The sequence below is a fragment of the Antarctobacter heliothermus genome (assembly GCF_900188425.1).
GTDB classification, from domain to species: Bacteria; Pseudomonadota; Alphaproteobacteria; order Rhodobacterales; family Rhodobacteraceae; genus Antarctobacter; species Antarctobacter heliothermus.
In genome coordinates this window covers 56,606-169,153 of sequence record NZ_FZON01000004.1, presented here as the reverse complement: position 1 = coordinate 169,153, position 112,548 = coordinate 56,606, and the positions used below count along the sequence as shown (strand labels likewise).

Genomic DNA, 112,548 nt, shown 5'->3' with positions numbered 1-112,548 from the left:
CCCGGAGCCGCTCGAAATAGGGCAGGATTTCCGCCTTGCGTGCCTCATCCAGCGCCGCCAGCGGTTCATCCGCAAGGATCAGACCAGGGTCGGCCAGCAGGGCGCGCCCGATGGCCACCCGCTGCTTTTCTCCGCCAGACAGCGCGCCGGGCCGCCGGGTCAACAGTCCGCCCAGTCCCAACATCTCGACCACCGGGTCCAGCGGCAAGGAACTGCGGGAAAACCAGCGCCCGTAAAGCAGGTTCTGCCGCACCGACAGGTGCGGAAACAGCCGCCCTTCCTGAAAGATGTACCCCAGACCGCGCCGGTCTGGCGGCAGCCAGATGCCTTGTGCCGTGTCGCCCAGCACCCGGTCCCCGACGCGCACGCGTCCCGCATCGGGCCGTATCAACCCGGCCACAGCATTGATAACGCTGGTTTTTCCAGACCCCGACCTGCCAAACAGAACGGTCAGCCCCTGCGGCGCGTCGAATACCGCGTCCAGCGTGAAATCCCCAAGCCGGTGTCGGACCGCGACCTCTAGCATCACGCGCCCCCGACCCGTGCGGCAACCCGGCGCGACACCCATTCCGACAAAAGCAGCGCCAGCATCGCCACGACCACCGCCACCAGAACCAGACGCAGCGCCGATGCCTCCCCCCCCGGCACCTGAAGAAAGGCGTAGATCGCCGAGGGTAGCGTTTGAGTCTGCCCCGGAATGTTGGACACAAAGGTGATTGTTGCCCCGAACTCTCCCATCGCCTTGGCAAAGGCGAGGATGCTGCCGGCCAACACACCGGGCAGCACCATGGGCAGTGTCACGGTGGCAAAAACCCAGATCCGCGATGCGCCCAACGTGGCTGCCGCCTGTTCCAGCTTGGGGTCTACCGCCTCTATAGACAAGCGCATGGCGCGCACCATCAGGGGAAAGCCCATGATGCCAGCGGCCAGCGCGGCCCCCGTCCAGTGAAAAGCAAACGAAATCCCCAGAGATTGCAGAAACCCGCCCACCGGGGCACGCGGCGAAAACACCAGCAGCAACAGATAGCCCGTGACCACAGGCGGCAAGATTAGCGGCAGATGCACCAGCCCGTTGACCACCTGCTTGCCCGGAAAGCGCCAGCGCGCCAGCGCGTAGGCCACGAACAACCCGAATGGCAGCGCCACCAGCGTCGCCCAGAACGACACCCGCAGCGACAAGCGCACTGCCTCCCATTCCGCCGGGCTGAGCCACTCCATGTCTCAGTCACCCAGCACGGCAAAGCCGTGCGCCGCAAAGATTGTCCGCGCTTCAGGCCCGGTCAGAAAGGCAAGGAACGCGGCGCCGGCATCCTCACGCCCCGCGACGGCGGCCACAGGATAGCGGATCGGCGGGTGGCTGGACTGGGGAAACACCCCAAGCGCATCGACATGCGGATCGGCCAGCGCGTCAGTGGCATAGACAACACCCAACGGCACCTGCCCCAACGATACCAGCGCCAGCGCCGCACGCACGTTGTCCACCTGTGCCACGCGGTGTTCGACCGCCGCCCACAGGCCAAGCGACTCCAGCGCCGCCTTGCCGTAGATGCCCGCGGGCACCGCCTGAACCAGGGCCATGGCAAGCCGTCCGTCGCCCAGCATCGCCCCAAGATCCAGCTGTGGCCCGATCTCGACCGGGGCGGCACCGGCGGGGCCCGCCAGAACCAGCCGATTGCCCAGCAGATCGACCCGTGTGCCCGAAGCAATAAGCCCGTCTGCCTCCAACACGTCCATCCAGTCAGTGTTCGCCAGAAAAACCACATCCGCCGGCGCGCCCTGTTGCACCTGTCGCGCCAGCATGGACGATCCCGCATAGGACAGGGTCACCTCACCGTCATAGCCTGCCGCTACGTCGTCGAGCGCGGTCTTCAGACTGGCGGCGGCGAACACGGTGACAGGCTCGGCCACTACAGGCCGCGCCAGCAGCGCCAGAAACACCGCCCCGCCGAGAAAAAATCTTGAGATCCACATCATTGCACCGAAGTATCTGGCACGATGCGCGAACCGTCACCAGAGCGCAGGCAAAAAAATGCGCGGCGGTGCCTCGGTAGAGTCAAGTTTTCGGGCCAAGAGGGATCAGAGATCCTCTAGCCGAACAAGTCCTTGAACAGCCCGACATTCTGGCGAAAGCCCGCCTCGAAATCACCGTTGCCGGGGTGATAGACGCTTTCGAACGACACAACCCCATCATATCCATCCGCCCGCAGCGCATCGGCCAATTGCGGATATTGCCCGGCAAGTTGCCCCTCGCCCATCGGGCGCACCTCTAGCGTGGCTTTGGGGGTGTCGACCAACACGTCCTTGATGTGGATATGCCCGATATAGCCATCCTTCGCGGTGTCATAGCCGTCAGGGTAGCAGGTTTCGTGGCACCAGCAATTGTTGGCGGGATCCCAGAGGATTTGCAGCGCATCCTGTGCGTCCAGATCGTCGATCAGCTTGCGCGCCGTCCAGTTGGAGTTGACCAGCGTGCCGTTGCCGGTTTCCACGACCAGCGTCACACCGGCCTCGCGCGCAACATCGACCGCAGGCGCGATCAGCGGCAGCATCGCGTCCCAGGCCCCGTGCGCCACGTTCCATTTCTCAGCCCCGTTCAGCCCCCAAAGGATCTGCTCCTTGCGCGGCGTCATGATCCGCACCAGCGGGCTGCCCACCACATGCGCCATGTCGATCACACGCGTGAGCGCATCCATGTGTTTCACATGCAGGGCGTCCCCCGGCACGTTGTCCTTGGTCATTCCCGCAAAAATGTGCCGCGACAGGCAGCACACCGGATGCCCCCGGTCGCGCAACAGGGTGTCGATCTCGCGCACCTGTTGCGGGCTATGGTCGCCCACCTCGGCGTCCCAGACAAATTGCAGCTCGGCGTAGTCGATGGCAAATTCGTCCATCACATCGACGGTATGCGCCAGATCGCGGCTGATGCCGTCACAGATGACACCCAGTTTCATTTCGCCGCCTCCCGGTGCAGTTCCGCGCCGACGATCTCTTCGATCACGCGAGTCGCGACCCAGTTGTCGCCGTTGGGATATTTGGTCCGTCCAGCGGTGAAAATCTGCATCGCAGAGGCCGCGGTGTGCAGCGGCACGCCCAGATCCTCTGCCATGCCCATCGAGATGGTCAGATCCTTGTGCATGGTGTTGATATGGCTTCCGGTGCCTTCGAACTGGCGGTCGATGATCTTTTGCAGCGCGGTGTTGACGATGCCGCAGCCCCCGCCCGAGGTCGAAAACACGTCATAGATCACCTGCCCCGGCACACCCGCCTTGGCCGCCAGCGCCGCCGCCTCAAACGTGGCGGAAAAGATCGACCCCAGCAGCGATTGCAGGCAGGCCTTGACCGTCTGGCCCTCACCCGCCGTCGTGCCGACACGGTGGATGCTGGCGCTGACCGCATCCATCACCGGCGCGCAGTGGTCCAGCAGGTCCGGCGCGCCCGCCGCCATCATGGTCAGCGTGCCGCCCTGCGCCCCGGGAAAACCGCCGGATACCGGGCTGTCAATCATACGCAGGCTGGTGCCCTCCAGCGCGGTGCCGATCTCTCGCGCCTCGGAGGGCTTGATCGTCGCGGTCAGGATCACGGTGCCGCCGGGCGCCATTGTCTCCAAAAGGCCGCCGTCGCCCAAAATCACTGCCTTGGCCTGTGCGCCGGTCATCACCATGACAAAGACCACATCCGTCGCCGCGCCGACCTGCGCCACGCTTTGCAATGGTGTCCCGCCCATGTCCGCCAGCGCGGCGTTGCGCGCCGGGGTCATGTCGAATCCGCAGGTCTCAAACCCGCCTTTGACAAGGTTCTTGGCCAGGCCAGAGCCCATATCGCCCAAACCGATCACACCACAGCGCATGGTCTTCTCCTCCCATATTGGTTTTCATCACCTTATCGGGGAGAAGCCATGACGCGAGGCAAAATTCAGGTCAGCGACAGGCCGCGGCGCAGCGCGATCAGGTCAAGATCCTGCGCGATAAAGGCAACGCCCGCATCAATCGCCTTTTGCCCGAAACCGGCATCCATGGTCAGAAGCCCGGCAGGCTTGCCCGCTGCATTGATCCGTTTGATGCCATCGACGACCGCCGCCTGCACCTCGGGGTGGGACGGCTGACCCTGATAGCCCATGGAGGCGGCCAGATCGGCGGGACCGATGAACAGCCCGTCAATGCCCGGCACGTCGGCAATCGCCTCGATCTCTGCCAGCGCCTCGACGGTTTCGACCTGAACGATCAGGCACAATTCATTCCGTGCCGCGGCGTGATAGCCTTGGATCAGCCCGAAACCACTTGCCCGGGTCATACCCGCAACACCGCGAATGCCCTCTGGCGGATAGGTCATCGCCGCCGCCGCCTGCGCGGCCTCATCGGCGTTCTGCACATAGGGCACAACCAGCGTCTGCGCGCCAATGTCCAGCAGGCGCTTGATTTCAGGCGCATTCAGGGAGGCAGGCCGCGCCAGTGCAGAGACCGGATGTGCCGCCACCGCCTGCAACATCGGCAGCACGCGGATCGGGTCCATCGGCGAATGCTCGCAATCGAACAGCATCCAGTCATACCCGCAGGTGGCCATCATCTCTGCCGCCAACGGGTCCGCGATGCTGCACCAGATGCCGCGCTGCAAGCGCCGCTCCAGGATTGCCGCCTTGAAGGTGTTCTTTTTCAGTTCCATTCTTGTGCCTCTCCTCTATCCGACCGGACACTAGACGCATCGGACGCGATCAGGCAAACGCCACGTCATGTCCCGCACCCGAAAGGAACGCGCCATGCCCACTGCCCTTGTCACCGGCTCTGCAGGGTTTATCGGCTACCACGTTTGTGCGCGCCTGTTGAACGAAGGGTTGCGGGTGATCGGTCTGGACGCCCTGACCGACTATTACGATGTCACGCTAAAAGACGCGCGCCATGCGCGACTTGCGCCCTTGGGGGATTTCGTGCCGGAACTTGGCCGGGTCGAGGATCCTGGCCGCATGGCCGCGCTGTTCGAACGTGAAAGGCCGGACATGGTCATCCACCTCGCCGCGCAGGCAGGGGTGCGGTATTCGATCGACAACCCGCGGTCCTACCTCGAGTCAAACATCATCGGGACATTCGAATTGCTGGAGGCGGCGCGCGCTCACCCGCCACGTCACTTGCTGCTGGCATCGACCTCGTCGGCCTACGGGGCTAACACGGCGATGCCCTATCAGGAGACCGACCGCGCCGATTTCCAGTTATCCTTTTATGCGGCGACCAAGAAATCCACCGAATCGATGGCGCACGCCTACGCCCATCTCTACGGGCTGCCGACCACCATGTTCCGCTTTTTCACTGTCTACGGTCCGTGGGGCCGACCGGACATGGCGCTGTTCAAGTTCACCGACGCAATCCTGCGTGGTGCGCCCATCGACGTCTACAACTTTGGCGACATGAGCCGCGATTTCACCTATATTGACGATCTGGTCGAAGGCATCAGATTGCTGATTGATGCGGTGCCGGAACGGCCCACGGATGGCATCGTGCCAGTAGGCGACAGCCTGTCGCCCGTGGCGCCCTACCGCGTCGTGAACATCGGCAACTCTGAACCAGTACAACTGACCGCTTTCATCGAGGCCATCGAGGCGGCAACCGGATTGCGTGCCCAGCGCAACCTGATGCCGATGCAACCCGGCGACGTTCCCGCGACATGGGCGGATGCCACACTCTTGCGCGCGCTGACCGGCTACACGCCTGCCACACCGGTCCGCGAGGGTGTCGCCCGTTTTGTCGATTGGTATCGTGGCTACTATTCGCGCAACAGTTCCGACCCGCTGACCCCCTGAGCAGGGCCTTGGCCATGGGGCTTTGCGTACCGATCTCGCAGGAAATCCGGGGTCAGGCGCGGCTTGCAGGTCAAAGCTGACCAAAAAAAGCTGCTTTGACCTTGCAGTGGGGCCCGGTGATCCCACACTATCCACAGGGGCGCGCCCAAACAGCGCAAAGAGGGGACACACCGCATCTTGACGGATCAGAGGATCATATCGACCCCCGGCCTGTCTTGGGGCACGACGCGGCTGTTCCGCTTTTGCCCGTGCGGGTTGCGTGACCCGTGGTGCGCTGCGCCGGGTCTGTGACCCCACCTGCCTGCTTTGCTCCTGCGGCATTGCCCCGCCGTTTGCGGAAACAGCGTTGCAATTTGCCCGGGCTTTTCGCAATAAACCTCAATTTTCTGACCCTGCGGAGACGTGAATGACCTCTGAGAGCAGTTTTCTGCCCATCATCGCGCTATTGCCTTTCCTCGGCGCGCTGATCCCCGGTGTCATGATCCGGGCGGGGCGCACCGCCACCGCCACGTTCACCGCCGTTCCCACCGTGCTGGCCCTTGTGATGCTGGGCGTGCTTGCGCCGGGCGTCCTGAACGGCACGGTCTACACCTTCAGCATCCCGTGGTTGCCCCAACTGGGGCTGGAGGCGGCGTTCTTCCTGGACGGTCTCGGGCTGATGTTCGCCTGCATGATCCTGGGCGTCGGCCTGCTGATCACGCTCTATGCGCGCTATTACCTGTCGGGTGAGGATCCGGTGGGGCAGTTCTACACCTACCTGCTGCTGTTCCAGGGCGCGATGCTGGGCATCGTCATTTCGGACAACATCCTGCTTTTGCTCATTTTCTGGGAACTGACCTCGCTGTCCTCCTTCCTTCTGATCGGCTACTGGAAGCACCTGCCAGAGGGCCGTCAGGGCGCGCGCATGGCGCTGACCGTGACCGGCGCGGGTGGCCTTGCGATGATCGGCGGCATGCTGATCCTTGGCAATATCGCGGGCAGCTATAACCTGACGGACATTCTGGCGGCGGGCGACCTGATCAAGGCGTCCGACTGGTACACCCCTGCCGTGATCCTGATCCTGCTGGGCGCGTTCACCAAATCCGCGCAGTTCCCGTTCCATTTCTGGTTGCCGCACGCCATGGCCGCGCCCACGCCAGTGTCGGCCTATCTGCATTCGGCCACCATGGTGAAGGCGGGCGTCTTCCTGATGGCGCGCATGTGGCCTGCGCTGTCGGGGACCGAGCTGTGGTTCTATCTGGTCGCCACCACGGGCCTTGTCACCATGGTGATTGCCGCCGTGATCGCCCTGTTCAAGGATGACCTGAAGGGGCTGCTGGCCTTTTCGACCGTCTCACATCTGGGCCTGCTGACGATGCTGCTGGGATTCGGGACAGAGGCGGCCGCCATCGCGGCGGTGTTCCACATCCTCAACCACCTGACATTCAAGGCGGCGCTGTTCATGACCGCCGGCATCATCGACCATGAGGCGCACACCCGAGACATCAAACGTCTGGGAGGATTGGCAAAACTCATGCCGATCACCGCCGTGATCGGCATTGTGGCCGCGTTGTCGATGGCGGGTATTCCGCTGTTCAACGGTTTCTTGTCCAAGGAACTGATGCTTGAAGAAGCCAGCCACACCAACTGGTGGGAAAACCCGTGGATCGTGCCCGTGCTGGCCACGGTCGGAGCGCTGTTTTCGGTGGCCTATTCGCTGCGGTTCATCTTTCACGTCTTTGGCGGGCCGGTGCGGGACGACTATCCGTCCAAGCCGCATGATCCACCCATGGGCATGTGGCTGTCGCCTGCGTTCCTGTGCATCTTCGTGGTGCTGATCGGCGTTGCGCCCTTCCTTGCAGAGCCGGTGGTCAACATGGCCGCCAGCGCCGTCACCGGGCACACCACCCACGCGCATCTCAAGATCTGGCACGGGCTGACGCCGGCGCTGTACATGTCCATCATCGCCGTTGCCGGGGGTGCCGTTTTGCTGCTGCTGCACCGCCCCTTGGACGCCGCATGGATCAAGGCCGGGCCGTTCTACGCCAAATCCGCGTTTGACGCTGTCATCTCGGGCTGCGTATCGCTCAGCCGCGTGATCTCTGACAATCTGCACAACGGCGCGATCAGCCGCTATCTGGCAATCTTCACCGCTGCGACCGTCACCGCCGGGTACATGGCGTATCTGGGCGGCGGCATCGCCCCGCAGACCAGAGAGATGTTGCCGATTGCGCCGGTCTTTGCCGTGGGCTGGGTGCTGCTGGTCTGCGCCACCGGGGTCGTCGTCTTTCAACACCACATGCGCTACCGCGCGCTGGTGGTGCTGGGAGTCATCGGCCTCATGGTCTCTGCGGGCTTTGTGTTCCTCTCCGCGCCCGACCTTGCGTTGACGCAAATCTCTGTCGAGACGGTGACGATCATGCTGCTGCTGCTGGCACTGCATTTTCTGCCCAAGACAACCCCGGTCGAAAAGGACACGCCGCGTCGTCTACTGGACGGGGCCGTGGCGCTGGCGGCAGGTGTGGGTGTGGCATCGCTGGCCTATGCCTTTATGACCCGCGATCTGGACAGCATTTCGTTCTATCACCTCGCCAATTCCTACAAGGAGGGCGGCGGCACCAACGTGGTCAACGTGATCCTTGTCGATTTCCGGGGTTATGACACCTACGGCGAGATCATCGTTCTGGGCATCGCAGGTCTGGTGATCTTTGCCCTGATGGAGGCGCTGCTGAGCGGCCCCGCCGGCGCGCGGCTGCGCAATTCGGGTTACAACTTTGACCGCTCACACGACCGGCACCCGCTGATGATGGTGGTTTCAACCCGCGTGATGATGCCCATCGCCCTGATGGTGGGTGTCTACATCTTCCTGCGTGGCCACAACCAGCCGGGCGGTGGCTTTGTCGCCGGGCTGGTATTCTCGATCGCGTTGCTGATGCAGTACATGGCCTCGGGCTTTGCCTGGACCATGCGGCGGCAGCAGTTCGAATACCACGCCATGATCGGCTGGGGCGTGGTGATCGCCGGGCTGACCGGAGCGGGGGCTTGGCTGTCGGGGACGCCGTTCCTGACCTCGGCGTTTGGGTATGTCCACATTCCTCCGATTGAGGAGTTTGAGCTGGCCACCGCTGCGCTGTTTGATCTGGGTGTTTTCCTGTGTGTGTTGGGGGCGGTGATGCTGATGCTCTACAGCCTGTCGCGCATGGCACGCCATGCGGGTGAGACGGTCAACCTGGAACCGCTGGACTATGACCCGTCGCGCCCCGCGAAGATGGTCGAGAAGGGAAAGGCCTGAAATGGAAATCCTTGTCGCAAGCGCAATCGGGGTACTGACAACCGGCGGGGTCTACCTGATCCTGCGACTGCGCGCCTTTCCGGTGATCCTCGGGCTGTCGCTGCTGTCCTATGCCGTGAACGTCTTTTTGTTCTCGACCGGCCGGCTGGCGATCAATGCGCCGCCGATCCTGCAAAAATACGGTGACGCAACTTATACGGACCCGCTGCCGCAAGCGTTGGTGCTGACCGCCATCGTGATCTCATTCGGGATGACGGCGGTCTTGGTGATGTTTTCACTGGGGGCCTATCTGGAGGCCGGAAATGACACCATCGACATGAAAGACGCCGAGACGGAGGACGACGCGGTATGAATCACTGGATCATCGCCCCTGTCGTGCTGCCAGCCCTACTGGCACCGCTGCTTGGCTATATCATGCGGCACGACATCGTTTTGGCGCGCGTGGCTTCTGCTGCGGGCACCGTGGCGCTCTTTTTCATCGCGCTGGGGCTGGCCTTTTGGGCGGCGGACGGCGGAACGCATGTCTACCGTCTAGGGGACTGGCCCGCGCCCTTTGGCATCGTGCTGGTTCTGGACCGGCTGTCCGCCATGATGGTGCTACTGACCGCGACGCTGGCGCTGATCGTGCTCTGGCATGTCATCGCCACCGGATGGGACGCCAAGGGGCGGCATTTTCATGCGCTCTACCAGTTCCAGCTTATGGGTATCTTTGGTGCGTTCCTGACCGGGGATGCCTTTAACCTGTTCGTCTTTTTCGAGGTGTTGCTGATCGCCTCCTACGGTTTGATGGTCCACAGCGGCGGCAAGGTGCGGCTTCAGGCGGGCCTGCAATACCTGGTGATGAACCTGGCCGGGTCGACGCTGTTCCTGTTTGCGCTGGGGACGATGTACGCGACGACCGGCACGCTCAACATGGCGGACCTTGCGGTCAAGGTGCCGCTGATCCCCGCCGAGGAAGGCGCGATGGTGCGGGTGGCTGCGGTGCTGCTGCTGATCGTCTTCATGATCAAGGCGGCGCTGTTCCCAGTGCAGTTCTGGCTGCCCGGCACCTATGCCAATGCGCCAGCGCCGGTGGCGGCGCTGTTTGCGATCATGACCAAGGTCGGTGCCTATGCAATCATCCGGCTGCACACGTTGGCCTATGGGCCGCAATCGTCGCCAACCGCCGGGCTGGTCGAGGAATGGCTGTTCCCGGCGGCCATGGTCACAGTCGCCCTGGGTGCCATTGGTGTGCTGGCCGCGAAACGGTTGATGCCGCTATTGTCCTTCTCAGTCATCGGGTCGATGGGCACGCTGATGCTGGCGGTCGCACCGCAAGACCCGTATGCCACCGAAACCGCGCTATACTACCTTGTGCATTCGACCTTTTCCGCCGCCGCCTTGTTCCTGCTGGCGGATCTGGTGATTTCGCGGCGCGGCACAGACACCCTGTCCGTGCGCCCGCCGCTGTTGCAGAACGGGTTGTTTGCGGCGCTGTTCTTTGGCGGGGCCATCGCGATGGCCGGAATGCCGCCTTTGTCCGGGTTCCTCGGCAAATTGCTGATCCTTGATGCGCTGCGCGACCCCACACTGATGCCCTGGGCCTGGAGCGGTATCCTGATCGGATCGCTGGTCACCATCGTGGGCTTTGCCCGCGCGGGCAGCATTCTGTTCTGGAAATCCACCGCTGTGAGGGTGCCCGAGGGTGCCGAACCCATCGACGCCGAACCGCGTCCTGCCCCGGCTACCGCCGCCGAGGTTGGCCCGACGATGGCCCTGCTGGCTCTGTTGGCAGCGCTTGCGGTGCTGGCGGGTCCGGCTACAGAATACATGCGCGCCGCCGGAACCCAGTTGTTTGAGCCGGATGGCTATATCGACGCGGTACTGACCCCGGTCGAAAAGCCCGAGGCACCGGACCCGCACGCGCCGGACCCACTCGCGGAAGAGGAGCACTAGGCCATGCTGAAACGCATCTTTCCCCATCCGCTGCTCAGCCGGTCGCTGCTGCTTGTCTGGCTTATGCTTGTGAACAAGGTGACGCCTGGCAATGTCCTGTTGGGCGGTGTGCTGGGGATTCTGGTTCCAATCCTGACGTCGCCTTATTGGCCCGGGCGCCCCGGACTAAAGCGACCGTTTCTGACGATTCCTTATATTTTCATCGTGCTTTGGGATATTGTCGTCGCCTCGATCCAGGTGGCGCGCATCGTTCTGTTCAAGCCGCGCAACCAGATCCATTCGCAATGGATCGTTGTTCCGCTGGACCTGACCTCGCCCGAGGCGATCACGGTTCTGGCAGGCACCATCACCATGACGCCCGGAACGGTCTCTGCCCTGTTGGCGGCGGACGGGGGCAGCCTGTTGGTGCATTGTCTGCATTCAGATGATCCCGACGACGTGCGCGATGAGATCAAGACCCGCTACGAAGCCCGGCTAAAGGAGATTTTCGGATGATCACCTATGCGCTCTATTTCACCATGGGGTGTTTCGGACTGGGCCTGCTGTTCAACCTCTTGCTGGTGGTCCGGGGCCCCGGTCAGGCGGACCGCGTACTGGCGCTGGACACCATGGTCATCAACGTGATCGCCCTGCTGGTCTGCTACGGCATCCTGCAAGGCACGGCGGTCTATTTCGAGGCCTCGATGCTGGTTGCCATGGTCGGCTTTGTCTCGACCGTCGCCTATTGCCGCTTTTTGCTGCGGGGGGACATCATCGAATGACGGAGATTCCGATGCTGGTAGAAGTCCTCATTTCGTTCTTTCTGGTCGTCAGCGGTATCTTTGGCCTGATCGGCTCTTTGGGCCTGCTCAAGCTGACCGACACGATGCAACGCCTGCACGCGCCGACAAAGGCGACAACGCTGGGCGTTGGTGGCGTTTTGATCGCCTCGATGCTGTTCATGTTGCTGGTCAAGGACCATCTGTCCTTTCATGAACTCATGATCACGCTGTTCCTGTTCCTGACGGCGCCGATCTCGACCCTGTTCATCGCGCAAACGCATATCCTGATGAACCTAAAGCGCGGCGACCTCCCCGACACAGGGCGAGAGCACAGCTGGTCGATCTACGACGATCCACCGGATCAAGCCCCGGTCGGGGAGGAAAACGCCAAAGGCTGACCGCTGAGGAACCTGAACAAAGAAAGCCCGCCGAGTTTCCCCGGCGGGCTTTTTCGTGTCGCTGTGACGTCTGACTTAGCCGATGATCGCGTTCAGCGTCGCGGAGGGGCGCATCACGGCAGCGGTCTTGGCCGCGTCGCTGTGATAGTAGCCGCCCAGATCGGCGGGCGCGCCCTGAGCCGATGCCAGTTCGCTTGCAATGGCCGCTTCACCATCCGCCAACACCTTGGCGATCGGTGCGAAATGCGCCGCCAGGTCCGCATCGTCCGTCTGCGCGGCAAGTGCGTCGGCCCAGTAGCGGGCGAACCAGTAATGGCTGTCGCGGTTGTCCGGTTGGCCCACCTTGCGGCTGGGGCTGTGGCCGTGATCCAGGATGCCCTGCGTTGCCACCTCGACCGCATCGCCCAGAACACGCGCCTTGGCGTTGCCCTTGGCATCGCCGAGGAACTTGAAGCTTTCGCCAAGCGCGCAGAACTCACCCAGGCTGTCCCAGCGCAGGTGGTTTTCCTCGACAAGCTGCTGAACGTGCTTGGGGGCAGAACCACCCGCGCCGGTTTCGAACAGCCCGCCACCGTTCATCAGCTTGACGATGGACAGCATCTTGGCGCTGGTTGCCAGTTCAAGGATCGGGAACAGGTCGGTCAGGTAATCGCGCAGCACGTTGCCGGTGATGGCGATGGTGTTCTCACCCTTGGTGATCGTCTCCAGCGACGCGCGGGTAGCCTCACGCGGGGCCATGATCTCGAACTTGTCGGCCACGCCTTTAGCCTCAAGGATCGGTTTGACCATGCTGATCAGCTGCGCATCATGCGCGCGGTTTGCGTCCAGCCAAAAGATCGACCGATAGCCGGTCGCCTTCTGCCGTTCGATGGCCAGATTCACCCAATCCTCGATCGGCGCCTTGCGGGCCGAGGCAGAGCGCCAGATGTCACCGGCGGCAACCTTGTGCGAATGCAGCACGGTTCCATCGTCGAGGATCATCTTGACGGTGCCATCCTCGGGGATTTCAAAAGTGGTCGGGTGGCTGCCGTATTCCTCGGCCTTTTGCGCCATCAGGCCCAGGTTCTGAACGGTGCCGGCGGTGGCCGGGTTCAGCTTGCCGTTGGCTTTGAAGAACTCGATCGCCTCATCGTAGACCGGCGCATAGCAGTTGTCGGGGATGACGCAGGTGGTGTCGCCCTCATTGCCATCCGGGCCCCAGCCCTTGCCGCCAGCGCGGATCAGAGCGGGCATCGAAGCATCAACGATGACGTCCGAGGGAACGTGCAGGTTGGTGAGACCCTTATCACTGTCGACCATGTACATCGGCGGGCGCGTGGCCCGGACCTCTTCGATGGCCGCAGTGATTTCGGCGTTGTCTTTCACGCGATTCAGCAGGTCACCCAGCCCCGAGTTCGGGTTCACGCCAAGCGCCTTCATTTCGTCGCCGTACTTTTCAAAGACGGGCGCCAGCCATGCCTTGACCGCGTGGCCAAAAATGATCGGATCAGAGACCTTCATCATCGTGGCCTTCAGGTGCAGCGAGAACAGCGTGCCGTCGGCTTTCACCTTCTCGATTTCCTCGGCAAGGAAGGTATCCAGCACCGATGCCGACATGAAAGTTGCGTCAACGACAGTGCCTTCGGGGTAGGACACGCCCTCTTTCAGCACCGTCTCGCCATTGGCCGTTTCCAGCACGATCTTGGCGGTCGCGGCCTTGGGCAGCGTTGCCGAGACTTCGTTGGCAAAGAAATCATCTCCGGGCATCGAGGCAACGCGCGTCTTGCTGTCGGCGGTCCACTCACCCATGCGGTGCGGGTTGGCTTGGGCGAATTTCTTTACGGCGGCAGCGGCACGGCGGTCAGAGTTGCCTTCGCGCAGAACCGGGTTTACGGCCGATCCCTTGAGGGTGTCGTATTTGGCGCGAACGGCCTTTTCTTCATCGGTTGTGGGCGCTTCGGGGTAGTCGGGCAGGGCGTAGCCCTGCGATTGCAGTTCCTTGACGGCGGCAACCAATTGCGGGACCGAGGCTGAGATGTTCGGCAGTTTGATCACGTTCGCCTCGGGCGTTTTGACCAGTTCGCCCAGCGCGGCCAGATCGTCCGACTGGCGCTGCGCTTCGGTCAGCGACTCGGCAAAGGTGGCAATGATGCGGCCCGCCAGGCTGATGTCGCGGGTGCCGATGGAAACCCCGGCAGCAGTGGCGAATTTCTTGAGGATCGGCAATAGCGAGGCCGACGCCAGTTCGGGTGCTTCGTCAACCTTGGTGTAGATGATGTCGGGAGTCGAATCAGACATGTGTCCGGCCTTTCTGAATATGGGGGCGGGTTTGGCCCTTCCTTATGCCAAGAGGGCCGTCGCGTCTACAGTATGCAGATGTATACAGTGTCGCATTGCGCCACGCTTTTGCGAACCGTGCGTTAGCGGCGCTTCATCTCCGAAACGTATCGGGAAGGGTAAACGTCCTTCGCAGGACATTTCCGAAACCATCATCACGGCGCTTGGAAAACGCCACCACTGGCGTGGCGACCAAGCGCCTTCAAGGGCGCTTGGTTCTGTCCTGACGCATCTGCCGCGGCTTTATCAGAAGTCGAGATTTTCCACCGTCAGTGCGTTCTGCTGAATGAACTCGCGCCGGGGTTCCACCACGTCACCCATGAGCTTGGTGAACAGATCATCTGCCCCGGCCATGTCATCGATGGTCACCTGCAACAGCGTACGGGCATCCGGGTCCAGCGTGGTTTCCCACAATTGGCTTGGGTTCATCTCACCCAAACCCTTATATCGCTGAAGGGAAAGGCCCTTTTCGCCTTCCTCCAGAATGGCCTTGAGCAGGTCCAACGGCCCGTGGACAAGTTGCCCCCGGTCTTTTCGCTCCAGCGTGGAGGGCGATCCATAAACGTGTTGAAGGCTCTCGGTAAACGATCCGGTCCGACGCGCCTCACCCGAACGCAGCATCGGCCCGTCCAATGTGCGCACCTCTTCGACCCCGCGCAGGATACGCGCCAGTCGAACGCCCTTGTCCTGAGTGATCCGGCCCGTCCAGCCGCGTTCGTATTCCAGCGCGATCAGGTCCAGCCGTGCCGCCACCTTGTCCGCTACTCCCTGCAAGTCGGCGTCCACCGCACCGGGCACAAAGGCCCCGGCGATGGCTGCTTGTTCCAGAATGTGGCGTGGATAGTGCGTCGGGAAGGCATCCAGCACCCGCTTGAGCGAGCGCGCCTCTTCCACAACGCGCACCAGATCCTGTCCGACGATCACCTCACCCGAGCCGAGTTTCAGCTGCGCGCCTTCGATACCCTGTTGGATCAGGTAGTCGTCCAGCGCGGTCTGGTCCTTGAGGTATACCTCGGACTTGCCGCGCGCGACTTTATACAGCGGTGGCTGCGCGATATACAGATAGCCATGTTCGATCAGCGCTGGCATCTGCCGATAAAAGAAGGTCAACAGCAGCGTCCGGATATGCGCCCCGTCCACGTCCGCGTCGGTCATGATGATGATCTTGTGATAGCGGATTTTCGAGATGTTGAATTCATCTCGTCCGATGCCGGTGCCCAGAGCCATCACCAGGTTGCCGATCTCCTGCGAGCCAAGCATCCGGTCGAACCGCGCCCGCTCTACGTTGAGAATCTTGCCTCGCAGCGGCAGAATGGCCTGCGTGCGCCGGTCACGTCCCGTTTGGGCCGAGCCACCGGCAGAGTCCCCCTCGACCAGGAACAGTTCAGTCTTTGAGGCGTCCTTTTCGGAGCAGTCCTTCAGCTTGGCCGCGTTAAAGCTGACGTCCATCGCGGTCTTGCGTCGGGTCAGTTCGCGCGCCTTGCGGGCTGCCTCGCGGGCCAGCGCGGCTTCGACGATCTTGCCGACGATGCCTTTGGCCTGCTGTGGGTTCTCTTCAAACCACTCGGACAGTTTTTCGTTCATCAGCCCCTCAACGGCCGGGCGCACTTCGGAACTGACCAGCTTGTCCTTGGTCTGGCTGCTGAACTTGGGGTCCGGCACCTTGACCGACAGGACCGCTGTCAGACCTTCGCGCGCATCGTCGCCGGTGAAATTGACCTTTTCGCGCTTGGCGATCCCGGATTCCTGCGCATATTTCTGGATTGTCCGGGTCAGCGCACCGCGAAATCCAGCAAGGTGGGTGCCGCCATCGCGTTGCGGGATGTTGTTGGTAAAGGGCAGGACGTTCTCGTGGTAGCTGTCGTTCCACCACATCGCGACCTCAACACCGATGCCATCCTTTTCGCCATCCATGTAGATCGGATCGTCCATCACCGCCTGTTTGGAACGGTCAAGGTATTTGACAAACTCCCGAACGCCGCCCTCATAGTGCAGTTCTGATTTCATTGGCTCTGCGGGGCGCTCATCCTCAAGCAGGATGCGCACGCCACTGTTGAGGAACGCCAGCTCGCGCAGTCGCTTTTCCAGCGTTTCGAACTGGTAATCGAGGTTGGAAAACGTGCCGGTCGAGGCGAGAAAGCGCACCTCTGTCCCGGTTTCACCATGCGAGTCGCCGACAACGCGTAGGTGTTCCGTGGTTTCGCCATGTTCGAACTTGGCAAAATGCTCTTTGCCGTTCCGCCAGACGCGCAGTTCCAGCCAAACAGACAGCGCGTTCACAACCGAAACGCCAACGCCGTGCAGACCGCCGGACACCTTGTAAGAGTTCTGGTCAAATTTGCCGCCGGCGTGCAGCTGGGTCATGATGACCTCTGCCGCTGAAACGCCCTCTTCAGTGTGGATATCGACCGGGATTCCGCGGCCGTTGTCGCGCACCGAGACACTGCTGTCGGCGTGGATTTTCACATGGACATAGTCGGCGTGTTTGGCCAACGCCTCATCGATGCCGTTGTCCACCACCTCGTAGACCATGTGGTGCAAACCCGAGCCATCATCGGTATCCCCGATGTACATGCCGGGACGCTTGCGCACCGCTTCCAAGCCTTTGAGAACCTTGATGGAATCGGCGCCATATTCATCGGGCGCCGCGGGTTGGTCGGACATCGAGCGATCCTTTGTTATTTTGGCCCAATCTATAGAGGTTTAGCAGGGGATTGTCACGCGACGGACACAATATTTGGTAACGCGCGCGCGGGCGATTCCCGCCGTCCCGCCTTCAGAAGAGATGGCCCAGAAAATCGATCTGCGCATCCTCTGGCCAAAGGGCCTCCGTCAGCGGAAAAACCCGCAGAAACGGACTGGATCCTTCGACAATATCGCCTGTCCGGGCCCCAACCATCTGACAATGGCGAAACTGGTTCGTAGCCGGCAGAAACCCTGCCCGGTCGTACAACTCTCGGTCCCCGAAAAGGATCAGAAAACTGGCCCGTCTCGAACTGGCCACTGATTTGCACCTGTCGAGCAAGGCAGTTGCATGGCCGCGCCCGCGCGCCTCTACGGACGTTGCCACGTCGCCGACGCCGACAACGTCTACCACGTTTTCGCCGACACGGATCGCGCGCAGAAACAGCGACATGTGCGCCAAAACGCAGCCCTCGCGCCAGACAAGGCGCATGTGCGGACGTTGTTGGTAAAAGCTGCGACCCTCAAAATCAGTCGGGAAACTCTGCCGCAGGATCTCGGCAATCCGCGCCTCATCCGCTGCCGTCAGGTTCTGTTCGGCAATAACCTCAATCACGGATGTGTACACGGGACTCGCCCGCCTCTTCGGTGACTTCAAGATACTGCGCCTGCCCGCCCAGTTCGGCAAACAGTTCTGACCCGGTGCCAGTCATCCAGGCCTGTGCGCCCAGCGCGACGATCTCACCGTACAACGCCGCCCGTCGGGTTGCGTCCAGATGAGCCGCAACCTCATCCAGCAGCAGGATCGGCGACGCGCCGAAATCCTGTGCCAATGCCCGCGCGTTGGACAGGATCAGCGAAATCAGCAGGGCTTTTTGCTCACCGGTGGAACACTCGGCCGCTGGCACACCCTTGGTGGCAAACACACCGTAAAGGTCCGTTCGGTGCGGCCCCACCAACGTGCGCCCTGCCCCCATGTCGCGAAAGCGGCTTTCGGCCAGCGCCTCGCGCAGATCGTTCTCGGCGGGCGGCAAGCTGCCCTCGGATTGCACCAAATCCAGATCGGCAGCGGGAAAGGCCGTCTCTGCGTCGGCCTGCGCGGCTTTCAGTCGGTCCAGCGTTTCTTGCCGGTTCGCGGTCAGCAAGGCACCGCTGTGCGCCATCTGTTTTTCCAGCGCATGATACCAATGCGGGTCGCGAACACTGTCCTTGAGCAGGCGATTGCGTTCGCGCATCGCCTTTTCATAGTCCAGCGATGCCTGGGCATGGTCGGGGAAAAACGACAGGGTCAAACGATCCAGAAACCGCCGCCGCCCCTCGGCCCCTTCGATCCACAGTCGGTCCATCGCCGGAATCAGCCAGACAGTCCGGGCAATGCGGCCAAGGGCAATCTGGTTGGCGCTCTTGTCGTTGATCGTGATGCTGCGCGCCGCCCCGTCCTCGGAGACAAAGGATATCTCTTGAGGCCCCTCCGGGCCGGTCAGATCGCCGGTGATTTTCCAGCCAAGGCTTTGCGGACGGCGCGCCATGTCCGCCGCTGACGCCCGTCGCAACCCGCGCCCAGGCGAGAACAGCGAAACCGCTTCGATCAGGTTGGTTTTGCCCGCGCCATTGGGCCCGTAGATCGCCACGGGGCGCGCATCAACCGCAATTTCCGCCCATCTGTGCGACCGGAAATGCGACAGGCTCAGGTGGGTCAGGGCGAGCGACATGGCGAGAGACGATTTTTCGACGAAAAATCGCCTGACCTCAGACCCGCATCGGCATCACGACATAGACCGCGCTGGTGTCATCACCTTCGCGCATCAGGGTCGGATCACCTGAGGAATTGAACAGGAAAACGGCGTTTTCGCGGTCTACCTGACTGGCGATTTCCAGCAGGTACTTGGCGTTGAACCCAATCTCCAACCGCTCATCGGCATAGGCGACAGCCAATTCCTCTTCGGCGGCCCCGCTGTCAGGCGCGTTGACCGAAAGGATCAGCCGATCCTCATCCAGTTGCAGCTTGACCGCGCGCGAGCGTTCCGAGGACACGGTGGCCACCCGGTCCACCGCCTTGGCAAATTCCGATGCATCGACTTCGAGTTTGCGGGTATTCCCTTGCGGAATGACCCGCGTGTAGTCCGGGAATGTGCCGTCGATGACCTTGGAGGTCAGAGTGATGTCCGGCGTGGCAAAGCGGACCTTGGTTTCGGATACCGACACCGCAATATCCATGTCGTCCTGATCCAGCAGCTTGCGCATCTCGCCCACGGTCTTGCGCGGGACAATCACACCCGGCATGTCATCGGCGCCCTGCGGCAACGGCGCGTCGATCCGCGCCAACCTGTGGCCATCGGTGGCGACACAGCGCAGAACCTTGCCGTCTTCGCCATCAGACACATGCATGTAGACGCCGTTCAAATAGTAGCGGGTCTCTTCCGTCGATATGGCAAATTTCGACTTGTCGAAAAGGCGGCGCAGCACCTCTGCCTTGGCGGAAAAGTTGCAGTCGTATTCCGAGGTCGCCATGACCGGGAAGTCTTCTTTCGGGAGTGTCGCCAGGGAAAAATGCGACCGGCCCGCTGAGACGGACAAGCGGCCCGATCCGGGATCGGCGGCCAGCGTCACCAGCGCCCCGTCAGGCAGCTTGCGTACGATTTCATGCAAGGTCACGGCCGACACGGTTGTGCCGCCTGCCTTTTCGACCTGCGCCAGAGCGCGGTCCAGAACCTCGATGTCCAGGTCGGTGGCGCGAAAGGTCACGGACTCACCTTCGGCCTCGACCAGCACGTTGGCAAGAATGGGGATCGTGTTGCGTCGCTCCACCACCGATTGCGCCTGCGCGACTGCGCGCAACAGCGCCGCCCGTTCCATGCTGAATTTCATCGCCCTACCCTCTCCGCACTGCCGGGAGGCGCAGCCTAGCGCGCGCTGGCCAGCACTCCAAGCCGGTTTTACGGATTTGTGTTGCTCTTTTGCCTAAGCGTCAAGGCGTTGCAGCGCACCAGACCCGGCGCGCCGCATATTTCCCACAACTGGTCAGGCTTCCAGCGCCCGGCGCAACATTTCGACGTCTTCGTCGATCTGTCCGTCCTGCTGACGCAGTTCCTCGATCCGCCGCACCCCGTGCATGACCGTGGTGTGATCCCGCCCGCCAAAGCGCCGCCCGATCTCTGGCAGCGACCGCGAGGTCAGTTGCTTGCACAGATACATGGCAACCTGACGTGGCCGGGCAAAGTTGCGCACTCGCTTGGGGCCGATCATGTCCGATAAACGGATGTTGTAGTGCTCGGCCACCTTGCGCTGAATCTCGTCAATCGAGACTTTGCGCTCTGAGGCGCGCAGCACGTCGGCAAGGCTGTCCTGCACCAGATCCATGTTGATTGGTTTGCCAACCAGCGAGGCAAAGGCAAACAGACGTGTCAGCGCCCCTTCCAGAACACGAACATTGGTGCTGATCCGGTGGGCGAGAAATTCCAGCACACCGTCGTCGATTTGCAGATCGGGATGCATCGCACGATAGCCTTCGACCTTGGTCTGCAAGATTCCAAGGCGCAGTTCATAGTCGGTCGGATGCAGATCGACGACCAGCCCCGATTGCAGGCGGCTGCGGATGCGGTTTTCCAGGTCCTTGATCTCATCCGGGGCGCGGTCGGCCGAGATGATGATCTGCTTGTTCTGATCCACCAGCGCGTTGAAAGTATGAAAGAACTCTTCCTGCGTGCTGTCCTTGCCGGCGATGAACTGCACATCATCGACCATCAGCACATCGACAGAGCGGAACATTTCCTTGAAGTCCATCATCTTGCGCTCGCGCAGCGCCTGCACAAAGCGGTACATGAACTGTTCCGCAGACAGATAGAGCACCGTCAGATGCGGATTGCGCTGGGTCAGTTCCCAGGCAATTGCGTGCATCAGGTGCGTCTTGCCGAGGCCGACACCGCCATACAGGAACAGCGGGTTGAAAGAGACCGGCCCCCCCTCAGCCACGCGTTTGGCCGCCGCATGGGCCAGTTCGTTCGGCTTGCCCACCACAAAGGTGTCAAAGGTGAACCGGCCATCCAGCGGCGCACCCGGCAGGTGGTCACGGGCAGGCGGAGGAGCCGCGCGCGCGGGTTTGGGTTGCGGCGCCGCAGCTTCGGTTTCGGTTACAGCCGATGCGACCTTGATGTCCAGCTTGCGCACATCCTGCGATGCCCGCGACACATGCTGCAACAACAGGTCACCATAGTTCTGTGACACATAGTTGCTGAAGAAGTTCGTAGGTGCCTGCAAGGAGACGACTCCGTCCGCGCTTGTCCCGACGAAGCGCAGCGGTTCGATCCAAGTCTTGTAGTTGTTATGCCCGACAGCCTTGCTGATCTGATCCTGCAAGGCCCCCCATTGGTCTTTGGTCATCTGCCAGTTTGTCCTCGTTCCACGATCCCCACGCCGAATGACCTTCGGCGACGAACACCTGGCAGGAGGAACAGCGAAAACGCCCCTTGCGCGCACGCAAAGGTGGGGGAGTGAACCCCAAGTTATAGACCGCATGACGCCCCGGATCAGTCCCGTTCGGCGCGTCCGATATGCGGCCCGCATTTTTCTATCCTATGGACATGGCCGGGGTTTCCCCCGAGACTCGTCGATGGGCTTTCTGCCCTTCAACAAGCATGATCGCCTGCACCCCAACAGTGCACAACAACCGGCAGCCTTGTCCCCCCTGCGACTGGTGACTCGCTTGGTGAAACTAGCAATCTTCGCCAAGAGGCGGCAACCGAAACTACAGCTTGACTCGGAGTTCGGCCCAAAAGAATCTCCACTGTGATCAAATGGTTATAGATGCAAAAAGGACGCCACATAATGTAGCGTCCTTTAGTCATTCTACTAGATATTGATTTGGGTCAGCTGACCGCTTTGACCCGTGCGGCCAGGCGCGACATCTTGCGCGATGCGGTATTCTTGTGAAAAATGCCCTTGGTAACACCGCGCATCAGCTCTGGCTGGGCGGCGCGCAGAGCCGCAGTTGCCGCGTCCTTGTCACCCGAAGCAATCGCCTCTTCGACCTTGCGCAGATAGGTGCGGATGCGGGAAAGGCGTGCCTTGTTCACGGCATAGCGTTTCTCGTTCTGGCGGGCGCGTTTCTTAGCCTGGGGCGAATTTGCCATGATGATCGGTCCTGTTTTCTTGTCTGTCGACGATGTTCGTAATTAAAGCGCGTGCCGCCGACAGACCCGGCATCCCGTGCCGAACCGATTCTTGCCAAGCGGGCATCACGCGCATGTATGACGGGCGTATATAGTAGAGCACCCGCAGGCGGGCAAGGTCTTTCTGCCCGTCGCCCCGCACACGCCCAAAAGGCGGATGCACACGGCATGCACACCACTTGCACAAACCGTGCATGTGGTGTGCAAAATTTCCTTAGCGGTCGCGGAACTGCGCGGTCCGTTTTTCCGAAAAGGCCGCCATGCCTTCTTTCTGGTCTTCGGTGGCGAAAAGCGCATGAAACAGGCGGCGTTCGTACAATAGCCCCTCTGCCAGCGTTGTCTCATAGGCTCGATTCACCGCCTCCTTGCAGGCAATGGTCGAGATCATCGATTTCTCGGCCACCTTCTCTGCGGCGTTGCGCGCCTCTTCCATCAGCTTCTTGGCTGGCACCACACGGCTGACCAGCCCGGCGCGTTCCGCCTCTTCGGCATCCATGAAGCGCCCGGTCAGGTTCATGTCCATCGCCTTGGACTTGCCGACAAAGCGGGTCAGGCGCTGTGTTCCGCCCAAACCGGGCATGACGCCCAGGTTGATCTCGGGCTGACCGAATTTTGCGTTGTCACCGGCGATGATGAAATCGCACATCATCGCCAACTCACACCCACCGCCCAGCGCATAGCCCGCCACGGCGGCGATGATAGGCTTGCGGGTCGAGGTGATGGCGTTGCCTTCGCGGCCGAAGAAGTCCGATAGGAACATCTCGACATAGCTTTTCTCCGACATTTCCTTGATGTCGGCGCCCGCCGCAAAGGCCTTGGGCGAGCCGGCAATGATAATGCAGCGCACCTTGTCGTTCTGATCCGCATCCGCCAGCGCCACTGACAACTCACCCAACAGGTGAGAGTTCAGCGCATTCATGGCGTCAGGGCGGTTCAGTTTGATGGTGGCGACGTGGTCTTCTACTTCGACGATGATCGTCTCATAGGCCATGATCTGGGGCTCCGTCCGGTTCCGTCAGGGGCCAAGCCTTAGCATTTCGGTCACATGGTTCAAGCTATCTTTGACAAGACGGGCAATAGAAGGAGGATCGCCCGGATTGCACGATGCGCCTGACAGTATCGGTGCACCCCTCGGTTCGGCATGGCAGACCCTCACGGCCATAGACGTCAAAGCTGTGTTGGAAATATCCAAGCTCTCCATCGGCTTGGCGGAAATCCCTGAGCGACGAACCACCCGCCGCGATGGCGTCTTGCAGCACCTCCCGAACCACCGGAACAAGTCCCGCAAGGCGGACCTCAGAGATCTGGTTGACCTTGCGTGCGGGATGAATACCTGTGCGAAACAGAGCCTCGCAGACATAGATATTGCCCAGCCCGGCAATGTTTTTCTGATCCAGCAGCGCCGATTTGATGGGTGTCTTGCGGCCTTTCAGCACGCCAATCAGGTAGGATTCGCTGAAACCGTTGCCCAGCGGTTCTGGCCCCAACACCGCCAGCAGCGGGTGATGCTCTGCCGCTTCGGTGCTCAGCAGATCCATCGCGCCGAAACGGCGCGGATCGTTGAAGGTGATGCGCGCGCCCTGCCCCATGTCCAGGACGACGTGGTCATGTTTTTGTGGCGCCGCGTGGTCATGCACAAACCGGCCAAGCGGATCGCCGGACACCAGCATCCGACCGGACATACCCAAGTGGATCAGCAAGGACTCACCGGTCGACAGGTCAGCAAGGATATATTTTGACCGCCGCCACAACCGGCTGACCCGCGCGCCGGTCAGCCGTTCGGCCATGTGGTCGGGAAACGGCCAGCGCAGGTCGGGGCGATTGATTTGCGCCCGCACGATCTCTTGCTCCTCCATCACGGGGGCCAGCCCGCGACGGACTGTCTCGACTTCGGGCAATTCGGGCATCGGGCGGCGTCCTTCACATTGTATCACCCCGGCGGCACCCTATAAGAAAGCTGGACACAACAGGACGGCAAGACCCATGAGCGAAGACAGCGGAAAAACGACGCATTTTGGCTTTTCCGAGGTGCCGGAAGGCGAAAAGGCCGGTCGCGTGCAGGGTGTCTTTAGCTCGGTTGCGTCCAAGTACGACGTGATGAACGATGCGATGTCCCTTGGCATTCACCGCATCTGGAAAGACGCGATGATGGACTGGCTCGCGCCGCGCCCCGGTCAGCGCCTACTGGACGTCGCAGGCGGCACCGGCGACATCTCTTTCCGGTTTCTCAAACGCGCGGGCCATGGCCACGCCACCGTTCTGGACCTGACCGAGCCGATGCTGGTCGAAGGCCGCAATAGGGCCGAAGCGGGCGCGATGAGCGACCAGCTGGACTGGGTTGTGGGGGATGCGATGGCGCTGCCGTTCCCGAACAGCACCTTTGACGTGTACACGATTTCTTTTGGCATCCGGAACGTGACCCGCCCTCAGGAGGCGCTGAATGAGGCGTTTCGCGTGCTCAAACCCGGCGGGCGGCTGATGGTGCTGGAGTTCAGCCAGATCCCCAACGATATGATGCAAAAGGTATATGACCTTTATTCCTTCAACATTATCCCCCGGCTGGGGCAGATGATCGCGCAGGACCGCGACAGTTATCAATACCTGGTCGAGTCGATCCGCCAGTTTCCCGATCAGGAAACCTTTTTGGACATGGTCCAGCGCGCGGGTTTCGAGAACGCCAAGTATCGCAACCTGACCATGGGTGTGGCCTGCCTGCATTCTGTCTGGAAGCTCTGAGATGCGCGGACCGCACAACATCTGGCGGCTGATCCGGACCGGCGCCACGCTGGAACGCACTGGTGCCATGCGCGCCGTGCTGGATGCGCTGGAGGCCCCCGCGCCGTTGCGGATTGCCGCGCGCGTGCTGGGCCGACCTTTTCGCTGGCTGGGAGATGAGGGCAACCCTGCAATGCCGCCAGTGGTGCGGGCGCTGACCGCTTTGGGACCGGCCTACATCAAGTTTGGCCAGATCCTGTCGACACGGCCCGACGTGGTCGGGGATGAAATGGCGCTGGAACTGCGTGTCCTGCAAGACAAACTGCCGCCCTTCCCGGTGAACGCCGCCAAGCAACAGATCGAAGAAGAACTGGGCGTTCCGGTGGACGAAATCTTTTCGGCCTTCAGCGAGCCCGTGGCCGCCGCATCCATCGCCCAGGTCCACAAGGCCGTGTTGCGCGACTCAGGTGAGACCGTCGCCGTCAAGGTGCTGCGGCCGGGCATCGAACGCGCCTTTCAGAAGGACATCGATGCCTTCTATTTTGCCGCATGGATGATCGAACATCTCTCGCCCGCCGCGCGCCGCCTGCACCCCGAAGAGGTGATCGCACATTTCGAAGGCGTCGTGTCAGGTGAGTTGGACCTGCGTCTGGAATCCGCCGCCGCCAGCGAATACGCCGCCAACACCGAGAAGGATGAAGGATTCGCCCTGCCTGCGGTCAAGTGGCCATGGTCTGGTCGTCGCGTGATGACCATGGGCTGGGTCGAGGGCGTGGCGCTGGGCGACAACGACGCTCTGGATGCGGCAGGGCACAACCGGGTGAACCTGTCAGAACGCGTGCTGCAACTGTTCTTGAATCACGCGTTACGCGACGGGTTTTTCCACGCCGACATGCATCAGGGCAATCTGAAGGTCGCGGCCAATGGCGACATCGTTGCCTATGACTTTGGCATCATGGGTCATATCGACGAATACACCCGCCGGGTTTACGCCGAGATCCTCTTTGGCTTCATCCAGCGGGACTACAAACGCGTGGCCGAAGTGCATTTCGAGGCGGGATATGTCCCGGCGGATCGCGACGTCGATGAATTTGCCCGCGCCCTGCGCGCCGTCGGAGAGCCGATCTTTGGTATGGATGCCACCCGAATTTCGATGGGCAAACTGCTGGCCTACCTGTTCGAGGTGACCGAACGCTTTGGTATGGAGACGCGGACTGAACTGATTTTGCTGCAACGCACCATGGTCGTGGTCGAGGGGGTCGCGCGCTCCCTGGACCCGCGCATGAACATCTGGAAAGTCGCGCATCCCGTGGTCGAGGCCTACATCAAGGAGTCGATTGGTCCAAAGGCCGTGGCGCAGGACTTGTGGAAGACGGCGATGGTGATGGCGCGGTTTGGGCCAAGATTGCCAAAACTCGTCGAGGCGGCGCTGATCCGGCAATCTCAGCCGGAGACACCGGTGACGCCCAATCCTTGGCCGGGCCGGATTGTATGGACTTTGCTGGGCACCGCGCTGGGCGCAGCGGCGATGCTGTTCCTGCTGATGGCCGGATGATCCGGTTACGCGCCGCAGGGTAGTTTACTCAAGAGACGAGACCAAAAAAAACGGCGGCTCATTGAGCCGCCGTTTTCTTGAATTCCTGGACCGAATATCAGTCGGTGCCGCCTGCCGCTGCGATCGCGATGATCAAGGCGATGCCACCAATGATGGCCAGAGCGGGGATTTCCGGGCCGGCGGTCGACACGAACGGATCCTGAGTGTTTTCCTGCGCGGCCACCGGAGCGGCTGCTACAGCTGCGATCGCTGCGGCGGCAGCAATGATCGAAAGCTTTTTCATGTTATTCTCCAAAACTGTGCAAGCTTGGACGCAGCGCGCCCGACAGTTACCAACCTACACACAAACCGTTTCGCGTTCAAATGACAATTACGAGCCAATCGCCAAATCCTTGCTGCGCTTGCGTAAATGCGCGTCAAATCCGCAACAGCCGCTGCCTAACCTAGCTTCCCAAGGGTAAGCATCGACTGGGGCGGCGCCCCAACCGTCGGGAATATTGCCCATAAGTCATGTAGTTACTTGCTGAAAGCCCGGTTTCTCCGATTCCCCCACACTGACGGCATACGTCTCGGCGATGATTCGCCAAAACAATGTGCACCTGTCGCTGTTGCGGGTTGAAATCGGGCCGCGTCCCCATTTTTGTGGGCAGTGCGGCAAGACTTCAATCCGGCCGGCGGATTCACCGGACACTGGGAATCTCATCAGGATTGCGGCACACGCAGCCCTTCGATTTGGCCAGGATCGAGTTCCGAACCGCCGGACATTCTCAATTGCAGCAGGTCATCCTTTTTTCGTACTTCTTGGATTTGGCTGTAGACTTGGGCAATCTTGGTGTCGATGACCGCCTCGTCTTTGTAGCTCTCGACTTCGAACCGGTAGATCCCAATCGGAAGGGTGGCGCCCGTCTCATCCGTGCCGGCCCACAACACCTCTTCCTGGCCTGGACTGAGGGAGAACCGCTGAACGACGTTGCCGCTCGAATCCCGCACGACCAGGGCGGCATCGTCAGCCTCTTCGGCGTAGTCGGGGCGGACAGTAATCGGGGTGCCGCTGAACAACGTCGGTCCGCGGACAAGTCCCTCCATTCCGATCCATCCGCTCAATTCTTGCAGAGCATTCCCGCTGAGAGTCGCGCTGACCTCGCGGAGCAGATCATTGGTGAGAACCTGCTGCTCTACCGATGAAAAGGTCGCCAATTGCGTTGCGTAGTCCGTGGAATCAACCGGGTTGAGCGGATCCTGATTCTGAAGTTGCACGGTCAGCATCTTCAGAAATGTGTCAAAGTCGGAACTCACAGCCTGCTTGGTTTCCGTGACGACTGGATCGCTGGCGGCAGTGGTGGTTTTGCTGCTGTAGAGCGGCGGTGTAGAGGTGACTTCCGTCATGTCGGCTCCTAAAATCTGAGGTCCAGCCCATCGGTTGCGCCAGCGGCAACCGGGGCCCGAGTTGTGTGTTGGTCTTCTGTGGCCACGATAGCGCCGTCTCTGTCCGTCGGCGGATGCCCGTCACGTTGTCCCCTGTCGCCTTCAGAAAAGGTAAAGGACGCCCCATCGTAGCCGGCATCGGCAAGGTCACGGGCAAGTTGGTCGATGTGGCGTCGCAATAGATCCAGTGTCTCTGGACGGTCAGCGGAAACATGCACGGTCATACCTGTATCCGAGGGCAAGAGTTGCATGCGGACCTGCCCCAGTTCTTCGGGTGAAAGACGAATTTCAACACTTCCCTCCGATAGCCGCGCCATGCCTTCGGCCACCTGTCGCACAGTTGCCGTAGCGTCAGCGCGATGTGTGTAAGATGCCGCTGGCATCACCTGCGCGCCGGATGGTCGGACGTCCGCAACAGCCCCGGTCCGCGGCACCTCTACCGAAAGCGAGTCCTCGGATACGTCAGCCAACATCGGGGATGTCACACGAGCCACTCCCGGACTGGCTTCGCTTTTGCCCACCACGGCGACTGGACCGGAGTAGTAAGCGGTCCGATCTGTCGAAGTCGTTCCTGACGCACGATCGACGACAACCCCATCGGCGGCCGTCGATTTGTCAGACCGAAAATGGCGATCCTCGCTCCGCCTTGTCAGATGTTGATGGGCTGCAATCGGAGTTTTCTCCATTTCGACCGGATCGGGCGTGAACATCGGCCCGGATTTTCCAAACGATTCCATGACCGGTTTTTCGCGATTCGCGTACGGTGCTGAGGGCATTGGGGGGTCAGCGATTTCCTTTGACCGGGGAATGTTGGCAAGCCCGATTGTGGTCCGGTTCAGCTCTGGAACAGATGGCCCTTTGGAATCCGAAGTCGGAGCAACCCCAGTCACCCGGATGGAGGTATCTGCTCGCTCCACGTCCCTTTCGAGCTGATCATGGGGAACAGCGGGCCGGGAATCTCGGACACTCGTCACTTCTGGCGCGGGGCGACCGTGATCCAGCGACTGGCCCGCAGGCAGAAGTTGCAGTTCCCCTTTCCGGTCCGCAGCCGGGACAGAACCAACGGTCAAAGGCTTCACGGTATCGGCGGACGCAATGATTTCTGCTGTTTCCGGGGTCGCGCCCAATGGCCTCGACGCGCCCAAAGCGACGGGCACGTCCGTCGGCGTTTGCTGATTTGTGACGCCACTCACGGAGACGGTCGGTGCGGACAGTTTCGTCCGCCAAGTGGAATCCGGCCCGGGACCTTTCCCCGTCGCCGGGGTAGACCAGTCCTGCGGAGGGGCAGATACCTTTTGCGCTGCGGCCTTCGGCGCGACGTTCCTGGAAAACTGTCGCGGAAACTGGTCGGCGGCAGACAGTCCTAGCTGAAAAACCGGCAACTCCCGCTGTCCGGCGTCCCTGAGAGCCTGTCCTGCAATCGGCCTGACATCCTTGCCAATTTCCGTTGTCGCCTTGGAAATCAATGCTGCGTCAGAGGGTTCTACTTGTTTTGCAAGATCGGTGCCCATTCTTGAGTAACGTCCTGCGCCTGACGCCTGCACCTCCACCAAATGAGTGGACAGCTCATCAGTCAAAACGGCCCCTTTTGCCACCGGATCGACACGGCCATTGGATTCAAGGCCCGCGAGAACAGCCGAGGTGGACCGTGATTTCGCGCGAGATTTGGTCAATGACGCCGCGACAAGGTCTTGGTCCTCAAGCGGAGCGGCACCCTTGCTGCCGGATGTCGCCATGATTTGCTGAGAATGATCCTTCGGTTCTACAGTAGCGATTGCACCACGGTCACCCAAGGCAGGGACCGGGGCAGCATGTGGCAATACTGTTGTGTCCGTCGGTGTATCACCGTCTCTGTTGGTTGCTGGGACCCTGTTGCCACCAATTGCGGGTGGAACAGCGGGCACACGTTTCAAAGCCACGGTGAGGCTGGCGTCCGAAACAGGTGCATTTTCAGCCTTCTTCCGCGAAACCAGTGCAACAGTTGTCGCTACAAATCCGTCATGGTCGCGCTGTTCCTGTCCTGAAGCATGCCGGTGCTGAACCGTGCCATCCTCATCGGTCCAGCCCAGATCGTCAGCTCCATTCAACCCTGAAGCCAACGGAATCTCACCGTCGTCCGTTTCCGCCCTCTGGGTTACAGGGGGATCTACGTCCACCTCATCCGGCAACGCACCGTCGGTTTCGGGCAACAAGACCCCATCGGGCTCTTCGCCTTCATCTGTCTCTGCGATTGGCCCCGGGTCGAGGCGCCAACTCGGCTGTTCATCCCCCACGTCGGCAAAAACGCTTGCGAAATCGATTGTCGCTTCTTCGCCTGTCTGTGTGTTCGGGCTCCGTGACGCGGGGGTCAGGCCCAACAGGCTGGTCAGTTGGCTCAGCATGGATGCTCCGGGAATTCTTCCACGTCGCCACACTAGGGCGATCCTCCTTACCACTTCTTTACCGCGATCAGGCCTAATCGAACGGAGCGAGTCGAATTGGAGACAAAGCAGATGGAAATTTCCCTGACACAACCGGGGCCGTTGCCGCCACAGGATCGCGCCTTGCGTGATGCCGCCCGCGAACTGGAAGCAAACTTTCTGGCAGAAATGCTCAAGGCTGCCAAGGTGGGCGAAACGCCCGAAGGCTTTGGCGGAGGCGAAGGAGAAAACCAGTTCGCGTCCTTCATGCGCCTGGAACAGGCCCGGCAGATGACCGAAGGCGGTGGAATCGGCCTTGCAGAGTCGCTCTTTCATGCCCTCAAGGAGAGAATCAATGACTGATCAACCCATTGCCGAACGCCTGAAATCACTGCTCGAATCAGAGCGTGCCGCGCTTCTGGAGGGCAATTTCGACCGGCTGTCCGACCTGATGGAAGAAAAGCAGGCCCTTGCAGAGGCCCTGGCACATCGCCCGCTGGCCACCGGGGATGTATCCCCCCTCCGGGAAGGATTGCGCCGAAATCAGGAACTTTTCGACCACGCAATGGCCGGGATTCGCAATGTTGCCACACGCATTGGCGATCTGAACCGCGCGCGTCGCGCAACCGACACCTACGACGCGCACGGCAAACGTCAAACCATCGACGCGCCAGCAACTAAGCGGCTCGAACGCAGAGCCTGAGAATTTGTGAAAAATACACCGGATAGAGAAAGAGAGGATTAGGGCTCCGTTAGGATTGAAAGGCCAAGTTGGCGACGCACCACAATCGGTGGCGCAGACCAGCAAAGAGCTCGGGCTGCATTCGTCAGAAAGACGTCAGAGATGCCGTACGCGGCAAATGCAACCGGCGCAAAAGCGCCTTTTGAAAGCAAGGACAATCTATGTCTAGCATCCTGACGAACAACGGCGCCATGGTGGCGCTCCAGACTCTCAAGTCGATCAACTCCAGCCTCGGTGACACACAAAAGGAAATCTCGACTGGCAAGAGCGTGGCCAGCGCCAAGGACAACTCTGCCGTCTGGGCGATCTCGAAGGTCATGGAAGCCGACGTAAAAGGCTTCAAGGGGATCTCGGACAGCCTCAATCTGGGCCAGTCGACCGTTTCTGTTGCCCGCCAGGCTGCAGAAACCGTGACCGAATTGTTGACCGACGTGAAAGGCAAGATTGTCGCCGCCCAGGAAGAGAACGTCGACCGGGGCAAGATCCAGACCGATATCGATGCGCTGCGCGATCAAATCTCCGCAGTGGTGGGCGCGGCTCAGTTCAATGGCCTCAACCTGTTGTCGAACACGGAAACCGCAGCTGGATCGGGCAGCATCAACATCCTTGCCTCACTTGATCGATCAGGCAGTGGAGTGACGGCCTCTGACATCACTGTCGGCAAGCAGGATCTCGGCACCTCTGCGGGTTCGATCGACGTTGCGTCGGCGGCGGCCGTTGCTGCGGCCTCGGATGCCGCCTCTGGCGCGGCCAACACGGCTGCTGTGGCGCTGACTGGCGCGTCTGCCCCCGCGGCCCAACCGACCACTCTTGCGGTCATCGGCCAAACCGCAGGTGCGGGAACAGCAGCCGTCGCAGCTGGTACCGGCTTTTCGATCGAAATTACCGCTGGTGCCGGTGGTCTCGCGACCTTGAACACAACCGCAACGGCTGGCGCGCAAGAGATCACCTATGTCGCCCGCGACGGCGATACCGAGGCGGACGTGACCAAAGGTCTTGCAGACGCGTTCAACAAATATGTCTCGGACAACTCGGCCATCACCGATGGACTGGGCATCGCGGCTGCCGTGAACGGAACCAGTGCCAACCAGCTGGACTTTACTGGTGCTAGCAACACCGGCGATAACTTCTCTGTCCAGGTGCGCACCTATGCAGTGGCCGACACCACAATCGGCGGCCGTCTTGAGACGCTCTCAAACGTCGATGTGACCACACAGGCCGGTGTCGACAGCGCCCTGACAGAAATCGAGGGCCTGATTCAGACGGCCATCGACTCGGCAGCTGCCTTCGGTTCGGCCCAGGGCCGGATCGAGACCCAGGCCGACTTTGTGACCAGCCTGAACGACGCCCTGAAATCGGGTATCGGCACATTGGTCGACGCCGATATGGAAGAAGCTTCGGCCCGTCTGCAGGCACTGCAAGTCCAGCAACAGCTGGGTGTTCAGGCACTGTCCATCGCTAACCAGGCACCTCAGTCACTGCTGTCGCTGTTCCGCTAATGCAACCAACCGGGGGCCGGTTGACCGGCCCCCGGATTTCAACTCCATACTCTCATAACCAGAAGGTTCTGACGTGAACGCACAGACACTTGCGCACCGGGCCTATGCCCAGAATGCCCGCTCGACCCAGACCCCGCGCGGCACCGAATATGAACTGATCGCCCGGGTGACACATCGGATCAAGGCTGCCGCCGAAGCGGGTCCACGATCCTACCCGAAACTGGTCGAAGCGCTTTCCGACAATCAACGCCTTTGGACTGCATTGGCGGTGGATGTGGCTGACAGTGACAATGCCTTGCCAGCCGAATTGCGGGCCCGAATCTTCTATCTCGCAGAATTTGTGCAGCACCAAACCTCACAGGTGCTGACCAAAAAGGCGCGTGTCAGACCGCTGCTGGAAATCAACGCCGCGATCCTGAAGGGATTGAGCGGCAGGAGCATACAGAAATGAGTGGATTAGTCCTGAAACTCGGTCCGCGCGAACGCGTGCTGATCAATGGGGCCGTGATCGAAAACGGCGACCGCCGCAGCCGCCTGTCGATCGTGACCCCCAATGCCAATGTCCTGCGTCTGCGCGACGCGATCCACCCCGGAGAGGCAAAGACACCGGTTCGGAGGCTATGCTATCACGCACAACTCATCCTGACCGGAGATGCCAGCGCCGAAGAGGCGCGGGCACAGTTGCTGCCCCGTATCGAGGAGTTGAGCCAGATCCTGGTCGATGCCGACAGCCGACGTTTGCTGACCCAGGCAACCGAGGCCCTGCTTGGAGAACAGTTCTATCAGTGTCTCAAGGCTCTGCGCGCCTTGATTCCACGTGAAGACAGGCTTTTGGCTGCTGGGCCAGCGCCGCAATAACGGGAGATCGTGATGGCCATCACTCCGATGATACCGGGCACTGGCCTGGTCGGTTGGCAGGTTTTGCAGTCAACGCTGAACACCCAGCGCACGTCTTTCAATGCCAGTGCAGAGATTGCCCGGGATACCGAGTATTTTGCCGAGAAAATCGGCACTATCTCATCCGGCGCGGAATTGGTTGACGATCGGCGTTTGTTGAGTGTGGCGCTGTCTGCCTTTGGTCTGTCTGACCAGGTGGATAGCACCTATCTGATCAACCGCGTTCTTGAAGAAGGGACTGAAGACAACACGGCCCTTGCCAACAAGCTGAACGACGGGCGCTATGTGGCGTTGGCCAATGCATTCGACTTTTCCGAAACCATCGATTTTCCCTTTCAGGACGACGGGTTTGCCGATGACATCACTGCAGCCTACGATGTCAAGGTGCGTGACGACCTTGCCGCGCTTTTGACACAACCGGAATATGTGAACGATCCGGACGCAGCTGCGGCATTGGAAGAACAGACTCTGTTGGTACTGGAATCGACCAAAGCCTATTTGGAAGAAAACATTGGTTCGATCACATCGGTTGATGACTTCCTTGCAGATACCGATCTATTGAAGGTCGCATTGGGGGCCTTTGGTGCCGAAAAATGGATCAATTCTCCCAAGCTCCTGAAGCAGGCATTGCAGGATGGCGGCGATGGACCCGGCGCGCTCGCAAATGTGTTGGGCGAAAAGGGTCTGGCCCAAATGTCTCAGGCGTTTGGATTTGATACGGAACCGACGACGGCCCTACAGGCCGGAAATTTCGCCAATGACATCATCGACAACCATCAATGGCAGCTTTTCGAAGAGGCCGTCAGCGGAGTTGACGCGGCAATCGGAACCGCACTCAGTTTTCAACGCGCGGCACCCGGACTTGCCGGATTGTCATCTTCTGACAACACCAAGTGGTTCAACGTGCTGGGCGATACGATGATGCGCAGCGTCTTTGAAACTGCACTGGGCTTGCCCGATGGTTTCAGCCAAATCGACCTCGACAAACAGTTGGAAACACTGACCGACAAAGCGCAAAGCCGTTTCGGCATTTCGGAATTCGCCGATCTTGAGGATCCCGCAATCCTGAACAAGGTAATCCACAGTTACCTACTACAATCACAGGTGGCACAGTCGTCGGGCACTGGATCGAACCAGATCGCACTGACGCTGTTGTCCTCAATCAACATACAGCGCGCCTGATCCTGCGGTAGCGGACCGCCTACCGGGCCCGAGCGACAGGTCGCCCCTGTTGCGGGCGGCGCGGCGGAGCAACTGTGCTACGTCGCAGGATAAGCTCCAACTTTTGAAACGCCCCTGCCGCCCCATTCAGCGATTTTTCGGCCAGGAATCCGTCCAGATCCGGCCAAACCTTCATTGCCTGATCCAATATCGGATCCTCTCCTTCGCGATACAGACCCGCGCGCACCATTGTTTCGGACCGCGCATAGGCCCCCAATAGGCTGCGCACCTTTTGAATCAATTCGTTTTCATGGTCATTTGCCGCTTCTGGCAGGCTGCGGGACACGGAGCGCAGCAGATCGATTGCCGGAAACCGCCCTCTTTCGGCAATCTGCCGGTCCAGAACAACATGCCCGTCCAGAACCCCGCGCAGAATATCTGCGACGGGTTCATCCATGTCTGAGCCGGCGACAAGAACACTGAATACGGCGGTTATGTCGCCTGATCCTTGCAATCCGGGTCCTGCCCGTTCCGCCAGACGCATGATCTGATGTGCCACCGATGGCGGGTGGCCGCGCAGGGCGGGCAATTCGCCAGAGGCGATGGCCACTTCGCGGTGCGCTTCGGCGAAACGGGTAATGGAATCCGCAAGATAGAGCACATGTTTGCCCTGATCGCGGAAATGCTCTGCAATCGTCATCGCCGCCAGCGGGCAGCGGCGGCGCTCCAATGGCGAGCGGTCGGACGTGGCCGCAACAACCACGCTTCGGGCCATGCCCTCGGGGCCCAGAACTGTAGTCACGAAATCCAACACTTCGCGTCCACGTTCACCAACCAGCGCCAGAACGACCACGTCGGCGTCCATCCCTTGTGCAAGTTGCGCAAGCAGCCGTGATTTCCCGACACCGGACCCGGCAAACAGGCCAACCCGCTGTCCCTGAACAATCGGCAGAAGCGTATCGAAAACCGCCAGTCCAGTGCCCAGTCGCGCACCCAGTCGGCGCCGCGCGGCAGCGGGTGGCGGACTGGCCCGAAACGGGCGACGTCGTTCACCCGGTCCAAGTGGCGCCCCGTCAAGCGGCCGCCCGTAGGCATCGACAACCCGCCCGATCCAACTGTCGCACGGGGCCAGCGTCGGCGGACCAAGCACCGCAACCCGATCCCCCTTGGAAACCCCATCAGGCACCTCATCCGGCAGCATCGCGACCAGGTCATCGCGAATACGCAACACCTCACCACCAAGAACGTTGCTGCCATGCATCAGGCGCAGCCTGTCGCCGATGCAGGCATGTTCCGCCAGACCCCGCACCCAGATGATGGTGCCGTCCACCGATTGCACGCGCCCAACGGCGCGCACCGGCTGCATCTGCGAAATCCGTGCCCTAAGGCCATTGATGTCTTCGTCCATCGTTCGCTCCGTTCATTCCTCGCAAACCATATCTAAAGGAATCAGCGTTAAGCCTTGATTTAAGCAATCGAGGGAGAAGCCCCGATGTTCCAGAATTTGGACGTCTTCAGAACGGCGATGGCCATGGCGCGGCATGCGGGCATGCAGCAGGCTTTCAGCAGCCAGAATATCGCAAATGCGGATACACCCGGTTACCGGGCCCGCGAATTGCCGGAATTTGGCGAAACCTTGCGCGACTCTATGATGGGTCAGCGGGCGTCGCGCGACCGGCACCTCAACGGCAGCAACGGCCGTTCGGTCGATATCTCCGAACGCCGCGATGCGCTGGATCCCAACGGCAACACTGTCTCACTTGAACAAGAGATGGTCACAGCCGTGGACGCCAAGCGTCAGCATGACCGCGCTTTGGCCATTTACCGCAGCAACCTCAGTATCCTGCGCGCCAGTCTTGGCCGTTGATAAAGGAATAATCCGATGAGTGATTTTTCAAACGCGTTGAAAGTGACCACAACGGGCCTGCAGGCACAGGCCGCGCGCCTGCGTCTTTTGTCCGAGAACATCGCCAACGTCGATACACCCGGCTATCGCCGCAAAACCATGCCGTTCGAAGCCGTGCCCACCGCCGCAGATGTGACCGGAGTCAAGGCGGGTGATGTCACGCTGGATCGCACGGATCTGGAGGTTGTTCACGATCCTGCGCATCCGCTTGCCGATGAGACCGGCACCTACCTTGGGTCCAATGTCGACCTGATCATCGAGATTGCCGATGCCCGCGAAGCGCAGCGATCGTATGAGGCCAATCTCAAGATGTTTGACCAGACGCGCCAGATGTCGACCAGCCTGATGGACCTGTTGCGTCGTTAACCCCCTGATATTCATAGTGATAGGAGACCAGAATGGACGTCCGTTCCCTATTTGCCGCGCAGAAATATGCGGCCTCTCGCCCCGCCATGCAGCCCGAACCCGAACAGGCCGTGCCGCTGGAAAAGGACTTTACCCGCATCACGGAGGAGTTCGTTGATCAGCTGCGACAAGCCGAGGAGACAGCCAAAACCGCGATGACCAGCGACGCCGACCCGCACGCCCTGGTCGAGGCGCTGGCCCAATCCGAACTGGCCGTCGAAACCGTGGTCGCGGTGCGCGACAAGGTTGTCGAGGCCTATCAGGAAATCCTCAGGATGCCGGTCTGACGCCATGCTGACAGAGGTCGTCTTCTTCGACACGTTGCGCATGGGGTTGTGGATCGCCACCGTGACCTCCGTGCCGATCCTGTCCGCCGCGCTGGTCATGGGGGTCGGCGTCGGCCTGTTTCAGGCGCTCACCTCCATCCAGGAGATGACGCTGACGTTTGTGCCCAAGTTGCTTGCCATTGTCGCCGTCTTCTGGATGTCGATGAGCTTTATGACACGCACGCTCGTGGATTTTTTCCAGGGGCAGATCATTCCCCTTATCACCGGAGGCTGACATGGAAACTGCCGGCTACGCCGCCCTTTCTCGGCAATCGAGCCTGATGCGTGAAATGCAGGTGATCGCCAACAACATCGCCAACGCCAATACCACCGGCTACCGGCAAGAGGGCATGATCTTTTCCGAATTCGTTGCCGAAGGCGACGGGATGGCCGCCGTGGCCATGGCCGCCGGGCGCATCGGCTCCACCTCGCTTCGGCAAGGCACCTTGGAACAGACCGGCGGTCTGTATGACCTCGCAATTGAGGGAGACGGGTTCTTTCTGGTGGAAACCGGCGATGGACAACGCCTGACCCGCGCCGGTGCCTTTTCGCCCAGCGCCGAAGGAACGCTGGTCACCCCGGACGGTCACCCGGTTCTTGACGAAAGCGGCGCGCCGATCTTTGTGCCGCCGCAGGCGGTTGGCCTCGCGATCGCCCGCGATGGCACTATCAGCACAGAGGGTCGTCCAATCGGACGGGTCGGGGTTGTGCAACCGCTGGAACCGCAGGGCATGATCCGCGAAGGCGGTCAGATGTTCCGCAGCGATGCCGGTTTCGAACCCGTCGAGGATCCCCGCGTCATGCAGGGCTTTGTCGAGGCATCAAACGTCGATCCGATCCTGCAAGTGGCCCGAATGGTCGAGGTGCAACGCGCCTATGAGCTGGGTCAGAGTTTCATGGAGCGAGAGGATGAACGCATCCGCAGCGCTCTGAAAGCCTTCATCAAATAGGAGCCGTCACATGCGAGCCCTCAAGATTGCCGCCACCGGGATGAGCGCCCAGCAAATGCGGGTCGAAGTCATCTCGAACAACCTTTCGAACATGAGCACGACGGGCTACAACGCCCGCCGGGCCGAATTCGCCGACCTGCACTATCAACAACTGGCCCGTGCCGGGTCTGTCAGCGCCGCGGACGGGACGGTTTTGCCCACCGGGGTCCAGCTGGGCCTTGGTGTTCGCCCCGCCGCCGTTTCCATGCAGTTGCAACAGGGGGCCTTGTCCGCCACAGGCGGCGATCTTGACCTTGCCATTGAGGGCAATGGGTATCTGGAGGTAACGCTGCCGTCGGGACAATTGGGCTACACCCGTGACGGCGGACTGAAACGAACGGGAGAAGGTCTGATCGTCACGTCCGAAGGTTTCCCAGTCTCGCCCGAGATCGTCATACCCGAGGATGCCCGCAGCATCTCGATAAACGCCGACGGCGAAGTCTATGCCTACTTCCAGAACGACCCCGAGGGTCAGCTGTTAGGTCAGTTCACCCTGTCGGGGTTTTCCAACCCCAAGGGATTGGAAGCGATCGGTTCCAACCTTTTCGTCGAGACAGAGGCCTCTGGCCCCGCGCTCCAGACGACGCCCGGTCAGGACGGGTTGGGAACGGTACGGCAGGGCTACCTCGAAGACAGTTCGGTGGACGCCGTCAAGGAAATCACCGACCTGATCGAGGCGCAACGGGGCTATGAACTGAACTCCAAAGTGATTTCCGCCGCCGATCAGATGATGGGCGCAACGGCGCAGGTGCGCTGATGCGCTGGTTGGTCCTGTTTGCGTTTGTCCCCGCACTGGCGGCAGCAGAAACCGTGGTCGCCACGCAGACCATCCGCCCGCAACAGATCATCACTGCGGATGCCGTGCGCCTCGATCCAGCGCAGGTAACTGGTGCCTATGCAGTGCTCGACGCGGTTATCGGACAAGAGGCGCGGACAGCGATCTACCCAGGGCGCGCCGTGATGCGCGGCGCCGTCGGACGACCCGCGCTGGTGGATCGCAACCAGGCGGTTGAATTGGTCTATGCCCACGCCGGCCTGCGGATCAAGGCCGAGGGGCGGTCGCTGGGCCGCGGCGCGGCAGGTGAGCGTATTCGCGTCATGAACGTGGATTCGCGCACCGTGCTGTTCGGGACGATTTCCCCGGACGGCCGCATTCTGGTGAACAAGTGAGGACAGAAATGTTGCGACAATTTGGCCTGATCGGACTGGCCCTGGCTGCAGGCGCCTGTGCGCGGATCGATCACATCGGCAAAGAACCTGATTTCACGCCCGATACCAGCAGTCCCGAGCGTGTCGCGATGATCGCCTCGGGTTTGCCGCCGGGGGCCGCGTCTAAACGCGGAGCGGATCGCGCCTCTCTCTGGAGTGGCGGGAAAACGTCTCTGCTTGGCGACCGGCGCGCGGTAAGGCGCGGTGACATCATGACGGTCGTGATCGAGATCGACGAAAGCGCCGAGATCAAGAACCAAACCTCGCGGTCGCGATCGGGATCGGAAAGCCTGGGAGTCCCTGCCCTGTTCGGAATTCCGCAACGAATTAATCAGGGTATCACTGACGGTGCAAGCCTCGACGACGCGGTTTCGATCAAGTCATCCAGTGATGCCAGTGGCGACGGGTCAGTGCGCCGCAGCGAAAGCCTGACCCTGCGCGTCGCGGTCACGGTGATCGATGTGTTGCCCAATGGCGTTCTGGCCATAGAGGGCAGTCAGGAAGTCAGGGTGAACTTTGAACTGCGTGAACTGCTGGTATCGGGCTACGTCCGGCCCGAGGATATCTCGCGCCAGAACGAAATAACCTATGACAAGATTGCAGCGGCCCGCATTTCTTACGGCGGGCGCGGTCAGATCAGCGACATGCAGCAACCCAGGCTCGGCCAGCAGGTGCTGGATGCGATCCTGCCCTTCTGAGGTCGGTACATGCTCAAGAAAATGCTCCCAATTGTGCTGGCTCTGATCGGCACCGGTGCAGGCGTCGGCGCCGGATTGTTCCTGATGCCTGCAAACGGGGATGCCCCGGACGTGGCGGACCACGGTGACGGGCACGCCGTCGTCACCTCTGACGACCCCCATGCGGCGGCCGACACACACAAGTCGGATCCGCATGGCGGCGAGGGCAACGAATACGTCAAGCTAAACAATCAGTTCGTCATTCCCATCATGGGCGCAAAAAGGGTTGAGGCACTTGTTGTGGCGGCTTTGAGCTTGGAGGTCAGCGGCGGAACAAGCCAGACGGTCTATGCGCGCGAGCCGAAATTGCGGGACGTTTTTCTTCAGGTCATGTTCGATCATGCCAATATCGGCGGTTTCGAAGGCCCCTTTACGTCCGGCGACCGGATGGAAATTCTGCGCTCTGCCCTTCTTGATGCCGCGCGCTCAGTTTTGGGATCGGACGTACAGGATGTGTTGATAACTGAAATCGCACGCCAGGACGCGGCCTGACCAAGCGATAAGTGCGGTACTCTTGCAGGCCACCCTTTTCGGGGTGGCCTTTGCCGTTCAGGGATCAGTTGAAACCCCTATCCCGCCCTTCGCGCAAAATACTCAGCGCGTCGTTGGCATCCGCCTCGGCCTTCAGTCGACGTTTCTGGCGGGCTTCCACCTCTTCGCGGGCCAGGTTATTGGCTGCTTCGACTCGCGAAAACGCGGTTCTTGCGCGCGCAAAACTGTCTGCTTCCTGCGCTCTGGCCATGGCGCTGTGCCGCAGGATCTCTGCCCGTCGTGTCGCCAGCCAACCCTGCCACAACGTGTCCGCGCCCAATATCTGTCTGGCGTTTATCGCCCCGGTGTCCGATTGAGCAGCCTGTCGCAAGCTGTCGATCTGCGCCAATTCACCTGCAAGCCTGTTGCTTTCAGCAAGGTTTCTTCGATGTTTTTCGAGATCTCTTTCCAACAACAATTCTGTCACTTCGGTCAGATCATCATATTTGGATGTCACCAGCGCTTCTCCGTTGCCTTGGCACGCATTCGGTCTGCGAAACGGATCGCCGCCGCCACCGGCCGATAGTGATCCGCCGCAATTTCCGCGCCGATTTTTGTCGTGGCGTACAGCGCCCGCGCGGTTGGCGGGTCGGAATGGATCGGAACTCCGGCGTCTTTTGCCGCCTCACGAATGCGCGCCGCGACGGCATCCTGGCCCTTGGCTACGCAAACCGGGGCAGACCCGCCCATCCGGCTCCACTTCAGGGCAACGGCAAAGTGGGTCGGGTTGACAATGATCACATCCGCCTTTGGAACTTCACCCATCATCTGGTTCAGCGCCAACTCCTGCGCCCGCATGCGGCGATGTTGTTTGAGGTGTGGATCGCCCTCTGACTCCCTCATCTCGTCGCGCAACTCCTTCATGGTCATCCGGTTTTTGCGAATATGTTCAGCCCGTTGCCAGAACAGGTCGATTCCGCCTATCACCACCGCAATCAGAACCACGATGAACAGGAATTGCTGGATGAGGCTTGTCATGCTCAGAACAACCTCGCCCGGCGTGCCCATGAGCGCGCCAATGATCACATCCCGTTTGCCGCGCAAAAACACCGCAAGCAGGATGGAATAGACGCTCAACTTGACGAAGCTCTTGAAGAACTCGAACAAACCTCTGCGACCGAACTTGTTCTTGGCGTTCTCGATCGGGTTGATGCGCGAAGCCTTGGGGGTCAGCTTTGACCCGGTGAACAGCATTCCACGGGTTGCGAAAAGCGTCAGCAGAACAAACACCCCGGGCACCGCGAGAAAGGGCAGCGTCGGCATCAGGGCCGCCGACATCACTGAGCCAGCTACTGCGGCCGCGCCATCCCCGAAGAACAGCGCCTCCAGCCGGTCGGGCTGTTCCAGAAGGGGCAAGAGTGAATCCGCAAATTGCGTGAGACCCGAACCGCCCAGCGCCACCATGCAGATCAGCATGCCAAGGTAGGCCATCGCTGTCAGAATGTCCGGCGCGCGCGGTATTTCACCCTTTTTGCGGGCCTGATCGAGTTTTCGTTCGGAGGGTTCATGGCTCTTTTCGGCCGAATCGTCTTGTTGCGACATGGTGGCCTACCGGAAGGGCGCGGCAAGAAAGCCGTCAAAGGCCTGCAACCAAACCGAAAGCAAGATCGGAGCAGAGATCATCAATAGCGCGATCGCCCCGAACGTGATGACCGGCGCACCAACGAATGCCACCATAAGCTGGGGCATCGCCTTGTTGATCACACCCAACGTCAGATTGTAGATCACCGACATCAGGACAAACGGTGCGGCCAGAGTAAATGCCAGTGCAAAGCTTTGCCCCACGCGCTGGCGTCCTGCATCGGCCACGTCGGCGGGATTGGGAAACTGCAAGGCCGGAAGCAATTCGTAGGACAACACAAGAAAGGCCGCAGCCTTTATGTGAAAGCCGGTGGCCATCAACAGCGCCAGTGCCGCCGTCGTCAGTATATGGCCGATGGCCGGAAGTGGATCGAGTCCCGACCCCCCCAATAGCTGCGAAAGAGACGTGGATTGTGCGGCCATTGCGCCGGCAGTCTGGATGGCGAGGATGAACAACCGCAACATGATCCCCAGAAACAATCCGCTGAGCGTTTCCGTGGCGAGCGCCCTCAGGAACGCACCAAGGGTTGGGTCCGGCAGATTGATCCCTGGTGCTACCGCCGGTGTGACGATCACCGTCAACATGATTGCAATGACAAGACGGACACGGACGGAAATGACCTGTTCGCCCAGACCGGGAAGCGCCGCAAGGGTTGCCGCAACCCGAAGAAACACCACCAGTGATAGCCAGAGCCCGCCTGACAAGTGTTCCATCAAGGGTTGCAGCGCGGTCACGCGGCCACCACCCCAACCAGCGCGGGCCGTGCCTCAAGCCCGATTTCCTCATAGGACATGACGGGATTGCTGAGGCCCTTGGCAACCATGACCGTACGCAGAAACCTTCTGCGTCGGGCAGATGTGACCACAGCGGCAGAAACGCCCCGGTTTGCTGCTTCGCCGATGGTATCAGCCAAACCGCTGGTGAGCGCCTCGAATTTGTCCGGCGGCAGCGCCACATCCAGCGCCCCTTGGCTGCTTTCGACCTGATAGGACAAAAAGGTCTCTTCCCATTCCGGGGCAAGCTGCACCAGTGGAATCGTCCCGTCGTCACGCCGCATCCCAGCCACAAGCTGAAAACCAAGCCGCTGGCGCACATGCTCACAGATGGCTTCGGCCTGAGATTGCTGGCCCCGCATTTCGGCAATTGTCTCAAGGATCAACGGCAGGTTGCGCACTGAAACCTGTTCATCCAACAACAGACGTAGCACCTGAAGCAGAGTATCGATCTGCACCTTGTCCGGGATCAGCTCATCCAGAAGCTTGCGATTTGCTTCGGCCCGAGATTGGTTGCTGAGAGAAACCATTTCATCCAGTAGACGGCGCAACGCCTTCAACGTGAGAAGGCGGCCAAAGTTGCGTCGGATAACCTCCAGCAGATGGGTTGCCAGCACTTCGGTTGGTGAAACGATTGTCGCTCCGGTGATCGCTGCCTTTTCCTGATCCTCGGGCCGCAACCAGCGTGCGGGCGCGCCGTAGACTGGTTCAGTAACGTCACGTCCCTGTGGCAGGGCACCGCTGAACTCCGGCAAGAGTGCAAGAACGAAGTCGGGATTCAACTCACCCCGCGCCATTTCGACCCCGTGGATGCGGATCACATAAGTGCCGGTCGGCAAGGAAGGGGCGTCCGTCAGCCGGATTTCTGGCAGGACGAGGCCGAAATGCGACGCGATATGCCGCCGCATGTTGGCAATTCTGACGTCCAGCCCGGTGCCCGGATCCAGCACCATATTGACCAGATCGGGTGCAAACTCGACATGGATGTCGTCCAGATCAAGAACGTCTCCCATATGCTGAACGGGCGGCCCGGGCTCTTCCTCGGTGGTGTCTGTGCTGTCTTCTGTTTCAGGAGGACGTCTGGACAACCACCATGCTGTCCCGCCAAGAACCCCGCCGCCAAGAATGAAGGGCACAAAAGGCAGGCCTGGAACCAGCGCAAAAAGCACCATCAGCACTGCAACCGCCAAAAGCGCCGAGGGATGCCGCCCGAGTTGGGCTGCAACCGCGACATCCGTCGCGCCGGTGGACCCGCCACGCGCCAGCAAGAGACCTGCCGCAATCGAAATGATCACAGCCGGGATCTGAGATACCAGCCCGTCACCAACGGTCAGGATGGCATAGGTCTCAAGCGCGCTGCTCAGCGGCATACCGTGCATCACGGTGCCCATGATGATCCCCATGACAAGATTCAATATGGTAATCAAAAGGCCGGCAACTGCGTCGCCCTTGACGAATTTCGACGCCCCGTCGAGAGATCCGAAAAAGGTTGTCTCTTGCTGTTCGGTTTCACGACGGCGCTTGGCTTCTGCGTGGTCGATGGCTCCGGCCGACATGTCCGCATCGATGGCCAATTGTTTTCCCGGCATCGCGTCTAGCGCAAAGCGGGCCGAAACCTCGGCCATGCGTGCCGAACCTTTGGTGATCACGGCAAAGTTCACGATCATCAGCACGCCAAAGACAACAAGGCCCAGAAAAACGCTGCCGCCCATGACAAAATTGGCGAAACCTTCGATTACCTCACCGGCCGCATGAGTGCCGGTGTGCCCCTGACCAATGATCAACTTGGTAGAGCTGACGTTGAGCGACAGCCGCAGCATCAGCGAGGTCAAAAGGATTGTCGGAAATGCGGAAAAATCCAGCGGGCGTTCGATAAAAAGCGTGACCGTAAAGATCAGAATTGCAAGACCAAAGGACGCGGCCAGACCGACATCCAGTACCCAGGAGGGTACGGGCAAAACCATCATGACAATCACCGCCATTAGCGCGAGCGCCATCAGGATCGTCGGTTTGAAGAGGCTTGAAGGTGACATGGGCTGCTTTCTCGCTGTCACGCCAGACGTCGGCGGTTTGATGGCCGTTCAATGTTGCAGGTTGTAGTGCCGATGATTTCTCGACCGATGACCGGTGCGGTGCGTTGATTATTGATCAGGGCGGATGGGTGCTGGCGGATGGAATTTGACGTAAATTTTATCGGTGACGCATAAACCGGAAGCGCGGAAAACTTGGACCGGACATGAAGGGCCGGACATGAAGGGCAAGGTTTCCCAACCTTGGAACGCACCCTGACCTAGTTGCCGGAGTTTTCCGATCCCACTTGCTGTGCCGCGATGACGTTTGAAGCGTCCGGGTCGGGTCGGCATTCTGCCGATTGTGGACCTGCGCCATTTCCTGGCCTCTCCATTCAGTTTTTCATACCTTATTGGGTAGGCCAGAACTGTTTAGAAACCGTAAGGATAGGTCAGTCGCCAGCTGGAACGGCCGTTGCATCCAGAAGCGCACGCAGCGTCTCCAGCGATTGTGCGCTGGCCGCAGAAAGTGCGTTTGCAGCGGCAAGGCTCAGCTCCGACGGTTCAAATGCGACCGGAGTTGTTTGCATGAGGTCCGCTGCCGGTGCGAGGACAGTGTCACTTTCGGCGACTTCCTTCCATTCGCCGGATAACCAGGCAGCGTCCACAGCTGCGGGGCCATCGCCAATGCTCTCGTAGATGGCCTTGGTAAACACATGGTCACCCATCTGGCGACGCGCCTCGGCACGCAAGCGGACAACCCTATCACCGCGCTGCCCAATGAGGATGATCTCGGCCTCTTCGGGTCGCGACAAGGCAAGAAGCGCCGCAGCCCTGGTTGTGCGCGACTCGGGCAGGCTGTTTGCGTCGGGCATTGCGTCCAATTGTTCAAGGGCAGTTTCAGGCAGGCCGAGAGACAGGAAACGCTCTGCAATGCTGATTCCAGTCGCGGGTTGATCAGGCAGCAAGCCGTCAGCAAGCGACCGCGTTGCCAGCTTCAAAAATGCCAAGTCATCCGCTTTCTCCACAAGAAACTTCAGGGCGACTTGCTTCATGAATGCGACGACATCAGGTGGCATTCCGTGCGGCGAGTCGAATTCCGCAAAGGCCGCGTCGAACGCACCATTTATCAGCAACGACCGAACGTGTGACTTCCAGAGTTTCTGGCCATCCTGAGTGTTGCGCAGTTCGGTAGCAAAAGCGTCGGACAATTCGACAATTCGCGCGGGTACCAGTGTATCGGTCGCGTCCGCTAGTTCAATTGCTGCAGCGACAGCCTTTGCCGCTTCTGGTCCGCCAGCAACGGAAAGATCGTGCAGGCGTTTTTCCGCTTCGCCATGTCGTCCGTCCTTGAGCGCAAGTTGCGCTTTTCCCAAAGCGATACTGTCGGTTTCGCCACCTTCCATGCGCTGCAAGCGGCGCAAAACGTCTCGCGCGACGTTGGTGTAGCCGGATCGGGACAAGTGATCGACCAGCCTAGGTCCCAAATGAGACCTTAGATGTTTGGGAAGTGTCTCAAAATTGCGGAGGATAGCTGAGGAAGATATTTTTGGGGCTTCCGGCGCCGGAGGCTTCGACAGGACTGACCAAAGCGCGGCTGCGCCATCACATCCGGACAGCCCATCAAAAAGACCGGTTGGATCCGGTTCGCCGTCAATGACATATGACAAAGCGACAAGGATCGGGGCTTGCGTTTCAGGTTGTAGGGCAAGGGTAGCACGCGCCTCTGCACCAAAACCATAGTACAGCAACGACTTGGCATATTGTTGGAGTAACTGTGACCCGATCCTGTCAAACTCACCAAAGACCTTGCCACGTTTTTCGGCCAGAACGAGGTTGGGATCGTCATCGGCATTTGACCAAGAACCAATTGCAAGATCCCGGTCACGGACACAGACCTCACCGCCAACCGAAATCCGCCCATCTTGCAATGTTTTATGATCCAAGCCTGACATGCCCGCCGCAAGCCGTCTTGCGAGCGTGCCGGGATCGACAGCCAATTCATCGGGAATCCCGGGTTTGGGTTGGCGATCGACAACCGGAGTTGGCGTTGTCGGAGCCATGAGTGCCGGGTCCAAAAGTCCCTGCGACGCCGCCACGGCAAGGTCTGCAGCAAGACGGGTGCCAAGATCGCGTGACGCAGACGGGGCGCCGTCCCGGTGATCAAGGATGGAGGGCACCAAATCCAAAGCCACATGTTCCGCCAAGAAGGGCAAAGTTTTTGTCCCCTTGGATTGAGGTCCAATCTGCGGTGCATCGCCGAAGCGGATCTGGGAAAACTCGCGCAGCAATGGAGATTGGGCAGGATCCCCTGCCCCCGCTTCCTGCCGGACAGCCCTGGACCTCGTCAGTTGAGCCGGGGAATCAGAAGGCGCAATGTCGATCACCAGCATCGTGCCTCTCAAAACAAATGCTTCCGCTCCACATTGACAATTCAACCTTATATCAAGCGTGCGACCATCTTCCGATGGCGTCAACCCGGCGATCCGTTCAGTTCCAATCCGGTTGAAAACCGTCGATGTTTCAAATCCATACGGGCCACCACCGAATGAAAGCGTGACCAGCGCGGCGTTCGGATCAGGTATCAGGTCCCACTCAGTTCCGTCAGGGACGTCTAGGACAAGTCGCGTGAAATCCCCGTGTTCGCCGCTGCGCACGGTCACTGTTTGCGCCCCCGCAAGGGTTGGCCAGAGGCCAATCAACATCCAGACAATCCAGCGAGTCATGCGGCATCCTGCTTGACTGATTTCAACGCTTCCTCAAGATCCTCAAAGCTCGGTCGGAAGTGGTCTGGTGTGTTCTGGCGCCCGACCTCGATGCAGATGTTGGTTGCATGGTTGTGCAGATTGGCCACCAGCACTTCGCGGATCAGGTGATAGAATTGAAGATCCTCTTCCGCGACGGCCTTGACCTTGGTCGCAAACGGTCCGACGAGCCCGTATGCTAAGAATACGCCCAAGAACGTGCCGACCAGCGCGCCACCGATCAATTTGCCCAAAACCTCCGGCGGTTGGTCGATCGAGGCCATCGTCTTGATCACACCAAGAACCGCCGCAACGATCCCGAGGGCCGGCAGGGCGTCCGCCATGGATTGCAGCGCATGACTGGAATGCAAGGCGTGATGCTGCATACCGTCAAGCCGCTTGTCCAAGACTTCTTCAACCTGATGCGGATCGTCATAGTTCATCGAAACGGACCGCATCGTGTCGCAGATCAGTTCGATGGCGTATCTATCTGCCAGGATCTTGGGGTACTTTCCAAAGATGTTGGACTCTTTCGGAGACTCAACATGTTCCTCGATGGCGACCGGGTTCTGTCGGGCCAGCCGGATCAATTCGAAAAGCAGGCAAAGCAGATCGCGATAGTCCTCGGGTTTCCACTTTGCCCCTTTGAAGACCTTTGCCACATCCTTGAGCGTGTGTTTCACTGTGGCACCGTCGTTGCTGATCAAAAAGGCGCCGGTGGCGGCCCCCCCGATCATCATGAACTCGAACGGCAGCGCCTTGATAATGATCCCGAGCTTGCCTCCAGCCGCCAGGTAGCCGCCGAAGACCATGGCGAAAATTACCACGATACCAATGATTCCGAGCATCTGCGCTCTCCCGATCCGTTGCCGTCGCCAGCCTGCCAGCCAGCCGTTAAGAAAGCCTCTTCAGCACCGCTACATCACCACAAAATCCGCGTGCAAAGCGCCCGCTGCCTTGATGCTCTTGAGAATGTCGATCATGTCCCGCGGACTGACGCCCAAAGCGTTCAGACCGGCGATGACCTCTGACAGATTTGTACCCGTCGGAACCTCGGCCAGACCGATTCCCGGTTCTTCCTCGATCAGGGCACCGGTGCGCGGCACCACAACCGTGTCCCCGTCACTGAACGGGTTGGGTTGTATCGCCAGCGGGGCTTCTTCGATCCGCAGGGTCAGGTTCCCCTGGGACACCGCCACACGAGAGATCCGTACATCAGCACCCATCACGATGGTTCCCGATCTCTGATCGACCACCACCCGCGCGCGGCGCTGTGGTTCAACCGCCAGGTTCTCGATCGCGACGACAGCCCTTGCCGGCGACCCAGCCCCGGCACGTTGCAAGTCCACGCTGATCGTTCCCGCATCCAGCATTGTCGCCGCCCGCCGCCCGATGGAACGATTGATCACATCTTCTATCCGTGCGGCCGTAGTAAAATCCGGCTCGCGGAGAGCCAATCGCAGCGTCGACAGTTGGGTAAAGTCAAATTCGATCTCTCGTTCAATTCGGGCACCCGAGGGAACCACACCTGCGGTCGGTACGCCCTGGACGATTCGGGCTGCCTCACCTTCGACTTCGACACCACCTGCGATGATGGTGCCCTGCGCAACGGCGTAGATCTGGCCATCTGCAGCATTCAGCGGTGTCATGATCAACGTACCGCCCAACAGGCTTTTGGCGTCACCTATGGCTGAAACCGTGATGTCGATCTGACTACCAATCCGCGCAAACGGAGGAAGTTTGCCAGTCACGAGCACCGCCGCCACATTGCGCGGGCGAAACTGCTCGCCGGTGACATTCACGCCCAGTCGTTCTAGGATGTTCGACATGATTTCTTCGGTAAAAGGCGAGTTGCGCAAACCGTCACCGGTTCCGTTCAAACCGACCACCAAGCCATACCCCACAAGGTCGTTCGATCGGACGCCATCGACCTCAACCAGATCCTTGATGCGGACGGATTGGGCTGATGCCGGGAAAGCGAATGCCAGCGTCAGGAAGAACGAAAGGAAAAAACGTGTAAACATCAGAGATACTCCGCAAGGGAAAGGCGCTGGGACCTGGCAGTAATGGCGTAAAGGCTTTCCAGTTGACCCCGGATGTTTTCGTAGCGGGACGCAGTGTAGTACTGATCGGTCCCCACCAGATCGAGCCGGGCGATATTCGTGGCGGTGAATTCCGCCGAGTTTCGGGCTGTTGTCTCTTCGACGCGCGCCTCCAGCGCGCCAAGACCTGCGCGCAGTTCGACCACATCCTGTTGCGCGGCGAGCAGATCCTGCCCGGCAGTGGTCAGCATTTCGATTTGCAGGTCCTGATCGAACCCCAGCGTGCCATCGGTCGCCAGTGCTGCCATCACCATGGGTTTCAACACTTCACGAAAGACCGGATCGGTTGCCCGGATATCCAGATTTGCGCTCTCAGTCTCGGACAGCTTCAGTGGTGCAAGCCCGGTGTTCGACCCCTGGTAGGTTGTTGTCTCATAAGTCCCGCCCGCACCAAAGAACGTGTTCAGCACCGCCTCGACACCGGCCATATCGGTCTGCCCGACAAGCGCCCCGCGCACATCCACCAGAAGGTCATCGGCGCTTTGGACAGCCTGACGGTCTGTCGCCGTTCCAGAAAACAGAAAACGCCCGGCAACGGAACGGTTCAGCCCGTTCATCACCTGGCTGAGTGCATTTTCCGCATCGTCAGCCATTGTGCCCAGCAGAGCCGAGTTTGGCGTAAGCTCCGCCGCGATCAGCGACTGCGACAGCGTTTCGCTCCGCCCCTGGATCTCATCGAGCGCCGTTTGCATCGACCCCGATAGAAAGCTGGCCTCGGTGGTATTGACCCGGTAGGTGTCCATCCGCGAAAGGGCGCGGTCGATCGACAGCAATCCGGTCAAATCACCATGCAGATGCTTGCCAGCGTCCCGGACGAACCCCGTCGAGACCTCCACCGCAAGCTGATCCATTTCCTCACGCAGGCGCACCTGGTTGGTGCGCAACACAAGGGCGCGCGCCATGTCTCCGATGACTTCCATTTCGGGGTCTCCTTATATGGACATCAGCTGGTCAAACAGTCCGTCGATCGTCGACATGACCTTGGCATTGGCTGTGTAGTGTTGTTCGATCTGCATCAGGCGTTGAAGTTCCTGATCCGTGTCCACACCCTTGGACAGTTCCAACTCCTTGAGCGCGGTGTTCTGTATCGACACAAAGGTCTGCGCGTCTTCCGCCCGGACACGCTCCCCCGTTGCTGTCGAGGCAAATTCAGAGATGTGGTTGGCAAAACTCCGTGCGATTGCGGTCAAACCCGAAGAGCCGGGTACAGTTGCGGCTCCCAATGCATCGCTGATCCCTTGCAGCAGGCGTGCATCGCCCACGTCGCCCTGAGAAGCTGCACCCAAGCCATCGCGCAGTCGCCAAGCGCCGCCGCTGTCCGGTGCCACAAGCCCATTGATTTCGATTCGACTGGCGATCCCGGCCTCGTTCACAGGTACAAATGCCAGTCCGCTATCGGTGAACAGACCAGGGACTGTCGCGCCCAACGTGCTGTCCGGACCACCTGGTCCCAGTCGCTCGATCAGATCACGGGCAATGCCGTCAAGTTGCGACTGAGAGTCTACCGCCGCTCCGTCCCGGATTTCGAACTGTGCGGCAAGACTGCCGCCGGCAAAAAGCACCGATCCGTTAAGATCCACCGGCGTGCCGTTCATTGTCAGACCGTTCAGCTGGCCGCCACCAAACGTCATGCCCGCGCCGATCCCATAGCTGCGTTCAAACCCGATCTCGACCGGCGAACCGTCGAGCAACACGGCGCCACCGCGCGAAAACACGGCAATGTCACCCTTGTCGCGCTCGACCACCCGCAACGGAACAATGTCAGCGATACTGTCCAGCACCCTCTGGCGTTCGTCGTAAAAGCTGGCCGATTCCGTTCCGGTCGATCGCGCCGCAACGATGTTGTCATTCAGCGCGTCCAGCCGCATCAACGCACTGTTCAAGGTATCAACCTGAGCGCCGATGCTGGTATCGGCGGTTTGCCGGGCGGCCTGCACTTCGTCCGACAGAACGTTGAGCGACCGCGCCAGGGAGTCCGCACTGTTCGACACCAGTTCCAGCCGCTGGGTCGAGGCGGGGTTGGACGCCGCGTTCAACAGCGCATTCTCGAACACGTTGATCCGGTCAGTGAGAGAGCCCGGAACCCCGGACTCGCCCACCAGATCCTCGATCCGGCGGGCGAAGTCATATTTTGTAGCGGCATCGGCAAGCGCGGCGTCCGCCACCATCCGGTCGCCGGTCAACACCGGATCCGAAAAGCGGATGGTACCGGAAATGCGCACGCCTCCGGTGGTGCCGACGGCCCCGGGAACAAGTCCGAGGGTCCGTCGTCCATAGCCCTCTGTCGTGGCATTGGAGATATTTGTCGACACCAGGCCCGCAGCCCGGGAATTGGCCTTGAGTCCGCTGAAGGCATTGTAAAGCGCGCCTGAAAGAGACATCTAGCGACCCCCTTTATGAAGTGACAGATGCGCTGTCAGCGCTTGATATTCGTGGTTTCCTGCAACATTTCATCGACGGTCTGGATAACCTTGGCGTTCGATGAATAAGCTCGCTGCGTCTGGATCATGTCGGTGAGTTCGCTGGCCACGTCCGTGGTGCTTTCCTCACGGGCAAAACTGACGACATCGCCGGTGGGTCCGTCACCGGCATCCCAGAGGAAGAAATTTCCGCTTTCCGGGGATGGCATGTAGACCTGCTTGTCCAGCGCCACCATGCCGTTCGGATTCGGGACATCAACCAGCGGCACCTGATAGATGATCGAGGTGATGCCGGTATCGAAGAAGGCATAAACGAAACCGTTTTCGTCAATCTCAACCGAGGTCATGTTGCCCGCCGGAGAGCCGTCCTTGGCAATGTTCAAGGGTGCAAACTTGTCAGATCGCTGAGTCAGCCCGTCATTCGTGCCGGGTCGCCCGATGTTGATTTCAATCGGACCACCTGCCGTGGTCACGATCACCGTGCCAGTGGCAGAATCATAAGCGCCGCCCGTGGTGCCAGCGACCACGGTGTCCAACGTACCACCAGAGGCCTGGGTGCCATCAAAGGTTACGGTATATTCGCCGATGACAGCCCCTGCGCTGGCGGAATCCGTGATGACGACTGACCACTCATTGGATGATCCCGACGCCGGAATGGTCGGCGTAAAGGTCATCGTCAGGCTTTCCGACCGCCCGAAATTGTCATAGTATTCAACAGGCAGGGTCAGCGGATCGCCAGAGGCTGTCGAATAGGTCTCTGTCGCCGGAAGGTTCAGGCCCAGAGTCATCGATGTGGTCGGCTCACTCAGGTATTGGTTGAGCGCGATCTGCACGGGCTCCAGATCGGCCGAACTGTCGCGGGCATTGGTCGGAACCGTCCCATCGGCGTTTGCCTTCCACCCCAGCAACATCAGACCCGAGTCGGTCTTGAGATAGCCATCAGCATCGACCCGGAACGATCCAGTCGTGGTAAGAAACATCTGCGGGTCACCGCTGCCGGCAAGAACCTGCGATTCCTGCGCCACGGGCAGAAAGCCCTGACCGCGCACTGCCAGATCCGTGGCATTGTTCGTGGCGACCAGAGCGCCGCTTTCATCAATGATGCGTTGCGTGGACGACCGCACACCACCAGCGGTGTAGGTCGCCCCATTGCCTTGCATGACCATTGCGGTGAAATCGGCCTCGACCCGTTTGTACCCCTTGGTCGCAGAGTTTGCGATGTTATCAGAAATGGTTCCCAGTCGGGTTGCGTTGGCCGCAAGGCCCGCAACACCTGCGTTGAGGGAAGAAGAGATTGTCATGGACTAGCCTTTCTGCTGTCGATCTCAAATTCTTGGACAACAGATAGACGCGCGGGTTTAACGCCGACCTAACAACTAAAATCCTAGGAAAACTGCATCAGTTCCTCCGCAGGAAAATCACCTCTATCCGGCTGTTTCTCGGGTCCATAACATTTTCAGCCTTGGGATCACGGTCGGCATAGGCCGTCACACGCCGGACGCGTTGCGCATCCAGCCCGCGATCAACAACCAGTTCCCGAAAAACCTCGGCCCTGTCACGCGACACCTTCCAGGCTGGATTGTCGGCAAGAACAACGGGATAACCCGCGGTATGCGCCTCGATCGCGACCGGATTTGTCACCACGGCTGAAGCGCGCGCCAGAACCAATGCCAGATCCTCAAGCAGAGGCGTCGGTTCGGCAAATTCGTCGAACAGGCGCGCCTGGCTTGTCTCAAAGAACTCGATCACAAGCCCCTCATCGGTGACCTCTGTCACGATATGTTCCAGCAGTTCGTCCGCGACCATGCTTTCGCCGCCGCGACCCATCAGGAGTTCCTCGACCTGCTTGAATTCGTCGGTCTCTGGTCCGTCCTTTGATGGATCTTTGGAGTCAAAGGCATCATCCTTGGTACGCTCGGCCTGTGGTCTCAGGCTGGTTGCCCCTGTTCCCACACGCGGCAAGGTATTCTCGGCAAAGACAGAATCACCGCCCAATGCCCCCGCTCCCCCGCCAGAGACCCGCGCCATCGCGATGGTCGGACTGAAATAATCTGCAATACCTTTGCGTTGCTTTTCTGTCGTTGCGTTCAGCAGCCACATCAACATGAAGAAGGCCATCATCGCGGTTACGAAGTCGGCATAGGCCACCTTCCAGGCGCCCCCATGATGCCCGTCAGCCGCGATGATCTTCTTGCGTTTGATGATGACTGGCGCAACATTGCTGTCGCCACTCATCTTTCCCACCTTTCTCTCACCCGAGACAGGTGTAGTCCGCCGCCGATTACCACGCGCTTAACGATTAAAAATGTTCGGTTAAAGCAGCACACAAGGGTCCTCATGTGGATAACCCGGCACAGGCGTGCCGATTTTCACACAACAGGCCATTGTACGGCCTCATCGAATGGACAGGGCCATCCGAAGGCGGTAGCAAGTACGGTGAAACAGAGGTGGCAACGAGGTGGGGACCATGCCGGGTTTTCAAAACAGAAAATCGGCCCTCGTGCGGCGCGTTGCGCTGGCGGGTACCTTCTTGACCGCGCTGGGCGGGGCCCTGAATGCGGAAGACGTGCGGGATAGGGTGTCCTTTAACCTGTATGGCTCTCCCGGTCTGGTTGACATGCCCACGGCAGAGGTGCCGCCGGATGCGACGCTTGCCGGAACCTATGCCAACCTGAACGGCACGTCCCGTTCAACGCTCTACTTCCAGATCCTGCCGCGCTTGTCGGGCAGCTTTCGCTATTCGGCGATCGAGAACTTCCTTGGCGGCGGAACAACCACGCTTTTCGACCGCAGTTTTGATCTGCGCTATCAGTTGCTGACCGAAACCGACCGCCGACCTTCGGTTGTCGTTGGTCTCAAGGATTTCATCGGAACCGGCATTTATAGCGGGGAATACCTTGTCGCGACCAAAACGCTGAGCCCCGGACTCAAGGTCACCGGCGGTTTTGGCTGGGGTCGCTACGGGTCGTACAGTCCTTTTGCCACAACAGGGACACGACCGGGCGGCTTTACCGGAACGGGCGGACTGCCCGAGATTGATCGGTTCTTTCGGGGCGATGTAGCCGCATTTGGCGGGGTGTCCTACGCCCCCAACGACCGGCTCAACCTCAAACTGGAATACTCCTCGGACAATTACACCCGCGAGGCGCAGCTTGGCGGCCTCGACAAGACCAGCCCGTGGAACTTTGGCGTAGATTACCGGTTCAAAAATGGCGGCCAACTGTCGGTTTATCACATTCTGGGAACCGAAATCGGCGCTCAACTGACCTTTGTGACCAACCCCAAAACGGTCGGCATTCCCGGTGGCTCAGAACCATCCGGCCTTCCGGTTGCGCCCCGCGCGCCCGGTGCGGCTGCCGATCTGGGATGGACGCTGGACCCGCAGCGGTCCACGTCCGCCAAAGCATCGCTGAAACAGCTCGCCGCCAAGGAAGGGCTGGAGGTCGAAGCCGTCGACCTGCAAAGCAATCGCGTCACCATCCGTATGGTCAACCCGCGCTATGGTGCGCCTTCGCAGGCCTTCGGTCGCATGGCACGGGCGATGACCCGTGCGCTGCCCGCATCGGTCGAGGTGTTCGAGATTGTGCCGGTGGTCAACGGCATGGCGATGTCCTCTGTCACCTTCCGTCGATCCGATCTTGAACGGCTGGAGCATGACGCCGCCAACGAAATGCTGGCGCGGACCGTCTTCGAAGACGGCTTTCAGCAGGCGCCGCCACCGGATCAGGGCATCTACCCGAAATTTACTTGGTCGGTCTCTCCCTATCTCCAGCTTTCTGTCTTTGATCCGGACAACCCCGTGCGCGCTGATGTCGGCGTGCGCGCCGCTGCCGAACTGGAAATCACACCCAGCCTGATCCTCAGCGGCTCTGTTGCCAAAAAGCTTAACGGCAACCTTGATCAGGTAAAGCGGCTCGATGAATCGAGCCTGCCGCGCGTGCGCACCGACAAGGCCCAGTATTCGGCCCAGGGCGATCCGGCGATCGAATATCTTCAGCTGGCGCATTACGGACGGCCCACCAAAAACGTCTATTCACGGGTGACCGTGGGGTATCTGGAACAGATGTACGGTGGCCTCTCCGCCGAATTGCTGTGGAAGCCGGTGACCAGCCGTCTCGCCCTTGGGGCCGAGGTCAACTATGTCCAGCGGCGCGACTTCGACCAATTGTTCGGCTTCCAGTCAATGACGACCGTCGACCCAGTTACCGGGGCAAAGCGTGAGATCCCGAACGTCAACGGCCACATCTCTGCCTACTACGCCTTTGGAAACGGTTTTCACGGTCAGCTTGACGTCGGTCGCTACCTGGCGGGCGACTACGGTGGCACAATTGCCCTTGATCGCGAGTTCGCAAACGGATGGCGCATCGGGGCATACGCGACATTCACCGACGCGTCTTTCAACGACTTCGGCGAAGGGTCATTTGACAAGGGCATCCGCTTTACCATGCCGCTGGCCAGTTTCTTTGGCCAACCCTCGCGTCGTCGCAACGACGTGGTTATCCAATCGCTGTCACGCGATGGCGGCGCGCGCCTGAACGTCAATGGACGGCTCTACGAACAGGTTCGGGACTACCACAAACCGGACGCAGTCAATTCCTGGGGAAGGTTCTGGCGATGACCCTGCGCAGTTTCACACGCATTGGCCTTGCCCTGACCGCCGCTTTGGCGCTGGTGTCTTGCGGCACCGCGAACCAGGATACCTCTGCGTTCATGCGGCAAATACCCAAGTCGCTCTTTGCCAAGAAGACACAACCCAAGCCGCTGACAACACAACAAATTGCTCAAGCTTTGGGGGCGACCACCGGCTCCGTTTTCCTGTTCGAGATCGAGGCGCGTAAGTCGCAAACCCTTCTACAGGACATTCAGCGCAACGGACCCTATCAGACCTACGGCAACGCGTCCCGTCAGGTCGTCGTCCTGCGTGACGGCATGGTCATCTCGACCCGTGGTCTGGCCGGGGATCTGATGTCGTCCGAAGAAGACCAACTTTTGCACCGCGTGCAAGCCCGCTCTGAAGGACGGGCAAGCTATGACTTGCGCTTTCTGACGCCTGAGGATGTGACCATTGTCCGGCGCTACTCCTGTTACACAACGACTGGGGCCACCGTGCCCGTCGCCGGGGGGCTGGTGCAAACAAGCGGACAGGTCGTGACCGCCAAATGTACCGCAGCGGACGGAGTTTCTCCTGACTTTACCAACACCTATGTTGTTGGTGGCGATGGATATATCCTCAGCGGGCGTCAATGGGCAGGTCCCTACCTGGGTTACCTAGTATCGCAGGTGTTGCGCCGCTGATCATCGACGTCGGCGTCTGTGCATCGTCACATTCTTGAATACTGTTGCCCACATAAGCCGTTGGTCCGTGCAGGGGTTGCGTCGTTTCGCATACAGCAGGTCCAGCCGGGCCTTGCGCGGGATGCAGCGCCGACAATAGACCGTTTCGGTCTCTTCTGCCGTATTGGTCTGTGACAGCAACCGTTCTTCGGTCCGGTGATAGGCCATCGAGGCCATGCCCGTCACGCCGGGCCGTTCTTTCAGCACCTCGGCATAAATCTCGGGATATTTTTCGACGTAGCGACGCAGAGGGGCGCGTGGTCCGACAAAGCTCATGTCACTGCGCAGGATATTCCAGAGCTGTGGCAACTCATCCAGACGTTTGCGCCGCAGCCAGGCCCCCGTCGGCGTGATCCGGCTAGATTTTGACGGGCCTGTGACACCGGAATCCGACGGGTCGCGTTTCATGGTCCGAAACTTCCACAACATAAAGGCCCGGTCCGGGCTTCGCATCCGTTCCGACTTGTAAATGATGGGCCAGCCATCGTTGCGCCAAACAACATACGCAACATAGACGATAAGCGGCGAGATCAGGATCGTCAGACCAACAGCATAAATAAAATCTAAAAGATACAGTAGCTTGCGATTCAGATTCACGTCCAGACCCCACTGTCCCGCGCGCCTTGGACAAGATGCGCGGCCGTATGTGCATTTGGCGGCAAAGATACCACGCCGCCCAGACGATTGGTGTCCAACCAGACCATTTGCGCGGCCCCATCAGGCGCGGCACGCCAATCGACACGCGCGTGGCACGCACCAGCAATCTCTGCCATTCCGGTCGGTCGGGGAGCACTGATGTTGTAAGCACCATCTGCATCCTGCGCTTGTATCAGGGCCTCTATCCCCCGGACCAGATCCCGCGGCGCAATGTAGCTGCGCATCGGGCCGGACCCGTCAGGAAACCTGTCCAGTATGATGCGCCCGCCTGGCTTCAGATTGCCAAACAGACTGTCGGCCCCGGCAACATTCCCGATGCGCAGCACAACCTGCCTTGGCCCGCCCGGAGACCGATGGGCGGAAATCGCCTGTTCCATCTCCAGTTTGGCTTGACCATACGCGGACCCCGGTTCGGGGTGTGCAGTTTCAGGGATCGGGTTTGGGTCAGGCCGGTAGACAGCCGCACTCGAACAATGCACCACCACATCGGCACCCAGCGCAGCGCCAATCTCCATCGCGGACAGCGCCAGATGTGTGTTTTCTGTCAGGTTGCGCCCCGGAGCCGGCGTGACTCCCCAAAGGGCAACCACCGCAGAAACCCCGGCGATCCTGGGCAGCCTGTCGCCGGGTGACCAGACCAAATCACCTGTGGCCAACGGGCCGGTGCGCACCACCGGAACCACAGAAAAACCCTCTGGATGCCACAAGGTCCGGACCATGCGACCAAGTTTCCCACTGGCGCCCAGCAACAGAACGCTTCGGAATTGCTGTGTTCCTGCCACGGTCCGCACCTCAAATCGCTTTCTTTCGACCGTCAGATTGTCTATCAGCGGAACAAGGCGCTAGAAAGTGTCAATGACCGGTTGGGGGACTGGAGTGTCTGGTAAATTGAGACTGATCACCCTGTTTGTCGCTGTCCTGTCGCTGACAGCCTGCAGCCTGCCACGCGGCGCTGCCGTCCAATCCGAAGTCCTGCGCCAGCAGGATGCCGATAACCCGACCTTTCAGGTCGTCGAAGTGACACGGGCCAACGTCCCCGGCCTTGCCTCCTGGTCACAGTCGGGCTGGCACGGGCATTATCACTGGCCCCTCACCAGTCAGGGCAGCACCTCATCCGTGATCCGAACCGGCGACCGCGTCGATATCACGATCTGGGACAGTCAGGACAACTCTCTGCTGACGAACCCTGGCCAACGATTCAATGAAATCAAAGGGGTCGAGGTCGACGCGCAAGGCTCGATCTTTCTGCCTTACGTCAACAAGGTTGGCATTCGAGGCCTGACTGCGACAGGTGCGCGCGAAAAGATCCAGCAACGGCTGGAACCGATCCTGCCATCAGCGCAAGTTCAGTTGAACCTCCAACAAGGTCGCGATCACGCGGTTGATGTTGTTGGCGGCGTTGGCAAACCCGGTGCCTATCCGATGCCATCACGGAACTACAAGATTCTCAACGTTCTGGCGGACGCAGGCGGCGTAGCGCCCGATATGCGGAATCCGCGTGTGCGCCTGTTGAGGGGGTCAAAGACCTATGAGATTTCCGCTGATCAGCTATTTGCAGATGGATCAAAGAACGCTCTGCTGCACCCGCGCGATACAGTCATCATCGAAGCGGATGAGCGCAGCTTTACCGCGCTGGGTGCCAGCGGTATCGAAAACCTGATCTATTTTCCCAAGGACTATCTGACTGCGCTTGAGGCGGTTTCCCTTATGGGCGGCCTGTCCGATGCCCGCGCCGACCCAAAGGGCGTGCTGGTGCTGCGTGAATACCCCGCAGAGGTAATCCGTCCCGATGGCTATGGCCCAAAGATGCAACAGGTTGTCTTTACACTGGACCTGACCAGCGCTGACGGGCTGTTTGCCGCGCGGAAATTCCAGATCCATCCCGGCGACACATTGCTTGCCACAGAAAGCCCGATCACGTCAGCACAGACCGTGTTTGGACTGGTTGGCGCAGTTCTGGGCGTCTCGGCTCAGGCTGGAGCCATTGCAAACTGATTGACCAAGGGCGCGGATCACGCGCCCCCCATTCCACAAATAACGCGACAGGGGCGAGACATGGGTGTCTTTCGCTTTCTCGCCGAAAACGCGCGCTGGCTGTCGGCTGGCGCGTTGCTCACATTCCTGTCGAGCTTCGGCCAGACCTTTTTCATCTCGATCTTTGCAGGAGAGATCCGCGCAGAGTTTGATCTCAGCCACGGGCAATGGGGCGGCATCTATACTATCGGCACCAGCGCCTCTGCCGCCTTGATGATTTGGGCCGGTGCGCTGACCGACCAATTCCGCACCCGGGCGATTGGGGCAGTCGTTCTTACCTTGTTGGCAGCCTCATGTTTGTTCATGGCATTGAACACCTGGGCGGCTCTGCTGCCTTTTGTGATTTTTGCGCTGCGCTTTTGCGGCCAAGGCATGGCAAGTCATATCGCCGTTGTGTCCATGTCGCGCTGGTTTGTCGCGACACGGGGCAAAGCTCTGTCGGTTGCAGGTTTGGGATTTGCCTTGGGTGAAGCGGCATTGCCGGTGGGCTTTGTTTCGCTGATGCTGGTGATGGACTGGCGCTGGCTATGGGTTGCAGTTGCTTGCGTCAGTTTGCTGGCTGTGCCGCTGCTACTGATGCTGTTGACCCATGAGCGCACTCCGCAAAGCCACGCGGAAACCGATCATTCGGTGGGAATGGAGCAACGGCACTGGCGTCGACCGGAGGTCCTGAAGCACTATTTGTTTTGGTTCATGGTGCCTGCGTTGTTGGGACCTTCGGCCTTCAACACTGCCTTTTTTTTTCAGCAAGTCCATTTCGCCGAAGTTAAGGGCTGGACCCATCTGGAATTGGCCACGCTGTTTCCTGTCTATACCGCTGCGGCGGTCGGGGCGATGGTGATTGCGGGCGGCCTGCTGGACCGAGTTGGCACCGGACGGCTTATCCCGTGGTCGCAACTGCCTATGATTGTAGGATTTTCTTGCTTTGCATTGGGCGGGTCACTGGGTTGGACGCTGGTTGGACTGCTGTTTGTGGCCATGACCACAGGCGCAAACCAGACTCTGCCCAACGCTTTTTGGGCAGAGTTCTACGGCACCCGAAATCTGGGCGCGATCAAGGCGATGGCAGCCGCGGTGATGGTTTTGGGGTCAGCCCTGGGCCCAGGGATCACTGGTGTTCTGATTGATTTCGGTGTGGGGATCGAAACGCAATACATCGGCGTCGCGGTCTACTTTGCCTTTGCCTCGGGAATGACCTGGATCGGCGTCAGCCGGGCGCGGCGCATGCTGTAGTGATTACCGGCGACGGCGCAAATAGACATAGTAAGCCCCGTCACCGCCGTGTTTTCGATGTGCAGGCGAAACCTGCAACACTGCGCCGGATAGCGGTGGCATTTGCAACCAGGTTGGCACCTGCGACTTGAGCACCCCACGTCTGCGCGGCATCGGGTCATAGGGGTCTTCGCGCTGGCCCTTGCCCGTGATCACAAGGACAAGCCGCGCACCGCGTGCCTGTGCGTTCAAGATGAAATGGTTCAATGCGCCGTGCGCACGATCCACGGTCATGCCGTGCAGATCAATGCGCGCTTCCGGGTCCAGCTTGCCGCGTTTCAACCGGGTAAACGCCTTGGCGTCCATGCGCACAGGGGCCTCATGCAGGTGATCGGCGCTGGTCTTCGGAAAAACGTGGGTCTGGGTGCGCGGAATCGACCGTTCGCCCAATACAAACGGCGACAAGGGATCACGCGGTCCGGGATTTTGCGGCAGCAGCTGTTTCGGGCCCTCTCCCGGGTCTGCCGCCTTTCGGACAGGCCGTTTGTGCAAGGGATCCGCCGTGCGTGCGACCTGCCTCCAGAGCCCTTGCTCTTCGGGGCGCAGCTTGCGCCGCCGGGTCATAGGCCCTCATCAGGCAACAGGGCAAAGGCGCGCTGGATCGGCATCAGCACAACCATGCGGCCTGTATCCTTGATCGCCCCGGCGATGCGACCCGCGTTGTCCCCCGTGCCATAAAAGATATCGGCCCGTTGCGCGCCCTTGATTGCTGATCCGGTGTCCTGTGCAATCATCAGGCGGTTGATTGGATCCTTACCCGCCTTTTCGATCCAGACCGGCGCGCCAAGCGGAGTGTAACGTGGATCAACGGCGATAGACCGCAATGTGGTAATCGAGCGGTTCATCGCCCCAAGTGGCCCCTTGTCAGAGGGTACCTCGCTGACCTCGCGGAAGAAGACATAAGCCGCGTTATGGTAGAGAAGTTCCTCACCGATATCTGGGTTTCGGTCGACCCAGTTGCGGATCACCTGCATCGAAACCTGATGCGCCCGGTAGATGCCGCGCCGCACCAGTTCGCGCCCGATGGACCTGTAGGGATGGCCGTTGGCACCGCCAAAGCCGACACGGATCATCCGTCCGTCGGGAAATCGAATTCGGCCGGATCCTTGGATTTGCAGAAAAAACAGCTCGACCGGGTCATCGACCCAGGCAATCTCAAGCCCCCTGCCCTCCATCACGCCAGAGGTCAGGATCTGGCGGCGGGTCAACCAGGGGCGGCTGCGCTTGGCCTCTGGCGGCATCTGATAGACGGGATGGCGATAGGTTTCGGTCCGGTAAGGTGATCCTGTCAGTTCCGGTTCGAAATAGCCGGTAAAGAGCATCTCTTCGCCGTCGCTGATCAGGATGGGGCGGAACAGCAATTCAAAGAACCCGCGCGCATCGTCGGTTTCGCGCGCCAGCCCACAAAGCGCGGACCAGTCCGGGTCATCCAGATCACCACAGGTTTCCAGAAAGGCCGTCAGGGCGGCGGTGTGATCGTCGTCGCCCCAGCCTTGAAGATCGTCAAAGGCAAGAATTTCATAACTCGGCCCCGTCTCTGGGGAGGCGGGGCCGGTCATGATGGATATGGCAAGAAACGCTGCAAGGAAGACCCTGATCATTCGTCCGTAGCGACTAGCTGCCAGTTGGGGTCGTCCGCACCCATGGTGCGGGCAAAGGTCCAGATATCTTTTTGCCGTTTGACGGCGCTGGTTGATCCTTCGATCACCTCGCCGTTGGCGTTTTTCACAACAGAGGTCAGTTCTCCGACGTAGCGCACGGTGACCTCTGCCAGACCGGACGCATCATCAAAACTGGCACCGGCAAGGGTCAGTTCACGCACACCGACAAATTCCGCCTCGATCGTCAGGCCCTGCTGTTCGCGCTGTTCGACGACCTCGGCGAAGGTGTCATAGACATCATCGGCAAGGAAGGTTCGCAATCCGGCGATGTCGCCGCGCTCAAACCCCATGAGGATCATCTCATAGGCGCCCCGTGCGCCAGAGAGAAATTCAGAGACTGAAAAGCTGGGCTCGACCCGCTTCATCGCGGCAAGCGCGCGGGCGGCGTCGCTGTCCTCGGCGACGTGGTCGATGATGTCATGGTCGGGACCACCTTCGATCACCTCAAAGTCGCGGGAGGCGCGACGTCGGTCATCGGCCGGCGCGGGTGCCGGCGGCTTTTCAAATCCCTCCCGGGTGCCCAGCACGCTCCGCAGTCGCAGAACGAGAAAAATGGCGATTCCGGCGAGAACCAGAAGCTGGAGGATAGGGGAGTTCATCGGCACCTCATTGCGGCGAGCGTTTGAAGATCACGGTCGCATCCTTATGTAGGTGAGGTGCATGGGTGAGTCCACCTGCGCGCAGGATATGGAGGACGTTCCCATGTGGCTATTCCTGGCTTTTCTCATGGTTCCGCTGATCGAGATTGCCCTGTTCATTCAGGTTGGCGGTCTGATCGGGCTTTGGCCAACGCTGGCGGTGGTGGTTTTGACCGCAATTATCGGTACATGGTTGGTGCGGGCACAAGGACAGGTTGCCATGAACAACCTGCGGCGCAGCTTTTCGGACCTTGATGATCCCAGTGAGCCTTTGGCGCATGGTGCCATGATCTTGGTATCTGGCGTGCTGTTGCTGACTCCGGGATTTTTCACCGATGCGGTCGGATTTGCGCTTTTGGCGCCGCCGGTGCGCACGGCTGTGTTCCGTTGGGCACGGCAGCGCGTTCATGTGACGCAGTTTCAGATGGGACCGGGAGCGCAAGGACCGGTTCACCGCGATCCGGCAGCGCGCGGGGATCCGGGCGACGTAATCGACGGTGAATTTACCGAGATTCCCAAGGACAAGTCACCCAATCACCCCGGTTCAGGCTGGACGAGGCATTGAGCGTACCGCCGGGCGCTGCTATGCCTCCGGCTGAGATTTCAACGGGAGACCGATCCATGGCAGAGACCAACGGTGCAGGGCAGGCGCAACAGCCGCCCAAGATGAGCATTCTGGCCCAATTCATTCGCGACCTTTCCTTCGAGAACATCCTGTCCCAAAAGGGTGTGACCGGAGAGGTTCAGCCAGATGTGCAGGTTCAGGTGAATCTGGACGCCAAGAAGCGGACCGCCGAAAACCAGTACGAAGTGGTCATGAAACTCAAGATCGAGTCGAAGGCCAAGGGCAGCAATGACGTGCTGTTCCTGATGGAGCTGGACTATGCCGGCGTCTTTTCGATCGAGAACGTGCCCGAAGAGCAGATGCATCCCTTCCTGCTGATTGAATGCCCACGGATGCTGTTCCCGTTTGTGCGTCGCATCGTTTCGGACGTCTCACGCGACGGTGGTTTCCCACCGCTGAATCTAGAAACGATCGATTTCCTTGCGCTTTACCGCAACGAGATTGCCCGCCGTCAGGCAACGCCGGAAGGCACCGCCCAGGCCTAAGTTTTGGCCGCGCTCAGGTCTTGATCCAGAGCGCTGCTTCACCAAGGTTTTCGACAAAGGCGGCGTGAGCCGCCTTTTCGTTTTCTGACAGGCGAGACGGAAGCTCTTTGGTGCGTGGACGGGGACGCCAGAGTGGATCGGATCTGTCTTGCCCGGAATTCCCGTCGGAAGTGGACAGGCCGAAATCCGGTTGCTTGCCACCGATCAGTTCCAGATAGACCTCTGCGAGAATTTCACTGTCCAACAGCGCGCCGTGTAGCGTTCGCGCGGTATTGTCGATGCTGAACCGGCGGCACAGTGCGTCAAGCGAGGCGGGTGAGCCGGGAAATCTGCGGCGAGCGATGTCCAAGGTATCGATGGCGCAACCTTTGGGCAGCAGCGGGCGGTTGGTCCAACGCAATTCGGCATTCAGGAATTTCACGTCAAAGGCCGCGTTGTGGATGACCAGCCGAGAGTCACCGATAAACTCCAGAAAGGCGTTTACGACCTTGGAGAATACCGGCTTGTCCTTCAGCGTGACTTCGCCCGGATTTGCAGGACGGGCAGGACTGAGCAAGTCGGGACCGATGCCGTGCACGCCAAATGCCTCATCCGGCATACCGCGTTCCGGGTTGATGTACTGGTGATAGGTTCGGCCGGTCGGAACATGGTTAAACAGTTCGAGCGCACCGATCTCGACAATGCGATCGCCCTGTTCGGGATCGAACCCGGTGGTTTCCGTGTCGAGGACGATTTCACGCATGTTTTCCCCTTTGTTCGATGTCCTTGAGCACGTCTTGCACCTGCTCGCGGGCGTGTTCCAAGGTGTCGGTCTCTATCACATAGGTGGCGCGGGCGCATTTTTCTTCGTTCGGCATCTGGCGCGCCAGGATATGGTGCAGATCTTCGGCGGTCATACTACCACGGGCCAGAACACGCGCTGATTGTGTTTCATGTGGAACACTGACGCAGACTGTTGCATCCATCGCCGCGTCACCGCCGGTTTCGAACAACAAGGGAATGTCGAAAACGCCGATGGCATCAGGATGATTTTCGATAAAGGTCTCGCGATCCTGTTGCACCAGCGGGTGAACGACCGCTTCGATTTGGGACAGCGCGGACCTGTGGGCTGCAATGGTTTCGCGCAGTTCCGCGCGCGATACAGCGCCGTTCTTGATTGCATTAGGGAATAACACACCCAAAGGTGCGACAGCCGCCCCACCCGTGCTGTACAGTCGGTGAACGGCGGCATCGGCATCCCATACGACACATCCTGCGTCGGAAAACATCTTGGCGGTGGTCGATTTGCCCATACCGATAGAACCGGTCAGGCCAAGCTTGAATCTCATTCCAGGACGGCCAGACGTGTAGCCTCGTCTACTTCTGGCCGCTCACCGAACCAGCGCTCAAACCCCGGGACGGCCTGGTGCAAGAGCATTCCAAGGCCATCAACCACGGTGCATCCCTGTGCCCTACCCTCTTGAAGAAGCCGGGTTTCGAGCGGCGTGTACACCAGATCGGTGACCAGCATACCAGGTTCCAATGCATCCAGAGGCACCCGCAGTGGCGGCTTTCCGGCCATGCCCAAAGCGGTTGTGTTCACCACCGTAGCGCAATCCTCGATGATATTTCCGGCCTGTACCCAATCGTAGACCTCAACCCGGTGACCAAACGTCTCTCGCAGGTTTTCGGCCCTTTGACGTGTGCGGTTCGTCAGTCTGATTTGGGGAACACCAACATCGAGCAATGAGGCAATGACCGCCCGGGCCGCGCCCCCTGCCCCGAAGACCGTGGCCGGACCCGCCGCGGGGTTCCAGTCCGGTGCGTTCTGATGCAGGTTTTCCATAAAGCCGTAGCCATCAGTGTTGTCTGCATGTATGCGCCCGTCGTCGCGAAAAATCAGCGTGTTGGCAGCTCCGATCAGCGTGGCCCGGTCAGACACAAGATCCGCGATCTCCATCACCTTTTCCTTGTAGGGCACGGTGACGTTGAGACCCACAAAGCCGAGGGAGGGCAGCAAGCGGATGGTTTCTGCCAGCTTTACTTCCGGGATGTCCATCGGGATGTAATGCCCGGGCAAACCATGCCTCGTCAGCCAGTGGGCAAAGAGACGCGGGGATCGGGAATGCGCCACCGGAGATCCAATGACAGCGGCAAGTGGTATACGCGCGAGGCTCATGCCGGAATGGTTCCTCTGTTCGAAAGGTAGGTCAACAGTTCAACGAGCGGCAAACCCAGAATGGTAAAATGATTGCCCTCGATCCGGGCAAAGAGTCGGACGCCTTCGGCTTCGAGTTTGTAGCCGCCGACGGACGTGTCGAGATCGGGCCAGTTGCGGTTAAGGTAGGCCTCCAGATAGCTGTCCGAAAAGTCCCGCATCGTCAGGCGTGCGGTTCCGACATGCCGCCAGATCGGCTGTGCCTCATGATAGAGAACTGCCGCAGACAGGAGTCTGTGGGTCTGGCCGCGCAAACGCAACAACTGTTCGCGAGCCGCATCACGGGTTTCCGGTTTAGACAGGAGGCCACCGGCGTGCTCAAGGACCTGATCGCAGCCAAGCACCATTTCGCCCGGATACCGTTGGCCCAGTTTGCGCGCCTTGGCCTCTGCCAATGTGTCGGCCACGTCACGCAGGCTGGCCGCTTCGGCCAACAAAGCAGCCTTGAGGCTGTCCTCGTCAACTTTGGATGATTCGATCTGGATCACAAGACCGGCTGCACGCAGCATGTCGGCACGGATCCGGGAACTGGAAGCGAGAAGAAGATCAAAAGACATGGGGATAAAACCGGGGACAGGTCGGTGTGCTTGCTTGCGGATGTTTCTGCGGAAAAAGCGAGGCACATGCAAGCATGGGGGTGGATGTGGCATCCATCCTTGGGGACGCAAGGTTTGTCACCCTGTGAGGAAGCACAAGTTTCGCATGCGGGAAAATCGCACGAGACCCAGGTTGTGCTTAAGGTTATTCAGTCGGAATGCTTTAGAAAGTAAGACGCTAACATACTGTATCCAAACAATTAACTACTGAATTCCTTGATTTACCTAAAATTGATCCCCGAAGTTTTCCAGACAGTCCTGCGCTGTTCGAAAATCTGGGGACATCTGGATAATCCCCAGAAAATCGTGTCACTAACACTTCATAAACCTTTTCTATTTTCTAACTATTAAGGAATAGGGTCGTTCCCGGTGAACGTTTGCAAAGTTCATTGACGCACACCCGGCGAATGCGTTACGCCAACCTTGCCTTCGTCCGGAGGCAGTTTCCCCGCTAGAAAAAGGATGTGTGAGCCCTTGGGTCTCACCTTATGTGCCATGAGCGAAGAAAAGCTTAACCTGTCCGACCTGAAGGCACAAAGCCCCAAAGATCTGCTTTCAATGGCGGAGGACCTGGAAATCGAGAACGCCTCGACCATGCGGAAAGGCGAAATGATGTTCCAGATCCTGCGCGAACGCGCAGATGAAGGGTGGATCATTTTTGGTGACGGCGTGCTGGAAGTTCTTCAGGACGGCTTTGGGTTTCTGCGGTCGCCCGAAGCGAACTATCTGCCGGGTCCGGACGATATTTATGTCTCGCCCGAGATGATCCGCAAATATTCCCTGCGCACCGGGGATTCGATCCAAGGAGAGATGCGGGCACCGGATGGGGAAGAGCGGTACTTTGCGCTGGTTTCCGTGGAAGAGATCAACTTTCAGGAACCTGAGAAGGCCAAGCACAAGATCGCCTTTGACAACCTGACGCCGCTGTATCCCGACGAACGACTGAAAATGGAGATTGAGGATCCGACGATCCGTGATCGCTCTGCCCGGATTATTGACCTTGTCGCACCGATTGGCAAAGGTCAGCGGTCGTTGATCGTGGCGCCGCCGCGGACAGGTAAGACAGTGCTGCTACAGAATATTGCCAACTCGATCGAGAAGAACCATCCAGAGTGCTATCTGATCGTTCTGTTGATCGACGAAAGACCGGAAGAAGTAACCGACATGCAGCGGTCTGTTAAAGGTGAGGTGATTTCCTCAACCTTTGATGAACCTGCCACACGGCACGTCGCTGTGTCTGAAATGGTGATTGAAAAGGCCAAGCGTCTGGTTGAACACAAACGAGATGTTGTAATCCTCCTCGACTCTATCACTAGACTTGGTAGAGCGTTCAACACGGTGGTGCCATCGTCGGGTAAGGTTTTGACAGGCGGTGTCGATGCAAACGCCTTGCAGAGACCGAAGCGGTTCTTTGGTGCGGCGCGGAATATCGAAGAAGGTGGATCGCTCACAATCATTGCGACGGCGTTGATCGATACTGGATCGCGGATGGATGAAGTGATTTTTGAAGAATTCAAAGGCACGGGCAACAGCGAGATCGTTCTTGATCGCAAGGTTGCCGACAAACGGGTCTTTCCGGCGCTGGATATTCTCAAGTCCGGTACCCGGAAAGAGGAGCTTTTGGTGGATAAAATCGATCTTCAGAAGACGTTTGTGCTGCGGCGGATTCTGAACCCGATGGGCACAACGGATGCGGTCGAGTTCCTGATCTCCAAACTGAAGCAAACGAAGACGAATACCGAATTCTTTGATTCGATGAACAGCTGATCGCGCCATGGAGACCATCTTTGCTCTGACGAGTGCCGCCGGAAAGGCGGGGGTGTCCGTGGTTCGCGTGTCCGGGCCCGACGCGTGGCGCGCGGTGGAGTGTCTGGCCGGCTCTATTCCGGAGCCTCGCGTAGCGTCTGTTCGCCGCTTGGTAGCGCCGGACGGTGATTTTCTCGACGAAGCATTGGTGTTGGTTTTCGCGGAGGGTGCCAGTTTCACAGGGGAACCGGTGGCGGAATTTCAGGTCCACGGTAGTGTGGCGGTGGTTCAGGCTTTGCTGCGAATCTTGGGTGAAATGGAAGGGTTGCGAAGCGCAGAGCCAGGTGAATTTACCCGGCGGGCACTGGACAATGAACGGCTGGACCTGAGCCAGGTTGAGGCTTTGGCGGATCTTATCGAGGCCGAGACAGAACAACAGCGGCACCAAGCGCTGCGGCTTTTGTCTGGGGCGCTGGGGCAACGTGTTGGCGGATGGCGCGATCAGGTCCTGCGGGCTGTATCCCTTTTGGAAGCAACCATAGATTTTGCGGATGAAGACGTGCCCGTTGATGTATCAGCCGACGTGCGAGAGCTGCTTGACGCAGTATGCGCTGAGGTTGCGGCGGAATTGCGTGGCATGAGTTCGGCGGAACGGCTGCGACTTGGTCTTGAAGTTGCAATTGTCGGACCTCCTAACGCCGGCAAATCAACCCTATTGAATTATCTCGCCGGCCGAGAGGCTGCGATCACTTCGGATGTCGCGGGAACGACGCGCGACGTGATTGAAGTTCGGATGGAAGTCAATGGATTGGCTGTAACTTTGCTGGATACCGCAGGTCTGCGCGATAGTGAGGATCAGGTTGAACGAATTGGTGTAGAGCGGGCGCGAGAACGCGCGGCATCGGCAGATTTGCGTGTTCATCTGGTCCCGGTTGGTGAATCCCCTCTTCTGGACGAGGTTTCCGGTGACATCGTGGTGACCGCGAAAGGGGATGTAGCGGGAGTAGGTGTATCCGGACTGACAGGCCTGGGTGTCCCGGAATTGCTGGACATGATCGCATCGCGTTTGTCTGGTATCGTTCGAGGTGCTGGCCTTGTTTCCCGGGAGCGTCACAGGATTGCTTTGACTGATGGCTTGGCTCATCTTGAACAAGCGAGGGTGTTTCTGGATGACGGAACTGATGTGTATGATCTTGCCAGTGAGGAAATCCGTATTGCCCTTCGTGCGCTTGAACGCCTGATAGGGTATGTGGATGTCGAACATGTACTGGATCAAATCTTCTCGAGTTTTTGCATTGGGAAGTGAGGAGTGTTTCACGTGAAACATCATAGCTTTGACGTCATCGTTGTCGGCGGCGGACATGCAGGGACAGAGGCCGCGACTGCGTCGGCCCGGGTGGGTGCGCAGACCGCGCTAGTGACGTTGAGACGCGCTGATCTAGGCGTGATGTCCTGCAATCCGGCGATCGGTGGGTTAGGGAAAGGTCATCTGGTACGCGAGATTGACGCCATGGATGGTGTCATTGGGCGTATCGCCGATGCTGCAGGAATCCAGTTCCGCCTTTTGAACCGGCGCAAGGGACCAGCCGTACAAGGACCGCGGGCGCAGGCAGACCGCAAAATCTATGCCAAGGCTATGCAGGCAGAGATCGCAGAAACCCCCAACCTAACGGTGGTGGAAGGAGAAGTTGTCGACTTCATTCTTGAGTCAAATAGTGTTCATGGGGTTGTTCTTTCTGATGGCACTCGTATTGCAGCACGCGCGGTTGTTCTGACCAGCGGCACATTTCTACGCGGCGTCATTCATATTGGAGACCGAAAGCACCCCGGTGGTCGGATGGGCGACAATCCATCAGTTCGGCTTGCTGATCGCATTCGTGAGATGTCTCTGCCAATCGGGCGACTCAAGACCGGCACCCCTCCCCGTCTGGATGGCCGCACCATTGATTGGAGTGGACTGGACATGCAGCCTGGGGATGAGGATCCCGTCCTGTTTTCCTTTCTGTCCCATAAACCTCGGGCGCGTCAGGTGTCTTGTGGAATTACGCATACCACTGAGAAAACACATGAAATTATCCGGAAGAACTTGGAGAGATCGGCAATGTACGGCGGCCACATCGAGGGCGTAGGTCCACGCTATTGCCCCTCAATTGAAGACAAGGTTGTGCGTTTTGCCGATAAGACGTCGCACCAGGTCTTCCTCGAGCCTGAGGGATTGGACGACTCGACAATCTATCCAAACGGCATCTCGACCTCGCTTCCAGAGGAGGTCCAAGAAGCCTATGTCCGGAGCATTCCGGGCCTGGAAAAGGTTGAGATCCTTCAGCCGGGATACGCAATTGAATATGATTATGTCGATCCACGGGCCCTAGACGCGACACTGGCAATTCGTGATGTGACGGGCCTTTTTCTGGCGGGACAAATCAATGGAACAACAGGGTATGAAGAGGCGGCGGCGCAGGGACTTGTCGCTGGCTTGAATGCTGCGTCCACGGCACTTGATCGGGACCCTGTCCGTTTTTCCCGGACCGACAGTTACATCGGTGTGATGTTAGACGATCTGACAACGCGAGGGGTAAGTGAACCTTACCGCATGTTTACCAGTCGGGCAGAGTTTCGGCTTTCGCTTCGGGCGGACAACGCGGATCAGAGGCTGACGCCCATGGCAATCGCCTTGGGCGGTGTTTCGAAAACGCGCCAGGAACGGTTTGAAAAAAAGCTCTCGGCGTTGGAAAAGGGGCGCAAACGACTGGAAGCGACACAGTTTAGCCCTACCGAAGTTCAACGTGCGGGAGTCGCGGTGAATCTAGACGGGACGCGCCGTACAGCGTTTCAGCTTTTGTCTTTCAAGGACGTGTCCTTTGCCACGGTTGTTCAACTTGATCCGGCTTTGGCAGAGATTGATGACTCGACGGCTTTGCAACTGGAACGCGAAGCGCTCTATGCCAACTACATTGATCGTCAGGCGCGGGATGTTGAAGTCCTGAAAAAGGATGAGGCCGTTCGGATCCCGAAGGGTTTTGATTTCAATCCGCTTCCGGGGCTGTCCAATGAGCTCAAGATCAAGCTGAACCGTGCACGCCCAGAGTCGATCGCCCAAGCTGGGCGCATCGATGGAATGACTCCTGCGGCACTGACGTTGATCTTGGCAAAAATCCGTCAATTTGCGCGTAAAGACGCGGGATGATTTCATCAGAGATGCTTGGGTACGCTGTTTCACGTGAAACATCGGAGCGTCTGACACTATATCTGGCCTTACTCGAAAAGTGGAATCCACGAATCAATCTCGTGGCAAGATCGACGATAAAAGATGCAGTTCAACGTCACTTCATCGATTCGGCACAACTCTCCGCGCTGGATAAAGCGCAGTCGGGGCCTTGGGTTGATTTGGGCAGCGGCGGCGGTTTCCCAGGTTTGGTCGTTGCTATTTTGAAAACAGAACTGGCGCCGGACCGACGGGTGACCTTGATTGAATCTGATACCCGCAAGGCCACTTTCCTCAGGACGGTAATTCGCCAGACGGATCTCACGACCAGAGTGCTGTCGGAGCGGATCGAAAAGGCGTCACCACAAAACGCCGTCACCGTTTCGGCGCGTGCCCTTGCCCCACTGACCAAATTGCTCGATTTTGCGGCAAGACACCTCTCTCCTCAGGGGAGTGCTTTGCTCATGAAAGGCGAAAATTGGGGAAAAGAGGTGGAGGACGCTCGAGCGCAATGGCAATTCTCCTGCACCCCGCATACAAGTAAGACAAATCCAAACGCTGTAGTCTTGGAAATCGGAGACCTCGTCCATGTCTGATCCGACACGCCCCCCGGGTCCTAGAATCATTGCTATTGCCAATCAAAAAGGTGGCGTCGGCAAGACAACGACAACCATCAACCTTGGCGCAGCCTTGTGCGAACAGGGGCAAAAAGTGCTAGTGGTCGATCTTGATCCGCAGGGCAACGCCTCAACCGGTCTTGGCATAGAAACCGACGATCGCGAATATACCACCTATGATCTTCTGTTGGGCGATGTGGCAGTGTCCGACGTAATCTTGGCCACATCGACGGCGAATCTCTCGTTGATTCCGGCGACGGTGGACCTCAGTTCAGCGGATATCGAACTGTATTCCAACGAAAAACGCAGCTTTCTTTTGCATGACGCGCTTCGGCAGCCGGCTCTCGATGACTACGGTTTTGATGTGATCCTCGTGGATTGTCCGCCGTCGTTGAACCTTTTGACCGTAAACGCGATGGTTGCGGCGCATTCTGTTCTCGTCCCCCTGCAAAGTGAGTTTTTCGCGCTCGAAGGGCTGTCTCAACTCATGCTGACGATTCGCGAAGTCCGGCAAAGCGCAAACCCGTCGCTCCGCATCGAAGGCATCGTCCTCACGATGTATGATGCGCGCAACAACCTATCCCAACATGTTGAGGCGGATGCCCGCGCGAACCTTGGAGATCTGGTATTCACAACCGTGATTCCGCGGAATGTGCGTGTATCCGAGGCACCCTCCTACGCTCTGCCTGTTCTGGCATATGACACGTCATCAAAAGGCGCGCAGGCGTATCGCGCATTGGCCGAAGAGCTGGTGAAGAAAAACGATCAACGCGCGGCCTGACCGGCGACGCAACAAGGGGACAGGCATGTCAGAAAAGCCCAAAAAGGACACCCGCCGCGGACTTGGCAGAGGCCTGTCGGCGCTCATGGCCGATGTCGCACCGACTCAGGACGCGCCCGCCCAGTCAGAGGGCCTGCGTCGACCTGACCGCATGATTCCGATAGAGGCGCTGATCCCCAACCCGGATCAGCCACGCCGCACGTTCACCCAGACTCAACTGGATGAATTGGCGGCTTCGATCCGGACAAAGGGTGTTCTTCAACCTTTGATCGTACGGCCTTCGCCCCACGATGCGAGCAAATTCGAGATTGTCGCTGGCGAACGCCGCTGGCGGGCCGCCCAGATGGCACAGCAACACGAAGTCCCTGTGCTTGTTCGAGATTTTGACGACACCGAAGTACTCGAAGTTGCCATTATCGAAAATATCCAACGCGCAGACCTGAATGCCATCGAAGAGGCAGCCGGGTACAAGCAATTGATGTTCAAGTTCGGTCATACACAGGAAAAATTGGCGGAGGCCCTGGGCAAAAGCCGTAGCCACATCGCCAATCTGATGCGCCTGCTCAACTTGCCAGAAACAGTTCAGCAGCATGTTTCAGAAGGGCGACTCAGCGCCGGCCACGCGCGCGCCCTGATCACGTCCCCGGATTCGGAAACCCTGGCTCAGACCGTCGTGGCAAAGGGGCTGTCGGTGCGCGACACCGAAAAACTCGTCAAACAAGGATCGCCAGAGGGCAAGCCTCGCAAAAAGGCCTCCAACGGCGCCTTCTCTATGGACAAGGATGCAGACACCCGTGCTCTGGAAGGCGATCTCAGCGCGGCTTTGGGTATGAAGGTCCGGATTGAACATCAGCCAGGCCAGGATGCCGGGCGCGTGACAATCTCCTACGACACGCTGGAACATCTCGACGTTCTTTGCGGGATACTCAGCTCTGCCCGCTGACACGACACCTCAGGGCAACAGCGCCGCGACCACAGAATTCAGGACCAACCGCCCTTTCGCGGTGGTCCGCAAAACTGGTCCGTCCCATAGAACCAAATCAAGATCAACCAACTCCGCCACAGCTTCGGGACCAGCGACAGTCGAATCCAGTCTATGCAGGCGCTCAATATCTAGGCCTTCGTCCAAACGCAGACCCATCATCAGGTATTCCCCGGCCTGATCTGACACATCCAAAAACGCGCGGCTTTCCAAGCCTGAGCCCGCCTCGGCGTGTTGCAGCCACAGACCCGGCTGACGCCATGCAACCGTCGCTACCCGTTGTGTCGCCGTCCCCAAACGTCCATGCGCACCAGGGCCAATGCCGAGCCAGTCGCCATACCGCCAATAGATCAGGTTGTGCCGGGACTGGGCGCCGGGACGCGCATGATTTGACACCTCGTAGGCCGTATATCCTGCCGTCGAACACAGATCTTGCGTCACCTCATACATATCCGCCGCCAGATCCTCACCCGGCAATCCGCGCAACCCCCCTGCCCGGGCGCGATCCCAAAAAGCAGTCCCCTCTTCGACTGTCAATTGATACAAAGACAGATGATCGACGGCCATATCCAGAGCTTCGCCCAGCTCGGACCGCCAGTCGTCCAGCGTCTGATTCTGCCGCGCATAGATCAGGTCAAAACTGACCCGCTCAAACACGGATCGGGCAACAGCCAATGCGGTCTTTGCTTCGTCGACGTCGTGCAACCGCCCCAACCGCTTCAGGTCCGAGGCGTGCAGAGCCTGTACGCCTAGAGAAACCCGGTTCACACCGGCCCGCGCATACCCTTCAAAGCGCTGCACCTCGACCGAGCGTGGATTTGCCTCCAGCGTGATCTCAATGTCATTTGCAAAGGTCCAGCAGTCCCGTGCAGCTTCGATCACGGTTGAAACGGTCTCAGGCGTCATCAAGGACGGTGTCCCGCCGCCGAAAAAGATCGACCCAAGGACGCGGTCGGATGTCTCCGCACCAGCCCGGCGTATCTCGTCGGCCAAGGCACGCGCCCAGCGACCCTGGTCAACGTGAGACACCACATGGCTGTTGAAATCGCAGTAGGGGCACTTTGCCTCGCAAAACGGCCAGTGAACATACAGTCCAAACCCGCCGATCTGCCAATTCTCAAGGTTATTTTGGGTCAAAACACCCGGCCACAAATTTTCGAAACGCATCTGCACGATGCGAAATCTGGTTCTTTTCCCATCGATCCATCTCGCCAAAGGTTATCTCGTGCCCTTCTGGCTGAAAAATCGGATCATACCCATGGCCCTGCGATCCACGCATTGGCCAGACCACCCTGCCCTCCATGACGCCAGGAAAGACCGCATCGGTTCCATCCGGCCACGCCAGCACAAGCGTACAGCAAAACCGCGCGGTCCACGGCTCTGGCGCGCCCACGTCCAACAACATCTTGTGTGACTTTTCCATTGCCATCACAAAATCTCGTCCAGATCCGGTTTCGGCCCAATCAGCGGTATAAACTCCAGGTGCCTTGTTCAGCGCGTCGATTTCGATACCGGAATCATCCGAAAGCGCGGGCATCCCGGTCGCTTTCGCCGCTGCATGGGCCTTGATCCGGGCGTTTTCGACAAAGGTTGTGCCGGTTTCGTCGGGCTCCGGCAGATCCATATCTGCCGCGCCGACACATGACACCCCGTATGGCGCCAACAGTTGGGTCATTTCCTCCAGCTTGCCGCGATTATGCGTCGCGACAAGCAGACGGTCTCCGGTAAACCGTCGCATCAGCCGACCGCCGCCCGCTGCGCGGCGACCAGTTCGCCAACGCCCTTTTCGGCGAGGTCCATCAATTTGCTCATCTCATCGCGTGAAAAGGTCGCCCCTTCGGCGCTCATTTGCACCTCGATCAAACGGCCATCGGCCCGCAGGATAAAGTTCCCGTCAACACCGGCCTCGGAATCCTCGGGATAATCCAGATCCAGAACCGGCTGTCCGGCATAGAGACCACAGCTGACGGCGGCAATTTCCGAAATCAGCGGATCGCTGACAATGTCCCCGGCTTTCAACAGCTTGTTCACCGCCAAACGCAGCGCGACCCAGCCGCCGGTGATCGAGGCGCAGCGTGTCCCACCATCGGCCTGAATCACGTCACAATCCACGGTGATCTGACGCTCGCCCAGGGCGTTGCGATCCACTCCGGCGCGCAGTGCCCGCCCGATCAGACGCTGAATCTCGACCGTCCGGCCACCCTGCTTGCCCGCCTGAGCCTCACGCCGCATCCGGGTAGAGGTTGATCGCGGCAACATGCCGTATTCGGCCGTCACCCAGCCTTGTCCCGACCCTTTGATAAAGGGCGGCACACGTTCCTCCAGCGACGCGGTGCACAGCACATGCGTGTCGCCCATCCGGATCATACACGACCCTTCTGCATGTTTTGTCACATCTGTTTCGATTGAAACGGCGCGCATTTCGCTTAGATCACGTCCTGACGGTCGCATGGTATGTCCTCTTTTCTGGTCACATCCGGGATAGACAGCCGTGCCCCGGATATGCAACCCCGATTGACGTTCCGGCCACGCGCTCTTTAATGGCTCCGACAAGGGCAAGGTGATGACTGAGGCAAGCGAACTTCTGGCACAGATGAATGACCGCTCGCGCGAGGTGTTTCGCCGCGTGGTCGAAGGCTATCTGTCCAGCGGCGATCCTGTCGGGTCGCGGTCGCTGACCCGCACCCTGTCAGAAAAGGTCTCGGCGGCGACAATCCGCAACGTCATGCAGGACCTTGAATACCTCGGCTTGCTCGACAGCCCGCATGTGTCGGCGGGACGTATCCCCACACAACTGGGACTGCGGATGTTTGTCGACAGCCTGTTGGAAGTGCGCGACCTTGATCACCACGACCGCGAAAAGTTGGACGCCACGCTGGGCCGCAACGCGGGCGATGTGTCCGGCCTGCTGGATGCGGTCGGATCGGCACTGTCGGGCGTCACACATGGCGCGTCCCTGGTCTTGTCACCGAAACATGAGGCTCCGCTCAAACATATCGAGTTTGTCAGCCTGGCGCGGGACCGGGCGCTGGTGGTCATCGTCTTTGCGGATGGTCACGTCGAAAACCGCGTCTTTACCCCGCCCCCCGGTCTGACCCCCAGCGCGATGCGAGAGGCAGCCAATTTCACCAATGCGCTGGTCGAGGGCCGTACCCTCAGCGAGTTGCGCAAGACCATGCAGTCAGAGATCTCGCGCAGACGTCGAGAGATCGACGGCTTGGCAGCTGATCTGATCGACGCTGGCATCGCGGTCTGGGATGGTCAGGGCGACAGCGGCGAACGTCTGATCGTGCGCGGGCGGGCGAATCTGCTCGAAGAGGACTCTGCCCAAGAGGAACTTGATCGCATCCGCAGCTTGTTCGACGACCTTGAGCGCAAGCGGGACATCGCCGAATTTCTTGAACTGGCCGACGAAGGCGAAGGGGTGCGCATTTTTATCGGCTCGGAGAACAAACTTTTCTCACTTTCGGGTTCCTCTCTGGTGGTGTCTCCATATATGAACGCGGACCGAAAGATCATTGGTGCGGTGGGCGTGATCGGACCGACACGCCTGAATTATGGTCGGATCGTTCCGATCGTGGATTACACGGCTCAACTGGTCGGCCGAATGATCGCCGACCGGAGTTAAAGGTAGAAGGCATGGCAGACCCGAAAAAGGATGATTTTCTCGACGATATAGATGCGGCCGCCGCCGAAGAGCACGCCGACCTGAACGAGGAAATTGATGACGTGGCCCTTGCGATAGATGAACTGCGGGCAGAGCGGGACGACTTCAAGGACAAGTTCATGCGCGCCCTCGCGGACGCCGAGAACACCCGCAAGCGCGCCGAAAAGGATCGGCGCGAGGCACAGGCATATGGCGGCACCCGGATTGCGCGCGATTTGTTGCCCGTCTACGACAACCTCAACCGCGCACTGGCTGCGGCGCAGGACGATGACGCACAGGCCTCTGTCGCGCTGGTTGAAGGGGTCGAATTGACGCTCAAGGAGCTGCTCAAGGTGTTTGAGCGTCACGGAGTGACCCGCATCACCCCCAAGGTCGGCGACAGGTTTGACCCGCAGGAACATGAGGCGATGTTCGAGGCCCCGCTGCCCGGCACCCGCGCGGGCGATATCATTCAGGTCTCTGCTGAGGGGTTCCTGTTGTACGATCGGCTGTTGCGCCCTGCGCAGGTCGGCGTCAGTTCTACCCCGGCGTCCTGAACGGATTCACGGCGACACACTCTCTTGCACCGGGCGCCATGTGCGCCCGTTTTGCATTTGCGGGCTGACGTTCAATCCAGAAGATCCTTGAGATCGTAAAGTGCTTGCAAGGCGTCCCGGGGCGACAGGTCGTCGGGCAAAATCCCACGCAGCTTTTCCTCTACGGCGGATGTTTCTTGTGAAACAACAGGCTCGGGTGCGCGGGCGGCTGCGGAAAACAGCGGCAGATCGTCGATCAGGGCCTTTGGCGTCGCCCGCTCACGTTCGCCTTTTTCCAGCGCCTCCAGCACGGCACGCGCGCGGGTGATGACCGGCGCGGGCAGCCCGGCCAGTTGCGCCACCTGAACCCCATAGGACCGATCCGCCGCACCTGCATGGACCTCGTGCAGAAAAATAACCTCATTGTCCCATTCCTTGACGGCAACAGTGGCATTGCTGACGCCGTCCAGTTTGCCCGCCAATGTGGTAAGTTCATGATAATGCGTCGCAAACAGACCGCGCACGCGATTGACGGCCTGCAAATGCTCCAGCGTTGCCCAGGCGATCGACAGCCCGTCATAGGTGGCCGTGCCGCGTCCGATCTCATCCAGGATCACCAGGGCTCGGTCGTCCGCCTGATTCAGGATCGCGGCGGTTTCCACCATCTCGACCATAAACGTGGAACGCCCGCGTGCCAGATCATCGCTGGCACCCACACGGCTAAAGATCTGGCTGACAAGACCGACATGCGCTGATTGCGCGGGCACATAGCTGCCCATCTGCGCAAGCAGCGCGATAAGTGCGTTCTGGCGCAGATAGGTCGATTTACCGGCCATGTTCGGACCAGTCAGCAGGGTGACCGCAGCCGCCTGCCCCTCCGCACTCAGATCGCAGTCATTGGCGATGAACGGTGCACCACTGGCCGCCAAGGCTGCCTCTACTACCGGATGGCGTCCTCCGGTGATCGCAAAGGCGCGGCTGTTGTCGACCTTGGGGCGGCACCAGTCTCTCTGCCGCGCCAGTTCTGCCAACCCCAAAGACAGGTCAATCTCTGCCAACCCCAGCGCAAGGTCAGACAACACTGGTGCCGCGCTCAGGATTGCCTGGCGCAACGCCTCGAAAATCCTCCGTTCGATTTCCAGCGCTTCGTTGCCTGCATTCAGGATGCGGCGTTCCATATCCGACAGGTCAACAGTGGTGAACCGAACCTGATTTGCGGTGGTCTGGCGATGGATAAACCGCTCTGACAGAGCGTACATCTTTTCGGCGTGCAGGGCCGTGGTCTCGATAAAATACCCCAACACGTTGTTATGTTTGATCTTTATTGAGGTGATGCCTGTCTCTTTCGCATACTCCCCCTGCATTCGGGCAATGACCCCCCGGCCCTCGTCCCGCAGGGTCCGCGCCTCATCCAGGGCCGGGTCATGGCCGGTGGCCACAAAACCGCCATCGCTGACCCGCAACCCCGGCTCAGCCACCAGTGCAGCGTCGAGCAGAGCCAACAGCTCTTCCTGACCCGTGAGGTCCGCGACAGAGCGGGTCAACAAGTCCGGCAGCGCCACGTCTGCCAGTCGATCCGATATCACCCCGGCCTGTGCCAGTGCCGTGCGCACGGCCGCCAGATCGCGTGGCCCGCCCCGGTCAAGACCCAGCCGCGACAACGCGCGGTCCACATCCGGCACGGATTTCAAAGCATCGCGCAAGCTGTCGGCCATCGGGCCGTCGACGCCCCAATTCACCGCCTCCAACCGTTCGTTGATCACCTCCGGGTCGCGTGAAGGTGAGGCGACGCGCCGTTCCAGCAGCCGCGCACCCGCCGACGTCACCGTCATGTCGATCACCGACAACAAGGAACCTGCGCGCCCACCCTGCAGGCTTTCGGTCAGTTCCAGATTGCGCCGGGTTGCTGCGTCGATCTGCAAAATGCGCGAGACCTGTTCCTGCCGCGGCGGGCGCAGGATCGGCAGACGGCCTTTTTGTGTGATATCGAGGTAATCGACCAATGCCCCCATGGCCGACAGTTCGGCGCGCTCAAACGTTCCGAAACCGGCCAGCGATTGCACCTTGAACAATGCGGCCAGCCGCGCCTCTGCCGCGCTGGAATCAAAAGACGCTGCGCCCAATGCCGTCGGGTGGAGTCCCAGATCGGTCAGAACCTCGCGCAGGGTGTCTGCGACCCCCTCGGAGGCCAAAACCTCTGACGGCGCCAGTCGCGCCAGTTCCGCCCCGATCCTGGCGCGGCCCAGCGGCATCACATGAAACGCCCCGGTCGAGATATCCGCCCAGGCCAGCGCCCAGTCGTCGCGCACATGGCCAAGCGCCGCCAGATAGTTGTGCCGACGCGCCTCCAGCAGCGATTCCTCGGTCAGCGTGCCGGGTGTGACCAGCCGCACCACATCGCGTTTCACAACCGACTTGGACCCGCGCTTTTTCGCCTCCTGCGGGCTTTCCAGCTGTTCGCCCACGGCAACGCGAAATCCTTTGCGGATCAGAGTCAGCAAATAGCCCTCAGCTGCGTGCACCGGGACGCCGCACATCGGGATGTCATCGCCCGCGTGTTTGCCGCGTTTGGTCAGCGCAATGTCCAGCGCCGCACTGGCCGCCACGGCGTCGTCAAAGAACATTTCGTAAAAGTCGCCCATGCGGTAAAACAGCAGCGCATCGGGGTAGCGTGCCTTGATCTCAAGGTACTGCGCCATCATTGGCGTGACGGGTGACTCCTCCGCCGCTCCATTTCCCTTCTTGTTAGCGCTCACGTAGCTTTCCCCCAACGATTTCGCGTGACATTAAGGCTGTCAAAGAGCGGGGAAAACCGCAAAATCCGCGTGATGGAGGGGACATGACCAAAGCCAGATTCACCCGTGAAGAGGCGCTTGCCTTCCACCTGGAACCCACGCCGGGCAAATGGGAGGTGCAGGCCACCGTTCCCATGACCACCCAGCGCGATCTCAGCCTTGCCTATTCGCCGGGGGTGGCCGTCCCGTGTGAGGACATCGCCGCCAACCCGGAACTGGCCTACGACTATACGAACAAGGGCAATCTTGTGGCCGTGATCTCGAACGGGACGGCGGTTCTGGGGTTGGGCAATCTTGGCGCGCTGGGGTCCAAGCCGGTGATGGAAGGCAAATCGGTGCTCTTCAAACGCTTTGCTGACGTCAACAGCATCGACATCGAACTGGACACCGAGGACCCGGATGAATTCTGCCGCGCGGTCCGGCTGATGGGCCCCACCTTTGGTGGCATCAACCTTGAGGACATCAAGGCGCCGGAGTGTTTCATCATCGAGCAGCGGCTCAAGGAAGAAATGGACATCCCGGTCTTTCATGATGACCAGCACGGGACGGCGGTGATCTGCGCCGCGGGGCTGATCAACGCGCTGCATATCTCGGGCAAGAAGATCGAGGATGTCAGGATTGTTCTGAACGGGGCAGGGGCGGCAGGTATCGCTTGTCTGGAACTTTTGAAACGCATGGGCGCTCAGCATGAGAACTGCCTCATGTGCGACACCAAGGGCGTGATCTATCAGGGCCGCACCGAAGGCATGAACCAGTGGAAATCGGCGCATGCGGTGGCCACCGAATTGCGCACCCTCGAAGAGGCGATGGTGCAGGCCGATGTGTTCCTTGGCGTTTCGGCCAAGGGCGCGGTCACACAGGACATGGTTGCCAGCATGGCAGACAACCCGGTGATCTTTGCCATGGCGAATCCGGACCCAGAAATCACCCCCGAAGAGGCGCATGAGGTCCGTGTGGATGCCATCGTCGCCACCGGGCGCAGCGATTATCCGAACCAGGTCAACAACGTACTGGGCTTTCCCTATCTGTTCCGGGGCGCGCTGGACATCCACGCCCGCGCAATCAACGACGAGATGAAGATCGCCTGCGCGCAGGCGCTGGCCGAACTCGCGCGTGAGGATGTGCCGGACGAGGTGGCGCTGGCCTATGGCAAGACGCTGACCTTTGGCCGGGACTACATCATTCCCACGCCATTTGATCCGCGTCTGATCCACCGGATTCCGCCTGCGGTCGCGCGGGCGGGTATGGAAACCGGGGCTGCGCGGCGGCCGATCGTCGACATCGAGGCCTATGAGCACAACCTGAAGACACGGATGGACCCCACCGCCTCCATCCTGCGGTCGATCAACAGCCGCGCCCGGGCGGCACAGGCGCGGATGATCTTTGCCGAGGGCGACGACCCGCGCGTGTTGCGTGCTGCGGTCATGTATCAGCGCTCCGGGCTGGGCAAGGCGATGGTCGTCGGTCGTGAATCGGACGTGAAACAAAAACTCGAAGAGGCAGGACTGCCTGACGCCGTGCGCGAACTGGAGGTGGTGAATGCCGCCAACACTCGCCATCTGGAGGCTTACAAGGCGTTTCTTTACGACCGTTTGCAGCGCAAGGGCATGGACCGGCAGGACATTCACCGCCTCGCGGCGCGTGACCGGCATGTCTTTGCCGCGTTGATGCTGGCGCATGGACATGGGGACGGGCTGGTCACTGGGGCCACGCGCAAATCGGCGCATGTGATGCAGCTGGTCAACCATGTCTTTGATGCGGACGCGGCCCATGGGGCGGCGGGCGTGACCGCGCTGCTGCACAAGGGGCGCATTGTGCTGATCTCTGACACGCTGGTGCATGAATGGCCGGACGAAGAGGATCTGGCCACCATCGCCGAACGCGCCGCCGGTGTCGCGCGGCACCTTGGACTGGAACCTCGGGTGGCCTTTGTCAGCTTTTCGACCTTTGGCTATCCGATGTCAGAGAGGGCGGAAAAGATGCATGTGGCACCGCGCGTGCTGGACCGGCGCGGGGTCAACTTCGAATACGAGGGTGAGATGACCGTGGATGTGGCGCTGAACGTCAAGGCGCAGGAACACTATCCGTTCCAGCGCCTGACAGGCCCGGCCAACATCCTGATCGTGCCCGCGCGCCATTCGGCGTCGATCTCTGTCAAGCTGATGCAGGAAATGGCCGGGGCCACGGTGATTGGACCGATCCTTGCCGGGGTGGACGAGTCGATCCAGATCTGTTCGACCTCGATGACCGCCAATGACATCCTGAACATGGCGGTGCTGGCAGCGGCCAAGATCAGCTAGGGCAAGATTGCATAGGCCGGGGCGCAGGCGGGCATTGGCCCAGGTACACAGAGAGAAGAGGCGACATGACGATCTTCAATCTAGGCTCTATCAACGCGGATCTGTTTTACCGTGTGCCCCATCTGCCCGGTCCGGGTGAAACGCTGGCTGCGCGGTCCTTTCAGCGTGGTTTGGGTGGCAAGGGGGCCAACATGTCCGTGGCGGCGGCGCGGGGGGCGGCGCGCTGCGTGCATATCGGCGCGGTTGGGGCCGATGGCGTCTGGGCGGTGGACCGGCTGACGGAATACGGCGTGTATACACAACATATTCTCACAGTATCCCAAGACACCGGCAACGCTCTGATCGCTATAGATGACGCGGGTGAGAACAACATCATCCTCTATCCCGGGGCCAATCAGGCGATCCCGATCGACCATATCGCCGCTGCGTTGCAGGATGCCGAATCGTCGGATGTGTTCCTCACCCAAAATGAAACCAATGGCCAACGCGAAGCGGCTGAAATCGCGTCGGCCAAGGGGATGCGGGTTGCCTATGCAGCGGCGCCCTTTGATCCAGTGGCCGTGCAGGCAGTCCTGCCGCTGCTGGATATCTTGTTCCTGAATGAGGTCGAGGCACGGCAACTGCAAGAGGCGACCGGCACCGCGTCCGAGGCCTTACCCGTGCGCGACGTGATTGTGACGCTGGGCGGTGACGGGGCACGCTGGCACAACACCGATACCGGGGAGACACTGATTTTTGATGCAATCAAGGTGTCGCCGGTAGACACGACCGGGGCAGGGGACACCTTTACCGGCTATGTGCTTGCCGGTCTGGATCGCGGGATGCCGATGGCGCAGGCCATCGAACAGGCCATGGTCGCCGGGGCCATCATGGTCACGCGGCAGGGGACCGCAGACGTGATCCCCGACCTGCGCGATGTTCGGGACTTTGGCAGGTAATCGCGCTCAGTTCACAAAGGGCGCGGCGCTGCCCCACAGCTGTTTGACGCGCTCATCGCGGCCACAGCCCTTGCGATACCGCTTGTACGCGTCGCTTTGCCTGACAATGCCAAACCGGGTCACAACCCGATCCGACCCCTTGTAGTAGTCCTGGTGATAATCCTCGGCGAGGTAAAAGGACTTGGCTGACAGGATCGGTGTCACGATCTTCTTGCCCAGTGCTTTCTCGGCCTCTGCCTTGGCGGCAATGGCGGCCCCTTTCTGTCCTGCATCCGTGTAAAAGATCGCGGTGCGATAGCTGTCGCCCCGATCGCAGAACTGACCGCCCGCGTCGGTCGGGTCGACGGAGCGGAAAAACAGGCCATACAACTGACGGTCCGACACCTTGCCCGCGTCATAGCTGATCTTGACCGCCTCATAGTGGCCGGTGCCGCCACGGGTCACCTGTTTGTAGGTCGGGTTGGCGGTCTTGCCGCCGGTGTATCCTGAGACGGCCTCCTTCACCCCGGAAACCTTTTCAAAATCGGCCTCGACGCACCAGAAACACCCACCCGCGACGATGATCTCGGCGGCTTCGGCGCGTTGGCTTTGGGCGGATAGGCCCAGCACCAGAAGGGCGGACAACAGGGCAGGGCGGGCAAACGTGAAACGGGTCATGGCAGATCTCCTTTCACCTTAGCCTGCCTGTGACCTCCCTGTCTGGCAATCCGGCGCAGCGCATCTTCACCCGATGGTGAGAGTTGCGTGACCTTGGCTAAAAAATTTCACTCCGACCGAAACTTCTCCGAAAACCCTTTCGTGACTGTGATCACCAGGCGCTGGCAAGACCGCTTGCGCCGCACGACCTGACTGGGAGAAAACTTATGACTTTCAAGATTGTAACAGCTGCTTTGATGACATTCGCCGGCGCCGCTTACGCAGGCGGCCACGGCATGGCACCCATGGTCGAGGCCATGGATCAGACCGTCGCCGAAGGCACCGTTTCGGCAGAGAAAATCGTTGCCCCGGCCAATGGCTGGCTGGTGGTTCACCGCACCGGCGCGGATATGAAGCCAGGCCCCGTTGTCGGCTACGCGCCGCTGCGCAAGGGCGAAAACATGGACGTGACCGCCATCCTGACCGAACAGGTCGCGGCGGGCGACATGTTGATGCTGATGGTGCACGGCGAGGACGGCGGCATGAGCACCGGCATCTTTGAATACACCCTTGGTGCCAAGGAAGATGGCCCGATCCGCCAGGACGGTGAACTGGTCATGACCGTGGTCACCGCCAAGTGATCCCATAGCCGGGCTGGCGCCAGTCAGTTGGCCCGGCAACCGCCGCCGAGTATGCGGCGGTGACGTACCTGCGTTTCGGGTACGGTGAACGGCGGCGCGGACCCCGGTGCTCCGGATCTGCGCGGCCGTCATTTTTGTTTGGTCACGTCGTGTTGCTAGGTGGCCCGGACTGCGGCCCCGCCTACAAAAGCTGGCCCAGCTTCATCGCAACCGACATATCCCCCGACACCTTCAGCTTGCCCATCGCAAAGGCCGTCATCGGGTTCAGGTTGCCCTGAACCAGCTTCGACAGGTTGTCGTGGGAAATGCGGATGGTGCAGTCGGCGGGTGCATCGGAGTGTTCGACCGTTGTGCCATCCAGACGCAGAGTGCCGTCGTCGCCACAATCAAAACTCAGCGACTTGTCCAGCGGTTTGTGCGCCAGACCCTTGCGCAGCAGGTTTGCGATTTCATCGAATGTCATGGTGTCCTCCGGTTTCATGCCCTCTATGGCGTGAAACCGAAAGGCAGACATAGGGTGACGTTACGCGACACCGCGTAACGTCATATCAGATCACCCCAGCCGACGCTTGCGTGCCGCCAGCAGGCGCAGACGCAGCGCGTTCAGGGTGATGAACCCTTCGGCGTCCTTCTGGTCATAGGCGCCGGCGTCATCCTCAAAGGTGACATGCGCCTCAGAGTACAGCGAGTTGTCCGACCAGCGCCCGATGCAGCGCACCGACCCTTTGTACAGCTTCAGCTTGACCGTGCCGGACACCAGTTCCTGCGACTTGTCGATGGCGGCTTGCAGCATCTCGCGCTCTGGCGAGTACCAGAAACCGTTGTAGATCAACTCCGCGTAGCGCGGCATCAAGCTGTCCTTGAGGTGGCCGGCGCCGCTGTCCAGCGTGATCTGTTCGATGCCGCGATGCGCCTCCAGCAGGATGGTGCCGCCGGGGGTCTCATAGATGCCGCGCGATTTCATGCCGACAAAACGGTTTTCAACAAAATCCAGACGTCCGATGCCGTGCTTGCGGCCATATTCGTTCAACTGCGTCAAGATCGTCGCGGGCGACAGTGCCTCACCGTTGATCGCCACCGCATCGCCTTTTTCAAAGGTGACTTCGATAACCTCGGGCGTGTCGGGCGCGTCCTCGGGGTTCACGGTGCGCAGGTGGACATATTCGGGCGCTTCTTCTGCCGGATCTTCCAGCACGCGGCCCTCGGACGAGGTGTGCAGCAGGTTGGCATCCACGCTGAACGGAGCCTCACCGCGTTTGTCCTTGGCGATCGGAATCTGGTTTTTTTCGGCAAAATCGAGCAGCGCGGTGCGCGAGTTCAGATCCCATTCCCGCCAAGGTGCGATCACCTTGATGTCGGGGTTCAGCGCTGCGGCGGAAAGCTCAAACCGCACCTGATCGTTGCCCTTGCCGGTGGCGCCGTGGGCCACGGCATCGGCGCCGGTTTCCTCGGCGATTTCGACCAGCCGCTTGGAGATCAGCGGGCGCGCGATGGAGGTGCCCAGCAGGTACAGCCCCTCATAGACCGCATTGGCGCGGAACATTGGAAAGACGAAATCGCGCACAAATTCCTCACGCACGTCCTCGATGTAGATATTTGCCGGGTCGATCCCCAGCATAACGGCCTTTTCGCGGGCGGGTTCCAGTTCCTCACCCTGACCAAGATCGGCGGTAAAGGTCACGACCTCACAGCCGTATTCCGTTTGCAACCATTTCAGGATGATCGAGGTGTCGAGGCCACCGGAATAGGCGAGCACAACTTTCTTGGGCGCGGTCATGGATCTGTCCTTTGGGGCGGTTTGGCGGGCGGATTAGCCTGTTTTCGGCGGGCCTGCAAGGAAGGCCCGTTGACGCGGGCGGTTGGCGTGCTACCCCCTGCCCCAATGGATTTACGAAAAGGTGTGCCATGCGCGGCTGGCTGGTTTTCAAACACTCCTTCTGGATTGTCATCAACAACCTGGAGGTGGCGTTCCGTATCTCTGCGGTTCTCTACGCCTTGCAGGCGCTGAATCAGGTGCTGATTCTGATGGCGACGCCGACAGGGGACGTTGGTGAGACGGTTGTCAGTCCCGGCATGGCGCTGATGGTTCTGGCAACGGCCTTTCTTGCGATTGTCGCCAGCCTGTGGATTGCCGTGGCATGGCACAGGTTTGTTCTGACCGGTGAGATCCCCGAGGGCGCATTGCCGAAGTGGCAAGGTGGCTTGGTGTTGGCCTATCTTGGACGGTCGGTGATGATCGCGCTGCTGGTATCGCTGGCAGTGGTGGCCGCCATGATCCCGATTGACATTGTCATGGCTGCGGCCCCCGGCGCGGGTCTGCCCCTGTTGCTGGCGCTTGTCGCGCTGGCCGTTTACCTGTTTTTCCGGTTCGGGGTGATGTTGCCCGCCGGGGCCATCGACCGCAAGTTGACCCTGCGCGAAGCCTGGGCCGCAACAGCCAAGGAACATGGGACAATCGTGGTCCTGTCCCTGATCGTGGTCTTCTTCAGCGTACTGGTGCAATTGCCTGCGTGGCTGAATCCCGATCCCCAGTCGCTGATCAACCTAGTCTACAGCGTTGTCGTTGGCTGGTTTGCGACGATGATCGGTGTCTCTGCTCTGACCACCCTTTACGGGATCAGCGTCGAGGGGCGCGACATCGACTGACTTGCGCGCGGCCCGGGCTTGGGCCACAGCAGGGACATGACTGATTTCAAGGATAAGGCCCGGGCTGCCGAGGCCGCCATGCGCGACGTCTTTCCACCGACGCCGCTATTGCGCAACGCCCATCTGTCGGACCGTTTCGGAGCCGAGGTGCTGCTGAAACGCGAAGACCTGAGCCCGGTGCGCAGCTACAAGCTGCGCGGCGCGTTCAACGCCATGCGCAAGGCTCGCGGAGAGGTGCTGTTTGTCTGCGCCTCCGCCGGCAATCACGCGCAGGGCGTCGCCTACATGTGTCGTCATTTCGGTGTGCAGGGGGTGATTTTCATGCCCGTGACAACGCCGCAGCAAAAGATCCAGAAGACCCGGATGTTTGGCGGCGACGCGGTCGAGATCCGATTGACCGGCGACTATTTCGACGATTGCCTGAAGGCGGCGCAGGCGTTTTGTGCCACCGAGGGCGGGCATTTCTTGTCGCCCTTTGACGATGAGGACGTGATCGAGGGACAGGCCTCTGTCGCGGTCGAGATCGAACAACAGCTGGGCCGTGCCCCCGATCACCTTGTCATCCCTGTGGGCGGTGGCGGCCTGTCCGCCGGAATGATCAGCTATTTCGGGACCGAGTCGCAGTATACCTTTGTCGAACCGCTGGGCGGTGCTTGTCTTCGCGCAGCCTTGCAGGCGGGACGCCCCGTGGCGCTGCCGTCGGTGAACACCTTTGCCGATGGCGCGGCGGTGGCCCGGATCGGTGAGCGGACGTTTGAGCGGCTCAAAGGCGTCGGCCTGGCCAATTCGCTGACCATCCACGAGGACCGTCTGTGCCTGACCATCCTCGAGATGCTGAACGTCGAGGGAATCGTGCTGGAACCTGCGGGCGCGTTGTCGGTCGATGCCTTACAGGATCTGGGGCAGGGAATCGCGGGGCGCACCGTGGTCTGCATCACCTCGGGCGGGAATTTCGATTTTGAGCGCCTGCCAGAGGTCAAGGAGCGCGCCCAGCGCTATTCCGGCATCAAGAAGTATTTCATCCTGCGGTTGCCGCAGCGCCCCGGCGCGCTGAAGGATTTCCTTGGCCTGTTGGGGCCGGACGATGACATCGCGCGATTCGAATATCTCAAGAAATCAGCGCGCAACTTCGGCTCTGTCCTGATCGGGATCGAAACCAGCACGCCGGAGAATTTCCAGACACTTTTCGGCAGTCTGGACGCGCATGGGTTCACCTATCAGGACATCACCGAGGATGAGATCCTCGCGCAGTTCGTGATCTGATGCTGGCCGGGCGGCGCGTTCTGCTGACCGGCGCGGCACAGGGCATCGGCCGCGCGCTGGCGGTTCGACTGGCGCAGGATGGCGCGCATTTGTTCCTGACGGATGTGGCGGGTTCTGCGCTGGAACAGGTGGCCGATGCGGTGGGCGCGGATCACGCGCCGGCAGATCTGCGCGACCCGGACCAGATCACCGCCCTTGTCGGCCGGGCAGAGGCCGCGCTGGGCGGGATCGACATGCTGATCTCCAACGCCGGTTTTGCGCGCGGTGCCATCGACGGCCCGTGCAGCGCGTCGGATGATCTGTGGCAGGACAGCTGGGATGTGCATGTCATGGCGCATCTGCGCGCCGCGCGGCTGGTGCTGCCGGGAATGCGCGCCCGGGGCGAAGGGTGGTTGATCAACATCGCCTCTGCCGCTGGTTTGCTCAGCCAGATCGGCGATGCGCCTTATTCAGCCAGCAAACACGCCGCTGTCAGTCTTGCGCAATCGCTGGCCATCGAACACGGCGATGAGGGTATCCACGTCTCAGTGGTTTGCCCGCTTTACGTGGCGACCCCGCTGCTGGGATATGGCGACACAGGGGTCGACAACCGCCCGCATGACCGGGTGTTGACGGCGGACGATGTGGCCCTGTCGGTGGTCGACGGCGTGCGCGCTGGCAGATTTCTGATCCTGCCGCACCCGGAGGCCGCAGTCTACGCCCAGAGGCGCGCGGCGGATATGGATCGCTGGATTGACGGGATGCGACGGCTTCGGCGCGATGCCTTTGCCGAAGGGCCGCCGCGCGACCTGACAGAGCTGCATCGCAAGATTTGAGGCGGCGCGCTGTCAGGCGGCCAGCCGTTCGGGCAGGCCTTTCTGGAACTGGTCGCGTGATTCTTCAAAGATCGAGCGGACCTGGGCGGGGCTGACCGCCTCGGGATGGCCGGCGGCGGCGGATTTCTCACCTTTCAGACATATCTGTGCCAACGTCTTGAACCCAAGGTTCAGCGATGCGCCCTTGAGGAAGTGCATCTGTTCCTCGGTAACAACCGGATTGCCCTCACTGGACTCCAACTGGGCAACAGCCCCTTCGACCTCTTCAAGGAACAGCTCTGCAACCTCACCAAAATCCTCTGGTCCGATTTCATCTACCAATTCGTCCACGCGTGACCAGTCAATCATACCCTGTCTCCATCATACCGGCCCCATTGCAAGACGGACCCCACCGATGACCCGCGCCAAATGATACCCTGCGGGCAGCCTGTGTATAAATCCGGGAGGTAAAGAGCACCTTTCGCAATGGTCTGCCCCGCGAAGAGAATAGGCGGTATTTTACCATTCAAGGGTCGTTAAGAAACTGCCGCGTATAGACGTCGCGAACCAGGATAATTTCGAAAAGGGTCCGCCTTGCAGACTCAGAGAAAAGGCATTCCATCCGAAGTGACTGGCGCAATCCAATGCGTGCTGGTCGTTGATGACAGCCGTGCGCAACTCAAGATGGTGGAAACCATGGTCCGCCGTTGGGGGTATGAGGTGCTGACGGCGGAATCGGGTCAGGCTGCGCTGGAGATCTGCCGCCAACATCCGCCCGATCTTGTGCTGTCAGACTGGATGATGCCCGGCATGACCGGGCTTGAGTTTTGTCGGCACTTTCGTGAGTTGAAAACAGAGGGGTACGGTTATTTCATCCTGCTCACCTCGAAGAGCGAAAAGGGCGACATCGCAGAGGGATTGGATGCGGGGGCGGACGATTTTCTGACCAAGCCGGTCAATGCCCCCGAACTGCGCGCCCGCATCACTGCGGGTGAGCGGATCGTATCCATGGAACGGCAATTGTCCGAAAAGAACCGCCAGGTGTCCGAGGCTTTTGATGAGCTGCGCGAAATCCACACGGCCATCGACAATGATCTGCGCCAGGCCCGCACGATCCAGCAATCGCTGGTTCCCGAACGGGTGGGTGAGATCCTGACATCGCGGGTCAGCCTGTTGTTGCATCCCTGCGGCCACGTCGGCGGGGATCTTGTGGGCATGTTCAAACCCGGTTTCGGACGGTTGGGATTATACAGCATCGACGTGTCCGGCCACGGCATCACCTCGGCCATGGTGACGGCGCGGGTCGCGGGCTATCTTTCCTCCACCTTCCCGGAACAGAACATCGCGCTGGAACGCCGGTTTGATCAATTTTACGCCATGCGCGAACCCGCCGAGACGGCGCGGCTGCTAAACCAAAGACTGTCTGCCGATCCAGGGGTCGAGGAATACCTGACCCTTGCCTATGTTGCCGCCGACCTGACCACGGGCCGAATGCGCATGGTTCAGGCGGGACATTCCCCCGCGCTGCTGCTGCATCCCGATGGCAGCCATGAATTTATCGGGGACGGGGGTCTGCCCATTGGTTTGGTGGATGAGGTGTCTTACGACCAGCATGATTTCACCCTCAGCTCGGGTGATCTGTTGTTGCTCTATTCGGACGGATTCACCGAGGCCGTGATGAAAAACGGTGAAATGTTGGGCGATGACGGCCTGGTCAGGATCTTTTGCGAAAGTGCGCGCTGCGGCAACGGGCCGGAAATCCTTGAGGACATGTACTGGCGACTGACCCAGCAGATGGACGGCGCTGGCAAGCTGAGCGACGACGTATCGGCAACTCTGTTGGAATTTGACGTTCTCAAGGACAAACGCGGATCCGACTGACCTGCCGCTGTGTCGTTATCCGGACGTTCCGTGGCGCAGGACAAAGGCGCGGTCCCCCGGATTTCCCAATTCGTGCGCTGCGGCCTCTGGAGTGCGCCAAATTGCCGTGTGGCCCGGCTCTGTCGGTGGACCATGCGGGCACACGGGCATTGCAGTATAAATGATGCAGAGCTTTTCGGCCCACAGGCCGTAATCGGGCATAAATGTGAACCTGCGGAACGCGCCCAGCCTGCGCGGCCGCGCAATCCGCCAGCCGGTCTCCTCAAAGATCTCACGGTGCAGCGCCTGTAACGGGTTTTCGCCCGGATCAATCCCGCCGCCGGGCAATTGCACCTCCGGGCAGGGCGCGTCCTGTCGGGTCAACAGCAGGCGGCCATCGCGCGGCAGGATTGCATATGCGCCGGGCCTCAGCGTATACCGCCGGTCCATCTGTGGCGGCTTGCCAAACCGTGGCGTCATGTCCGGCCCCCTTTGCGTCCCGCCCTATTGGTCCTATATGCACGCGATATGCCAGCCAAAGGCAGACAAGGAAACCCCATGAGCATCGGCAATAAAATCGCCTGGGACGACACAGTCCTGCCCTTTCAGCTTGACCGGTCGGACATGCGCGGCCGCGTTGCGCGGCTTGACGGTGTGTTGTCCGGCGTCCTGCAACAACACAACTACCCCGCCCCGGTTGAGGCGCTGGTGGCAGAGATGGCTCTGCTGACCGCCTTGATCGGCCAGACCGTCAAACTGCGATGGAAACTGTCCCTGCAGGTCCAGACCAATGGCCCGGTGCGGATGATCGCCACCGATTACTACGGTCCCGAAGAAGAGGGGCAGCCTGCCCGCATCCGCGCCTATGCCAGCTATGACGAAGACCGCATCACCGATGCGCCGCCGTTTCAGCAACTGGGCGCGGGCTACTTTGCGATCATGATCGACCAAGGCAAGGGCATGCAGCCCTATCAGGGCATTACCCCCATCGCGGGCAACAACCTGTCCGACTGCGCGGCGGCCTATTTCGCCCAGTCGGAACAATTGCCGACCACTTTTGCGCTGTCCTACGGCCGCTCGACGGAACCGGGTGTGCCGGAACACTGGCGTGCGGGCGGCATCATGTTGCAGCACATGCCCAAGGCCTCGCCCTTTGCCAAGGATGGCGGGTCGGGTGAGGAGGGTCTGTTGCAAGCCGGGGATCTGGTGGACGGAGACGCCGCAGAAAACTGGAACCGGGTGAATGCCCACCTTGCGACGCTGGAACAACTGGAACTGATCGGCCCCAGCGTGCCGCCGACCGATCTGCTGGTCCGCCTGTTCCATGAGGAAGAACCGCGCGTCTTTGAGATGCAGCCGGTGCGCTTTGGCTGCACCTGTTCAGAGGATCGCGTGCGCCAAAGCCTGTCGATCTATTCGGCCAAGGACATTGGCCACATGACGACGGATGAGGGGCTTGTGACCGCCGATTGCCAGTTCTGCGGCGCGCATTATGAGCTTGATCCGGCCACCGTGGGGTTCAGCGCTGATGGCAACAAGTGATCAGATCACGGCCCTGCGCCGGGCGCCCCAAGCCACCGGCGCGCCCTCGTCCGATTTCGACCTGAACCCTGCGGTTGTCCTGACTGAGGGGCGCAAGCTGCGCCCTGCCGGGGTGCTGGCGGCGTTCAAACCGGGGCATGACGGGCTGGACCTGATCCTGACCAAACGCTCCAGCCGGTTGAAACACCATCCCGGCCAGATCGCCTTTCCCGGCGGCAAGGTCGATCCGGGCGACGCGGATGAGATCGCCGCCGCTCTGCGTGAGGCGCACGAGGAAGTGGCGCTTGACCCCGCGCAGGTCGAGGTGCTGGGCACACTGCCGCCGCATGAGACCGTGACCGGCTTTCTGGTCACGCCCGTCATCGGGCTGGTGCACGGCGATTTCACCCCGGTGCCAGAGCCGGGAGAAGTCGAAGAGGTGTTCATGGTGCCCTATGCCCATGTCATTGATCCGGCGCGCTATTCTGTTCAGGGACGGCGCTGGCGCGGGCAACGGCGCCTGTATTACACTGCGCCGTTCGGCCCGTATTACATCTGGGGTGCGACGGCCCGGATGCTGCGCGCACTGGCAGACTGGGTCCATTCGTGACCCGTGTGACCGGCGATTGGTTGCGGTCCCCGGCAACGCAGACCGTGATGGCCATGCTGGAGGACGCCGGTCATCTGGCCTATGCGGTTGGCGGCTGTGTGCGCAACGCGCTGTTGGGCGTGCCGGTCTCTGATGTGGACATCTCGACCGATGCCCGCCCGACCCGCGTGATGGCGCTGGCCAAGGCCGCAGGACTCAAGGTGGTGCCCACCGGGGTCGACCACGGCACCGTGACCGTGGTCGCCGGTGGGGAGGGGTTCGAGGTCACGACCTTTCGCGCGGATGTGGAAACCGATGGCCGTCGGGCCGTGGTCCGCTTTGCCGATGATGTTCACGAGGACGCGGTGCGGCGCGATTTTACCATGAACGCACTGTATGCGGACCGCCGTGGCGCATTGATTGATCCGCTGGGCGGCCTGCCAGACCTGCAGGCGCGGCATTTTCGGTTCATTCTTGATGCCGATACCCGCATCAAGGAGGACTACCTGCGCATCCTGCGCTTTTTCCGTTTCTCGGCGTGGTATGGTGACCCGGACGCGGGCATGGATCCGGATGCCCTGGCCGCAATCGCCGCCAACATCGACGGGCTGGATCTGTTGTCGCGCGAACGGGTGGGCGTGGAACTGGTCAAGCTGTTGAAGGCGCCCGATCCGCTGATTGCGATTTCGGTGATGGAACGGCTGGGCGTGCTGGCCCATGTCCTGCCGGGGGCCGGGATCACCGCGTTGGGCCCCTATCTGATGTTTGAGTCGGCGTTGGGCCGCGCCCCCGATCCGATGGCGCGCATGGCAGTGCTGGGTTTTTTTGACGGTGAGGCACTGCGCCTGTCCAAGGCCGCACAACGCAAGCTGCACCTCTACCGCGACCTCATGGGCAGTACGGAAGGCCCGGCGGAACTGGCCTATCGGCAGGGGCCAGACGTGGCGCAAACCGTTGTGGCCCTGCGCGCGGCCAGTTTCGGCAGCCCTTTGCCGCAGGACATAACTGCGCCAATCGCCAAAGGTGCGAAGGCCAAATTCCCTCTGAAAGCCAAAGACTTGATGCCGAGCTATCAGGGTGCCGCCCTTGGCGATGCGCTGCGTCGGGCCGAAGAACACTGGATCGCTCAGGGGTTCATCCCGGACAAGGCGGACCTGCGCCGCTGGCTTGACGAGGGGTGACAGACTGTTTTTTCTGTCCTAGAAAGTTCCGACTCAACCTTTCCCCGGGAGACATGATGGTGCGTGACAGGATTCATATCAGCTTCGGCTGAGCCGACCTGCACGCGCGGGCAGGCTTTGGCCAGACCCGTTTTACCTTTTCATTGTCTATTTGCTCCAAGGAGCGCCCCGGCATGTTCCGTTTCTTTGAAAATCTCGTCGATCCCTATGCGCCCTATCCGCAAAAGGATGTTCCCCCGCAGCGCCTGCTGCCGTTCCTGATGGATTACGCCCGACCCTTCCGGGCGATCTTTGCCTGGACGGCGGCCAGTTCGGTTGTTGTGGCAGCGGTCGAGATCTGGTTGCTCTGGATCATGGGCTGGGTGGTCGACATCCTGTCCGGTGATCCGACGCAGGTCTGGCAGGATCACGGCACCGCGCTGATTGGGCTGGCGGTGTTCATCCTGCTGTTGCGCCCTTTGGTGCAGGCGCTGGACGTGCTGTTGCTGAACAACGGTGTGATGCCCAATTTCGGCACACTGATCCGGTGGCGCGCACATGCCCATGTGCTGCGCCAGTCGGTTGGCTGGTTCGAGAACGACTTTGCCGGGCGGATCGCCAACCGGATCATGCAGACGCCCCCGGCCGCGGGTGAGGCGGTGTTCCAGGTCTTTGACGCGATCACCTTTTCGCTGGCCTACCTGATCGGCGCGCTGGTTCTGCTGGGCGATGCGGACCCGCGTTTGATGATCCCGCTGGTGATCTGGTTGGGTCTGTATGCCGTGCTGATGCGCTGGGTCGTGACCCGCGTCGGTCCCGCGTCCAAGGCGGCGTCGGACGCGCGCAGCAAGGTCACGGGCCGCGTGGTGGACAGCTATACCAACATCCATTCGGTCAAGATGTTCGCCCATCATTCCCGCGAACTGGACTACGCCAAAGAGGCGATCGAGGATACGCGCCAGACCTTTCAGATCGAAATGCGGCTGTATACGATCATGGACGTGGTGCTGGTTCTGCTGAACGGCGTGTTGATTGTCGGCGTGGTTGGCTGGGCCATCGCGCTGTGGATGCAGGGCGCGGCCTCGACCGGGGCGGTGGCGGCGGCAACGGCGCTGACGCTGCGGCTGAACGCCATGACCGGCTGGATCATGTGGGCGCTGACGACGTTTTTCCGCCAGCTTGGCGTGGTGGCCGAGGGGATGGAAACGATTGCCCAGCCGATCACCCTGCTGGACGCGCCCGATGCAAAACCGCTGGAGATGGGGCTGGGAGAGATCCGCATTGAAGGTCTGACCCACCACTATGGGCGCAGCTCTGGCGGGCTGGACAACGTGTCCCTGACCATCGCGCCGGGGGAAAAGATCGGCCTTGTGGGTCGGTCCGGGGCAGGCAAGTCGACGCTGGTGAAACTACTCTTGCGGTTCTACGACGTGGAACAGGGGCGCATCCTGATCGACGGGCAGGACATCGCAAAGGTCACGCAGGACAGTCTGCGGCTGAACATCGGCATGGTGCAGCAGGATTCGGCGCTGTTGCACAGGTCGGTGCGCGACAACATCCTGTACGGTCGTCCCGACGCGTCAGAGGCAGAGATGATCGAAGCCGCCAAACAGGCGCAGGCGCATGAGTTCATCCTTGATCTTGCGGACCCCGAGGGGCGCAGTGGCTATGACGCGCAGGTTGGGGAACGCGGGGTCAAACTGTCGGGCGGGCAACGTCAGCGGGTGACTTTGGCGCGTGTTATCCTTAAAAACGCACCGATCCTGCTGCTGGATGAGGCGACAAGCGCGCTGGACTCAGAGGTAGAGGCCGCGATTCAGGATACCCTTTACGGGATGATGCAGGGCAAAAGCGTGATTGCCATTGCCCACCGTTTGTCCACCATCGCCCAGATGGACCGCATTCTGGTCATGGAGGAGGGCCGCATCGTGGAACAGGGCAGCCATGATGCGCTTTTGGCGCAGGGTGGCCTATATGCCAGTTTCTGGGCGCGCCAATCGGGCGGCTTTCTTGATCCTGATACGCAGGCGGCGGAATGATGCGAACCCTTTACCAAAACCTTATCCATCGGGCCGGAAACCTTATCGACCCGGAACGTCATGCGGACGGCATGCCGCCGGATCGGTTGTGGCCGTTCATCCTGTGGGCTTTGCAGGGCGGCTGGCTGATCATCGGGCTGGGGGTGGCGATCTCTGTCGCCGCCGGTGTGACAGAGGTGCTGTCGATGTACCTGCTGGGCCGGGTCGTCGATGCCGTGGGTGGGCCGGTCGATCAGGGGTTTCTGTCGGATCACGGCGGGCTGGTGATGCTGGCCGTCGTGCTGCTGCTGGTGGCGCGGCCGCTGCTGTTTGGCGGGTTGGCCCTGACGCAATCGGTGATGATCGGGCCGAATATCTTCAAGCTGGTGCTGGCACGCCTGTATCGCTGGACCATCGGCCAGTCGGTCACGTTCTTCGATGACGACTACGCGGGACGTATTGCGCAGAAAAAGGTGCAGGCGGCGCGGTCGCTGACCGAAATCGTGATCGAGACGGTCAACGCCGTCACCTTTGGTCTGGCCACGGTGATTGGCACCGCCGTCTTGCTGGGGGCGATCCATCCGCTGATGCTGGTGCTGCTGGCGGGGTGGTTTGCGCTGTATCTGGGGTTTCTGCGGCTGATGCTGCCGCAGATCCGCGCGCGATCCGCCGCGCGGGCAGAGGCGCAGGCCATGGTCACCGGACAGGTCGTCGACACCATATCCAACATCAAGACGGTCAAGCTGTTTGCCGGCGACAGCCATGAGGACCGCCGCGCGCTGGGCGCGATGGAATCCCTGCGCGGCAAGGCGCTGCACTTTGGCGAGGCGACCACCACCTTTCGCCTTGGGTTGATCTTTATCGCCGGGCTGTTGCCGGTGATCATGGTCGGCACCGCCATCGCCTTTCACGGTGCGGGCGTGTCGCCCGGCGACATTGCCGCCGTGGGCGCGGTGACGATCCGGCTGGCGCAGATGACCGGCTGGATCAGTTTTACCCTCATGGTGATCTACAGCCATGTCGGAGAGGTCGAGGATGGCATGTCCACCCTCAGCGTGCCCCATGCCCTGACCGACCAGTCCGGTGCCGTGGATCTGACTGTGCCCGAGGGAGAGATCGTCTTTGACGCGGTCGAATTTGCCTATGGCGGGCGGACCGGCGGTGTGACGGACCTGTCGCTGACCGTGAAACCGGGCGAAAAGCTGGCCATCGTCGGCGCATCCGGCGCGGGGAAATCGACCTTGGTGTCGCTGCTGTTGCGGCTCTACGACACCGAAAGCGGGCAGGTGCGCATCGACGGCACCGATGTGTCGACCGTGACGCAGGCCAGCCTGCGCAAGGCTATCGGCATGGTCACGCAGGAAACCGCGATGTTCAACCGCTCGGCGCTGGACAACATCCGCTATGGCAAACCCGACGCCTGTGAACTGGAGGTGATTGCCGCCGCGAAACGCGCCGAGGCGCATGAGTTCATCCTGCAACTGGGCGATTTCCGGGGGCGCAAGGGCTATGCCGCCTATCTGGGCGAACGCGGCGTCAAGCTGTCCGGCGGACAGCGCCAGCGCATCGCCCTGGCCCGTGCGATCCTCAAGGACGCGCCGATCCTGGTCCTGGATGAGGCGACCAGCGCGCTGGATTCAGAGGTAGAGGCCAACATCCAGGAGGCATTGGCCCGCGTGATGGAGGGCAAGACCGTGCTGGCCATCGCGCACCGCCTGTCGACCATTTCCAGCATGGACCGGATCGTGGTGCTGGATCAGGGCCGCATCGCCGAACAGGGCACCCATGATGACCTGCTGGCGCTGGGCGGGCTGTATGCGCGGTACTGGAATCGTCAATCGGGCGGGTTTCTGGGCGAAGACGCGACAGAGGCGGCTGAATGATCCGCCGCCTCCTGCCGCAGATCGACCCGTTCCAGCCCGCCGATGGCGCGCCGCCGCAAGGCCTGTGGGCCTTTACACGCTGGGCGCTGAAAGGCGCGGAACGCCCGGTCCTGCTGGCCGTTTTGATTACCGCGCTGACCGGCGTGTCCGAACTGGTCGCGGCGCGCTTTACTGGCTGGGTGATCGACGGGGCAGAGGTCACGGGGCAGGGGGCCTTTTGGGGGCCGTACTGGGGTCTGATCGTCTTTGGTCTGGTGTTTTTCCTGCTGATCCGTCCGGTTCTGTTTGTCTTTGATGCCGGTGTGTCCGGCGTGATGCTGGGGCCAAACCTGTTCCCGATGGTGCTGCAACGTCTGAACCGCCACGTCATGGGCCATTCGATGCGGTTCTTTGAGAACGACTTTGCCGGGCGGCTCAGCCAGAAGGCGTTGCAGGTGGCGCGGTCGCTGACCGATCTGGTGCTGGAGACGACCGATGTGATCGTCTACGCGCTGGCGATGTTCACCGGGGCCTTTCTGCTTTTGGGCGCCATCGACATGCGCCTGCTGGGGGTCTTTGTCGTCTGGGCGGTGCTTTACGCGCTGGCGCTGCGCTATTTCATCCCGCGTGTGCAAAAGCTGTCCAAGGACCGCGCCGGAGCGCGCACTGTTGTGACGGGGCAGATCGTCGACACCTTTTCCAATATCGCCACGGTCAAGCTGTTCGCGCGGGACGAGGACGAAGATGCCGCCACCCGTGCCGCGCTGGAATCCTACCGCGCCCGCGCGCTGGATTTCGGCGATCTTTCGGCGATCTTCCGCATGGTGCTGATGACGTTGGGGGGCATCCTGCCGGTGGTGTCGATCCTTGGCGCGCTTTACCTGTACAGCCGCGGCACCGCCAGCGCCGGGGACATCGCCGTGACGGCGATGATCACCACCCGGCTGTCGATGCTGACCAACCGTCTGGGCCGCACGGCCATGTCGATCTTTACCAATATCGGAGAGATGGAGGACGGTATCGGCACGCTGACCCCGCCGCATGAAATTGTGGACCGCGCGGATGCCATGGGGCAGGCGCAGGCCGGTGAAATCCGGTTCGACAAGGTCGGATTTGCCTATGGCGGAGAGTCTCGCGCCTTGGCGGGGTTCGATCTGACCATTGCGCCGGGTGAAAAGGTCGCTTTGGTGGGGGCCTCGGGGGCGGGTAAATCGACCGCCGTGTCGCTGCTCTTGCGGCTGTATGATGTCGAATCAGGGCGCATCACCATGGGCGGCACCGACATCCGCGATCTGACCCAGCACGCCCTGCGCCGCCAGATTGCCGTGGTCCGGCAGGAAACCGCGATGTTCAACCGCTCGGCGCTGGAGAATATCCGCTACGGGCGTCCCGGTGCCAGCGACGCAGAAGTGTTCGAGGCCGCGCGCTGCGCCTCGGCGCATGAGTTCATCCTTGGTCTGACGGATCACCGGGGCAACACCGGCTATGCCGCACGGCTGGGTGAACGCGGCGTGAAACTGTCCGGCGGACAGCGGCAGCGCATCGCGCTGGCCCGCGCGATCCTGCGCGATGCGCCTGTTCTGGTGCTGGACGAGGCGACCAGCGCGCTGGATTCGGAGGTCGAGGCAGAGATCCAGGGCGCGTTGGAGCAGGTCATGCTGGGCAAGACCGTGCTCGCCATCGCGCACCGCCTGTCGACCATCGCCCAGATGGACCGGATTGTGGTCATGGATCAGGGCCGCATCGTCGAGGCAGGCTCACATGAGGCGTTGTTGGCGCAAAGGGGTCTGTATGCCCGCTATTGGGAGCGCCAATCGGGCGGTTTCATCGGGTCCGAGGCCGCGGAATAGCCCGCAGTGCTGGCGCCCGCCTCGGGTGGCGGATATTGGGTATTTTTAACAGAGAAGAAGCAGCAAGGGGTCGAGCATGTCCGACGGCGCGCAACAGGTGACGATCGAACGGCTGGGCCATCGCGGCGACGGGATCGCGCCGGGGCCGGTGTTTGTGCCCGGCGTCTTGCCGGGTGAAGTGGTCGAAGGGGATGTGACGGGGGACACCATCTCCGCGCCGCGCATTGTCACACCCTCGGCCGACCGGGTGTCGCCGCCTTGTCGTCATGCGAAATCCTGTGGCGGGTGCCAGTTGCAGCACGCTTCGGACGGGTTTGTCACCGGCTGGAAAGAAGAGGTGGTGCGCCGTGCGCTGGAGGCGCAGGGCCTGTCCGCACCGTTGCGCCCGACCTTCACCTCTCCGACGCAATCGCGCCGCCGCGCCAGTTTTTCCGCGCGCCGGACCAAGAAGGGCGCGCTTGTCGGGTTTCACCAGAAGGCGTCGGAGGTGATCGTGGCCGTTCCGGGCTGCCAGTTGGTCACGCCCGCCCTGGCCGGGGCGTTGCCCTTGATCGAGCGGCTGGCGGTTGTCGGGGCGTCGCGCAAGGGCGAACTGTCTGTTCTGGTGACGGAAAGCCTGTCGGGACTGGATATCGTCGTCACCGGCGGCAAGCCGATCGACGATGCGCTGCGGTCCGAATTGGCCACGATTGCGCAGGCAGACGGGCTGGCGCGGCTGGCCTGGGATGACGATGTGCTGACGTTTTTGCCGCCGCATCAGCGGTTTGGCGCGGCGCTGGTTGTGCCGCCGCCGGGCGCGTTCCTGCAGGCGACGGAAAGCGGGCAGGCGGCGCTGCTGGCGGCTGTGCAGGAGGCGCTGGACGGGGCCAGCTATATTGCCGATCTCTTTGCGGGCTGCGGCACCTTTGCCCTGCCGCTGGCCGAAAAGGCGCGCGTCCACGCGGTTGAGGGCGACAAGGCCATGACCCTGGCGCTGGATCTGGGTTGGCGGCAGGCGCAGGGGCTGCGTCATGTCACCCATGCGGTGCGCGATCTGTTCCGCAACCCGCTGCTGCCGGATGAGCTGGTGCGTTTCGAGGGGGTGGTGATCGACCCGCCGCGCGCCGGGGCAGAGGCGCAGGTGGCGGAATTGGCCCGTGCACGGGTGCCGCGCATTGCGCATGTGTCGTGCAATCCGGTGAGTTTTGCCCGCGACTGTGTGCGGTTGCAGGCGGCGGGCTATCGCCTTGACTGGGTGCAGGTGGTTGACCAGTTCCGCTGGTCAACCCATGTGGAACTTGTCGCCTCATTGCAGCTGGAGAAGTGAGCCCATGGATTTCCGCGCCCGCGTCGGTGCCTTCGTCGACGCGCCCCGTGTTCAGAACGCCATCATTGCCGTCATCATATTGAACGCCGTCGTGCTGGGGATGGAAACATCCGAGACCTTGATGAGCCGTTTCGGCGGGTTCATCACGGCGCTGGACAGGCTGTGTCTTGGCATTTTCATCGTCGAGATTGCCGCCAAGCTGGTGGCGCGGGGGATGCGCTTTTTCCGCAGCGGGTGGAGCGTCTTTGACTTTGTGATTGTCGGCATTGCTCTGGTGCCCGGCGCGGGCGGACTGTCCGTGTTGCGGTCGTTGCGAATCCTGCGGGTGTTGCGCGTGATCTCTGTCGCACCTCGGTTGCGGCGGGTGGTAGAGGGGTTCATCACCGCGTTGCCGGGCATGGGCAGCGTCTTCCTGCTGATGGCGATCATCTTTTACATCGGCAGCGTCATGGCGACCAAGCTGTTCGGCGACAGCTTTCCCGACTGGTTCGGGAACCTCGGGATGTCGGCCTATTCGCTGTTCCAGATCATGACGCTGGAATCCTGGTCGATGGGAATCGTGCGCCCGGTGATGGAGGTTTACCCCTACGCCTGGGTGTTCTTTGTACCCTTCATCATGGTCACGACCTTTGCGGTGGTGAACCTGCTGGTGGGTCTGATCGTGAACTCGATGCAGGACGCCCACCACGAAGAGGACAACGAACGCACCGATCTGTACCGCGATGAGGTTCTGGCCCGGCTGGAGGCGATCGAGCGGCGTCTAGGCGAACAGGCGCGCGATGGCGAAAACGTGAGCTACGCAAATCGCCCCGATTGAGGTAGAATCCCGAAAAACGAACGGGGCAGTAAAATGACGATTCTCAGGGTTCTTCTGTTGGCAACGCTTGGGCTCTCCGCAGCGGCGTGTGGCAAGTTTCCGACCTATCATGGACCGGCGGTCACACATGTGGTTGTCGACAAGGGGGAGCGCCGGATGCACCTGCTCAGCAGTCAGGGTGTGTTGAAAAGCTACGATGTTGGATTGGGCTTTGCGCCCGAGGGCGACAAGAAGGTCGAGGGTGACGGCAAAACACCCGAAGGCACCTACATCATCGACCGGCGCAATCCGAACAGTCAGTTCTACCTCAGCATCGGCGTGTCCTACCCGAACAACGAGGATCGCGCAGAGGCGCGCGAACTGGGCAAAAGTCCGGGTGGCGACATCTTTATCCACGGGCGCCCGCGTGAGTATCGCAAGAGCGGGCGCGACTGGACGGCGGGCTGTATCGCCGTGACCGACCGTGAGATGCGCCAAGTCTATTCGATGGTGAAAAACGGAACACCGATCACGATTCAGCCGTGATGGGTGTCAGGCGGGCGGTGGGGCAACCCCCCGCCCTGCGCCGGGTGCCGGTCGATCAGCTGGCGGTCGGTGTCCCGCCGGGCACGGCACCGCCGCCGCCGGGCGCGCCGACGATCATGCACCACCAGATCTTGCCGTTGGGTTCCTGAAACCAAGAAAATCCCAGATCGCGCGCAGATCCGTCGAGAATCACGTTCCGCGTGCTCTCCACTTCCATCCAGGCGCCGAGGGTCTGAAGCTCTGTCTCGTAAGTTTCCGAAATCGTTTCCCCCACCAGACGTCCCGCATAGCTCACCCGGCGCACGCGATCGATGGGCGACGATCCGTCCGACCCAAAGTGCCAGGGCCGGTTCTGCACCGACATGTCGCGGGCATGGGTGGCGGCGGCGGCGTTCAGCTTGGAGTCGAGCGTCAGTTCAGCAACACCGGCAGACTTGCGCAGTGCGTTCACCGAATCGAGCATCCGGTACTGAATCCGGCCGGTCTGGCCACTGGAAATCCGGTAAACCTGTGGCAGCGGCTTACCGTCCGGGCCCAAGCGCGGCTCTGTATTGATGGGTGTCGTGGTGCAGGCGGCCATGGCGACAGCGGAAGACATGGCAAGGAAGGCGCGTCGGTTCATGTGGCTGCTCTTGATTTCTTCGTTTCCCCTGCCATACCGAAGGACGCGTTGCCAATCAAACCCACATCGGCGTGAGTAGGCCGGTTGACAAGCGTTTGAATTGCGACTGCGGCATTCGCGCCATATTATGTTGCAACAGCAAAAACATCCCCGAGGATATTGCACCATGACCCATTCGGCAGGAAAACCCTTTGACCGCCGCGCATTCCTGGCCGGAGGCGCGGCGCTGATCGGCACACCCCTTCTGGCCCAGGACGACAGCACAGAGATAGAGCGTGACGTGACCAGCATCGTGCGCCGCAACGTCTCCAGCTTTCGCACGCTGGCTTGGCAGGATTATTTCAGCAACCTGACAAAGGGCGCGATCCTTGTCGACATCTCATCGCGGGCCTTGCACTACTGGCGGCAGGACGGCACCTATTTCCTGTACCCCTCTTCGGTGCCACTGACAGAGGATCTGACCCGGCGCGGCCGCACCAGCGTGGTGCTGAAAGACCCCAACCCGGACTGGCGTCCGACCCCCTCGATGAAGATCCGCAACCCCGAGTGGCCCGACTATGTTGGCCCCGGCCCGGACAACCCGCTGGGCACCCGCGCGCTGCATCTGGGATGGACCTACTACCGCATCCACGGCACCCACGACACCCGCAAGATCGGGCGTCGGTCGTCCAACGGTTGCATCGGTTTGTACAACGAACACATCGAGCAACTGTATGAAATGGCCGTCGTCGGAACACAGGTGTTGCTAATTTGACGACATAGGGCTTGGGGGCCAAATCCGGTCCCCAAGAAGCAATTGCAAAGCCTCTGAAATACTGCTTAGACAGAGTTACGAGGTAAGTCTTGGGTGCCTGTCGTATGGTTAATAATGACCGCGATAGGCGATTACTTGGAGAAGAAACATGAAAAAAATCGCTCTCGCAGCCGTGTTCGCTGGCGCAGCTACCACCGCATTCGCCGGTTCCTATGCTAAGGACGACGTTGTCATGGAGCCCGTCGTGATCGTGGAAGAAACCAAAGAGGCATCGTCCTCCGCTGGTATCCTGATCCCGCTGCTCCTGATCGCGATCATCGCAGCTGCTGCCGCTGACTAATCGTCAACGGTTTCTAAAACTAGGAAAAAGGCGGTGCGACGGCACCGCCTTTTTTCGTTTTCAACACTGTGTATCTTGTTCGTTAAACTCAACAAAACCTAGAGGTTGACCGGGTCACGAGACCCAGCCACCCAGATTTTCGTCGATCACGCGGGCCAGCGCGTCAACATGCGCGGCGTCATCGTTCAGGCAGGGGATATAGGTGAACTGCTCACCGCCCGCCTCTTCAAAGCTTTCCTTTATCTCTTCGTTGATCTCTTCCAGCGTCTCGATGCAGTCGGCGGAAAAGGCCGGCGCGCAGACCGCGATGTGCTTTTTGCCGTCTTCCTTGGCCAGCCGCGCGACCTCTTCGACGGTGTAGGGCTTCAGCCACTCTTCGGGGCCGAATCGACTCTGGAACGTGGTGGTGATCTGCGATTCGTCCCATCCCAGACGCTCGCGCAGCAGGCGCGTCGTCTTCTGGCACTGACAGTGATAGGGGTCGCCCTCCATCAGGTAGCGTTGCGGCACGCCGTGGTAGGAACAGACCAGGATATCGGGCCGCGACTCGGCTGCGGCATAGGCGCGTTCGATCGACTGGGCCAGCGCCTCGATATACATCGGATGGTCGAAATAGGGGTCCACGACCCGCGCGGTCGGCTGCCACTTTTCCTCCATCAACGCGCGAAAGAACTGATCGTTCGCAGTGGCAGAGGTGGCGCCCGCATATTGCGGATACAGCGGGAAAAACAGGATCTTGTGGCATCCTGCCTCGACCATCTCACGCACCTTGGATTTGGTCGACGGGTTGCCGTAGCGCATACAGAAATCAACCTTGACGTTGTCGCCGTACTGCTCCGCCATGCGCTGGGCGATCTTGGCGGTCTGCGCCTTGGTGATGGTCAACAGCGGGCTTTCGTTCGCCTCTTCGTTCCAGATCGACTTGTACGCCTTGCCTGACGAAAACGGCCGTTTTGTCAGGATGATCAGCTGCAACAGCGGCTGCCATTTCCAGCGCGGGTAGTCGATGACGCGCTGGTCGGACAGGAATTCGTTCAGATAGCGGCGCATCGACCAATAGTCGGTGTTGTCCGGCGTCCCGAGGTTGGCCAGCAGCACACCGACACGGGGGGCTGGCAGTTTCGGGTGGTCGCTGGGCGCGTGGTCGGGGCGGGTGGCAGTTCCAGTGGCGTCAAGCATGGCTATGGTCCTGTGGTCAGGCGTTTCGCTGTACATATCGCGGGTCCGGGATACGTCAATCGTTCAGGGGCGTTTCTGCGGTGCCCAGCGCGTCCGACAGACGCTGCGCGGCAGAGCCAGGGCGCAACGGCTTTGGTTGAGAGTCGTCAGGCGCCCATCCGGTCAGCGTGATGATCTCGAAGGTGGCAGGCACGCGGCCATCCACGGACCCAAAGGCCTGCGTATAGAGTTCAGCGGCGCGCAGCAGCACGGCGCGGCGGGTCGGGCGGCGCAAACGGGCCGCCAGGGCGTTGCTTTCGCCCATGGCGCGCAGCTCGCGCATCAGGTGCAGCGGCGTGGCATAGCTGGCGGTCAGCGGGTCGGAATCAGCCACCGGCAGGGCAAAGCCCGCCCGTTGCAGCAGCGCGCCCAGATCGCGGATCTCTCCCATCGGGGCCACGCGGGGCGATAGCCCGCCGGTCAGCTCGGATTCCGCCTGTCTCAGCGCGGCGCGCAGCTGGTGCAGGGTCTGCCCGCCCAGCGTCAGCACAAGGCACAGCCCGTCAGGCCGCAGCGCGCGGCGGCATTGGATCATCTGGCCCACCGGGTCATCCGCCCAATGCAGGCACAGCCCGTGGATCACCAGATCACATGACCCTTCCTCAACGGCCAGCACCTCGTCATCGGGGATACAGCGTGCCGTCGGAAAGGCAGGCTGCCAGATCCGCGGGAACGGCGTGACGATCGCCACGTCGGTAAACGACCTGTTAACCATTTGCAGGCGATCCTTGGCGTCGTCGCGCGCTGTCTCATGCAGAAACAGCGCGGCGTCGTCGCGCGCGCGGGCGCGATGCAGGGTCAGGGCGTGCCGGTCGGTGAGGCGCGGGGGAGTGGGCATAGAATGGCTCATAGGCTGTGGTCGGCGGGGATGCAAACGCTGGTGCAGATGGTCTATCCGCCCCGCTGCCTGTCTTGTGGCGGGCTGGTCGAGACGGATTTTGGTCTCTGTGGCACATGCTGGCGGGATACGCCATTTGTGTCCGGTCTGGCCTGCGATCTTTGCGGCGTACCGCTGCCGGGACAATCCGATCATGCGGAACATTGCGACGAGTGCCTGACCCTGGCGCGCCCCTGGGTGCAGGGGCGGGCGGCGCTGGTGTACCGCGACCGGGGGCGGCGCATGGTGTTGGGGCTGAAACATGGCGACCGGCATGACATCGCCCGCCCGGCGGCAAAATGGATGGCGCGGGTGTCGCGGGGGATGCTGCGCGACAACATGCTGGCGGTGCCGGTGCCGCTGCACGTCAATCGCCACCTGCGGCGCAGGTTCAATCAGGCCGCGCTGCTGACGCAGGCGCTGGCGGCGGAACTGGGCTGCGACTGGTGCCCCGACGCGCTGCAACGGGTCCGCGCCACCCAACCGCTGGAGGGCAAGGGACGCGCGGAACGCTTTGAGGCCCTTCAGGGTCAGATCCGGGTGGCCGACAGCCGGGTGCCGCTGATCACAGGGCGGCCAGTGCTGATCGTCGACGATGTCATGACCAGCGGTGCGACACTTGCCGCCGCGACTGAGGCCTGTCTTGCCGCAGGTGCAACAGAGGTTTGCGTCACTGTGCTGGCGCGCGCGGCCAAAGATGCTTAAGCCCTGACAGGAACGCACGAACAATCCGGAGGACCGACATGCAACCGGTCGAAATGTACTCTTCGCCGCTCTGCGGCTTTTGCCACGCCGCCAAGCGGCTGCTGGACAGCAAAGGCGTCGACTATTCCCTCATCAACGTGCTGGCAGAGCCGGGGCGCAAGTCAGAGATGATGGACCGCGCCAATGGCCGCCACACCGTCCCGCAGATTTTCATCGGCGAGACCCATGTGGGCGGCTATGACGATCTTGCCGCGCTGGAGCGGCAGGGCAAGCTGGACGCACTGCTGGCAGGCTGATGCGGGTCGCGCTGCTACAAATGACCTCGTCGGACGATCCGGCAGAGAACCTGGCCACGATGCAGGACATGCTGCACCGGGCCAAGGGGGACGGCGCGCAGATCGCGCTCACGCCCGAGGTGTGCAACTGCGTCTCGATGGACCGCGCGCACCAGACGGCGGTGCTGCGGCATGAGGCGGATGACCCGGTACTGGCCGGCCTGCGTGCGGCGGCGGCCGAACTGGACCTCTGGGTGCTGGCCGGATCACTGGCGCAAAAGGCTGATCCGCCGGAGCCGCGCTTTGTCAACAGATCTTTCCTGATTGGCCCGGATGGGGCTATCGCCGCGCGCTATGACAAGATGCACATGTTCGACGTGCAGGTGTCAGAGACGGAAACCTACCGCGAATCCTCGGGCTATGCTCCCGGTGACCGCGCGGTGCTTGCCAAAACACCGCTGGCGGTGCTGGGCCTGACGATCTGCTATGATGTCCGCTTTGCCTATCTCTACCGCGCCCTCGCGCAGGCCGGGGCGCAGATCCTGACAGTCCCGGCGGCCTTTTCACTCGGCACCGGCCCCGCGCACTGGCAACCCCTGCTTCAGGCCCGCGCGATCGAGACAGGCTGTTTTGTCCTGGCCCCCGCGCAAACCGGCACCCACAGGGCGCAAAAGGGCCGCGCCCGCAAGACATATGGGCACAGCATGGTGATCTCCCCTTGGGGAGAGGTCCGGCTGGACGCGGGCACGGACCCGGGCGTCTATTCCGTTGATCTTGATCTCGACACCGTGGCCGACGCGCGGCGCAAGGTGCCCGCCCTGACCCATGACCGCGCTTTCACCGGACCAGACACATGAGTGAGGCCAGCGCCCTTGCCATTTCACTGTTCAGCGAGCTTTTGACGGCGGACCAACTGCTGCGCGCCCGGCTGACCAGGGTGCTGCCGAACCGCATGGAAATCTCGCATTTCTCAGTGCTCAACCATCTGGCACGTGGCGGAGAGCGGACCCCGGCACAACTCGCCCGCGCCTTTCACGTCACGCGCGGCGCAATGACCAACACATTGTCCAAGCTGGAAATTTCCGGCTACGTTCACATCCGCCCGGATTGGGACGACGCGCGCAGGAAACTGGTCTCGATCTCCCCCGCCGGCCAATCGGCGCGCGAGGCTGCCCTCAATGCGATCATGCCGCTGATCGACGAGATGATGGGCGACCTTGGCGAAGACCGAGTGCGTGCGGCGCTCCCCGTGCTGCGGGAACTGCGCCTGCGCCTCGAAGGGTAGGGGGCGGGAGCCCCCTTTCTTTTCCCTACGCAGGTTTCAGCGAGGCGGTGACATAGTTCACGCTCAGGTCGCGGTCCGACAGGCGCCACGCCCATGTGACCGGGTTGAAGACGAATCCCTTGCGGTCCACCGGGTCCAGACCAGCCTTGCGGATCAGGTCATACAGCTCATCCGGAGTGATGAACTTTGACCAGTCATGCGTGCCCTTGGGTAGCCAGCGCATGACGTATTCCGCCCCCAAAATCGCGACGGCAAAGCTTTTGGGGTTTCGGTTGATGGTCGAGCAGATGTGCAGCCCGCCGGGTTTCAACAACTGCTGGCAGGCGGTCAGGTAGGCCAACGGGTCGGCCACATGTTCGACCACCTCCATGTTCAGCACCGCGTCGAACTGTTCGCCTGCGTCGGCCATCGCCTCGGCGGTGGTGAACCGGTAGTCGATCTCCAGTCCGGATTGCATAGCATGGGTCTGGGCCACGGGGATGTTGCGTTCGGCGGCATCCACGCCCACCACGTCGGCCCCCAGACGTGCCATCGGTTCGGACAACAGCCCGCCGCCGCAACCGATATCGAGGAGGCGCAGCCCCTCAAAGGCGCGCGGCGCGGTCAGGTCGCGGTCGAACTCTTCGGCGATCTGGCGGGTGATATAGTCAAGCCTGCAAGGGTTGAGCATGTGCAGGGGCTTGAACTTGCCGTTTGGATCCCACCATTCTGCGGCCATGGCCTCGAACTTGGCGATCTCGGATGCGTCGACGGTCGTAGTCATGACTTTCCCCATGGTCTTTTGGCCTTGGTGGGCAATATAGGTAGGGCATGGACAAAATCCCGGGCCAAAAGCGCGCAGTGCAGTATCTCTATCCTGCGGTTGATCCTTTTGATCAGCGGATGCTGGATGTGGGCGACGGTCATGCGATCTATGTGGAACAATGCGGCAATCCCGAAGGTGTGCCAGTCATTGTCCTGCATGGCGGACCGGGCGGCGGGTGCAGCCCGGCGATGCGGCGCTATTTCGATCCGCAGAAATACCGCGTTGTCCTGTTCGATCAGCGCGGCTGTGGCCGGTCACGCCCCCACGCCAGCGTCGTCAACAACACCACCTGGGATCTGGTGGCGGACGTCGAGCGGATTCGCGACGTGCTGGACATTGAAAAGGCGGTGATCTTTGGCGGCAGCTGGGGCGCCACCCTGTCGCTGATCTATGCCATTTCGCATCCCGAGGCGGCCTTGCACCTGGTGTTGCGCGGCGTCTTTATGATGACGCAGGCAGAGCTGGACTGGTTCTATGGCGGCGGCGCGGGGCAGTTCTGGCCCGAACCCTGGGCGCGGTTCACCGACATGATCCCCGCAGAGGAACGCGGCGACCTGATCGGCGCCTATCACAAGCGGCTGTTCAGCGGTGATCTTCCCACCGAAATGCGCTTTGCGCAGGCTTGGTCGGCCTGGGAAAACGCGCTGGCCTCTGTCTATTCCAACGGTCAGGGCGGGATGGCGCCGGGG

113 protein-coding genes (2 of these 113 only partly in view) are annotated in these 112,548 nt (G+C 60.6%); 61 read left to right on the top strand and 52 right to left on the bottom strand.

What is annotated here, in order from left to right; all coding sequences use genetic code 11:
- The 6 genes from modC to CHB90_RS03775 all read right to left on the bottom strand — a co-directional run.
- Positions 1–526 carry the 5' portion of a molybdenum ABC transporter ATP-binding protein gene (gene modC / locus CHB90_RS03800; protein ID WP_089276523.1) on the bottom strand. 548 nt of this gene lie to the left of the window's left edge, so the window shows 526 of its 1,074 coding nt (coding positions 1–526); its start codon is at positions 524–526; the stop codon falls past the left edge of the window.
- Positions 526–1,218, bottom strand: coding sequence for a molybdate ABC transporter permease subunit (modB, locus tag CHB90_RS03795; protein ID WP_089276522.1), 693 nt, complete (start codon positions 1,216–1,218; stop codon positions 526–528). The genes modC and modB overlap by 1 nt, the downstream gene beginning before the upstream one ends.
- A 3-nt stretch (positions 1,219–1,221) precedes the next feature.
- Positions 1,222–1,971, bottom strand: a complete 750-nt coding sequence (modA, locus tag CHB90_RS03790) for a molybdate ABC transporter substrate-binding protein (protein WP_089276536.1) — start codon at positions 1,969–1,971, stop codon at positions 1,222–1,224.
- A 116-nt stretch (positions 1,972–2,087) separates the two neighbouring features.
- Positions 2,088–2,951, bottom strand: coding sequence for a sugar phosphate isomerase/epimerase family protein (locus CHB90_RS03785; RefSeq protein ID WP_089276521.1), 864 nt, complete (start codon positions 2,949–2,951; stop codon positions 2,088–2,090).
- A complete protein-coding gene (locus tag CHB90_RS03780; RefSeq protein WP_089276520.1) occupies positions 2,948–3,847 on the bottom strand; it encodes an NAD(P)-dependent oxidoreductase in 900 nt (299 codons plus the stop codon). Before CHB90_RS03780 ends, CHB90_RS03785 begins: the two co-directional genes overlap by 4 nt.
- A 65-nt stretch (positions 3,848–3,912) precedes the next feature.
- The gene (locus CHB90_RS03775; protein ID WP_089276519.1) at positions 3,913–4,659 is read right to left on the bottom strand and encodes an HpcH/HpaI aldolase family protein; all 747 of its coding nucleotides are present in this window, start codon (positions 4,657–4,659) and stop codon (positions 3,913–3,915) included.
- 94 nt (positions 4,660–4,753) lie between these two features.
- On the opposite strand from CHB90_RS03775, the gene CHB90_RS03770 reads away from it, so the two are divergent.
- From CHB90_RS03770 to CHB90_RS03740, 7 genes are all read left to right on the top strand, one after another.
- The gene (locus CHB90_RS03770) at positions 4,754–5,788 is read left to right on the top strand and encodes an NAD-dependent epimerase/dehydratase family protein (protein ID WP_089276518.1); all 1,035 of its coding nucleotides are present in this window, start codon (positions 4,754–4,756) and stop codon (positions 5,786–5,788) included.
- A 406-nt stretch (positions 5,789–6,194) separates the two neighbouring features.
- Positions 6,195–9,059 carry a monovalent cation/H+ antiporter subunit A gene (locus CHB90_RS03765; RefSeq protein WP_089276517.1) on the top strand — a complete coding sequence of 955 codons (2,865 nt, stop codon included), beginning with the start codon at positions 6,195–6,197 and terminating at the stop codon, positions 9,057–9,059.
- Between the two features lies 1 nt (position 9,060).
- A complete protein-coding gene (locus tag CHB90_RS03760) occupies positions 9,061–9,411 on the top strand; it encodes a Na+/H+ antiporter subunit C (protein ID WP_089276516.1) in 351 nt (116 codons plus the stop codon).
- Positions 9,408–10,994, top strand: coding sequence for a monovalent cation/H+ antiporter subunit D (locus CHB90_RS03755; protein ID WP_089276515.1), 1,587 nt, complete (start codon positions 9,408–9,410; stop codon positions 10,992–10,994). The genes CHB90_RS03760 and CHB90_RS03755 overlap by 4 nt, the downstream gene beginning before the upstream one ends.
- Before the next feature lie 3 nt (positions 10,995–10,997).
- Complete coding sequence (locus tag CHB90_RS03750; protein ID WP_089276514.1) at positions 10,998–11,489, top strand: Na+/H+ antiporter subunit E; 492 nt, start codon at positions 10,998–11,000, stop codon at positions 11,487–11,489.
- Complete coding sequence (locus CHB90_RS03745; RefSeq protein ID WP_089276513.1) at positions 11,486–11,755, top strand: K+/H+ antiporter subunit F; 270 nt, start codon at positions 11,486–11,488, stop codon at positions 11,753–11,755. The genes CHB90_RS03750 and CHB90_RS03745 overlap by 4 nt, the downstream gene beginning before the upstream one ends.
- Positions 11,752–12,153 carry a Na+/H+ antiporter subunit G gene (locus CHB90_RS03740; protein ID WP_089276512.1) on the top strand — a complete coding sequence of 134 codons (402 nt, stop codon included), beginning with the start codon at positions 11,752–11,754 and terminating at the stop codon, positions 12,151–12,153. Before CHB90_RS03745 ends, CHB90_RS03740 begins: the two co-directional genes overlap by 4 nt.
- Positions 12,154–12,228: 75 nt before the next feature.
- Here the strand turns inward: CHB90_RS03740 and CHB90_RS03735 are convergent, their stop codons facing one another.
- From CHB90_RS03735 to mutM, 9 genes are all read right to left on the bottom strand, one after another.
- The gene (locus CHB90_RS03735) at positions 12,229–14,430 is read right to left on the bottom strand and encodes an NADP-dependent isocitrate dehydrogenase (RefSeq protein ID WP_089276511.1); all 2,202 of its coding nucleotides are present in this window, start codon (positions 14,428–14,430) and stop codon (positions 12,229–12,231) included.
- 285 nt (positions 14,431–14,715) lie between these two features.
- Positions 14,716–17,133: a DNA topoisomerase (ATP-hydrolyzing) subunit B gene (gyrB, locus tag CHB90_RS03730; protein WP_089276510.1), complete on the bottom strand. Its 2,418-nt coding sequence runs from the start codon at positions 17,131–17,133 to the stop codon at positions 14,716–14,718.
- 112 nt (positions 17,134–17,245) lie between these two features.
- Positions 17,246–17,779, bottom strand: coding sequence for a GNAT family N-acetyltransferase (locus tag CHB90_RS03725; protein ID WP_170940973.1), 534 nt, complete (start codon positions 17,777–17,779; stop codon positions 17,246–17,248).
- Positions 17,760–18,863, bottom strand: coding sequence for a DNA replication/repair protein RecF (gene recF / locus CHB90_RS03720; RefSeq protein WP_089276508.1), 1,104 nt, complete (start codon positions 18,861–18,863; stop codon positions 17,760–17,762). Before recF ends, CHB90_RS03725 begins: the two co-directional genes overlap by 20 nt.
- Positions 18,864–18,900: 37 nt before the next feature.
- Positions 18,901–20,019 (bottom strand): DNA polymerase III subunit beta, encoded by a 1,119-nt coding sequence (dnaN, locus tag CHB90_RS03715; RefSeq protein ID WP_089276507.1) that lies wholly within the window; start codon positions 20,017–20,019, stop codon positions 18,901–18,903.
- Between the two features lie 153 nt (positions 20,020–20,172).
- A complete protein-coding gene (gene dnaA, locus CHB90_RS03710; RefSeq protein ID WP_089276506.1) occupies positions 20,173–21,531 on the bottom strand; it encodes a chromosomal replication initiator protein DnaA in 1,359 nt (452 codons plus the stop codon).
- A gap of 485 nt (positions 21,532–22,016) precedes the next feature.
- A complete protein-coding gene (gene rpsT / locus CHB90_RS03705) occupies positions 22,017–22,280 on the bottom strand; it encodes a 30S ribosomal protein S20 (protein WP_089276505.1) in 264 nt (87 codons plus the stop codon).
- Between the two features lie 253 nt (positions 22,281–22,533).
- On the bottom strand, positions 22,534–23,310 hold the full coding sequence (locus CHB90_RS03700; protein WP_089276504.1) for an enoyl-CoA hydratase: 777 nt from the start codon (positions 23,308–23,310) through the stop codon (positions 22,534–22,536).
- Between the two features lie 64 nt (positions 23,311–23,374).
- Positions 23,375–24,226, bottom strand: a complete 852-nt coding sequence (gene mutM / locus CHB90_RS03695) for a bifunctional DNA-formamidopyrimidine glycosylase/DNA-(apurinic or apyrimidinic site) lyase (RefSeq protein ID WP_089276503.1) — start codon at positions 24,224–24,226, stop codon at positions 23,375–23,377.
- A gap of 76 nt (positions 24,227–24,302) precedes the next feature.
- Between mutM and ubiE the strand changes: the two genes are divergently transcribed.
- Together ubiE and ubiB are read left to right on the top strand one after the other, a co-directional pair.
- A complete protein-coding gene (gene ubiE, locus CHB90_RS03690; protein ID WP_089276502.1) occupies positions 24,303–25,055 on the top strand; it encodes a bifunctional demethylmenaquinone methyltransferase/2-methoxy-6-polyprenyl-1,4-benzoquinol methylase UbiE in 753 nt (250 codons plus the stop codon).
- A gap of 1 nt (position 25,056) precedes the next feature.
- A complete protein-coding gene (gene ubiB / locus CHB90_RS03685) occupies positions 25,057–26,589 on the top strand; it encodes a 2-polyprenylphenol 6-hydroxylase (protein WP_089276501.1) in 1,533 nt (510 codons plus the stop codon).
- A 97-nt stretch (positions 26,590–26,686) separates the two neighbouring features.
- Here the strand turns inward: ubiB and CHB90_RS03680 are convergent, their stop codons facing one another.
- The 3 genes from CHB90_RS03680 to CHB90_RS03670 form a co-directional block, all read right to left on the bottom strand.
- Entirely contained in the window at positions 26,687–26,872 is a 186-nt protein-coding gene (locus CHB90_RS03680) for a hypothetical protein (RefSeq protein ID WP_089276500.1), read from the bottom strand.
- Between the two features lie 419 nt (positions 26,873–27,291).
- Complete coding sequence (locus tag CHB90_RS03675) at positions 27,292–27,975, bottom strand: flagellar hook capping FlgD N-terminal domain-containing protein (RefSeq protein ID WP_089276499.1); 684 nt, start codon at positions 27,973–27,975, stop codon at positions 27,292–27,294.
- 8 nt (positions 27,976–27,983) lie between these two features.
- The gene (locus CHB90_RS03670; protein ID WP_089276498.1) at positions 27,984–30,395 is read right to left on the bottom strand and encodes a flagellar hook-length control protein FliK; all 2,412 of its coding nucleotides are present in this window, start codon (positions 30,393–30,395) and stop codon (positions 27,984–27,986) included.
- A 111-nt stretch (positions 30,396–30,506) separates the two neighbouring features.
- Between CHB90_RS03670 and CHB90_RS03665 the strand changes: the two genes are divergently transcribed.
- The 6 genes from CHB90_RS03665 (at position 30,507) to CHB90_RS03640 (ending at position 34,733) form a co-directional block, all read left to right on the top strand.
- Entirely contained in the window at positions 30,507–30,776 is a 270-nt protein-coding gene (locus CHB90_RS03665; protein ID WP_089276497.1) for a rod-binding protein, read from the top strand.
- Entirely contained in the window at positions 30,769–31,116 is a 348-nt protein-coding gene (locus CHB90_RS03660; RefSeq protein ID WP_089276496.1) for a hypothetical protein, read from the top strand. Before CHB90_RS03665 ends, CHB90_RS03660 begins: the two co-directional genes overlap by 8 nt.
- A gap of 200 nt (positions 31,117–31,316) precedes the next feature.
- Positions 31,317–32,654 carry a flagellin gene (locus tag CHB90_RS03655; protein ID WP_089276495.1) on the top strand — a complete coding sequence of 446 codons (1,338 nt, stop codon included), beginning with the start codon at positions 31,317–31,319 and terminating at the stop codon, positions 32,652–32,654.
- A 73-nt stretch (positions 32,655–32,727) separates the two neighbouring features.
- Positions 32,728–33,105, top strand: a complete 378-nt coding sequence (gene flaF, locus CHB90_RS03650; protein WP_089276494.1) for a flagellar biosynthesis regulator FlaF — start codon at positions 32,728–32,730, stop codon at positions 33,103–33,105.
- Positions 33,102–33,512, top strand: a complete 411-nt coding sequence (gene flbT / locus CHB90_RS03645; protein WP_089276493.1) for a flagellar biosynthesis repressor FlbT — start codon at positions 33,102–33,104, stop codon at positions 33,510–33,512. The genes flaF and flbT overlap by 4 nt, the downstream gene beginning before the upstream one ends.
- A gap of 12 nt (positions 33,513–33,524) precedes the next feature.
- Positions 33,525–34,733, top strand: coding sequence for a DUF1217 domain-containing protein (locus CHB90_RS03640; protein ID WP_245823151.1), 1,209 nt, complete (start codon positions 33,525–33,527; stop codon positions 34,731–34,733).
- Between the two features lie 19 nt (positions 34,734–34,752).
- Here the strand turns inward: CHB90_RS03640 and CHB90_RS03635 are convergent, their stop codons facing one another.
- Positions 34,753–36,120 (bottom strand): FliI/YscN family ATPase, encoded by a 1,368-nt coding sequence (locus tag CHB90_RS03635; protein ID WP_089276492.1) that lies wholly within the window; start codon positions 36,118–36,120, stop codon positions 34,753–34,755.
- An 84-nt stretch (positions 36,121–36,204) separates the two neighbouring features.
- Here CHB90_RS03635 and CHB90_RS03630 point away from each other — a divergent pair, with 84 nt between their 5' ends.
- The 9 genes from CHB90_RS03630 to CHB90_RS03590 are packed head-to-tail and all read left to right on the top strand — an operon-like array spanning position 36,205 to position 40,776.
- Positions 36,205–36,579 (top strand): FlgB family protein, encoded by a 375-nt coding sequence (locus CHB90_RS03630; protein ID WP_089276491.1) that lies wholly within the window; start codon positions 36,205–36,207, stop codon positions 36,577–36,579.
- 15 nt (positions 36,580–36,594) lie between these two features.
- On the top strand, positions 36,595–36,984 hold the full coding sequence (flgC, locus tag CHB90_RS03625) for a flagellar basal body rod protein FlgC (protein WP_089276490.1): 390 nt from the start codon (positions 36,595–36,597) through the stop codon (positions 36,982–36,984).
- A 32-nt stretch (positions 36,985–37,016) separates the two neighbouring features.
- Entirely contained in the window at positions 37,017–37,310 is a 294-nt protein-coding gene (gene fliE, locus CHB90_RS03620) for a flagellar hook-basal body complex protein FliE (protein ID WP_089276489.1), read from the top strand.
- 4 nt (positions 37,311–37,314) lie between these two features.
- Positions 37,315–37,584 carry a flagellar biosynthetic protein FliQ gene (locus tag CHB90_RS03615; RefSeq protein WP_089276488.1) on the top strand — a complete coding sequence of 90 codons (270 nt, stop codon included), beginning with the start codon at positions 37,315–37,317 and terminating at the stop codon, positions 37,582–37,584.
- Position 37,585: 1 nt separating this feature from the next.
- Positions 37,586–38,299, top strand: coding sequence for a flagellar hook-basal body complex protein (locus CHB90_RS03610; protein WP_089276487.1), 714 nt, complete (start codon positions 37,586–37,588; stop codon positions 38,297–38,299).
- Between the two features lie 10 nt (positions 38,300–38,309).
- The gene (gene flgG, locus CHB90_RS03605; protein WP_089276486.1) at positions 38,310–39,095 is read left to right on the top strand and encodes a flagellar basal-body rod protein FlgG; all 786 of its coding nucleotides are present in this window, start codon (positions 38,310–38,312) and stop codon (positions 39,093–39,095) included.
- A complete protein-coding gene (flgA, locus tag CHB90_RS03600) occupies positions 39,095–39,508 on the top strand; it encodes a flagellar basal body P-ring formation chaperone FlgA (protein WP_089276485.1) in 414 nt (137 codons plus the stop codon). Before flgG ends, flgA begins: the two co-directional genes overlap by 1 nt.
- Before the next feature lie 8 nt (positions 39,509–39,516).
- A complete protein-coding gene (gene flgH, locus CHB90_RS03595; protein WP_089276484.1) occupies positions 39,517–40,245 on the top strand; it encodes a flagellar basal body L-ring protein FlgH in 729 nt (242 codons plus the stop codon).
- Positions 40,246–40,254: 9 nt separating this feature from the next.
- On the top strand, positions 40,255–40,776 hold the full coding sequence (locus tag CHB90_RS03590) for a flagellar basal body-associated FliL family protein (RefSeq protein WP_089276483.1): 522 nt from the start codon (positions 40,255–40,257) through the stop codon (positions 40,774–40,776).
- A gap of 64 nt (positions 40,777–40,840) precedes the next feature.
- On the opposite strand, the gene CHB90_RS03585 is transcribed toward CHB90_RS03590, so the two are convergent.
- The 11 genes from CHB90_RS03585 to CHB90_RS03535 all read right to left on the bottom strand — a co-directional run bounded on the left by CHB90_RS03585 (position 40,841) and on the right by CHB90_RS03535 (position 54,680).
- Positions 40,841–41,242, bottom strand: a complete 402-nt coding sequence (locus CHB90_RS03585; RefSeq protein WP_245823150.1) for a hypothetical protein — start codon at positions 41,240–41,242, stop codon at positions 40,841–40,843.
- Between the two features lie 26 nt (positions 41,243–41,268).
- Positions 41,269–42,357: an EscU/YscU/HrcU family type III secretion system export apparatus switch protein gene (locus CHB90_RS03580; RefSeq protein ID WP_089276481.1), complete on the bottom strand. Its 1,089-nt coding sequence runs from the start codon at positions 42,355–42,357 to the stop codon at positions 41,269–41,271.
- Between the two features lie 6 nt (positions 42,358–42,363).
- Positions 42,364–43,131, bottom strand: coding sequence for a flagellar biosynthetic protein FliR (locus CHB90_RS03575; protein ID WP_342744945.1), 768 nt, complete (start codon positions 43,129–43,131; stop codon positions 42,364–42,366).
- Positions 43,128–45,203, bottom strand: coding sequence for a flagellar biosynthesis protein FlhA (gene flhA / locus CHB90_RS03570; protein WP_089276480.1), 2,076 nt, complete (start codon positions 45,201–45,203; stop codon positions 43,128–43,130). Before flhA ends, CHB90_RS03575 begins: the two co-directional genes overlap by 4 nt.
- Before the next feature lie 428 nt (positions 45,204–45,631).
- Entirely contained in the window at positions 45,632–47,905 is a 2,274-nt protein-coding gene (locus CHB90_RS03565) for a hypothetical protein (RefSeq protein WP_141135795.1), read from the bottom strand.
- Positions 47,902–48,771 (bottom strand): flagellar motor stator protein MotA, encoded by an 870-nt coding sequence (gene motA, locus CHB90_RS03560; RefSeq protein WP_089276478.1) that lies wholly within the window; start codon positions 48,769–48,771, stop codon positions 47,902–47,904. The genes CHB90_RS03565 and motA overlap by 4 nt, the downstream gene beginning before the upstream one ends.
- 69 nt (positions 48,772–48,840) lie before the next feature.
- Positions 48,841–49,947 (bottom strand): flagellar basal body P-ring protein FlgI, encoded by a 1,107-nt coding sequence (locus CHB90_RS03555; RefSeq protein ID WP_089276477.1) that lies wholly within the window; start codon positions 49,945–49,947, stop codon positions 48,841–48,843.
- A complete protein-coding gene (locus tag CHB90_RS03550; protein ID WP_089276476.1) occupies positions 49,947–50,945 on the bottom strand; it encodes a flagellin in 999 nt (332 codons plus the stop codon). The genes CHB90_RS03555 and CHB90_RS03550 overlap by 1 nt, the downstream gene beginning before the upstream one ends.
- Positions 50,946–50,957: 12 nt before the next feature.
- Positions 50,958–52,406 carry a flagellar hook-associated protein FlgK gene (gene flgK / locus CHB90_RS03545; RefSeq protein WP_089276475.1) on the bottom strand — a complete coding sequence of 483 codons (1,449 nt, stop codon included), beginning with the start codon at positions 52,404–52,406 and terminating at the stop codon, positions 50,958–50,960.
- 35 nt (positions 52,407–52,441) lie between these two features.
- Complete coding sequence (locus CHB90_RS03540; RefSeq protein ID WP_089276474.1) at positions 52,442–53,746, bottom strand: flagellar hook protein FlgE; 1,305 nt, start codon at positions 53,744–53,746, stop codon at positions 52,442–52,444.
- Between the two features lie 97 nt (positions 53,747–53,843).
- Complete coding sequence (locus tag CHB90_RS03535; protein ID WP_089276473.1) at positions 53,844–54,680, bottom strand: flagellar motor protein MotB; 837 nt, start codon at positions 54,678–54,680, stop codon at positions 53,844–53,846.
- Between the two features lie 232 nt (positions 54,681–54,912).
- Here CHB90_RS03535 and CHB90_RS03530 point away from each other — a divergent pair, with 232 nt between their 5' ends.
- Both CHB90_RS03530 and CHB90_RS03525 read left to right on the top strand, forming a co-directional pair.
- Positions 54,913–57,063, top strand: coding sequence for a YjbH domain-containing protein (locus CHB90_RS03530; protein ID WP_089276472.1), 2,151 nt, complete (start codon positions 54,913–54,915; stop codon positions 57,061–57,063).
- Entirely contained in the window at positions 57,060–57,740 is a 681-nt protein-coding gene (locus CHB90_RS03525; RefSeq protein WP_089276471.1) for a YjbF family lipoprotein, read from the top strand. Before CHB90_RS03530 ends, CHB90_RS03525 begins: the two co-directional genes overlap by 4 nt.
- Here CHB90_RS03525 and CHB90_RS03520 read toward each other — a convergent pair whose 3' ends face one another.
- Together CHB90_RS03520 and CHB90_RS03515 are read right to left on the bottom strand one after the other, a co-directional pair.
- Positions 57,741–58,376 carry a sugar transferase gene (locus CHB90_RS03520; RefSeq protein WP_089276470.1) on the bottom strand — a complete coding sequence of 212 codons (636 nt, stop codon included), beginning with the start codon at positions 58,374–58,376 and terminating at the stop codon, positions 57,741–57,743. It abuts the gene before it with no gap.
- Entirely contained in the window at positions 58,373–59,218 is an 846-nt protein-coding gene (locus CHB90_RS03515) for an NAD-dependent epimerase/dehydratase family protein (RefSeq protein ID WP_342744944.1), read from the bottom strand. Before CHB90_RS03515 ends, CHB90_RS03520 begins: the two co-directional genes overlap by 4 nt.
- A 106-nt stretch (positions 59,219–59,324) precedes the next feature.
- Here CHB90_RS03515 and CHB90_RS03510 point away from each other — a divergent pair, with 106 nt between their 5' ends.
- Positions 59,325–60,431, top strand: coding sequence for a polysaccharide biosynthesis/export family protein (locus CHB90_RS03510; protein ID WP_245823149.1), 1,107 nt, complete (start codon positions 59,325–59,327; stop codon positions 60,429–60,431).
- A gap of 60 nt (positions 60,432–60,491) precedes the next feature.
- Entirely contained in the window at positions 60,492–61,703 is a 1,212-nt protein-coding gene (locus CHB90_RS03505) for an MFS transporter (RefSeq protein ID WP_089276467.1), read from the top strand.
- 3 nt (positions 61,704–61,706) lie between these two features.
- Here CHB90_RS03505 and CHB90_RS03500 read toward each other — a convergent pair whose 3' ends face one another.
- From CHB90_RS03500 to CHB90_RS03490, 3 genes are read right to left on the bottom strand one after another with little or no spacing between them, the layout of a single operon-like run.
- On the bottom strand, positions 61,707–62,306 hold the full coding sequence (locus CHB90_RS03500; protein WP_089276466.1) for a Smr/MutS family protein: 600 nt from the start codon (positions 62,304–62,306) through the stop codon (positions 61,707–61,709).
- A complete protein-coding gene (gene mltA, locus CHB90_RS03495) occupies positions 62,303–63,343 on the bottom strand; it encodes a murein transglycosylase A (protein WP_089276465.1) in 1,041 nt (346 codons plus the stop codon). Before mltA ends, CHB90_RS03500 begins: the two co-directional genes overlap by 4 nt.
- On the bottom strand, positions 63,340–64,002 hold the full coding sequence (locus CHB90_RS03490) for a Tim44/TimA family putative adaptor protein (RefSeq protein ID WP_089276464.1): 663 nt from the start codon (positions 64,000–64,002) through the stop codon (positions 63,340–63,342). Before CHB90_RS03490 ends, mltA begins: the two co-directional genes overlap by 4 nt.
- A gap of 103 nt (positions 64,003–64,105) precedes the next feature.
- Between CHB90_RS03490 and CHB90_RS03485 the strand changes: the two genes are divergently transcribed.
- Positions 64,106–64,606, top strand: a complete 501-nt coding sequence (locus tag CHB90_RS03485; protein ID WP_089276463.1) for an FxsA family protein — start codon at positions 64,106–64,108, stop codon at positions 64,604–64,606.
- Between the two features lie 56 nt (positions 64,607–64,662).
- Positions 64,663–65,151: a protein-export chaperone SecB gene (gene secB, locus CHB90_RS03480; protein WP_089276462.1), complete on the top strand. Its 489-nt coding sequence runs from the start codon at positions 64,663–64,665 to the stop codon at positions 65,149–65,151.
- Between the two features lie 13 nt (positions 65,152–65,164).
- Here the strand turns inward: secB and dnaQ are convergent, their stop codons facing one another.
- The 4 genes from dnaQ to CHB90_RS03460 are packed head-to-tail and all read right to left on the bottom strand — an operon-like array spanning position 65,165 to position 67,905.
- Entirely contained in the window at positions 65,165–65,893 is a 729-nt protein-coding gene (gene dnaQ, locus CHB90_RS03475; protein ID WP_089276461.1) for a DNA polymerase III subunit epsilon, read from the bottom strand.
- Positions 65,886–66,479 (bottom strand): dephospho-CoA kinase, encoded by a 594-nt coding sequence (gene coaE, locus CHB90_RS03470; protein WP_089276460.1) that lies wholly within the window; start codon positions 66,477–66,479, stop codon positions 65,886–65,888. The genes dnaQ and coaE overlap by 8 nt, the downstream gene beginning before the upstream one ends.
- Entirely contained in the window at positions 66,476–67,309 is an 834-nt protein-coding gene (locus CHB90_RS03465; RefSeq protein ID WP_089276459.1) for a shikimate dehydrogenase, read from the bottom strand. The genes coaE and CHB90_RS03465 overlap by 4 nt, the downstream gene beginning before the upstream one ends.
- Entirely contained in the window at positions 67,306–67,905 is a 600-nt protein-coding gene (locus CHB90_RS03460; protein ID WP_089276458.1) for a Maf family protein, read from the bottom strand. The genes CHB90_RS03465 and CHB90_RS03460 overlap by 4 nt, the downstream gene beginning before the upstream one ends.
- A gap of 534 nt (positions 67,906–68,439) precedes the next feature.
- On the opposite strand from CHB90_RS03460, the gene rho reads away from it, so the two are divergent.
- The 6 genes from rho to CHB90_RS03430 are packed head-to-tail and all read left to right on the top strand — an operon-like array spanning position 68,440 to position 75,236.
- Positions 68,440–69,711 carry a transcription termination factor Rho gene (gene rho, locus CHB90_RS03455; RefSeq protein WP_089276457.1) on the top strand — a complete coding sequence of 424 codons (1,272 nt, stop codon included), beginning with the start codon at positions 68,440–68,442 and terminating at the stop codon, positions 69,709–69,711.
- 7 nt (positions 69,712–69,718) lie between these two features.
- On the top strand, positions 69,719–70,996 hold the full coding sequence (mnmE, locus tag CHB90_RS03450) for a tRNA uridine-5-carboxymethylaminomethyl(34) synthesis GTPase MnmE (protein ID WP_089276456.1): 1,278 nt from the start codon (positions 69,719–69,721) through the stop codon (positions 70,994–70,996).
- Between the two features lie 3 nt (positions 70,997–70,999).
- Positions 71,000–72,877, top strand: coding sequence for a tRNA uridine-5-carboxymethylaminomethyl(34) synthesis enzyme MnmG (gene mnmG / locus CHB90_RS03445; RefSeq protein WP_089276455.1), 1,878 nt, complete (start codon positions 71,000–71,002; stop codon positions 72,875–72,877).
- Positions 72,874–73,491, top strand: coding sequence for a 16S rRNA (guanine(527)-N(7))-methyltransferase RsmG (gene rsmG, locus CHB90_RS03440; protein WP_170940972.1), 618 nt, complete (start codon positions 72,874–72,876; stop codon positions 73,489–73,491). The genes mnmG and rsmG overlap by 4 nt, the downstream gene beginning before the upstream one ends.
- Positions 73,484–74,293 carry a ParA family protein gene (locus CHB90_RS03435; protein WP_089276454.1) on the top strand — a complete coding sequence of 270 codons (810 nt, stop codon included), beginning with the start codon at positions 73,484–73,486 and terminating at the stop codon, positions 74,291–74,293. Before rsmG ends, CHB90_RS03435 begins: the two co-directional genes overlap by 8 nt.
- A 25-nt stretch (positions 74,294–74,318) precedes the next feature.
- The gene (locus CHB90_RS03430; RefSeq protein WP_089276453.1) at positions 74,319–75,236 is read left to right on the top strand and encodes a ParB/RepB/Spo0J family partition protein; all 918 of its coding nucleotides are present in this window, start codon (positions 74,319–74,321) and stop codon (positions 75,234–75,236) included.
- A gap of 9 nt (positions 75,237–75,245) precedes the next feature.
- On the opposite strand, the gene hemW is transcribed toward CHB90_RS03430, so the two are convergent.
- From hemW to rph, 3 genes are read right to left on the bottom strand one after another with little or no spacing between them, the layout of a single operon-like run.
- Complete coding sequence (hemW, locus tag CHB90_RS03425) at positions 75,246–76,442, bottom strand: radical SAM family heme chaperone HemW (RefSeq protein ID WP_089276452.1); 1,197 nt, start codon at positions 76,440–76,442, stop codon at positions 75,246–75,248.
- The gene (rdgB, locus tag CHB90_RS03420) at positions 76,399–77,013 is read right to left on the bottom strand and encodes an RdgB/HAM1 family non-canonical purine NTP pyrophosphatase (RefSeq protein WP_089276451.1); all 615 of its coding nucleotides are present in this window, start codon (positions 77,011–77,013) and stop codon (positions 76,399–76,401) included. Before rdgB ends, hemW begins: the two co-directional genes overlap by 44 nt.
- Positions 77,013–77,726: a ribonuclease PH gene (rph, locus tag CHB90_RS03415; protein ID WP_089276450.1), complete on the bottom strand. Its 714-nt coding sequence runs from the start codon at positions 77,724–77,726 to the stop codon at positions 77,013–77,015. Before rph ends, rdgB begins: the two co-directional genes overlap by 1 nt.
- A gap of 112 nt (positions 77,727–77,838) precedes the next feature.
- On the opposite strand from rph, the gene hrcA reads away from it, so the two are divergent.
- Both hrcA and CHB90_RS03405 read left to right on the top strand, forming a co-directional pair.
- On the top strand, positions 77,839–78,903 hold the full coding sequence (hrcA, locus tag CHB90_RS03410; protein WP_089276449.1) for a heat-inducible transcriptional repressor HrcA: 1,065 nt from the start codon (positions 77,839–77,841) through the stop codon (positions 78,901–78,903).
- 11 nt (positions 78,904–78,914) lie between these two features.
- On the top strand, positions 78,915–79,478 hold the full coding sequence (locus CHB90_RS03405) for a nucleotide exchange factor GrpE (RefSeq protein ID WP_089276448.1): 564 nt from the start codon (positions 78,915–78,917) through the stop codon (positions 79,476–79,478).
- A gap of 71 nt (positions 79,479–79,549) precedes the next feature.
- On the opposite strand, the gene mutS is transcribed toward CHB90_RS03405, so the two are convergent.
- Complete coding sequence (gene mutS / locus CHB90_RS03400; protein ID WP_089276447.1) at positions 79,550–82,159, bottom strand: DNA mismatch repair protein MutS; 2,610 nt, start codon at positions 82,157–82,159, stop codon at positions 79,550–79,552.
- Positions 82,160–82,296: 137 nt separating this feature from the next.
- On the opposite strand from mutS, the gene CHB90_RS03395 reads away from it, so the two are divergent.
- Both CHB90_RS03395 and CHB90_RS03390 read left to right on the top strand, forming a co-directional pair.
- Positions 82,297–84,552 carry an NADP-dependent malic enzyme gene (locus tag CHB90_RS03395; RefSeq protein ID WP_089276446.1) on the top strand — a complete coding sequence of 752 codons (2,256 nt, stop codon included), beginning with the start codon at positions 82,297–82,299 and terminating at the stop codon, positions 84,550–84,552.
- A gap of 65 nt (positions 84,553–84,617) precedes the next feature.
- Positions 84,618–85,490 carry a ribokinase gene (locus tag CHB90_RS03390; RefSeq protein ID WP_089276445.1) on the top strand — a complete coding sequence of 291 codons (873 nt, stop codon included), beginning with the start codon at positions 84,618–84,620 and terminating at the stop codon, positions 85,488–85,490.
- 6 nt (positions 85,491–85,496) lie between these two features.
- On the opposite strand, the gene msrA is transcribed toward CHB90_RS03390, so the two are convergent.
- Entirely contained in the window at positions 85,497–86,147 is a 651-nt protein-coding gene (gene msrA, locus CHB90_RS03385; RefSeq protein WP_089276444.1) for a peptide-methionine (S)-S-oxide reductase MsrA, read from the bottom strand.
- A 236-nt stretch (positions 86,148–86,383) separates the two neighbouring features.
- Here msrA and CHB90_RS03380 point away from each other — a divergent pair, with 236 nt between their 5' ends.
- Positions 86,384–86,767, top strand: a complete 384-nt coding sequence (locus CHB90_RS03380; RefSeq protein WP_212591567.1) for a DUF7282 domain-containing protein — start codon at positions 86,384–86,386, stop codon at positions 86,765–86,767.
- 181 nt (positions 86,768–86,948) lie between these two features.
- Here CHB90_RS03380 and CHB90_RS03375 read toward each other — a convergent pair whose 3' ends face one another.
- Both CHB90_RS03375 and CHB90_RS03370 read right to left on the bottom strand, forming a co-directional pair.
- Entirely contained in the window at positions 86,949–87,230 is a 282-nt protein-coding gene (locus CHB90_RS03375) for an SCP2 sterol-binding domain-containing protein (protein WP_089276532.1), read from the bottom strand.
- A 90-nt stretch (positions 87,231–87,320) separates the two neighbouring features.
- Positions 87,321–88,544 carry an argininosuccinate synthase gene (locus CHB90_RS03370; RefSeq protein WP_089276442.1) on the bottom strand — a complete coding sequence of 408 codons (1,224 nt, stop codon included), beginning with the start codon at positions 88,542–88,544 and terminating at the stop codon, positions 87,321–87,323.
- A gap of 128 nt (positions 88,545–88,672) precedes the next feature.
- Between CHB90_RS03370 and CHB90_RS03365 the strand changes: the two genes are divergently transcribed.
- Genes CHB90_RS03365 through CHB90_RS03355 form a run of 3 tightly spaced genes read left to right on the top strand, consistent with a single transcriptional unit; the run spans position 88,673 to position 91,491 of the window.
- On the top strand, positions 88,673–89,413 hold the full coding sequence (locus CHB90_RS03365) for a hypothetical protein (protein ID WP_089276441.1): 741 nt from the start codon (positions 88,673–88,675) through the stop codon (positions 89,411–89,413).
- Positions 89,414–89,449: 36 nt separating this feature from the next.
- Positions 89,450–90,676 carry a threonine ammonia-lyase IlvA gene (gene ilvA / locus CHB90_RS03360; RefSeq protein WP_089276440.1) on the top strand — a complete coding sequence of 409 codons (1,227 nt, stop codon included), beginning with the start codon at positions 89,450–89,452 and terminating at the stop codon, positions 90,674–90,676.
- Complete coding sequence (locus tag CHB90_RS03355; RefSeq protein WP_212591566.1) at positions 90,676–91,491, top strand: SDR family NAD(P)-dependent oxidoreductase; 816 nt, start codon at positions 90,676–90,678, stop codon at positions 91,489–91,491. Before ilvA ends, CHB90_RS03355 begins: the two co-directional genes overlap by 1 nt.
- 12 nt (positions 91,492–91,503) lie before the next feature.
- Here the strand turns inward: CHB90_RS03355 and CHB90_RS03350 are convergent, their stop codons facing one another.
- Positions 91,504–91,839 (bottom strand): Hpt domain-containing protein, encoded by a 336-nt coding sequence (locus CHB90_RS03350; RefSeq protein WP_089276438.1) that lies wholly within the window; start codon positions 91,837–91,839, stop codon positions 91,504–91,506.
- A gap of 225 nt (positions 91,840–92,064) precedes the next feature.
- Here CHB90_RS03350 and CHB90_RS03345 point away from each other — a divergent pair, with 225 nt between their 5' ends.
- Positions 92,065–93,351 (top strand): PP2C family protein-serine/threonine phosphatase, encoded by a 1,287-nt coding sequence (locus CHB90_RS03345; RefSeq protein WP_281256067.1) that lies wholly within the window; start codon positions 92,065–92,067, stop codon positions 93,349–93,351.
- 15 nt (positions 93,352–93,366) lie between these two features.
- Here the strand turns inward: CHB90_RS03345 and CHB90_RS03340 are convergent, their stop codons facing one another.
- Positions 93,367–93,810, bottom strand: a complete 444-nt coding sequence (locus tag CHB90_RS03340) for an NUDIX domain-containing protein (protein ID WP_089276436.1) — start codon at positions 93,808–93,810, stop codon at positions 93,367–93,369.
- A gap of 78 nt (positions 93,811–93,888) precedes the next feature.
- On the opposite strand from CHB90_RS03340, the gene hslO reads away from it, so the two are divergent.
- The 9 genes from hslO to CHB90_RS03295 all read left to right on the top strand — a co-directional run bounded on the left by hslO (position 93,889) and on the right by CHB90_RS03295 (position 104,978).
- A complete protein-coding gene (gene hslO, locus CHB90_RS03335) occupies positions 93,889–94,872 on the top strand; it encodes an Hsp33 family molecular chaperone HslO (protein ID WP_089276435.1) in 984 nt (327 codons plus the stop codon).
- Complete coding sequence (locus tag CHB90_RS03330; protein ID WP_089276434.1) at positions 94,859–95,461, top strand: CoA pyrophosphatase; 603 nt, start codon at positions 94,859–94,861, stop codon at positions 95,459–95,461. The genes hslO and CHB90_RS03330 overlap by 14 nt, the downstream gene beginning before the upstream one ends.
- A complete protein-coding gene (locus tag CHB90_RS03325; RefSeq protein ID WP_089276433.1) occupies positions 95,458–96,621 on the top strand; it encodes a CCA tRNA nucleotidyltransferase in 1,164 nt (387 codons plus the stop codon). The genes CHB90_RS03330 and CHB90_RS03325 overlap by 4 nt, the downstream gene beginning before the upstream one ends.
- Positions 96,622–96,794: 173 nt before the next feature.
- Positions 96,795–98,639 carry an ABC transporter ATP-binding protein gene (locus CHB90_RS03320; RefSeq protein WP_089276432.1) on the top strand — a complete coding sequence of 615 codons (1,845 nt, stop codon included), beginning with the start codon at positions 96,795–96,797 and terminating at the stop codon, positions 98,637–98,639.
- Positions 98,636–100,501, top strand: coding sequence for an ABC transporter ATP-binding protein (locus CHB90_RS03315; protein WP_425426584.1), 1,866 nt, complete (start codon positions 98,636–98,638; stop codon positions 100,499–100,501). The genes CHB90_RS03320 and CHB90_RS03315 overlap by 4 nt, the downstream gene beginning before the upstream one ends.
- Positions 100,498–102,330: an ABC transporter ATP-binding protein gene (locus CHB90_RS03310; protein ID WP_089276431.1), complete on the top strand. Its 1,833-nt coding sequence runs from the start codon at positions 100,498–100,500 to the stop codon at positions 102,328–102,330. The genes CHB90_RS03315 and CHB90_RS03310 overlap by 4 nt, the downstream gene beginning before the upstream one ends.
- Before the next feature lie 76 nt (positions 102,331–102,406).
- A complete protein-coding gene (locus tag CHB90_RS03305) occupies positions 102,407–103,636 on the top strand; it encodes a class I SAM-dependent RNA methyltransferase (protein ID WP_089276430.1) in 1,230 nt (409 codons plus the stop codon).
- Positions 103,637–103,640: 4 nt separating this feature from the next.
- A complete protein-coding gene (locus CHB90_RS03300; RefSeq protein ID WP_089276429.1) occupies positions 103,641–104,453 on the top strand; it encodes an ion transporter in 813 nt (270 codons plus the stop codon).
- Positions 104,454–104,486: 33 nt separating this feature from the next.
- Positions 104,487–104,978 carry a L,D-transpeptidase family protein gene (locus tag CHB90_RS03295; protein WP_089276428.1) on the top strand — a complete coding sequence of 164 codons (492 nt, stop codon included), beginning with the start codon at positions 104,487–104,489 and terminating at the stop codon, positions 104,976–104,978.
- A 55-nt stretch (positions 104,979–105,033) separates the two neighbouring features.
- On the opposite strand, the gene dalA is transcribed toward CHB90_RS03295, so the two are convergent.
- Positions 105,034–105,600, bottom strand: a complete 567-nt coding sequence (gene dalA / locus CHB90_RS03290; RefSeq protein ID WP_089276427.1) for a divisome-associated lipoprotein DalA — start codon at positions 105,598–105,600, stop codon at positions 105,034–105,036.
- A 166-nt stretch (positions 105,601–105,766) separates the two neighbouring features.
- Between dalA and CHB90_RS03285 the strand changes: the two genes are divergently transcribed.
- Both CHB90_RS03285 and CHB90_RS03280 read left to right on the top strand, forming a co-directional pair.
- Positions 105,767–106,354, top strand: a complete 588-nt coding sequence (locus CHB90_RS03285) for a L,D-transpeptidase (RefSeq protein WP_089276426.1) — start codon at positions 105,767–105,769, stop codon at positions 106,352–106,354.
- A 148-nt stretch (positions 106,355–106,502) separates the two neighbouring features.
- On the top strand, positions 106,503–106,694 hold the full coding sequence (locus tag CHB90_RS03280; RefSeq protein ID WP_089276425.1) for a ferrochelatase: 192 nt from the start codon (positions 106,503–106,505) through the stop codon (positions 106,692–106,694).
- Positions 106,695–106,808: 114 nt separating this feature from the next.
- On the opposite strand, the gene hemH is transcribed toward CHB90_RS03280, so the two are convergent.
- Both hemH and CHB90_RS03270 read right to left on the bottom strand, forming a co-directional pair.
- Positions 106,809–107,873 carry a ferrochelatase gene (hemH, locus tag CHB90_RS03275; protein WP_089276424.1) on the bottom strand — a complete coding sequence of 355 codons (1,065 nt, stop codon included), beginning with the start codon at positions 107,871–107,873 and terminating at the stop codon, positions 106,809–106,811.
- Between the two features lie 55 nt (positions 107,874–107,928).
- On the bottom strand, positions 107,929–108,750 hold the full coding sequence (locus tag CHB90_RS03270) for a methyltransferase domain-containing protein (RefSeq protein WP_089276423.1): 822 nt from the start codon (positions 108,748–108,750) through the stop codon (positions 107,929–107,931).
- Between the two features lie 3 nt (positions 108,751–108,753).
- Between CHB90_RS03270 and CHB90_RS03265 the strand changes: the two genes are divergently transcribed.
- The 4 genes from CHB90_RS03265 to CHB90_RS03250 are packed head-to-tail and all read left to right on the top strand — an operon-like array spanning position 108,754 to position 111,054.
- Positions 108,754–109,494 (top strand): ComF family protein, encoded by a 741-nt coding sequence (locus tag CHB90_RS03265; RefSeq protein ID WP_245823148.1) that lies wholly within the window; start codon positions 108,754–108,756, stop codon positions 109,492–109,494.
- A gap of 38 nt (positions 109,495–109,532) precedes the next feature.
- Positions 109,533–109,790, top strand: coding sequence for a glutaredoxin 3 (gene grxC, locus CHB90_RS03260; RefSeq protein WP_089276421.1), 258 nt, complete (start codon positions 109,533–109,535; stop codon positions 109,788–109,790).
- Entirely contained in the window at positions 109,790–110,626 is an 837-nt protein-coding gene (locus CHB90_RS03255) for a carbon-nitrogen hydrolase family protein (protein WP_089276420.1), read from the top strand. The genes grxC and CHB90_RS03255 overlap by 1 nt, the downstream gene beginning before the upstream one ends.
- Entirely contained in the window at positions 110,623–111,054 is a 432-nt protein-coding gene (locus CHB90_RS03250) for a MarR family winged helix-turn-helix transcriptional regulator (protein WP_089276419.1), read from the top strand. The genes CHB90_RS03255 and CHB90_RS03250 overlap by 4 nt, the downstream gene beginning before the upstream one ends.
- 25 nt (positions 111,055–111,079) lie before the next feature.
- Here the strand turns inward: CHB90_RS03250 and ubiG are convergent, their stop codons facing one another.
- Complete coding sequence (ubiG, locus tag CHB90_RS03245) at positions 111,080–111,817, bottom strand: bifunctional 2-polyprenyl-6-hydroxyphenol methylase/3-demethylubiquinol 3-O-methyltransferase UbiG (RefSeq protein WP_089276418.1); 738 nt, start codon at positions 111,815–111,817, stop codon at positions 111,080–111,082.
- Positions 111,818–111,864: 47 nt separating this feature from the next.
- Here ubiG and pip point away from each other — a divergent pair, with 47 nt between their 5' ends.
- A protein-coding gene (gene pip, locus CHB90_RS03240; protein WP_089276417.1) for a prolyl aminopeptidase crosses the window boundary here: on the top strand, positions 111,865–112,548 show its 5' portion. It continues 294 nt past the right edge of the window; the window shows 684 of its 978 coding nt (coding positions 1–684); it begins with the start codon at positions 111,865–111,867; its stop codon lies off the right edge, out of view.

Coding starts and splice junctions, on each gene's coding strand:
- modB (WP_089276522.1), bottom strand. CDS start 1,218: ATGGAGTGGCTCAGCCCGGCGGAATGGGAGGCAGTGCGCTTGTCGCTG.
- modA (WP_089276536.1), bottom strand. CDS start 1,971: ATGTGGATCTCAAGATTTTTTCTCGGCGGGGCGGTGTTTCTGGCGCTG.
- CHB90_RS03785 (WP_089276521.1), bottom strand. CDS start 2,951: ATGAAACTGGGTGTCATCTGTGACGGCATCAGCCGCGATCTGGCGCAT.
- CHB90_RS03780 (WP_089276520.1), bottom strand. CDS start 3,847: ATGCGCTGTGGTGTGATCGGTTTGGGCGATATGGGCTCTGGCCTGGCC.
- CHB90_RS03775 (WP_089276519.1), bottom strand. CDS start 4,659: ATGGAACTGAAAAAGAACACCTTCAAGGCGGCAATCCTGGAGCGGCGC.
- CHB90_RS03770 (WP_089276518.1), top strand. CDS start 4,754: ATGCCCACTGCCCTTGTCACCGGCTCTGCAGGGTTTATCGGCTACCAC.
- CHB90_RS03765 (WP_089276517.1), top strand. CDS start 6,195: ATGACCTCTGAGAGCAGTTTTCTGCCCATCATCGCGCTATTGCCTTTC.
- CHB90_RS03760 (WP_089276516.1), top strand. CDS start 9,061: ATGGAAATCCTTGTCGCAAGCGCAATCGGGGTACTGACAACCGGCGGG.
- CHB90_RS03755 (WP_089276515.1), top strand. CDS start 9,408: ATGAATCACTGGATCATCGCCCCTGTCGTGCTGCCAGCCCTACTGGCA.
- CHB90_RS03750 (WP_089276514.1), top strand. CDS start 10,998: ATGCTGAAACGCATCTTTCCCCATCCGCTGCTCAGCCGGTCGCTGCTG.
- CHB90_RS03745 (WP_089276513.1), top strand. CDS start 11,486: ATGATCACCTATGCGCTCTATTTCACCATGGGGTGTTTCGGACTGGGC.
- CHB90_RS03740 (WP_089276512.1), top strand. CDS start 11,752: ATGACGGAGATTCCGATGCTGGTAGAAGTCCTCATTTCGTTCTTTCTG.
- CHB90_RS03735 (WP_089276511.1), bottom strand. CDS start 14,430: ATGTCTGATTCGACTCCCGACATCATCTACACCAAGGTTGACGAAGCA.
- gyrB (WP_089276510.1), bottom strand. CDS start 17,133: ATGTCCGACCAACCCGCGGCGCCCGATGAATATGGCGCCGATTCCATC.
- recF (WP_089276508.1), bottom strand. CDS start 18,863: ATGTCGCTCGCCCTGACCCACCTGAGCCTGTCGCATTTCCGGTCGCAC.
- dnaN (WP_089276507.1), bottom strand. CDS start 20,019: ATGAAATTCAGCATGGAACGGGCGGCGCTGTTGCGCGCAGTCGCGCAG.
- dnaA (WP_089276506.1), bottom strand. CDS start 21,531: ATGACCAAAGACCAATGGGGGGCCTTGCAGGATCAGATCAGCAAGGCT.
- rpsT (WP_089276505.1), bottom strand. CDS start 22,280: ATGGCAAATTCGCCCCAGGCTAAGAAACGCGCCCGCCAGAACGAGAAA.
- CHB90_RS03700 (WP_089276504.1), bottom strand. CDS start 23,310: ATGGCCTATGAGACGATCATCGTCGAAGTAGAAGACCACGTCGCCACC.
- mutM (WP_089276503.1), bottom strand. CDS start 24,226: ATGCCCGAATTGCCCGAAGTCGAGACAGTCCGTCGCGGGCTGGCCCCC.
- ubiE (WP_089276502.1), top strand. CDS start 24,303: ATGAGCGAAGACAGCGGAAAAACGACGCATTTTGGCTTTTCCGAGGTG.
- ubiB (WP_089276501.1), top strand. CDS start 25,057: ATGCGCGGACCGCACAACATCTGGCGGCTGATCCGGACCGGCGCCACG.
- CHB90_RS03680 (WP_089276500.1), bottom strand. CDS start 26,872: ATGAAAAAGCTTTCGATCATTGCTGCCGCCGCAGCGATCGCAGCTGTA.
- CHB90_RS03675 (WP_089276499.1), bottom strand. CDS start 27,975: ATGACGGAAGTCACCTCTACACCGCCGCTCTACAGCAGCAAAACCACC.
- CHB90_RS03670 (WP_089276498.1), bottom strand. CDS start 30,395: ATGCTGAGCCAACTGACCAGCCTGTTGGGCCTGACCCCCGCGTCACGG.
- CHB90_RS03665 (WP_089276497.1), top strand. CDS start 30,507: ATGGAAATTTCCCTGACACAACCGGGGCCGTTGCCGCCACAGGATCGC.
- CHB90_RS03660 (WP_089276496.1), top strand. CDS start 30,769: ATGACTGATCAACCCATTGCCGAACGCCTGAAATCACTGCTCGAATCA.
- CHB90_RS03655 (WP_089276495.1), top strand. CDS start 31,317: ATGTCTAGCATCCTGACGAACAACGGCGCCATGGTGGCGCTCCAGACT.
- flbT (WP_089276493.1), top strand. CDS start 33,102: ATGAGTGGATTAGTCCTGAAACTCGGTCCGCGCGAACGCGTGCTGATC.
- CHB90_RS03640 (WP_245823151.1), top strand. CDS start 33,525: ATGGCCATCACTCCGATGATACCGGGCACTGGCCTGGTCGGTTGGCAG.
- CHB90_RS03635 (WP_089276492.1), bottom strand. CDS start 36,120: ATGGACGAAGACATCAATGGCCTTAGGGCACGGATTTCGCAGATGCAG.
- CHB90_RS03630 (WP_089276491.1), top strand. CDS start 36,205: ATGTTCCAGAATTTGGACGTCTTCAGAACGGCGATGGCCATGGCGCGG.
- flgC (WP_089276490.1), top strand. CDS start 36,595: ATGAGTGATTTTTCAAACGCGTTGAAAGTGACCACAACGGGCCTGCAG.
- fliE (WP_089276489.1), top strand. CDS start 37,017: ATGGACGTCCGTTCCCTATTTGCCGCGCAGAAATATGCGGCCTCTCGC.
- CHB90_RS03615 (WP_089276488.1), top strand. CDS start 37,315: ATGCTGACAGAGGTCGTCTTCTTCGACACGTTGCGCATGGGGTTGTGG.
- CHB90_RS03610 (WP_089276487.1), top strand. CDS start 37,586: ATGGAAACTGCCGGCTACGCCGCCCTTTCTCGGCAATCGAGCCTGATG.
- flgG (WP_089276486.1), top strand. CDS start 38,310: ATGCGAGCCCTCAAGATTGCCGCCACCGGGATGAGCGCCCAGCAAATG.
- flgA (WP_089276485.1), top strand. CDS start 39,095: ATGCGCTGGTTGGTCCTGTTTGCGTTTGTCCCCGCACTGGCGGCAGCA.
- flgH (WP_089276484.1), top strand. CDS start 39,517: ATGTTGCGACAATTTGGCCTGATCGGACTGGCCCTGGCTGCAGGCGCC.
- CHB90_RS03590 (WP_089276483.1), top strand. CDS start 40,255: ATGCTCAAGAAAATGCTCCCAATTGTGCTGGCTCTGATCGGCACCGGT.
- CHB90_RS03580 (WP_089276481.1), bottom strand. CDS start 42,357: ATGTCGCAACAAGACGATTCGGCCGAAAAGAGCCATGAACCCTCCGAA.
- flhA (WP_089276480.1), bottom strand. CDS start 45,203: ATGTCACCTTCAAGCCTCTTCAAACCGACGATCCTGATGGCGCTCGCG.
- CHB90_RS03565 (WP_141135795.1), bottom strand. CDS start 47,905: ATGACTCGCTGGATTGTCTGGATGTTGATTGGCCTCTGGCCAACCCTT.
- motA (WP_089276478.1), bottom strand. CDS start 48,771: ATGCTCGGAATCATTGGTATCGTGGTAATTTTCGCCATGGTCTTCGGC.
- CHB90_RS03555 (WP_089276477.1), bottom strand. CDS start 49,947: ATGTTTACACGTTTTTTCCTTTCGTTCTTCCTGACGCTGGCATTCGCT.
- CHB90_RS03550 (WP_089276476.1), bottom strand. CDS start 50,945: ATGGAAGTCATCGGAGACATGGCGCGCGCCCTTGTGTTGCGCACCAAC.
- flgK (WP_089276475.1), bottom strand. CDS start 52,406: ATGTCTCTTTCAGGCGCGCTTTACAATGCCTTCAGCGGACTCAAGGCC.
- CHB90_RS03540 (WP_089276474.1), bottom strand. CDS start 53,746: ATGACAATCTCTTCTTCCCTCAACGCAGGTGTTGCGGGCCTTGCGGCC.
- CHB90_RS03535 (WP_089276473.1), bottom strand. CDS start 54,680: ATGAGTGGCGACAGCAATGTTGCGCCAGTCATCATCAAACGCAAGAAG.
- CHB90_RS03530 (WP_089276472.1), top strand. CDS start 54,913: ATGCCGGGTTTTCAAAACAGAAAATCGGCCCTCGTGCGGCGCGTTGCG.
- CHB90_RS03525 (WP_089276471.1), top strand. CDS start 57,060: ATGACCCTGCGCAGTTTCACACGCATTGGCCTTGCCCTGACCGCCGCT.
- CHB90_RS03505 (WP_089276467.1), top strand. CDS start 60,492: ATGGGTGTCTTTCGCTTTCTCGCCGAAAACGCGCGCTGGCTGTCGGCT.
- CHB90_RS03500 (WP_089276466.1), bottom strand. CDS start 62,306: ATGACCCGGCGGCGCAAGCTGCGCCCCGAAGAGCAAGGGCTCTGGAGG.
- mltA (WP_089276465.1), bottom strand. CDS start 63,343: ATGATCAGGGTCTTCCTTGCAGCGTTTCTTGCCATATCCATCATGACC.
- CHB90_RS03490 (WP_089276464.1), bottom strand. CDS start 64,002: ATGAACTCCCCTATCCTCCAGCTTCTGGTTCTCGCCGGAATCGCCATT.
- CHB90_RS03485 (WP_089276463.1), top strand. CDS start 64,106: ATGTGGCTATTCCTGGCTTTTCTCATGGTTCCGCTGATCGAGATTGCC.
- secB (WP_089276462.1), top strand. CDS start 64,663: ATGGCAGAGACCAACGGTGCAGGGCAGGCGCAACAGCCGCCCAAGATG.
- dnaQ (WP_089276461.1), bottom strand. CDS start 65,893: ATGCGTGAAATCGTCCTCGACACGGAAACCACCGGGTTCGATCCCGAA.
- coaE (WP_089276460.1), bottom strand. CDS start 66,479: ATGAGATTCAAGCTTGGCCTGACCGGTTCTATCGGTATGGGCAAATCG.
- CHB90_RS03465 (WP_089276459.1), bottom strand. CDS start 67,309: ATGAGCCTCGCGCGTATACCACTTGCCGCTGTCATTGGATCTCCGGTG.
- CHB90_RS03460 (WP_089276458.1), bottom strand. CDS start 67,905: ATGTCTTTTGATCTTCTTCTCGCTTCCAGTTCCCGGATCCGTGCCGAC.
- rho (WP_089276457.1), top strand. CDS start 68,440: ATGAGCGAAGAAAAGCTTAACCTGTCCGACCTGAAGGCACAAAGCCCC.
- mnmE (WP_089276456.1), top strand. CDS start 69,719: ATGGAGACCATCTTTGCTCTGACGAGTGCCGCCGGAAAGGCGGGGGTG.
- rsmG (WP_170940972.1), top strand. CDS start 72,874: ATGATTTCATCAGAGATGCTTGGGTACGCTGTTTCACGTGAAACATCG.
- CHB90_RS03435 (WP_089276454.1), top strand. CDS start 73,484: ATGTCTGATCCGACACGCCCCCCGGGTCCTAGAATCATTGCTATTGCC.
- CHB90_RS03430 (WP_089276453.1), top strand. CDS start 74,319: ATGTCAGAAAAGCCCAAAAAGGACACCCGCCGCGGACTTGGCAGAGGC.
- hemW (WP_089276452.1), bottom strand. CDS start 76,442: ATGCGTTTCGAAAATTTGTGGCCGGGTGTTTTGACCCAAAATAACCTT.
- rdgB (WP_089276451.1), bottom strand. CDS start 77,013: ATGCGACGGTTTACCGGAGACCGTCTGCTTGTCGCGACGCATAATCGC.
- rph (WP_089276450.1), bottom strand. CDS start 77,726: ATGCGACCGTCAGGACGTGATCTAAGCGAAATGCGCGCCGTTTCAATC.
- hrcA (WP_089276449.1), top strand. CDS start 77,839: ATGACTGAGGCAAGCGAACTTCTGGCACAGATGAATGACCGCTCGCGC.
- CHB90_RS03405 (WP_089276448.1), top strand. CDS start 78,915: ATGGCAGACCCGAAAAAGGATGATTTTCTCGACGATATAGATGCGGCC.
- mutS (WP_089276447.1), bottom strand. CDS start 82,159: ATGATGGCGCAGTACCTTGAGATCAAGGCACGCTACCCCGATGCGCTG.
- CHB90_RS03395 (WP_089276446.1), top strand. CDS start 82,297: ATGACCAAAGCCAGATTCACCCGTGAAGAGGCGCTTGCCTTCCACCTG.
- CHB90_RS03390 (WP_089276445.1), top strand. CDS start 84,618: ATGACGATCTTCAATCTAGGCTCTATCAACGCGGATCTGTTTTACCGT.
- msrA (WP_089276444.1), bottom strand. CDS start 86,147: ATGACCCGTTTCACGTTTGCCCGCCCTGCCCTGTTGTCCGCCCTTCTG.
- CHB90_RS03380 (WP_212591567.1), top strand. CDS start 86,384: ATGACATTCGCCGGCGCCGCTTACGCAGGCGGCCACGGCATGGCACCC.
- CHB90_RS03375 (WP_089276532.1), bottom strand. CDS start 87,230: ATGACATTCGATGAAATCGCAAACCTGCTGCGCAAGGGTCTGGCGCAC.
- CHB90_RS03370 (WP_089276442.1), bottom strand. CDS start 88,544: ATGACCGCGCCCAAGAAAGTTGTGCTCGCCTATTCCGGTGGCCTCGAC.
- CHB90_RS03365 (WP_089276441.1), top strand. CDS start 88,673: ATGCGCGGCTGGCTGGTTTTCAAACACTCCTTCTGGATTGTCATCAAC.
- ilvA (WP_089276440.1), top strand. CDS start 89,450: ATGACTGATTTCAAGGATAAGGCCCGGGCTGCCGAGGCCGCCATGCGC.
- CHB90_RS03355 (WP_212591566.1), top strand. CDS start 90,676: ATGCTGGCCGGGCGGCGCGTTCTGCTGACCGGCGCGGCACAGGGCATC.
- CHB90_RS03350 (WP_089276438.1), bottom strand. CDS start 91,839: ATGATTGACTGGTCACGCGTGGACGAATTGGTAGATGAAATCGGACCA.
- CHB90_RS03340 (WP_089276436.1), bottom strand. CDS start 93,810: ATGACGCCACGGTTTGGCAAGCCGCCACAGATGGACCGGCGGTATACG.
- hslO (WP_089276435.1), top strand. CDS start 93,889: ATGAGCATCGGCAATAAAATCGCCTGGGACGACACAGTCCTGCCCTTT.
- CHB90_RS03330 (WP_089276434.1), top strand. CDS start 94,859: ATGGCAACAAGTGATCAGATCACGGCCCTGCGCCGGGCGCCCCAAGCC.
- CHB90_RS03320 (WP_089276432.1), top strand. CDS start 96,795: ATGTTCCGTTTCTTTGAAAATCTCGTCGATCCCTATGCGCCCTATCCG.
- CHB90_RS03315 (WP_425426584.1), top strand. CDS start 98,636: ATGATGCGAACCCTTTACCAAAACCTTATCCATCGGGCCGGAAACCTT.
- CHB90_RS03310 (WP_089276431.1), top strand. CDS start 100,498: ATGATCCGCCGCCTCCTGCCGCAGATCGACCCGTTCCAGCCCGCCGAT.
- CHB90_RS03305 (WP_089276430.1), top strand. CDS start 102,407: ATGTCCGACGGCGCGCAACAGGTGACGATCGAACGGCTGGGCCATCGC.
- CHB90_RS03300 (WP_089276429.1), top strand. CDS start 103,641: ATGGATTTCCGCGCCCGCGTCGGTGCCTTCGTCGACGCGCCCCGTGTT.
- CHB90_RS03295 (WP_089276428.1), top strand. CDS start 104,487: ATGACGATTCTCAGGGTTCTTCTGTTGGCAACGCTTGGGCTCTCCGCA.
- dalA (WP_089276427.1), bottom strand. CDS start 105,600: ATGAACCGACGCGCCTTCCTTGCCATGTCTTCCGCTGTCGCCATGGCC.
- CHB90_RS03285 (WP_089276426.1), top strand. CDS start 105,767: ATGACCCATTCGGCAGGAAAACCCTTTGACCGCCGCGCATTCCTGGCC.
- CHB90_RS03280 (WP_089276425.1), top strand. CDS start 106,503: ATGAAAAAAATCGCTCTCGCAGCCGTGTTCGCTGGCGCAGCTACCACC.
- hemH (WP_089276424.1), bottom strand. CDS start 107,873: ATGCTTGACGCCACTGGAACTGCCACCCGCCCCGACCACGCGCCCAGC.
- CHB90_RS03270 (WP_089276423.1), bottom strand. CDS start 108,750: ATGCCCACTCCCCCGCGCCTCACCGACCGGCACGCCCTGACCCTGCAT.
- CHB90_RS03265 (WP_245823148.1), top strand. CDS start 108,754: ATGGCTCATAGGCTGTGGTCGGCGGGGATGCAAACGCTGGTGCAGATG.
- grxC (WP_089276421.1), top strand. CDS start 109,533: ATGCAACCGGTCGAAATGTACTCTTCGCCGCTCTGCGGCTTTTGCCAC.
- CHB90_RS03255 (WP_089276420.1), top strand. CDS start 109,790: ATGCGGGTCGCGCTGCTACAAATGACCTCGTCGGACGATCCGGCAGAG.
- CHB90_RS03250 (WP_089276419.1), top strand. CDS start 110,623: ATGAGTGAGGCCAGCGCCCTTGCCATTTCACTGTTCAGCGAGCTTTTG.
- ubiG (WP_089276418.1), bottom strand. CDS start 111,817: ATGACTACGACCGTCGACGCATCCGAGATCGCCAAGTTCGAGGCCATG.